Origin of the sequence: Thalassolituus maritimus (genome assembly GCF_900156675.1) — a bacterium.
Taxonomy (GTDB): domain Bacteria; phylum Pseudomonadota; class Gammaproteobacteria; order Pseudomonadales; family Oceanobacteraceae; genus Thalassolituus; species Thalassolituus maritimus.
In genome coordinates, this window is the sequence record NZ_FTOH01000004.1 from 240,834 (window position 1) to 356,176 (window position 115,343).

Here is a 115,343-nt window from a genome sequence, read left to right on the forward strand (position 1 = left end):
TTAACAGCTCGACATATAAGCGGTTTAAACGACTGGTCGCGCGTATATCAAAGGCGTTGTCGCGTATCTGCTTGACGGTACTGATACCGGCCAGTTGCAAGAAGAAGCTGAAGTGGTCCGGAAACTTGGCGTAGTCACAGGCCACAGTCTCGCCGCTATCAATGGCTTCGGCCTGAAACGAATCGCCATCTGTTGCCAGAATAAACTTCACTTTGTTCTTAGCGGTGGCCGGGCTGTCGTGCAGTGCTTTTAAGGACTCGTCTACCTTACCCGGCTCGCTGACTAGTATATGAATATTGTTGCGTTGCAGCACACCGCCCACATCCGACTTATTGCTGCTGCCGGACTTGAGCTTTTTGATGGTGGTTTCTTTGTTACCAAACGCGCGCAGAAACTCATAGGGGAACTCAAGCGCATCGAATGACTGCATGGCCAGATCAGAGATGGCGATTTCGATTTCTACAGCGTTCACTTGTGTGTATTCCCTTCGTTTGCCGCTTCGGCTTTTAGTTCTAACAGTTCGGTGATGTCACATCTCAGGTAAACACAGAGTTGTTCGAGTACATCAAACTCTACTCTCACGGCTGTTTCCTGATACAGGCGGGTGATGGTGCCGCGGTTGATACCCGTATCCCGGGCGACGTCAGCGATTTTGAGCTTTTGCTCGCCCATGATGCGGGATAGGTGACACTTAATCATCTCTGAAAGCCCTTTTTGATCTTCTGAAGATCATATTGATTCGCAAAAATTGGGTTTACTGTACTAGAGGTAGAGTGGTGTGTCACAGGGTTTGTAGGTAATGTCTCAACTGGTATCATCAACGCCCTGCAATGCTGACTGAACTCTCACGGACGACTGATGCTTAAACGACTTTTTGCTACCCGCAAGCACCCCTATATGCCTGGCCTGAATACGCCAGAGCAGATTACCGTCAACTTGTCGGGGTCCGTGCTGTCACTCAAGCTGCCGCCCCATTATCGTTCAGATGGGTTTGAAGCACATTGCGACCCTATCGAGGCGATGAATATCTACGACCCCACCGGTTACGGTGGTGATCCGGTGGGCACGGCGGTCTTTAACAGCAAGCGTTTTATCAGCCGTCAATGGGAGTTTTTTGGGCCGCTTACCCGGCTGCGGTATATTGGATCAATATCCTTTGTGGCCGTGGTGGAACGCATAGACAGCTTACCCGAGGGTATGAGTTGCTTTAACCCTAACCACTTTGAACAGGTGATTAACCGTCTGATATTTAAAATGGGGCCGGAGACACCTCAGATAGCTAAGAAGATTGCACCGGTCAACTGGCGTACCGAAGTGAAGAATGGCTGTTTATGGCTGTATTACGAGATACACAAGGCCGACGATGCCGATCCAGAGAGTCAGTTCTCAAGCTATGCGGTCACGCCACTGGATGATCATCACTATATCCGCTTGATGTTTCATAATCTGGGGAACAAGCCCTCTGAACATTCCAACCGTTTTGTTAACAGTGTACGAGACAAAGTACTGAACTCTGTCACTCTTACGTTGAGTGAGTACGCTCAGCAGCGAAAGGCTGAAGTCAATTCTCAGTGGCCGGACGCAACCATATCACCACAACGCCAACCTTATAACTGGATATACCCTGAGTGGCGTGATGGAGACACCAGTAAGGGCGAGCGCCATGTCGTTATCACCCAATATCACACCCAGCCGCCCAAGTTTCATTTGTGATTTTATTAAGTAAAGGACTGCCCATGAACGGAAGCACAGCAAAGAGCCCCTTGGTTGCCATCATTACTGAACGTGATAGCAGTAATATCTGCCGCCCGGTATATATGGCGGAGAAACAATATGAACAGTGGAAGTTTATTAAGCAAAACCACAACGGCAACTATTACCTGACGAATTTAATACGGGCACTCTATGATCTGGCGGCCTGCCCGGGCGGGCGCACTCATGCTGCCATTCAGCAAAAGATATTTGGCCCCTTTATTATGCACTACAGCCTGGCGCAGGCAGACCGTATTGAATTGATTGCCCTTAAAGTGGACCAGAGTCTGGTTTCGGTTGAAGGACAATCTCCCGGCTTGTACAAATCTGAGTGGATTCGTGAGGAAGGTAACTGGATAACGCAAGATGGGTTAAAAGGAAAAATGGACTTATCCCACCAATGGAAAGGCGCGCATACCGCAGCTATTCCCGGGAAATTCGATGGGAAAAGAGATGCTGGCCGGATTATTGGTGACCACATCACCAAGGCCTATCGCGCAGCCTTCAGTGCGTCTGAGGTACAATCACAAGGTAATCACTTTTCGTTGTTCTGGATGAACAACGACTTTAAGGATCGTGCCCATGTTGAGAGCATTGTGTCCTTTATTCAGCAGGCAAAATTAAAAAACACCTCTGTGCGTTGGTTGGTCCATGGTGAAGCCGCTGGTGTGTTTGTGGAAGCGGTTACATATCTGAGTACCCAGCCTCAAGCTGGAGTATTGAAAGACACTGCAAGCAACCTGGTAAAACAGTCGGTCTTCTTCTCGAATCCCCGTGGCAAAGACTGCCGCGAGAAGCAATTGGAAGCACTGTGTGAAAAAGTCGGCCTGAATTACGTAGGCACCAAAATCAACGACTTCGACATTCTGTTTAACGGTGACGCGCGGGATAAGTTCACTGATAAAGCCATCAGCGCCGGAGGCGTTATGGGCCTGAGTGGTGTCACAGGGTACGTTGGCTATACCGCACTCTCAACTGGCTATGATGCCATCATGGCAGGCAGCTCTATCGCTACCACCATGGTCATGGGCACGTCGGCGTATGTTTTAGCCAAAGATAAAGCGACCACGTTTGGCGGTTACGCACGCAACCTGCCTAAAGTCGTTTCTTCGGCACTGGGTAAGGGTAATCAACAGTGGCATTAACCGAACAATTTTTGCTTTAAAACTCACGCACAAAAAAGCCCCGTTTCCGGGGCTTTCGATTTAAGCAATGTTCCTGTTTTAAGCTTACGCCTGCTGAGCTGATACCTGGCCATGCTCTGTCAGCGCTTTAATGCCACTGATGCGGTTCGCTTCGGCGGCCAGTACCTTCTCTTCGTCGCTGGCGTATTTCTCATCCCACTCCAGCACTTTTGGCGTCATCAGGTGGTGCCACAGCGGTGGGATCAGGGCGACGACGATGGTAGTCAGGTAGCCATTGATCATAGTCGGTGCTTCTGGGTATGGGCGCAGGTCCTGGTATGGGACTTCACCGTGTGCGTGGTGGTGAGAATGACGGGTCAGGTTGAACATGGTCCATGACGAGAAGCGCTTGTTGGTGTTCCATGAGTGACGTGGCTGCACTGGCAGTTCTGGGTTACGAACCATGCCGTAGTGTTCCATGTAATTTACGATTTCCAGCAGGGCTTTACCGAACAGGCCAGCACCGATGAACATCAACATGGTTTCTACACCACCAGCCAGGAATGCCAGTGCAACAATGATGGCACTCATACCGTAACCACGCAGTACCGAGTTACGGATCGACAGTGGGCTGTGACCCATTTTACGTAGACGCTCAGCTTCGAGTTTCAGTGCGCTGATGTTGCCTTTAATGGTCGATGCCAATACATGGAAATATACGTTACGGCCACGAGGCGCAGTCGCAGGGTCTTTGGTGGTACTGACATAACGGTGGTGACCGTAAACGTGCTCAACGGCGAAAGCGACGTCAAAGCTGAAGGCGAGCAACCAACGGCCTACAAACATAGAGATCGGATCCCAAGTGCGGTGTGTCAGTTCGTGTGCCGTAATGGTACCCACCATACCAATCATCAGGCCGGTAATAATCAGAGCGCACAGGTTAGATACCCATGAACCTTCGGCTTTCGCGGCCAGCACATCGTAGCCAGTCAGGCTGGTGAGCATTTCACCCAGACCAAACAGGTCGCCGGAACTCACCTGCCAGAAATAAGAGAATACAATCAGCGACAGTAGTGGCAGCGCCAGCCAGAGCTGTGCTGTCAGAATACCAGGATGCTTAAATGCTGGCGTCGTGGTGTCATCCCCCAACACGGCGTCCAACACAATATAACCACCGAAAATGGCGATCAGACCAAAAATTATCCAGTCGCTGCCCAGAAACATTGCCGCTGCCGCAAGCAGGCCGATGGCGTGGAAAAGAAAATATTTGAGATAGTGGAACATAGGACTCTCCTTCCGTTATGTTCTTTTTTTTAAAAGCTATTTTTAAGGTTTATTTTGTGTGCGAACGATCGGTAAACCGGTCGCAGTAGATTCCGTTATTGCTCATGCCCAGTTCTTTCAGGCAACTTTCTGCAGCGTCCAGCATGGGCGGCGGGCCGCACATGTAGGTCTGGGTAATGTCTGTTAATTCAGGGATAACATCGGTGACTAAACCGCGACGACCATCCCAGCTGCTGTCTTCTGGCTCTTCGGAGAGCACAGGAATAAAGCGGAAGCGGCCGGACCAGTTGCGGGAAATTCGGGAAATATCTTCCAGTGCACACAGATCTTTCTCGGTGCGGGCACCAAACAGGAAGGTCACATCACGGTCGATCTTGTGGTTCATGGCGTCTTCGAGAATCGCCAGTACCGGCGCTATGCCACTGCCACCAGCAATCATCAGCATTTCACCACCGCGTTTTTCACCCGCGTCCTGACGCAGATAAAAATCACCATAAGGGCCATCCACAGTCACTTTATCGCCGACAACGGCATGGTGATTCGCCCAGCCAGACATTTCGCCACCCGGTACTTCACGGATAAAGAAACGCACATGGTTCCCCTGAGGCGGCGTCGCGAATGAATAGCTACGAGAACCTGAAGGCACAGCAGGTGTTGAAAACAGAGCGTATTGGCCAGGTACATAGGTGGTTTCTTCAGGCAAAGTCACCGTGACGCAGACCATGTCGGCGGTAAGCTTTTCAATCGCTGTTATTTCTCCTTCCTGCACATTTGCCACAGACGTGCCATCAGACAGGCCATCCACAAACACCGTCACGTCAGACTTCAGTTGTGACTGACAGCCGAGAATGTATTTCTGTTCGATATCCTCAGAGCTGAGAATAAAGGCCGCTGAGGTTAATTCTTTAACCTGGCCGTCCTGCAATTTGCACTTACAGGTTGCGCAACCACCCACTTTGCAGCTGTAAGGAAAACGAACGCCCTGACGCAGGGCAGCAGTCAGAATGGTCTCTTTCGGATTTACCGTGAACTCTCCAACGCCTTCGATGGTTAAGGTATGTGGTTTCGCAGATTTAAACAGCCCGAACATTGCTCTGTCTTCTCATTGTTAGATTGTTAGACAATCCTACAGTTGAAAACAAACATGAAAAGGTTTGATTCTGCCATCCACAGAGAAAATGGCTCATCACAGAGCACTGAAGGAAGCCAGTAGATGAGAATAAACCAACCGAAGAAAATGTAAGGAAAAGGATAAAAACCGGAAAATGTCCGGGTAAATAAAGTAATACCCAGAAGAAAAGATACGGAAAACAGGGAGAAGTAAGAGAAAGTGTTTATCAGCCAGAGCGGCTTCAGCACAGTGGTAGTAATGTGTCGCTCACTTGACCTGCATCAAGTGAGCCAAAGCCCCAGCTAGCACTGAGGACTCAATACAAGGCTAACGGCTTAAGACATGCCGTTTGGAAAATCTTCCAGGCCCGCAGTCAGTGCTTCGCGTTGAGGCGCAAGCGCTTCGGTGTAGGTCTTGAGTTGCTCAACCGCATAGTGGGCACGCTTCTCAAGATACTCATCTGATTCACGGCCCTTACCCTGCCAGAGTTCGGAGGCATCTCGAAGAATCAGATGCTCTGGCAACCAGAGTAAACGCGAGTTTTTGTAGCCGCTACCGCGAAGCTCAGCGACAACAAAGGCGCCACCGACCGACCCAGACACGGCAACCAGCAAAGCAGGTTTATGCGCAAACTGCGGATGGCTGCACCAGAGAAACAGGTTTTTTAATCCGGCAGGCGCCATGCCGTGCCACTCAGGAACCACAAACACCAGGCCGTCAGCCTGCGTAATTTTATTCTGTACTTCTTTGACCTGCTCATTCGCTTCGCGCTCGCCATTCCACAATGGAAGGTCCGCTTTGAAGAGATCAATCACGTCAGCGCCGCCGTCGAAGAAGCGCGTGTTCAGTTCTTGTGCCAGACGCAGGCTTTGTGCGCCATCACGATGGCTGGCGCTGATAATTGCGTAATTCGCCATAATTACCCCTTATAACTAATCCGTAAAGTTGCTTCTATTTCCGTGTCCAAAAGAGCGGAAAAGTTCGTTCAGGCCGCGTACGACGGACGCTCTTTCATTGCCGCGTACCAACGCTGGATATTGGGGTACTCGTCGCCGACCCGGACTTTAACAATGCGTGCAAAGTCGATGGCACAAATCGCAGTGATGTCGGCAATAGAAAACTGGCTGCCTGCTATCCACTCGTTATTAGCAAGCTGAGCATCCAGAACAGGCAAAGACTTCATGAAGTTTTTAGCGCTCTCTTTGCCGAAGTCTTCGACTGGCGTCATACGATCCTTAAAGAAGCCCGTAATGTGCTGGAAGGCAAACAGTGCAGGATAGAGAACCATAGATTCCATCCGGTGCTCCCACATATCGATAATGGCACGTTCTTTTGGTGTGGTCCCAAAGAGGCTGCCTTCATCGGAAACTTCATCAAGGTAACGACAAATAGCCGGCGTTTCTGACAGGCAAAGGCCATCGTCCAGTTCCAGTACTGGTACTTTGGCAAAGGGATTTTTAGCGCAGAATTCTTCTTTCAGATTATCTCCTGCACCCAGATCGAGTTCCTCACGATCGTAGGTAATGCCTTTTTCGGCCAGCACCATACGGACACGTCGTGGGTTCGGAGCATGGGGATTATCGTACAGTTTCATGAAGAATCAGCCTCTGCCTGAGTAAATGTAGCTCCAAGCTACCCAGAGGCTATATAACGGTCAAGTTCGACAACTTATTGTTGTCCAGATATAGCTAATGCGGTGGCGACTGCCGCCGTGCGGTTTTCTACGCCCAGCTTGCGGAATACGGGTTCGAGATGCTTATTCACTGTACGGGGGCTCATCTCAAGTATCTGGGCAATCTCCTGATTGGTCTTACCCCGGCTAAGCCAGAACAGTACCTGAGTTTCACGATCCGTCAGATCAAACGCCGCCTTAAGCGCCTGCCGTGCCGCCACCTCCTCGTTGAGTACGAAACGCATCAGATATTCACCCGGTAGCGGACGCCCGAGATAGCGCACGCTGACTTCGGCCTGCTCAGAGGTCAGTCGCAGGGTCGCGTTACGTTCCGGCGAGCGGGTCAGCCATGAAGGCAGATCCCGGCTTAGTACCGGCTGCCAACTTTCAAGGTCTGCGCCTGTGCTTTCCAGAAGCTCTTCTGCGACGCGCGTCGCCCACAGTAAAGTGCCATTCACGTCACAGGCAAAGGCGGGCTGCCCCATTTCTTCAAGTGCACGACGGGCACTCTTTGTTTTCATTGCCGTCGACAGATGTACCTGAACACGCGCTAACATTTCATCGAGGTTCACAGGCTTGGTCAGATAATCGACGCCGCCAGCCTCAAGCCCTTTTAATACATCACTACTGTCGCTCAGCCCGGTGAGAAAAATGACCGGGACATCTTCGCTGTCAGGCGACGCCTTGAGAGCACGACAGGTTTCAAAGCCGTCCATGCGAGGCATTACACCATCCATCAGAATCAGATCGGGCGTCATCAACCGGGCGATATTTAATGCCTGTTCACCATCCATAGCGACTAAAACGGTATACCCTGCCCCTGCCAACGCCTCATTCATAAAGGCCAGAGACTCCGGTGTATCGTCAACGATCAGAATAGTGCCGGACGCTGTTGTGCCAGAAGTTGTAGCACTAGGTTTAGCCGAGCCTGCTTCAGGACTCATGGTTTTTTACTCCCAATACTGTGCTCATCAGTATTATCTTGTGACTTCGGAGATTGAGCACCCAGGCGCGCAGCGCACATGGCGTGGACGTCAGCAAAGCGGAATGAGGTAGTACAACGCTTCAGCTCTCTGACGAATTCAGGGTCCAGCTGCTCCTGCTCGCAAGCCTCGGTTAATGCCTCAAGCCCCGCCACATAGCCGAGCTGAGAAAATGACATGAATTCGCGTAGCCTCGCATCAGTGAGAGGAGCGACCGTTGCCTGACCCAGGGCATCCTCAGGGCTGCCTTCATAAATCCAACTGAGATCCAGCTGTCGCGCAATTTTATCGAGTAATACCTGATCCTTCATCGGTTTGATCAGATAGTCATCATTCAAACGTCGGCCCGGTTCAGAAAATGCCCCGTTACCTTCGGCAGAAATCCGGTCTTCCGCATCAGCAGATACCATAATCACAGGCGCCGAAAATCCATCGTTACGTAGCTTCTGTAACAGGGTCCAGCCGTTGCGGCCCGGCATCGAAATATCCAGTAACAGAAGATCGACTCTTACCTCACCAAGCACAGCCTCGCATTCATCGGCACCGGAGGCTTCAAGCACAGTGAAGCCAAGTGGTGATAAGGTCTCACTGATCAGCCCACGATGTGATGGTTCATCATCCACAGTGAGTACGACTCGTTTATCGCCTTCATAACCAATGATTTTCTGTGCCGGCGCTGCGGGTTTATCAGCAAGGTGAACTTTTCGTTCAATGCTGGATAACATCATGGTTAAGCGGAACGTACTGCCGGAACCCGGTGCGCTTTTCAGTGTGATTTCACCGCCCATAATATCGGCAAGTAATTGACTGATCGTCAGACCAAGACCGGTGCCCGGCTGCTGCGGATGGCCAGGTTTACGAATACGTTCAAACGGTTGAAATATCTTTTTGTGCTCTTCTGCGCTGATCCCCGGCCCGGTGTCTTTTACCGTAAATTCAGCAACCTGACTGCGGTATTTTACGCTCAGGGTAACACCGCCTGACTCGGTATATTTCACGGCATTCGACAACAGATTGGTCAGAATCTGGCGCAGGTGTTTTTCGTCGGTACGTACCATGTCCGGTAAATAGGACGGTGCCTCGTACGTAAACGTAATGCCCTTGGCGACCGACTGCAGACGGAACATTTCGGCGAGATCATCCAATAAGCGCTTGAGGTTGACTTCATCACGACGAATTTCAAGCCGTCCGGCTTCGATACGCGACAGGTCGAGCAAGCCTTCAATCAGGTCTGCAAGATATTCGCCACTGCTGCGGATCAGACTGATCTGACGCTGCTGTTTTTCACTGAGGCCGTCACTTTTTTCGAGTAACTGAGCGTAACCCAGCACGGAATTCAGTGGGCTTCTTAACTCGTGACTGATACCACCGAGATAGCGACTTTTTGCCTGGTTAGCAGCCTCTGCTAATTCTTTCGCCTGCTGCAAAGCACGGTCTGTCTCTTCGTGCGCAGCAATTTCCTGCGATAACAGATCCGTCTGTTTTGTGGCTTCATCTAGCGCTAACTCGCGACTCTCGTTGGCAAGTACAAACAACCAGATCAGAACACCGACGATAATCATCAGCAACACATAGACCTGCAACAAACTACTGCCAAGCAAAGCCTGCATACTGTTATCAGAAGGTGCCTGCATGTACACCAACCAGAACAGGAGCCCAACGATTCCGCCGATAATGGTCAATAAACCTGAAAATTGCAGAATACGAGGATTAAGACGATGTACTAAGCGGTCGGGAAGTATGGTCGTCAACGTCGCGGCAATCTGATCACTGAAACGTGCGTTGTCTTTGCACTGGTCATGACAGCGTGATTCCAGCGTGCAGCATAACGAGCAGATGTGCCCGTTGTAAGCCGGGCATACGGCGATGTCTTCACGGTCGAATTCGTTCTCGCACACGATGCAGGTTAACTGCTCAGTGGCCGGCGACAGCGGAATAATCTCGCGCGCCAGATAGTATTTACCGCCAGTTATCAAAGCGATAACAGGCGCCAGAAAGAACGCAGTAAACAGAGAAATAAACGAAGACAGCGCCTGTGCCGTCTCACCCCAGATACCGGTAAACGACAGAATTCCGCACAGGGATGCCAGCACCATAGCGCCAAAGCCTACCGGGTTAATGTCATAGAGGTAGGCACGCTTGAATTCAATATGCTTCGGGCTCAGGCCTAACGGTTTATTAATCACCAGATCGGCAACCAGCGCTCCGACCCAGGCGACTGCGACATTCGAATAGATGCCTAAGATGTGCTCGAGCGATTCGTACACTCCAAGTGCCATCACCAGAATGGCAATCATCACGTTGAAGAAGAGCCAGACAACACGCCCCGGATGACTGTGGGTCAGACGTGAAAAGAAATTCGACCAGGCAATTGAGCCCGCGTAGGCGTTGGTCACATTAATCTTCACCTGACAGAGCACTACAAAAATACCCGTCAGTGCCATCACAGCCAGTGGTGATTCGGTCAGGTAGCTGAACGCAACAGCGTACATTCGGGTCGGGTCACCCGCCTCGTCGTAACCCAGTCCGTGGCTGAGTGCCAACACAACCAGAAATGATCCGGCCATGATTTTAATAGCGCCCATCAGAATCCACCCCGGCCCGCCAATGATCAGCGCGGTCCACCAGCGCAGGCGCTGATCCGGTTTTGGCTCCGGCAAAAAGCGCAGGAAGTCGACCTGCTCACCTATTTGGGCAATCAATGAAAAGATGACGGCTGATGCAGCACCAAAATAGATCAGGCTAACGCCGTTGCCCTCTGACGGTGCAACCGGTGATTCAAAGTTGATCCAATCGCTGATGGCCTGAGTTTCCTGCCAGAGAATAAACACGAACGGTGTCAGCTGAAGCAGGAACCAGAGAGGTTGAGTCCATAGCTGAAACCGTGAAATCAGAGTAATACCGTGCGTCACCAGCGGAATCACGATCAAAGCACTGATCAGGTAGCCAAGCCACAAGGGCACCGAAAAGAGGATATCCATGGCCGACGCCATGATGGCCGCTTCGAGCGCCATAAAAATAAAGGTGAACGACGCATAGATCAGCGAAGTCACCGTCGAGCCGATATAGCCGAACCCGGCTCCCCGGCTGAGCAGATCAATATCGACCCCATAGCGGGCTGCGTAATAACTGATGGGAATTGCCGTCAGGAAGATAATGGCGGACACCACCATGGTCGCCAGAAGCGCCGCATGGACGCCATAGACCAGAGTAATTGCAGCCCCGATGGCTTCCAGCGCCAGAAACGAAATCGCTCCCAGTGCGGTGTTGGATACCCGTGCTGATGACCAGCGACGGGCGTTCTTACCCGTAAACCGAAGCGCAAAGTCTTCGAGTGTCTGGTTGGCAACCCAGCGATTGTAGTTACGGCGGGTAGTCAGTAGTTGTGGGTTTGCCATCCGGTCTCCAGGAAATCTGCTGTCGTATCCATGAATCTGCTTTCGCGTTCATAAAATCTGTTATCGCATCCTGGCGACTTATATTAATCATATCCCGTGCCAACTCGTATGCGTCAAATGACGTACCCCGGTGGAGCGTTCAACGAATGTTCCAAAACCGTCGCTACAGGCAATCTGAAAAGGTCACAGCAACCACAAACTACCTAAGTGAGGCCTGACTATGCGACTACCAACCTTTGAAAACACAGCGCTTGCACGGCGCGGTTTTCTGAAAAATTTACTCGCAATACCTGCCGCTCTGATGCTTGCACATACAAGTGTTCCAGCGCTGGCGGACGAAGTGAACAGCACTGGGCTGGCAGTAACGGACGATACCGTTAAAGTCGGTATTCTACACTCTGTTACTGGCACCATGGCGATCAGTGAAACAGGTTCAGTACAGGCTGAGAAGCTTGCCATTGAGCAGATCAACGCCATGGGCGGTGTACTGGGTCGTAAGATCGAATACATTCAGGAAGACGGCGCCAGTGACTGGCCGACCTTCGCTGAGAAATCCAAGAAGCTCCTGGTGCAGGATAAAGTCGCGGCCGTCTTCGGTTGCTGGACTTCAGCGTCACGTAAAGCCGCTCTGCCAGTCTTTGAGCAGTATAACGGTATGCTCTACTACCCGACTTTCTACGAAGGTCTGGAGCAGTCACCTAACGTGATCTACACCGGTCAGGAAGCGACTCAGCAGATTCTTGAAGGTCTGGACTGGGCAGCCCGCGAAAAAGGTGCGAAGAAATTCTACCTGCTCGGCTCTGACTACATCTGGCCACGTACCTCAAACAAAATTGCACGTAAGCACATCGAAAACGTACTCGGCTCTAAAGTTGTGGGCGAAGAGTACTACCCACTGGGTCACACTCAGTTCAACTCTGTGATCAACAAAATCAAGCTGAAAAAACCTGACGTTGTATTCATCTCAGTGGTGGGCGGTTCTAACGTTGCTTTCTACAAGCAGCTGAAAGCGGCCGGTATCGACATGGGCAAAGAGAAGCCACTGTTCCTGACCATCTCAGTAACAGAGGATGAAATCCTGGGTATTGGCGGTGAGAACATTGAAGGTATTTACGCTTCAATGAAGTACTTCCAGTCTCTGCCTAACGAAAACAACCAGGCCTTCGTAAAAGCATTTAAAGAACGCTGGGGTGACGACATCGTGATCGGTGACGTAACTCAGGCAGCTTACCTTGGCCCATGGTTATGGAAAGCAGCGGTCGAAAAAGCCGGTTCTTTCGATATCGATAAAGTCCGTGAAGCCTCTCCTGGTATCGAGCTGACAACAGCACCAGAAGGTTACGTCCGTGTTCACAAAAACCACCACCTCTGGTCGAAAACCCGCATCGGTCTCGCCGAGCCTGACGGTCAGTACAAAGTGGTTTATGAAAGTGATGAACTGATCGAGCCTGATCCATTCCCTGAGGGTTACCAGTAAAACCCCACGCATGACCCGGGCTGAGTTTCCTCAGTCCACCCTTCCGGTAGCGCGCCGGTGATCCAGCCGCTACCGACTTCTGATCCACCGGGGAGAAACATCATGTTTGCCGAATATTCTGCATCCGAGCTTACCTCCATCTTTGCTATGCAAGGTTTTGCCGGACTTATCCTGTTTTCTGTTTTTGTTCTGATGGCACTCGGTCTGGCGATTATTTTCGGCCAGATGGGTGTGATCAATATGGCACACGGCGAGTTTATGATTCTCGGTGCTTACGTTACCTACATAATTTCAAATCTGTTTGCTGACTACCTGCCAAGTATTTATGGCAGTTACTTCTTTCTGGCCATGATAGTGGCCTTCTTTGTCACGGCCGCTCTCGGGGCCTTTGTCGAGTGGGCGATGATACGCCACCTGTATCACCGCCCCCTGGATACTCTGCTTGCTACCTGGGGCCTGAGCCTGATTCTGCAACAACTCTACCGCACCGTATTTGGCGCACGCGAAGTGGGCGTCACTCTGCCTGACTGGTTGATGGGTTCGTACCCGGTAACCGACATGGTTGAAGTGCCGGTGAACGGTCTGTTTGTGATGGGCCTGACGATCGTGATTACCGTCGGTGTTGCATTAATGATGCAGAAATCCCGTCTGGGTAAACAAACCCGCGCCGTTGTACAGAACCGTCCGATGGCTGCTGCTGTTGGTATTAATACCGAGAAAGTTGACCGTATGACCTTCGCTCTGGGTTGCGGCATCGCAGGTATCGCAGGTTCTGCGTTCACCATGATCGGTTCTACCGGTCCGACGTCTGGTCAGCTGTATATCGTTGATACCTTCCTTGTTGTTGTGTTCGGTGGTGCATCCAGCCTTCTGGGTACCGTCGCTTCGGCCTTCACTATCTCTCAGGCCCAGTCAACGATGGAATTTTTCCTCAGCGGTTCGATGGCCAAAGTACTCACCCTGCTGTTTGTGGTCGGCATTCTGATGCTTCGTCCTCAGGGTCTGTTCACTCTCAAAGTACGTCACTGAGCAGGAGTCTAATTGATGAATAAATTTGCCGATTTTATTGCCCGCAATCAGTACAGCCACATGATCATTCTTGCAGTTCTGCTGCTGGTGATCCTGCCGCTGTCGATGGATATCTTCCGCCTTAACCTGGTGGGTAAATATCTCACTTACGCTTTCGTTGCTCTTGGTCTGGTTCTTTGCTGGGGCTACGGTGGCATTCTCAGCCTCGGTCAGGGGGTATTCTTTGGCCTGGGCGGTTACTGCATGGCGATGTTCCTGAAACTGGAAGCCTCGTCACCTGAAAATACTGCGATTCAGTCTACTCCTGGTATTCCGGACTTTATGGACTGGAACCAGCTCACCGAACTGCCATGGTTCTGGGAACCCTTCCACAGCTTTGGCTTTACTCTGTTCGCAGTTATTGCTGTGCCTGCTGTCTTCGCTTTCATCATTGCTGTTGCCATGTTCAAGCGTCGTGTCGGTGGTGTGTACTTTGCCATTATCACGCAAGCAGTTGCGGCTATCCTGACCATCCTGATTATCGGTCAGCAAGGCTACACCGGCGGCGTAAACGGTATTACCGACCTGCGCACACTGCACGGCTGGGATATCCGCACCGACGAAGCGAAATACATTCTCTACTACATCAATGCACTGCTGCTGTTTCTCGCTCTGTTCGTTGCCGCCTTTGTGATTAAAAGCAAACTCGGTCGCTTATTAGTCGCGATGCGTGAAAGTGAAGAACGCGTTCGTTTCTCTGGCTATGACGTCTCCGGCTTCAAGATTTTTATCTTCTGCCTGGCCGCTGCGATTTCAGCTGTCGGCGGTGCCATGTTCACTCTGCAGGTTGGCTTTATGTCACCTACCTTCGTCGGCATCGTGCCATCGATTGAAATGGTGATTTTCTGTGCACTGGGTGGTCGTCTGTCAATCCTCGGCGCTGTGTACGGCACCCTGTTGGTTAACTGGGCGAAAACCAGCTTCTCAGAATCCTTCCCTGAACTCTGGTTGTTTGCCATGGGCGCATTGTTCATCGGTGTTGTGATGGCCTTCCCGAATGGTCTGGCCGGTGTTTACCAGCGTTACATCGAACCTCTGTTGCTGAAAATGAGTAAAAAAGACGATTCACCTTCGGCACCTACTCCTGCAGCGAAAGATGCTTCATCTGACAAAGCAGATACCAGCGAAGAGACCCTGACTTCTGAGGAGCGCAAACATGCTTGAGTCAACGAAATCTATTCCGGCAAAAGACTTTGTCTTGAGCGTAGAAGGTCTGACTGTGTCCTTCGATGGTTTTAAAGCAGTGAACGATTTATCGCTGTACGTCGAAGAACAGGAAATCCGCGTCATTATCGGCCCTAACGGGGCCGGTAAGACCACGGTACTGGATCTCATCTGTGGCCGTACCAAGGCCACTGAAGGTTCGATTAAATTTAAGGGTAAAGAATTAACCAAGCTGAACGAGCACCAGATTGTTCACGCAGGCGTTGGTCGGAAATTCCAGAACCCATCCATCTATGAAGACCTGACGGTATTCGAAAACCTTGAGCTGTCGTTCCCGCGTGGACGCAACGTCTGGGGTGCCCTCTTCTTCCGTCGCGATAAAGAGGTCGTCGACAAAGTAAAAGAAATCGCCGACATGATTTTTCTCGGCGACAAACTGGATACCTCTGCCGATCTGCTCTCTCACGGTCAGAAGCAGTGGCTGGAAATTGGCATGCTGCTGATCCAGGACCCTGAACTCCTGATGCTGGACGAGCCGGTTGCAGGTATGTCGGTCTCTGAGCGTAAACAGACAGCAGACCTGCTGCACCGAATTACCAAAGACCGCTCAGTACTTGTGATTGAACACGATATGCAATTCGTTGCCGACATTGCCGACCGGGTGACCGTGCTTCACCAGGGCAAGGTTTTATCTGAAGGCTCAATGGACCGGGTGCAGTCTGACCCGAAAGTCGTTGAAGTTTATCTCGGTCACTAAGGAGGCCTGCCATGCTGCAATTAAACGATTACTCAGTGGCCTACGGCCAGAGCACCATCATTGATGGTATGAACCTGACCCTCAAAGAGAACGAAATCATCGCCATTCTCGGTCGTAATGGCATGGGCAAAACCACATTAATGAAATCCCTGATTGGCATGATTCCAAGCAAGGGAGGCACGGTTAAATTAGCAGACAAAGAACTGTCGCCATTAAAGAGTCACGAGCGTGTCAGCGCTGGTCTGGCGTTCGTGCCCCAGGGCCGGATGATTTTCTCGACCATGACAGTAGAAGAAAACATTGAAACCGGACTGACCAGCACCGGCGAACGTCATATTCCATCTGACCTCTACAGCATCTTCCCGGTGCTCGATGAAATGAAACATCGCCGCGGTGGCAACCTGTCGGGCGGTCAACAGCAACAGCTTGCCATTGCGCGAGCGCTGGCAAGTAATCCGGATGTCCTCATTCTGGATGAACCTACCGAGGGTATTCAGCCCAGCATCATTAAAGATATGGCGAAAACGCTGAAAGAAATACGCACCCAGCGTGGCTTATCCATTCTGGTTTCCGAGCAGGTACTCAGTTTTGCACTGGATGTCGCTGACCGGATTCTGGTGATTGAAAAAGGAAAAATTGTACTGGACGTACCGGTCGAAGAAGCCGACCAGGAAACCATTTCAAAATACCTTTCTGTTTAAGCGGAGAACATTATGCGTCACGGTGATATTTCCAGTAGCCCAGATACCGTTGGTGTTGCAGTCGTTAACTATAAAATGCCACGTCTTCACAGCAAAGCTGAAGTCCTCGACAACGCCCGTAAAATAGCCGACATGATCAAGGGCATGAAAATCGGACTACCAGGCATGGATCTGGTCGTATTCCCGGAATATTCAACCATGGGAATCATGTACGACGAAGAGGAAATGTACGCGACCGCAGCCACAATCCCGGGTGATGAAACGGACATTTTTGCAGCAGCATGCAAAGAAGCCGACACCTGGGGCATCTTTTCACTGACAGGTGAACAGCACGAAGAACACCCGAATAAAGCACCCTATAACACCCTGGTTCTGATCAATAACAAAGGAGAAATTGTTCAGAAATACCGAAAATGTATTCCATGGTGCCCGATTGAGGGCTGGTATCCGGGCGACCGTACTTATGTAAGCGAAGGCCCTAAAGGATTAAAAATCAGCCTGATCATCTGTGATGACGGTAACTATCCGGAGATCTGGCGCGACTGTGCCATGAAAGGCGCGGAGCTGATTGTTCGCTGTCAGGGCTACATGTACCCAGCCAAAGAACAGCAGATCATGATGGCGAAAACCATGGCGTGGGCAAATAACTGCTACGTGGCTGTTGCCAATGCAACGGGCTTCGACGGTGTCTATTCCTACTTTGGTCACTCTGCTCTGATCGGCTTCGACGGCCGTACACTCGGCGAATGTGGCGAAGAAGACATGGGGGTCCAATACGCACAATTATCTGTGTCACAGATTCGCGACGCCCGTAAAAACGATCAGTCGCAGAATCATTTATTCAAGCTTCTGCACCGTGGATACAGCGGTGTTCATGCCTCGGGCGATGGCGACAAGGGCATTGCCGATTGTCCGTTTGAGTTTTACCGCACCTGGGTAACCGACGCTGAAAAAGCCCAGGCCGATGTCGAAGCCATGACGCGCACAACAGTAGGCGTAGCAGACTGTCCGGTCGGTACTCTGCCCGTCGAAGAGCGCTCAATGGAGGCTGGCGAGTAATCGCCTGATTGCCGATGGTCTTCGTCACTGATCGCATTCGTTCACAAGCACAATCACAGAGCCAACCGCTTCTGTCGCGGTTCGCTTTTCAGCCGGCTGAAGTATCAGCTCACCTGAAAGCCTGTATCCGTAGTCAGGATGCTGTGATTGATCGACTTGAATCGCAACTGAACGTGATCAGTGCCGGACTTAACGACCGTCGGCGCCCGCTTCTCTCAGCTTTATTTATCGGCGCGACCGGCGTTGGTAAAACCGAAATGGTGCGGCAGGTCGCGCAGGCGATTCACGGTCGCAGCGATGCTTTCTGTCGTATCGATATGAATACTCTCGCACAGAGCCACTACAGTGCTGCTATTACAGGCGCACCGCCGGGCTATGTGGGCAGCAAAGAAAACCTCAGCTTACTTAATGAAGAACTGATCAGTGGCACAAGCTCGCGCCCGGGCATTGTCCTGTTCGATGAAATAGAAAAAGCAGACCACTCGGTAGTACTGAGTCTGATGAACATCCTCGACAACGGCACCCTGAAGCTGGCGTCAGGACAGAAGTCGATCAGTTTCACCAATACGCTGGTGTTTATGACCAGCAATGTCGGCAGCCGCCTCGCGGAGTCATTACGCTGGCTGGACTCCGTTCCCGGCGTTAACCGCAGTGGTCTTTATAAGCGCGCACTGGAACGCCATTTTAATACGGAATTTATCAACCGCATCGGCATTGTTGAGTACTTCTCTGCACTGACATCCGAGGATATGCCGAGTCTGGTTGAAGGCCTTGAGCAGTCGCTGAATTCCCAGCTGAAACGCCACAACACCAGTATTGAGCTTGAACCGGCGGCTCGTGATTTTATCGTCATGACATCCGGATTCCGTAAGTACGGTGCCCGCGCCATCGAACGTCGTTTCCGCGACCTGGTTATTACCGAGGTGGCTCGTCACCTCACTGCGCACAACGACACTATGAATACACACCTGCAGGGCATTCTGTCTGACCGACAGGTCACTCTGCTCCCGGTTTCCCTTGCGGAAACGCACTCTGAATTCCCTTCCGAACCGGAATTTACCCCGAAAAGCCCCAAGGCTACCTAAGGAGAAAACCATGACTGATACCATCATTAAAATTGATCTCAGTAAATCCGCTTATGAAAATGACCAGGTTCACAACCGCTGGCATCCGGACATTCCGATGGTAGCAACCGTAAAACCCGGTGATGACTTCATTGTTGAATGTTATGACTGGACCGGTGGTCAGATTGAAAATAACGACGACGCATCCGACGTCCGTGATGTCGACCTGAGTCAGGTCCACTTCTTATCCGGCCCGATTAAAGTCGAAGGTGCCGAACCCGGTGACCTGCTTGAAGTCGATATTCTGGACATCGGAGCCTTCCCTGATAACCAGTGGGGCTTTAATGGTTTCTTCTCGAAAAAGAACGGCGGTGGCTTCCTGACCGATCGCTTCCCGGAAGCACAGAAATCCATCTGGGACTTCAACGGCATGATGACCAGCTCACGTCACGTTCCAGGCGTTGAGTTTGCCGGTATTCTCCACCCCGGTCTGATCGGCTGCCTGCCAGACAAGAAAATGCTGGATATGTGGAATACCCGTGAAAAAGCTTTAGTCGACACCGATCCAGAACGCGTCCCTGAACTGGCAACACTGCCTTATGCAGAGACCGCTCATATGGGGCGTTTATCGGGCGATGAAAAAGCCAAAGCCGCAGCAGAAGGTGCGCGTACTGTGCCTCCTCGTGAGCACGGTGGTAACTGTGATATTAAAGACCTGACACGCGGTTCTAAAGTCTATTTCCCTGTCTATGTTGATGGTGCGGGTCTGTCTGTTGGTGACCTTCACTTCTCACAGGGTGACGGCGAAATCACCTTCTGTGGCGCGATTGAAATGGCCGGCTGGATTCACATGCGCGTCAATATCATCAAAGATGGTATGGCGAAATATCAGGTTAAAAACCCAATCTTTAAGCCAAGTAAAATGGTGCCGAAATACGACGATTACCTGATTTTTGAAGGTATTTCTGTTGATGAAGACGGTAAACAGCATTACCTGGATACCAGCATCGCCTATCGTCAGGCCTGTCATAACGCCATTAACTACCTGACCCAGTTCGGTTACAGCGAAGCTCAGGGTTACGCCATTATTGGTTGTGCGCCGGTACAGGGTCACATCAGTGGTGTGGTTGATATTCCGAACTCCTGTGCGACGCTTTGGTTACCAACCGATATCTTCGAGTTTGACGTGCAGCCGAATTCCGAAGGGCCTAAGAAACACCTCGATGGCAGCATCGATATTCCAAAAGCACCGGATCTTTAATAAGGGGATTTCACTATGCCACTCTATGATTATAAATGCCCTGAGCACGGTGTATTCCAGGAACTGGCGTCGATGGAGCACCACGATAAACCCGCGTTCTGCCCGCAATGCCAGACTATGTCTGCGCGGGTGATTGTGTTGCCACCAGAGATTGCCAGCATGATCAAAGAGCGGCGGGAAGCCATGGAAGCGAACGAAAAAGCAAGTCACTCACCCGAGGTTATGACCGCCGGTGAATTCCATGCGCGCGAGAAGGAAAAGCAGGAGCGCCATGCCCACAAGCATGGTAGCAACTGTGGTTGTAACGCGAAAAAACGTCGGAGCAATCTGATGTATACCGCGGAAGGCAACAAGATGTTCCCCTCGATGCGGCCATGGATGATCAGTCACTGACAGCTCATTGCAGCTCTCGAATCACCTTGCAGTTTTTTCGGGGCTGTTTCTGAGGCGATCAGTGTTTTGAGACTTCCCCGGGCATCTGCCCGGGGCTTTTTGATAAGGCGACGAAGTAAACCTGTCGCCTTATTTTACCGATAAAAGATATATCAGTCGGCTTTACGTGCAGGCGCGTTTCCGCCTTTACGGTGAGGCTTACGTGGCTTGTCTTTAAAGTCGCGGCTGCCTTTAAAATCACGGTCTTTAGAACCTTTGCCTTTAAAGCCGCCGTCACGGCGCTTAGGACCACCCGGCTTACGCTCAGGAATACCCGCCTCGCCTTTAAACTCTTTAATTTCCAGTGCACGGCCACACACGCGCGCATTGCGCAGTGTTTTCATCGTTTCTGGTGGCATGCCCGCTGGCAGGTCAACGATAGAGTAATTTTCCAGAATTTCGATATGACCGATATAACGGCTTTCGAGATCGGCTTCGTTCGCCACTGCACCTACGAGGTTACCCGGACGCAGGCCGTCGTCGTATCCGACGCCAACCATGTAACGCACCATATCGACATTTGGCTGACCTTTTAATGGCAGCGGATTAATGTCTGGTGTCGCCTTACGGCCACGGTTTCCACGATCACCTCTGTCGCGTGGTTCACGCTGCTGACGAGGCTCACGATCATCGCGGTCGCGCTTTTTGCGTTCCTGCATTTTCTGATCGGCTTTTTCATCAATAAACAGCGCTTTGTCACCCTGAATCAGGCTGGCGCAAGCGGCAGCAACGTCGAGTGCATCGACCGGATGCTCGGTCAGTACCGACTCAATAATCTCGCGGTAAAGTGCATTTTTCTCGGTGTTGAGAGCATCAATAATGCGCGCTCGGAAAGCTTCGCGACGCTTTGCATTCACCTGGGCTGCGCTTGGCAACGGCATTTCTTCAATCGGCTGACGCGTGGCTTTTTCAATATCACGCAGCATGCGCTTTTCACGACCACGTACAAATACAATCGCTTCACCTTCACGACCGGCACGGCCAGTACGACCAATACGGTGAACGTACGACTCTGTATCCTGTGGAATGTCGTAGTTGATAACGTGACTGATGCGTTCAACGTCAAGGCCACGAGCGGCAACGTCGGTCGCCACAATCATGTCGAGCTTGCCTGCTTTCAGCTTTTCAACAGCGCGTTCACGCTGCTGCTGCGGAATGTCGCCGTTCAGAGGCGCACAACGAAAGCCGTTCGCAGCCATAAAGTCAGCCACTTCTTCCGTTGCCTGCTTGGTGCGCACGAAAATCATCATGGCATCAAAGTCTTCGGTTTCGGCGATACGCAGCAGTGCGTCATTCTTATGCACTCCACCTACAAACCAGTAACGCTGACGGATACGGTCATTGGTGGTTGTCTTTGATTCAATCTTCACCTGTACCGGTTCGTTCAGGTGAGTTTCAGCGACACGCTGGATTTCTTTTGGCATGGTTGCCGAGAACAGAGCGACCTGGCGTTTCGCCGGTGCCTGCTCCAGAATCCAGTTTACGTCGTCAATAAAGCCCATGCGCAGCATTTCATCGGCTTCATCAAGCACGACGGCCTTGATGTCAGCCAGACTCAGTGTGCCGCGACGCAGGTGATCCATAACACGACCCGGCGTACCAACCACCCACTGTGGTCCGCGCTTAAGATCACGCAGCTGGCTACCATAGTCTGAACCACCGTAGATTGCGGTAACATTGATGCCGCTCATGTGCTTGCTGTAGGTTTTCGCTGCTTCCGCTACCTGCTGAGCAAGTTCGCGGGTTGGCGCCAGTACCAGCACCTGTGGTGTGCGGAAGTCTGGGTTGGTTCGTACCAGCAGTGGCAACGCGAATGCTGCGGTTTTTCCGGTACCCGTCTGGGCCATACCCAGCACGTCTTTGCCTTCCAGCAACGGCGGGATACTGTTTGCCTGAATGGCAGAAGGAGTTTCGTAACCCAGCTCTTCAAGAACACGGAGTACAGGAAATGGCAGGCCCAGGCTCGCAAAGCCTGTGCTGTTCGAATCGGTCATATTTTCACCTGTGTACAATCGCTTAGGGGCTTACCGTTGACGGTCAGTTCTCTGCTGTCCGTGCAATGCTCAATGAGGCATCTGTTGACCCCGAACACCCCTCAGGGTGCTGCTGACACGGTGTTGCCCGACGATCTGATTTAAAAGGGTGGCGGAGTATACACAAATGATGGGGCTTTTGCTCGTCTATTTTGCGCTTATGGACAGTGCCTGCGTATAATCGCCCGCCAGATCCACAGGAGAATCTAAAATGTTAAAAGTAAACGAGTATTTTGACGGCAAGGTGATGTCGATTGCCCTGCAGACCGAGACACTGCCAGCGACTGTTGGCGTTATGGAGCCCGGCGACTACGAATTCGGCACCAGCCAGAAAGAAGTCATGACTATCGTGTCAGGCAAGATGGACGCTCTGCTGCCAGGCAGCGAAGAGTGGCAGACCTTCACTAATGGTGAATCCTTCGAGATTGAAGCTAACGTGAAGTTCAAAGTCCGCCTGTCAGGTCAGACGGCTTACTTCTGTACTTACGAGTAAGTTGCTCGGGTACAAGTCTTGGGTACAAGTTAAGTACCTGAGCGTCGTTATCGGGCAGACAACCGCCCGATAACGCTGAGACGTCATCAGTTAAGTCTCAGTTCTTCTACCGGCACCGGGCGACTGAAGAAGAACCCCTGGCAGGTTTCACAGCCGTTATCCCTCAGGAAGTGCAATTGACCTTCCGTCTCGACACCTTCAGCCAGCACCTGTAAACCCAGGCCTTTCGCCATCTGAATGATGGTACGGGTAATAACTTTTCCTTCATCTTCAATTTCGACGCTCTGAACGAAGCCCCGGTCGATCTTGAGCTTATCAACCTGATAACGGTGCAGATAAGACAAGGAAGAGTAGCCAGTTCCGAAATCATCAATCGCCAGAGCCACCCCTAAGGCTTTCAGGCCCGAAATGGTACTGAGCACCTGAGAACTCGGCTCCAGTAAGGCACCCTCGGTAATTTCCAGCTCAAGCCAGCTGGGATCAATGCCAGTCTCGTCTAAGAGAGCGGTCAGCCGTCCTACCAGACCACCGGCCATAAATGTTGGCTGGGTGATGTTTACCGCAACCGTAATTTTATTTATCCCCTCATATTGCCAGTCTGCAATCTGGCGACAGGCAACACCAAGCACGTAGCTATCGAGGTCCGGCATCATGCCGCCCTCTTCCGCCACTGGAAGGAAGCGCCCAGGCGGAATGACTTCGCCGTCCGGCGTATGCCAGCGTATCAGTGCCTCAACACCCACAACGCGACCTTCGGTGAGCTCTACCTGAGGCTGATAATATAATCTCAGTTCATCCTCGCTGGTGAGCGCCTGTCGTAATCGGTTACCCAATTCAAGACGGTCAGCAACGACCTGAGTCATTTCGTTGCTGTAGACCTTGTACATATTACGGCCTTCTTTTTTAGCCTCGTACATAGCCACATCAGCGTTACTGAGCAACTGGGTCACATCTGCCCCATGATCCGGAAACAGGGTGACACCAATGCTCGCACCGATATAAAAGTCTTTGCCGACCCCCACATCGAATGGCGTCTTGAGTAGTTCGAGAATAATACCTGCAACATTCTCGATCTGAGAGACGTTACCCACACTTTCCAGCACGACAACAAAATCATCACCACCCTGACGTGCAACGGTATCCGAATCTCTCAACCTTTGACGCAGACGTTTGGCAAAGTCCTGTAACAAACGATCGCCCGCGGGATGTCCGAGGCTATCATTAATGTGCTTAAAGTGATCCAGATCGATCGCAATCACTCCGACCTTGCGCTGATTAATCGTGGCATCAGCGATCGCACCTTCGAGGCGACTCAGTAATAAATGGCGATTAGGAAGATTCGTTAAAGAATCGTAATTGGATAAATGTTTGAGTTGTTGTTCGTGCTCTTTTATACGCGACATATCCGAGAATACACCGACGTAATGCGTCACTCGTTTCTGTTCATCACGAACTAAGGTCAGAGTAAGCCACTGAGGATAACTTTCGCCGTTTTTACGTGTATTCCAGATTTCTCCGCGCCAGTAGCCACGTTCATTCAACTGACTGTTAATGCGCTGGTAAAATTCCCGGTTGTGCCGACTGGAACGAAGAAAACCAAGATCTTTGCCCAGAGCTTCTCGTTCAGAATATCCGGTAATGGTACTGAACGCCGGATTAACCGCTTCAATTTTCTGGTCAGCATCGGTAATCACCACACCTTCCATTGAAAACTCGAACACTGTCATCGCCAGGCGCAGGCGATTCTCCCGTGCCTGCTGTTCGGTAATATCCTGCACCGAACCAACACGAGCAACAACCCGGCCCTCGGCATTAACAATAACTTCAGCACGGCCGTGAATAACTTTCTCTGCTCCGGACGGTAAGCTGATCCGATAGGTCATGTCCGACGGCTTACATTCGTTCATGCTTTCCGTGAGTGTCTGCGCAACACGCTCTATATCTTCGGGGTGAATGTACTCGAAATACTGAGAAAGACTGACGACTTCAAGATTTTCATCCTGCTCAAAAATTGCTGCCGTTTGGGGAGTAATAGTGATCTGATCGTTTTCAACGTCGTCATACCAGGAACCAATATTGGCAAGACGCTCTGTCTGACGTAAAAGATGCTCACGATCTTCGAGTACTTCCATGACATGCAGGCGTTCCTGCATAAGCAGGCAGAACTGCGCGAACGTTCCCAGCTGAGTCAGCTTACGTGGAGAAAGGCGCTGCGTAGGATCATCGAACGTGAGAAATAACCACCCAGTCACGCCATAGTCATTTAACAGGGGAATAGTAGAAAGGCGGTTGCCTCCGAGATAATGACGTAATGCTTCTTCGTCCGAATTTTCATCATCAGCAAAAGAGCAGCGTGGAGATATACTGGCACCCTCTATGGTCCATCCATCGCGAATAACCGTCGCCAGTTGCTCCGTATCATTCGGTGACACAGCAACGGCCAGCTCGGGACGTTTTCCTGAGCCGTCTGTCGCAATATAGAGTGCAGCCGCCCTGGCCTTGAGGACTCGGGCCATCTGGAACAACGCTCCCTCAACGTCAGTCGCAAAGGTCGCGGCACGGGTAGTAATAAATACCCGCATGGTTCTCTCCAGAATGGTTTCCAGACGCAAATCAGCCGCACCGAAACGTCCACCATTGGTGACGCCAGCGCGACGACTTTCTTCTTCTACGCGTTTCCATCCCTCACTAGGCTGATATTTCCCTTCAGCTGTTGAGGTCAGCACAACCATACAAATTCTCTGACTCCTGATATTACTGTCTCTGGCACAACCTGATGACCCGTGGTCATATGAATATCAGACGAGCCTTACTACTCAATGTCCGAGCGCCCTAACAACTCTATCACCCGGTAGATCTCTTAAAGTGTAGACTATCAATATGAGGTTTAACTGACTTTTTAACAATTTGAAAGAATCTGGGGAACTTTTTAGAATCAAAACTGTTGCTGCATTGCCCCCAACCATCCATACAGGCCAAATAATGTATACCAAAGAGCACCTTCTACAGCTGGTTCAGATGACCATGCCGTTCGGTAAATATCAGGGAAAACGCATTTGCGACATTCCTGAAGAATACTTGCTCTGGATGCAAAAAAAGGGGTTCCCTCAGGGGCGTCTGGGTGACTTGCTTGCTATGATGCTCGAGATACGGATTCATGGGGTCGAAGATGTCCTTCTCCCTCTCAAAAAAGCTTATCCGGCAAAGTTGATACAACCAGCAGCAAAAGGGACCCATTGATCTATGGCCACTCTCGGTATCCTTGAATGTGATGTTCTCTATGATGACCTTATCGGCGATTATGCGTCCTATGGCGTCATGTTGTCTGAACTTCTCGCCAGCATTGATCCACACCTGAACTTCACTTTCTATCAGATTCATGACGGCGAGTTACCGTCAGCGGGGGAATGCGACGCCTACCTACTGACCGGCTCAAAGACCGGTGTCTACGACCCTGAGCACTGGGTTCAGCCTTTGATGGAGTGGGTACGCGAGGCTCATGCACGTAAAGAACGCATGCTCGGCATATGCTTTGGCCATCAGTTGTTGGCCCATGCATTGGGTGGCCACGCAGGCTTAAGCAACAAGGGTTGGGGCGTCGGTAATCATATGACGGAGATTGATCACCGCCCCATGTGGCTGAATGATGATCAGCCAGCCTATCAACTTATCTACAGTCATAAAGATCAGGTCTCCGCGCTACCAGAAGGGGCCCGCAGGCTAGCGGGCAGCGACTTCTGCCAATTCGCCGCCTGGTACCTCCATGATCTGATCCTGAGCTTTCAAGGGCACCCGGAGTTCACACCCGAATACTTCAGAAGGTTGCTGGGGCGGCGCAGAGAAGACGTTGGCGATGAGCGTTTAACCCAGGCAATGAATACTTTGGAACAACCGAATGACAGCAAAACCATCGCTCGCTGGATGACTGAATTTATTCACCTGCCGCGCGCTTAAGCGTGGTATCGATGGTTTTATTTTTACTGACGATTTTCTCGAGTCCTTATGCATTCAGCATTTAATTCTCTCTGGACAGAAATTCGTAAATATCAGTGAACGTCCTGCCAGGTTTGCTGATACCTGAGCACACACAATTCACTATGGATGAGGCTATCGAGTGTGCAGATTAGACAGGTTGTAAATGCTTACAGAAATTTCTTCACATACCAACAACTGGCCTTGATATTAAGCGAATTCTCATTCGCCCACCGCAGTCCAGAGCCGACAAGCTCTTCGGCTAACCCCTTGCCGCGCAAAGCGAACGGGACGTAGGTGTGTGTAAAATTCACTTGATCACCTTTCAGTACGTAATCAAGTACACACTCTTTACCGTCCTGTTCAATCACAAAGCGGGACTTCTCTGTTTCGTGTTTAACCATCATCCTGTTCCTGTTGAGCGATTATTAATGGCAGACTGTCAGGCCTGAGGATCAGAATGCACCGCCAGCACCACAGATACCGGCCGGTAGCCCTCCAGTACCAGGGAACCCGGATAGCGATCTCCTCCGTCGACACTGAATTCAAATTCGTAGCCGCGTACCAGCACAGGTCGCCCCTTAATAAACTTAAGACGCATACGTGCCAGCGACACAGTGTCATCGAGCAGCTGTAGATTTTCCTGCTGACACTGTTTCCGTAGATACCTCAGCGCAAGCACTCGCGCCGCCTGTTGCCGCTGAATTGCGGGCCAACCAAGCAAAGCCAGCCCGGCGAGTACCGCTATGACCAGTAATTCCACCCGTACCTCACCTGTGGGCCTGTGATATTATCCGCGCTGAGAGTAACACACCTGTATGACCCGTCAGTATTCCGGAGGTTTCCACCATGGCCAACCGCGCCTGCGCCTGCCATATTCTCGTCAAAACCCGTGAGGAAGCCGAATCTTTGTTGAAACAGCTCAACAAAGGCGCTGAGTTCGACAAGCTGGCGCGTAAACACTCCACCTGTCCGTCCGGCAAACAGGGCGGCTCACTGGGAGAGTTCGGTCGCAACGATATGGTGAAGCCCTTCGCCGATGCCGTCTTCAAAGGCCCCCTGTTAAAAGTACAAGGGCCGGTGAAAACCAAATTCGGCTGGCATCTGATCAAAACACTTTACCGTCAGTGAAGACGCTGACGCCCCTCAAAATACGGAGAACCCCATGATGACACCCGGTCTGTTTCACACTCTGACGGTCGCCGACACGCAACCCCAGGGCCTGTACCTGAGCGACGAAAACGGCGAGCGCGTGCTCCTGCCCAACCGTTTTGTGCCCGAGGGCATAGAAACCGGCAGTACGCTTGAGGTATTTATTTACCTGGATTCCGATGATCGTCTGATCGCCACGACTCAGCGCCCACGGGTACAGCTGAATCAGGCGGCCAGCCTGATGGTGAAAGACGTGAACCGTACCGGAGCGTTTCTCGACTGGGGCCTGCCGAAAGATCTGTTCGTTCCTTTTGCTGAGCAGAAGCAACGCATGGAAGCCGGGCAGTCGTACGTGGTCTACGTCACCAGCGACAATACCGGGCGTTTAATCGGCACTACACGTCTGAATCGCTTTATTAAAGACGAAGCAAGCGCGAACTGGCCTGGCGCGGCTGCCCCGTACCAGATGGGCGATAAGGTCAAGCTGCTGATCGCGCAACGTACGGATATTGGCTACAAAGCCATCGTCGATAACACCTACTGGGGTGTGCTTCACAACAGCCAGATTCATAAAGCGATCCGCGTTGGACAGAAGACCGAGGGCTTTATCCGTCAGGTACGGGAGGACCAGCGTCTGGACCTGAGCCTCGAGCCCATTGGCCATCAGAGAGCCGATTCGCTATCAAAGCGCATCCTGCAGAAGCTCAAAGACTCCGGTGGCACGCTGGGCCTGAACGATTACAGCCCGGCAGAACTGATCGAAATGCACTTCGGAGTCAGCAAGCGTGCGTTTAAGATGGCCATCGGTAAGCTCTACAAAGAGCGGGAAATCGTGATTGAAGAGAATGGCATCCGGCTCGCCAGCGAAGAAGAGCGTAAGAAAGCCATCAAACATGCCGGTGACAAGTCCAAAAGAAAGGCGAAGCCAAAGGCCGGATCAGAACAGAAACCGAAGCAAAAGCCAAAGAATCAGGCATACAAAGACAAGACTGATAAGCATACCGCCCGGAGAGAACAGCCCAACGACAGCAAGGATGACAGCAGCTCATCTGCACCGCGCAAAAAGACGGTGTACCGCAATCCTAAGAACACTTCGGGCAATACCCTTCGCCTGAAAAAGTAAGTCACTCAATTAAGTCCCCCGCGACAGGCACTCTGGTGTATGTGGTGGGGGTTCAGACTCGTTTTCTGTGGCGAAAACGCGTATAGTCGCGGCCTTTGAATACGTCCCAAAATCTGCCTACGCAATTCAGGAAGTGCCTGTGATTTCTACCGCTAATATCACCATGCAGTTCGGTGCCAAGCCGCTGTTCGAGAACATCTCTGTCAAATTCGGAGATGGCAACCGCTACGGCCTCATTGGTGCCAACGGTTGTGGAAAATCTACCTTCATGAAGATCCTCGATGGTTCACTGGAGCCAAGCGCGGGCAACGTCAGTGTGTCACCGGGCGAACGCCTGGGTAAGCTGCATCAGGATCAGTTTGCGTTTGAAGAATGCACTGTGATCGATACCGTAATGATGGGCAACAAAGAGTTGTGGGCCATCAAAGAAGAGCGCGATGCGATCTACGCTAACCTGGAAGCCACCGAAGACGACTACATGCGCGCCGCTGAGCTTGAAGGTGAGTTCGCAGAAATGGACGGCTACACCGCCGAAAGCCGTGCCGGTGAGCTTCTGTTAGGCGCGGGCATTGAGACCGAACTTCATCAGGGCCCGATGTCTGAAGTCGCGCCAGGCTGGAAACTGCGTGTTCTGCTGGCGCAGGCGCTGTTCTCAAACCCGGACATTCTGCTGCTCGACGAACCGACCAACAACCTCGACATCAACACGATTCGTTGGCTGGAAGGCATCATCAATGACATGAAGTGCACCATGATCATCATCTCGCACGACCGTCACTTCCTGAACTCTGTGTGCACGCACATGGCCGACATTGATTACGGCGACATTAAGATTTACCCGGGCAACTACGACGACTTTATGATTGCCTCGACCGCAGCCCGTGAGCGTCTGCAATCGGAAAATGCCAAGAAGAAAGCTCAGATCGCTGAACTGCAGCAGTTTGTATCGCGCTTCTCGGCCAACGCGTCGAAAGCGAAGCAGGCCACCAGCCGCGCGAAGCAGATGGAAAAAATTAAGCTCGACGACATCAAGCCTTCGAGCCGTCAGAACCCGTATATCCGCTTCAATCAGGAGAAGAAACTCCACCGTCTGGCGCTGGAGATCGAAGGTCTGGCACATTCTTACGATGGCGAAGCACCGCTGTTCAAGAACACCAATCTGCTGATTGAAGCCGGTGAAAAAATTGCCGTGATCGGTGCCAACGGCGCCGGTAAGACGACCTTCCTGAAGTGTCTGGTCGATGACGTCACTCCGACCGAAGGTACTATCAAGTGGGCTGAAAACGCCGACCTTGGCTACTACGCTCAGGATCACGAATACGAATTCGATATGGGCGGCAACCTGTACGACTGGATGGAACAGTGGAAAACCGATAAGCACGACGATCAGGCAGTGCGCGGTACTCTTGGCCGTCTGCTATTCAACCAGGACGACATCAAGAAATCCGTCAAAGTGTGCTCAGGGGGTGAGAAGGGTCGCCTGCTGTTCGGTAAGCTGATGATGAACGACCATAACGTTCTGCTGATGGACGAACCGACCAACCACATGGACATGGAATCCATTGAGTCTCTGAACATGGCACTGGAGATGTACGAAGGCACCCTGATCTTCGTCTCTCATGACCGTGAGTTCGTGTCGTCTCTGGCGACCCGCATTATCGAGATCCGTGACAACGAGATCGTCGACTTCCACGGCAGCTATGACGAGTACCTGAAATCTCTGGGTATTGAGTAAAGTCAGGTGGGTGACTGAGCCATAACGGCTCAGTCACAAACAAACCGGAAACTGTCGTCCAGTTCGAGCGGCAGCACCATTGAGCTAAAGCCAAGCGCGACCATTTCATCGCAGAACAGTGCTCGCGCTTCGGGGTCGTTGACGAGTGTCTCCGCGTATTCCGCATGCAACACCGGCTTTCCAGCTTCGATAAAGGGTGTCAGTCGCTCACACTCGTCATATTCATAACATTCTTCATTCACGGCAAAGTCAAACGCAGCGACTAACTCGCTGATCTGATCGAGATCATTCTTGAGGCCAATCAGTAACCCCCGCTCGTGAGCAGCGGAGGCAAGGAAGCGGTTGTAGGCAAGCTGGTCATTGCCTGATAACGGAAAGCCCGAATCATTGGCATAACCATCGACGTTATCGGGTTCGACACCATCACAGCCTTTCTCTACCGCGACATCAAGACGAGCCTCCATGACAGCCTCAAGCGACGAGGCTCTGACATCCAGCCACTTCTCGCCTGGCCAGCCGTCCAGAGGGTTGCCCAGCGCCGCCTGCTCGAAGTCATCCGCATCATCGCGCCAGTCCTCCCAGGAGCCTGCCGAGAAGTAGCAGATCACCACCCGCCCCTGAGCCTTCAGGTCGTCGATGATCTGGGTGTCTGTATCGAACAAATCAATGTCATACAGATCCACGTCATAGCCCGTATTCAGGTCTCCCTGTAACTGCCAATGCCAACTATTACCCACCTCCAGAGTACGGGGGACAGGGGTGTCTGAGCCTGTCGGGCCGCTATCGTCCCCGACCTGCGGTAACGGCTCAGGGTCAGAGCCTCCACAGGCACTGAGCACGGCAGACGCCGCCAGCACTAACACTGAACGCAACATCATTTTATACAGCGATGACTTCATACTGGGCTACTCTTAATCAGACGATGCGATAATCTGCCACAATGCGAGCCGATTCTCATTTTCATCGTAAAGCGAGTGGTATGCTCCCGTCGTTCGTATGTGGCTGAGCCGGATTACGATTGGAGCTACATAAATCATAGGGCATACCTGAGCGTTAGGTGTGCGTTAGACAACAGGATCTTTTATGCGCCCCGTCACCCGGGAAGAGTACCCGCTTGAAAACCTCCACAGAATCGTTTCCGGCGTCACTTTTTTCAAAGAGCTACTGAAGACTGATCCAGAACAATTCGAGTTATTGATGACGCAGGCGCGATTTGTGACCGCCGAGCAGAATGAAATTGTGCTGCATAAAGGTGATGGCGCAAACGTATTGTATTTTCTGCTGCGCGGTGAGCTCGACGTCATTGCCGATGATCACGCAGAAGAAGCCTTGGGCACAATCAACCCGGGGGAACCATTTGGTGTCATGGCAATGGTGCTGAATTTTAAGCGCTCAGCATCTATCCGGGTCTCGAGTAAGAACGCCCTGCTGGCAGGCATTGAGTTTGACCACTTCCGTCACAACGACAACGCCAGTATCTTCAGCCTGACAACTCGTATTACCTTCTTCCGCATGCTGAACAGCAATATCCGCTGGGCACTTGAGCGAAACAAAATGGAATCACCGGACCACGCACTCGTACAACGCATCCGCTCTCTGCCTATCTATTCTGGCGAGAAGAATACAGCCGCCGAACTGCATGCATTGATGGAGCTTGCTCATCTTCAGGCAGAACTATTGCGCGACTGGAACGACGCCAGCCTGTCAGATAACTGATCTCACGTAACAGCCTCTGAGCTGGATCAATTTGTTCATCAATTAGGACATATGTCTGCTTTCACGCCTGTAGTGATGGGCATAGAATAAAGACTCTCCTGTCCTTAATAAGCGCTGCTCATGCCTGAATTTGTTTCCTGGATTCTGATTACACTCGCCGTGCTGGCGTTGATCGGAATTATCTTCGAAGAAGTTATTCATATTAATAAAGCCCAGTCGGTATTGTTCTTCGGCTCAATTTCCTGGGTCATTCTGTTTGCCGCCAGCATCGGGACACCGGAGCATCATAGGATTGAGGAAGGGCTGAAAGAAAACATCGGAGAAATTGCCGCACTCTGGCTGTTCCTCACCGCAGCGATGACCTTTGTCGCTTACCTTAATAAAAAGGGCTTGATCGAAAGCGCCATTTTCAAGGTACTTCCGCAGCAAATATCCGAACGAAAACTGATGCTGCTCACTGGTTTATTTGCCTTTGTCTTCTCATCGCTCGCCGACAACATTACCGCGACACTGGTATCCGTCGCTCTCATTCTTTCGTTGCAATTACCTGCTCAGAAGACACTGAGGTTCGCCGCGATTGCTGTCTTTGCTGTGAATTCAGGCGGTGTCGCCATGATAACTGGCGACGTCACCACCCTGATGATATTTCTCGCTGATAAAGCAGAAATTACCAGCCTGCTAATGCTTTCTCTGCCAGCCTTCTGTGCCGTTCTCGCTTTGATCGCTCTGCTGATGTTGCCTATGTCCGACGAGGTAACTGTCACTAAGACTTCACACGACCTGCAGCAGGTCGACATCGTCGTAGCCGGTATTTTCCTGCTGACGATCATGACCACCATTGCCTTCAATGTACTCTTCGATATTCCACCTGTACTTACCTTTCTGACCGGGCTGTCCATTATGTTCCTGGTCGCGAAAGGGATGGGAGAAGATACTGAGGATGACCCTATCATGGACTACGTACGCCGTATCGAATTCGATACCTTGATGTTCTTCCTGGGCATTCTGTTGGTGGTTGGCGCACTGAAAGAAATACGCGCACTGGATTCGTTTGTTGCTGTGTATGAGTATCTTCCGGCCTGGCAGGCGAACTATCTGATGGGGCTATTTTCATCCATTATCGATAACGTCCCTCTTACTGCTGCCCTGCTCAAATCAGACGTTGTGATGAACCCAGCGGAGTGGTTGGCACTGACCTATGCCGTGGGAGTGGGTGGATCACTTCTGATCATAGGTTCAGCCGCAGGCATTGTCGCAATGAGTAAGATTGAAGCGTTAACGTTTGGCTCTTATCTGAGGTTTATCGTCGCTTTACTACTGGCATACACCCTGGGGTACGCTCTGACGATGGGGCTCGGTACCCTGATCTTCGCTCAAACCTGACGCCTTAACGGTTCTGTTCGTAGCGAATAGCCAACGATTGCAGGGCTCGCTCATGAGACGCTTTCCAGTGTTGCATTTCGGCGGGTTCCTCGACGTCAGTCGGCCACTTAAGGCCATAGCCATTCGGTCTGAATAATGGTGCAAACAAAGCGCAGGCAGTGAGATCAGCACGCGTAAATTCATCACCGACCAGATATCGGGTATTCGCATATATCTGTCGCAATTCGTTCAGCAGTTCATCCATGTCGTTCATTGCTTTGTGAGCACTGGTTTCGTTGATGTTCATCCAGCCACGTAAGGTATTCGAGAGCTTACGATAACCAACGTAAAACATCATGCTGACTATCAGGCTCTGTTTCGCAGTAAGCAAAGGCACGATTGCTCTCGGGAATGGTAACAGGAAATGATAATTAAACGTTCTGACCGCTGGGCCAGCGATCCGATCCAGACGCTCCTCCCAAGCCCTGGCTTGCTCTGCCAGCGACGGGTCTTTTGGCGTGAGTGAGCGTTCGGGGTATTTCGATTCGAGATAATCAATGATCTCTGCACTGCCCTGCACTATTACTTTGCCGTCTTCAAGAACCGGCACCTGTGATCTTGAGGCCATCTGCAGAACCTTGCGCACATGAGGGCCAGGCACAAGATTAATTTTCCGGTATTTCAGTCCCTTAAAATCCAGCGCCCAGCGAACTTTTTCGCAGTAATGCGACACCGGGAACTGATATAGCTTTATCATCGGACCTCCTCAGCGGGGTCCCGATGCACTCCGGACTTCCGCCTGAAATTGCTGCCAGCTCTCCACGATACCCGCAGCACTCTGTGGACTTTCTCCACTGAAAATATCTTCCGGGGACAGAACTGCTCCTTTGGCGACACACGCTTCCTTCACGATTCCGGTTGCCACCAGTTTTTTCCCCACGTAAAAATCGTGTCTGAAATATACGTACTTTTTATCCCACCCCAGAAGCGTGGTCTCCATATCCAACCGGGCGAGAAAACCTACCGGGCGGATATAAATCATGTCCTGCGCGGCAATCAGACGCATCCCAGCTGGCCGCTTCAGTTCTTGTTTAAGCCCTCTCCAGAACTGAAACCTTCCTAATTCCATAAAACTCAGAAAACGGAAATTTGGAAGATGGTTCCGCCAGCCCATATCATGAGGCTGGATGCGGTAACTCTGCCTGACCGTATCACTCTGGCTATGCTGTGTCTGGCCGCTGAACAGCCAGAGAAGAAAAAAACGTATTAACAGATTCATGGCCTATCCTGTCAGGGCAAATAGAACTGCAGTTCTACCTCTGCGCCTTTAATAGTATCTTCGATCGGCATTCGCCTCGCCTCTTCTGATTCATCCCAGAGCAGTTTTCCGGAGAAGTTCAGTGTCGACTCCTGTGGTATTTCCCGGAATACATCGGGGAGCACGCCACGAGAAGAACCGTCATCTCCTATCGTCTCCCAGGACATCGAGGGCAAAGATAAATTCAGGGGCCTTTTGTCTTTATTTTTATTCTCTTCTTTTACTTTCGTTACTGTCTTCAGAAACGTCTTTTCAGCCTCAGAACTCTCTTCTGATTCTGATACGTCTTCCAGATCTGAATTCTGATCTGACTGACTCTGAGCTGAAGTATCGTCGCTAGCCTCTGCCTCTGTCTGAGAGGCAGTCCCCATTTCAGACCATAAATTTGAGACTGGCTTTTCTCCACGCAGTATTTTTGCGGTCTGATCGTCACATCCGACCAGAAAGATCATCGATACAATACTTATTACTGCAGACATCCTTATCCAGCAGCGCTTCGTTTTTGAAGTTTGCTTTCTGCTGTCTGTCATAGATAACGTCATAATATCATTCAGTTGTTTCCCTCCAAATAGCGCCTCGGCGCCATTTGAGGCTCAAAATGTCTACCGGTTCACATTTCAGAGAACAATCATTCACCAAGCCCAGAGCAGCCACAATCTCACCGGCGTAAATCAGCATGGGCCAGTCATCTCTGAGCCAGACAGGAACACCCTTCTCCTGCCACACATTCTTTAGTGATTTCGTCTGCTGCCCAACCCTGCTCAGAACTTTCGACGCACATTGTCGGGTGGGCGAGACCGACCAGCCCTCAGGCAAGGGTTGACTATTTGCTGAAGGCGCGATGGTACCCCGCCCCCATGTTACCGGTATACAGTCGACACTATCGGGCGTCTTTTGTTCACTCCACACGTAAAGGTGTTGTCTGAAACGCTGTAGTACAACACCGTCAAACCGTAAGCTCGGATGACGGTCTGGCCCTGCGTTCAATGCCTGTTCCAGCCAATGCCAGACCTTCTTTCCCTGCGGTACGGGTAGCCCGTTTTTCTCAAGCCAATACCTGACCTGATGAAAGCGCACACGCGAGGGCTGCTTCAGGACGGCTTCGACGGAAAGACAAAATGGTGCGGTGGCGGGCCAGTCACACTCCGAGACAGCCGAATTCAGTACTGGGGTCAGTAATTCCATCAGCAGGTAATAGTCAGCGGACAAGTGCTGGGTTGTTTCAATCAAGGTTGATTCAACGGCGGGATACCTGACCTGTAACAAGGGCATCAGACTGTGCCGCATCCAGTTGCGGTCAAAGGTCTGGTCCCGATTAGAATCATCTTCAATCCAGCTCAGCCCTCGTGCCGCCAGAGCCAACTGCTCTCTCGTAAACCCCAGCCACGGGCGGACGACTGTGCGTTTATCGTCAGAGTGACGAGTCAGCTTACGACTGGGTGACATGCCTTTGAGTCCGGCCAAACCGCTGCCACGAAATAACCGCAGCAGTAGGGTTTCTGCCTGGTCAGAGCCGTGATGTGCGGTCAGTAACAGGGCATGTGGCGGGAGAAGCTGCTCGAAAGCGGCATAGCGGGCGTCTCGGGCAGCGGCTTCGGTTCCCTGCCCTGTGTATTCCAGCGTTACCTTCTGGCCGATGAAAGAAACACCACAGGCTTCACAGTAACGCTGGCATTCCTGCTGCCAGAGGTCTGCGTCACGGCTAAGGCCGTGATTAACATGAATCGCCATCACCCGTGAGCACCACTCTGGCCGAGAGGCAATGCAATCGAGCATCAGGCGGGAGTCCATGCCGCCACTCAGCGCGAGATACACAGCCGTATCGGGGGATTCTGAGAATACCGGTGCGAGTGCCTCAGTTAACTCAATGCGCAGCTGCTCAGCTGAAGACAAGCTCAACGGAGGCCTCGCCGAATTCGTATCTCAACTCCTGCAATAGCTCATCGGTTGGATTGATACGCCAACGATCATCGAGACGGATATCACAACTCGCAACTTCGTTGCGGTAGTCCAGAACCACAGGGCAGCCGTTTTCTAAGGGTTGCAACAGCCTGGTAAGGCGCTGACAGAAGGTGTCCGGGTTGACCTCACCGTCGACGCTGACACGTACTGAATTGGCGTAAGTGAGCCGAGCCTGGCTGATTTCCATGGCATTGCGCCCGGTGGCTTTCAGGCCACCTGAGTAATCGTCGTGGCTGATCTGCGCTTCAACGACCAGCACTTTGTCTTTGGCAACGACTTCCCGCACCTGCTCATACACGTCGGAGAAGAGTGCGACTTCCATTCGACCGGATCGGTCATCAAGTGTGACAAAGCACATGTTATCGCCACGCTTATTTTTCATCACCCGCATATCAACCACCAGACCAGAGAGCTTCTGCGGTGCTTTGGCCTCCTGCAGGTGCGACAGGCGGGTCGGCACTAACTGGCGGACCTCTTTCTCATATTCATCAAATGGGTGGCCAGTGACGAATAGACCGAGCGTATCTTTTTCGCCTTGTAAGCGCTCTTTCAGGCTCCAGTCACGCAAACGACGGTGACGCTCGTAGACATCGCCAGTGACCGCCTCTTCGGCTTCCACTTCACCAAACATGTCGAACATGCCAGCGGCTTCGTTTGCGGCGCTCTGGTTAGCTGCTTTGATGGCATCTTCAATGCTGGCCATCAGCACGGAACGCGGTGCGGTGTACTCCAGTCGGTCAAAAGCGCCGCAACGCACCAGCGCCTCCATTACCCGTTTGTTGATTTTCTTTGGGTCGACACGCTTGCAGAAGTCAAACATGTCGCGGAACGGACCGTCTTTGCGGGCGGCAATAATGGCGTCAATCGGGCCTTCACCCACGCCTTTTACCGCGCCCAGACCGTAGACGATGGCGTCGTCATCGTTCACGGTAAAACCGTATTGGCTCTGGTTTACATCCGGCAAAATCAGCTCAATGCCCATCTCCCGACACTCTTCGATAAAGACCACCACCTTGTCGGTGGTCTGCATATCCGAGGTCAGTACCGCCGCCATAAACGGCGCCGGGAAGTGCTGCTTCAGCCAGAGTGTCTGATAAGACACGACCGCATACGCCGCCGAGTGCGATTTGTTAAAACCGTAACCTGCGAATTTTTCTACGAGGTCGAAGATCTTCATCGCAAGATCAGGATCAACGCCGACGGAAATCGCCCCTTCACGGAAGGTATCCCGCTGTTTGGCCATTTCTTCGGGCTTTTTCTTACCCATGGCACGACGCAGCATGTCTGCGCCGCCCAGCGTGTAGCCCGCCAGGATCTGGGCGATCTGCATCACCTGTTCCTGATAGACGATAACGCCATACGTCGGCTCGAGCGTTTCTTTTAGGGTTTCATGTTGGAAATCCGGGTGTGGATAGGCGACTTCGGCACGACCGTGCTTACGGTTAATAAAGTCATCTACCATGCCGGATTCGAGCGGCCCCGGACGGAACAGGGCCACCAGTGCGATCATGTCTTCGATGTTGTCCGGCTGGAGACGCCGGATCAGGTCTTTCATCCCGCGTGATTCGAGCTGGAATACCGCGGTGGTTTTGGCTTCTTTAAGCAGCTTATAAGAGGGCTCGTCATCGAGTGGAATCATATTGATGTCCACCGGCTCGAGACCCTTTTCCGCCTGCTTGCGGTTAATGGTTTCGAGCGCCCAGTCGATGATAGTCAGGGTCCGCAGACCCAGGAAGTCGAACTTCACCAGACCGGCTTCTTCCACGTCGTTCTTATCAAACTGAGTCACCAGACCGGTACCGTCTGGTTCACAGGCTGTCGCCGAGAAGTCGGTCAATTTAGTCGGTGCGATCACCACACCACCAGCATGTTTACCGGTCTGACGGGCAATCCCCTCAAGCTTGAGGGCCATTTCCCAGATTTCCTGGGCTTCTTCGTCTTCGTCGAGGAATTCTTTCAACAGGGCTTCGGTCGACAAAGCTTTCTCCAGCGTCATGCCCGGATCACCCGGAATCAACTTAGAGAGCTTATCGGCCAAGCCAAACGACTTGCCCTGTGCACGGGCCACGTCACGCACTACCGCCTTCGCCGCCATGGTGCCGAAGGTCACGATCTGAGACACCGCCTCACGGCCATAGTTGTCGGCCACGTACTGAATCACCTTCTCACGATCTTCCATACAGAAGTCGATATCGAAGTCAGGCATGGAGACACGTTCTGGGTTCAGGAATCGTTCGAACAGCAGGTCGTATTCGAGCGGATCAAGGTCGGTAATTTTCTGCGCGTAGGCCACCAACGAGCCCGCACCAGAACCCCGCCCCGGGCCGACCGGAATATCGTGATCTTTGGCCCACTGAATAAAGTCCATTACGATCAGGAAGTAACCGGGGAATCCCATCTGGATAATAATATCCAGCTCGAACTTCAGACGGTCATCGTACGGTTTACGCTTTTCGGCGTACTCGGGAGAATCTTTCGGGATGCCAGCGAGAATAACGTCCAAGCGCTCATTCAGACCCACCTCAGAAATCTTGCGGAAGAAGTCGTCCTCGTTCATACCCTCCGGAATCGGATAGTCCGGCAGGTAGTAGGTGCCCAGTTCAACTTCTACCGAACACCGCTTGGCAATCTCCACTGTGTTTTCAATGGCGGACGGAATATCGCTGAACAGCGACTCCATCTCTTCGCCCGAGCGGAAATACTGCTGCTCGCTGTAGTCACGCGGGCGGCGTGGGTCATCCAGTGCGAAGCCCTGACCGATAGACACTCGGGTTTCATGGGCTTCAAAGTCATCGGCGTTGATAAAGCGTACGTCGTTGGTGGCGACTAAGGGCACATCCAACTTGCTGGCCATCGCCATGCCCGCGCGGACAATATGTTCATCGCCCTCACGCCCAGTGCGCTGGACCTCAAAATAGAAGCGATCCGGGAAATGCGCCATATACTCTTCGACCAGAGCCTCAGCCGCTTCAAGCTTACCTTTAATGATCCGCTGACCAACATCGCCATTACGCCCACCCGATAACAGAATCAGGCCTGCAGACTGTTCGAATAGCCATTCTTTTCGAACAATGGCTTTATCAAAGTGCTGGTTCTGGCTGTACCCGCGTGACACCAACTCACGCAGGTTTTTGTAGCCCTCACCGTCGATGCAGAGCGCACAAACGCGAAAAGGCGCCGTCTGGTCATCGGGGTTTTCCAGCCAGAGGTCCGCGCCCAGAATCGGTTTAAGGCCTGCTCCCAACGCGGTTTTGTAGAATTTAACCAGCGCATAGGTATTGGCCTGATCCGTTAAAGCAACCGCCGGCATGCCCGCATCTGCGGCTGCCTGAACCAGTTTTTTTACACGAATTGTGCTGTCGTAAAGCGAGTACTCGGAGTGAACTCTGAGATGAACAAAGCGACCGGCCATGTTGCCCCCTGTTAATGATCGGGAGATTGTACCGGTTTTCTCTGAGCGCCAAAACAGACGTCCTTTGACCTGAGCGGCCCATACGCCTATATTGGCCGCCCCCTGCAAAGGGGAAACAACCATTCTCGGGGCGGGGTGCAATTCCCCACCGGCGGTATAGCCCGCGAGCGCCTGTTAAACAGGGTCAGCAGATCTGGTGAAACTCCAGAGCCGACGGTCACAGTCCGGATATGAGAGAGAGACGATATGAGTACTACGTTTGACCCAAGCAAAGCCCGCTTTGCCTTTATCCATGCCAGCTGGCATACCGACATTGTTCTGAAATGCCTGGACGGTTTCCGTGAAGGTCTGGCAGAACGCGGTTACAACACCGATAACATTGATGTCATCGCCGTTCCCGGCGCTTATGAAATCCCACTGCAAGCCAAGCTTCTGGCGAAAACCGGCCGCTACGATGCCGTTGCCTGCAGCGCATTAGTGGTAGATGGTGGCATATATCGCCATGACTTCGTGGCCAATGCCGTCTGTCAGGGACTGATGCAAGTGCAACTGGAGACAGAAGTACCGGTACTGACCGCAGTGCTGACACCGCATAACTTCCACGAGCACGACGAGCACAAGCAATACTACACTCGCCACTTCGTGGTGAAAGGTCAGGAATTGGCCAATGCCGCCGATGGCTCTCTGCGCGCTAAGGCAGCGATCGCCTGAAGAAACACTCGTTTGTTCGGGTACGTTGAGTGACGCTAATCAAACAGCTCACTCAACATCTTTTCTTACCATTAATGAACCACAAACGCCGATGATTCAACGGTGACCCAGCACAGTCTGAAAGCGCCGGATTCGCTGGCACTCGCTGGCAATATCGTCACACACATCGCGGAGATCAGTCTCAGAATGCGAGTGGGCTTGGGGGATGTTGTCGACTGTTGTGCCGGTTGCTTCGGAGTGACGTGCTTCAATGGAAGCATCGTTCGCCGAAAAACGACGCGGTCCACACAGATTACGTACCAGGTTGGCACATAAGTGCTTCAGGTGATGCTCTATCTGAGGTTCTGAATGACTACTCACTGTTCATACCTTCGCGTGTGGGGCTCGTTCTTTTAACCATAGCGGCTATCCCGATTTCTGCCCGTCACACTGAACTGTCATACTCGCCTTTCGGCCCGTATAATGACGTCGATCACATAATGACCAATATCCAAGGGTCGTTGCTTATTTGCACTTTATCCCATTCATGACTTTTTATCACATTCGACATGGCCAAAAAACGCAGAGATATCCCCAACTATCAGCAGCCCATCATTGAAACGCACTTTCATCTGGACTATCTGAAGGAACAACCGGCATCAGACATCCTGCAGCAGGGTCGTGATATCGGTGTCGAGCGCTTTATGACAATCGCTGTCGCGCCAGAGAACATGGGGCAAGTACTGGCTTTAACAGAAGAGCACCACGACGTTTATGGCACACTAGGAGTGCACCCGCATGATGCGGAAAAGTACACCGAAGAAACTGGCAGCTTTGTTCGTGAGCATTGTCAACGCGAGAAGATTGTCGCCATAGGTGAAATTGGCCTCGACTATTTTTACGACAACAGCGACCGTGCCGTGCAGCGTAAGGTCTTTGCTGAGCAGCTTCAGATCGCTGTCGATACCGGCCTGCCAGTCGTCATTCACACGCGTGAAGCCGACGACGACACCATGGCGCTACTGCGTGAATACGCCCCAAAGATGAAACGCAAAGGCGTGGTTCACAGCTTCACCAGTGGCATGGAGCTGGCCCAGTTGGCGGTTGAGCTGGGCTTCTGTTTGGGCATAAATGGGATTGTGACCTTTAACAAAGCTGAGAACGTGCGAGAAGTCGTTGCCGCCACCCCGATTGAGCGTCTGTTACTGGAAACGGATTCGCCGTTTCTGACTCCAGTTCCATACCGCGGAACCGAGAATGCGCCGAAGTATCTGCCGTTTATTGCAGAGAAAATCGCCGAGGTAAAAGATCTCTCTGTTGAAGAAGTTCTCAGCGCTTCTTACGATAATTCGTTACGTACCTTCTTTAACTGATAGGCACCAGCTCCCGCAACAAGTAGAGCGGCAATCCTTGCAAACTGTCTGACCTGTCGTCATTCTGAGCGATTAACTCACTGACGACAGACTCAGGAACAGGGAATGACACTACAGAACTGGTTCGGCCGCGGATGGCTTGCGTTGGCTTTTGCAACCATCTACATCATTTCGCAAGCCACTATTGCATCAACCTTACACAGTGCAAATGCATCGCATCTTCTGTTCGCATTCCAGTTTACTTACGATGCGGCCAGCTTCAGGGAACTGTTAGCGTCGATCAGTGCCGTACAACAAGCCGGTCTTCAGGCGCATTTCACTTACGATCATATCCACCCTCTCTGGTATGGCGGCCTGATTGTGACCCTGACGGCCTGGTTACTTAAGAAGAATGACTTGGGTGGGCGCTGGAATCTTCTGATTATTTTCGGTGTTATTCCTTCGTTGATGGATGTCATCGAGAACAGTATTCACGAGCCACTGCTGTTTGAAACAGCCATTCCCACTGACCCTGCTGTTACCATCGCAGCAATCTGCGCTACCATTAAATGGTCCATGGCATTGGGCTATCTGCTGATGGCCATCACCCTTGGGATACGAGCAGCGGTTCAAGCGAAGAATGAAAAAACGAGCTAGTAAGCAAGAGATTCGTGACAGCCTGAAACAGGATATCGAGCGATACCTGAGCGATGGTGGTGAAGTCCACGAATTTGAACGCGGAGAGAGTGGCCTGGTTGATGGCCGCTACAACGAACAGGCCATGTCGTTTGAAAAACGACAGGAACGTACCCCAGTGTCTGACGTTCTGCGCGCTATTGATGAACGCCGTGATGCCCGACGCAAACCCCAGAAGAAAACCACAGAAAAACGCTCGTCCGGCCCAAAAAAGAAAGTCATATACGACGACTTCGGTGAACCTTTACGGGTTGTCTGGGAAGACTGACCTCAGGAAACATTAAATGAGTAACGACCCTCTCCTGCTGATTCTTGCGGCAGGCCTACTCACATTCGGACTTATATCTCAGCGTATCGAACGGCTCGCACTGACAGCCCCCATGCTGTTTCTGCTGCTTGGGGTAGCCTGTGGCCCTGTCCTGCTTGATTGGAGCGCGCCTGCAATAGAAAGCAGTGCACTCAAAATCATCGCTGAGTTGACCCTGGCCCTGATACTTTTCACCGACGCCAGTCAGGTTCAGAGATCGCACCTGGTAAAGTTCGAGAATCTTCCGATACGGCTTCTCGGCATTGGTCTGCCTCTAACCATGCTGGCAGGCGCCGCCGTCGCTTTCTTACTGTATCCAGGGTATTGGCAGGTCGCGATTATGATCGGTGTGATTCTGGCCCCTACCGATGCGGCGCTTGCCCAGAGCGTATTCTCAGCATCGGCCATCAAAGAAAAACTCCGTCATTCAATCACAGTTGAAAGCGGCCTGAACGATGGCCTTGCTCTTCCTTTCCTCCTTTTGATTATTGCCATTGCCAGTGCCGGTGACCTCAGCACCGTAGATCCATGGTACTGGGGTAATTTTCTGTTTCAGCAGATTGCACTTGGGGCCTTAACAGGTATTGCCGTGGGCTACTTTGGTGGATACCTGCTTGAGCAAGCCGGAAGGCATGATTGGATGGATCCGGTATTTCAGCGGTTATCCTCTGTCGCACTTGCTCTGGTAACCTACACCGGCGCTGAACACACAGGCGGAAACGGGTTTATTGCCGTATTTATGGCCGGACTTTTCCTACACGCAGGGCGCACTATGGTTGTTACCCGTCTCAAAGAATTCGGAGAAGCGGAGGGCCAGTTATTAACACTGGTCATGTTCTTCCTGTTCGGTCTTATTTACGTGCCCGATGCGCTGCCACAGATCACCCTTGAAACGGTCATTTACGCACTCCTCAGTCTCACCCTGATACGCATCATTCCAGTCGTATTAGCCCTGACTGGGACAGGGCTTGATATCAAAGAAAAGCTGTTTCTGGGATGGTTTGGTCCTCGCGGAATCGCCAGTATCCTGTACCTGTTAATGGTGATTGAGCAGTTGGGTTTTGCAGAGCAGCTACCCGGGTATCAGCTGCTTTTCCCTACGGTAGTCACGACGGTTATGCTCAGTATTTTTGTACACGGGATGTCGGTGCCTCTGTGGGTCCGATGGCTCAAACGCTAAGTACGGGCACTCCGCAACAGCACCACCGCGTATCCAACAGACACCAGGGCAACCCAGATACCGTTAATCAGTACAGCATCGTAACCTAGTTGCTGAAAACCGAGAGTGCCCGCCGCAGCCCCCAGGATAAAGGCAAGAAAAATAGACAATTGCAGTAGCAACTGTTGCCTGAGCAGACCACGCCCTGCAAAGAAATTCCCGAGCGCAGAACCTATATCAGACACGATGCCGGTCAGGTGGGTTGTACGAATGACTGAGCCGCTATAGGTCGCTACCATAGCATTCTGCAACCCACACGCCGCTGACGCCAGCCACTCCGCCGACATATGGTCAGTACGGAAAGCGTACCAGGCAAAAAACAGAAGAAAGGCTTCAATGGTCAACGCCAGACCGTAACGGCGGCCGAGTTGCAGCGCCTCATTACCAACGATGATGCCGCTGATAATGGCTCCAATTACGAAGCTGAGAAGTATGCTCGCTGTATGGAATAAAACTTCAGACCGCCCTGACACCAGCGCATCCGCTGCAATGGTCGCCGTCCCTGTTACATGAGAAACCGCATTATTCGCGAAAGAAAGTAAAGCGACGCTATTGATAAAGCCTGCGTTCAGCGCCAGCATCACACTGCCCGCCAGAACCCAGACGGGAAGTTGACGAATCATTCTGCCTGCTCCTGTCGAGCGTTTTATTCTATCGGATTTGCGCACTCAAAGTGATCGGGATGAAAGCGACAGCGCACTTTGCGTTGCAATGTCAGCATTTCAGGGTCGTAATAATCATGTTCCCTGAGTGCTATCCGGGCCTGCTGCATCATGGTCTGGTATCCCGCTTTCTCATCCTCGGGAATCTCAATCCATAATTTTTCAGGGATTTCTCCCGTCGCGCGATTAATCTGATTAATAATACGATCAAAATTGGCGATAAATTCTTCTCTGACCAGCTGCGCAACCTCATTAGGAATGCGATCTACCTTACCGATCATCTGTACGGTCAGCTGAGTAAACGGATAATTAATGATGCCACCAGTCTCACCTATCCCCTTGTGTAGCTCGAGAATATGGTATGCTCCAAGCGGAGCCGGAAGCACATCCACCGCACCATTGTTAAATTTAGGCCCTGCACTCACGATACTGACCGGTACCGGGTTGGCACCGATATTCTGAATCATTTCTGCCTGAATCGGGTCGTAGTCCATCACAGCAACACGCTTACCCGCAGCTTTATTAAGTGACGTTATGGATCGGTCATTAACAAAAATATAGGCCGCCCCCGCTGGTGCATACCCCATGACAACATACTGGCCACTGACCATTTTTTCTGCATTTTTTGGCTGAGTTATCGCTTGGAACAGTAATTTCATCTGCGCGGTCTCAGGTAGTGCACCGATGGCATCCAGAGTCCCTGTATATTTATTAAAACTGCGCGCCCGCATGCCCGTCATTAAGGCTGCATCACACTGGTCTGCTTTGAAGTCCTCTACCAGTACGGCTTCATTCGTGTACACCCTGAGATCAACATGAATATCCCACTCCAGCAACCGGGTTACCTGATCCTGCGCGGCAGCATAGATAGGGCCATTTTTACCAATTGGGTCCCAGATGCAGACGCTACGCGCCGGGACACTGCCATCATCGTTGAGCATGTGCCGATACATTTCGCGCAGCGCTTTTATGCGCTCCATCAGGTCTGCATTCGAGTCCATTGCGATGACTCTGAGCTCGTCCCGTCGCTCTGCTGAAACAGATGGTTCAGCCGCCATTAAAATCGTTGGTATGGCTAACAGAAAAACAGCAATAGAGCGCTTCAGGTTACTCATAATGACCTCTTAAAATGTGTAGTTTTCAGGCCTCAAAGTGAGATCACAATGAGAGCGCTGCCCAATAGTATGGGCAAAAAAATACCCAGCATTGCTGGGTATTTATTTCAATCACCGGTGATGTTCTCTTACTCTACCGGCTTATTCTACTGGGTTGGCACATTCAAAGTGCCCTGGCTCGAACTTACAGCGAACCTTACGCTGCAGCTTCAGCATATCGGCATCATAGTATTCACGCTCGCGCAGCTGGATACGGGCTTCCTGCATCATGACCTGATATTCCGCTTTATCGTCGTCAGGAATATTAATCCAGTACTGTTCCGGAATCTCACCTTCCTGTGCTTTAACCAATTTTTCGATTTTATCGAAACGCGTCAGGAAATCTTCGCGCACTAACTGCGCCAGCTCATTCGGGAATTTATCAGCACGCCCGACGAGCTGCAGAGTGATCTGTGAGAACGGATAATCGACGATACCGCCGTTATCCCCCAGCCCTTTGTAGAGCTCCATGATCTGATACGCAGCCAGTGGCGCAGCGAGTACGTCGACAATTTTGTTATTGAACTTAGTACCCGCGTTCACGAGTGCCGTTGGCACCGGGTTAGCACCGATCTGCGATACCATTTCAGCCTGCACCAGATCGTAATCAAGAACGGCTACACGCTTACCTGCCGCTTTTGCCAGCGTATTAATCTTACGGTCATTCACGAAGATGTAGGCTGCCCCCATTGGCGCATAACCCATCACGACGTATTGGCCATCCAGCATGCGCTCAGAGTTTTTAGGGCTGGTAATCGCCTGCATCAGCAGCTTCATGTGATCACGGCTTGGCACCGCACCGATCGCATCAATGGTGCCTGTGTAGCGGTTAAACAGACGTGCGCGTAAGCCAGTAAACAGTGCCGCATCACACATGCCCGCTTTGAGTTCTTCAGTCAGAACAGATTCGCTGGTGTAAGCATCCAGTTCAACGGTAACGCCCCATTCCATCAATTGAGCAGCCTGATCGACTGCGGCATTGTAGATAGGGCCATTTTTACCCGCAATATCCCACACACAGATACGGCGCGATGGAATCGAACCATCTTCATTCAGCATATCGGGATACATGGCCTTGATCGCTTCAACACGCTCAGCTTTAGCGACCTTAGGGTCCATGGCTTTGATTCTGAGGGCCTCAGTATCGGCAGCGATGGCCGACGCCGAAACCAGAGTCGAAACAGCACATACGGCTGTGGCGATAAAACGCTTCATAGTTTGTTCCTGTTCTTATTTTATTCTCGGCGACCGCGTTACCTAGGCAGTGCCGGTTATTTTTGTTGTCACACCGGGCACAGCATCTGCCGGGTGTTTGTCGTCGGAATAACCCCATACATCGACGAACACGAGATACTTTACACCTGTCTGTAAAAATTAACCAGTACTCAGATATGAGTCGCCCGGTAAGGGCGGCGGCTGCGTTCTTTACGCATGCAGTGTAACCACCAGATGCAGCAGGTTGGCGCCAGAATCAAGCCTATCGGTACGCCCACCAGTAGGGTCCAGCCCAACATTGACAGCCCGTAGAGAAGATCAGCAATATTCACGTCCCCCAGATGGCAGACGCCTCCGACCGAGGATATCAGGTCACACCCCAGAAACTCTGCCAATGAAGTTGCAAAGACAATAAACAGGAAAGGAGAAATCAACAGGAGGGCTGATGTCCAGAGGCTGATCAACGCTTTGTATGACAACTGCATCTGGCCCTCCAGACTGCTTACTTAGTGACGGTTCTTCGCCTCTATCCACTGCGCCATATACTGGGTGCTCTTGAGGCTATGGTGGCGAAGCATACCACCAATAAAGTCGCACTGGCGGTGTCTTTCGAGGCCATTGAGCAGGTCATCAATCCGAGTCAGTAAATTCTGGCCATGAATGGCCTCATTGAACCTGCCGATGGCCAGATGCGGCCCCCTTGCACTGTATTCGGACCACAGAAATTCATCCCTGTAGAGTGCAACCGCCGATTCAACGAACTCACTGGCTTCGTCGGCGACCATAGCTGGCGATGGCTCACTACCGTACATACCTTCTGCGCCAATCCCTGAGGTCACCGCTGGCGTCCCCAGTGTGGCAGCATCCAGTAACTTCCCTTTAAGGCCCGCACCAAAGCGCAGAGGTGCCAGCATCACTCGGGCGTTACTGATCACAGCCTCTGCGGACGGTGCCCAGCCTTTTACTCTGAAACCAAGGCCTGGGGTATCCAGCTGCGTTGCTTTCTTTGGCGGGTACGCGCCGTAAACGTGAAGTTCCGCAGAACGGAGCTGACGACGAATATTCGGCCATAACTCGCGTAACTGCAGCACGGCATCCCAGTTCGGTGCATGGCGAAAATTCCCGATTGCGACAAAGTGTTCACGCTCATTAAATGCTTTGATCTCCCGATCGGACGGACTAAGCATAAACGGCAGGTACAGGATCTTTGATCGATCAACCGGAAAGTTATCCTGCAGCCAGCTCATCTCATACTCTGAAATGACGAGCGTCAGATCACAGCGAAGCAGCGAGGCGATTTCCCTGAAGGCCATATCCGTCTGCCACTCCAGCTCAGTCGCCGGGCGCCCTGCCTTAACTGCTCGGTGTCGAGCATCACGCAGGCAGTGAACGTCTTCCATATCAAGTATACGAAGCGCCTTCGGGGCGAACTTCTCGACGCGCCAGCCAAACTGCTCCTCCATCATAAAGCGATCAAACATCACGATATCAGGCGACTGTTCCGTCAGCCAGGTATCAAAGGTCGATGAGTTCAGCTCAATACGATGCTTCTCTATGTCCATCGCAGCGAGGTTAACCGCATGATCACTGTCATCGGCGGGAGAGGCAAACAGCACACGGTAGCCGCTCGCACGCATCAGCGAGAGAATCTGCAGCATACGACTGCCAGCTGCTGATGAATTGGGTTCTGGCCAGACGTAGCCAATAGCAATAAAGGTTTTCATGGCGCGATTATAGCGCGTTGCACCGCACAATTTGGTCTTAACACGGAGACGACCAAAAACAGCCCGGATGCTGGTATACTCCGCTCCTGTTTTTAATTGCCCGACGGTTGAATAATGAGCGAAATTACCACTCCTGATTACCTCAAAGACGCCGAGCAACTGCTCAGCGAGAACGGTTTTGCAACCAGTGATGACTGGTATCACGGCACGGCCTCTGGTCTGGTAGACACGATTCTCAAAGACGGCCTGAAAGGCGGCGGCGATACAGAGACGGCTCAGCGTGAGCAGGGCACTCTGGGCACTATCGGCAACCGCCAATTCGAAACCAGCGAACCGGTGTTCCTCACGCAAAGCAAAGAGTTAGCGTACTTCTGGGCCGCACGTAAAGCCCACATGCGTAACCTCTATTTCCGCAAAGAAGAGACGCCTGTCGTTCTCAAGGTGACGGCGCCTGAAAAAGTGACTCCTGATGTCGGCGGTACCGCTATCCTGCTGGAGCCTTCCAACACGTACATTATGATGTTGAAAGAACTCTACGAGAAGAAAGGCATAGCCTGGGTCGATGAATCAAATCCACTCAAGCTGCCACGTGAGACCTATCTCAACATGCTGGGTCTTGGCTACAGCTACAATGACATTCCGGCCGATAAAATCAGCCTTGTCAGTGAGTGACATGGCCTGAATTAAAGGTCTGAAGAGCGGCTGACACAGTGCTTTATCAGGCACTTGATATGGATAACTAAGATGAAGATCTACCTTGCGGGCCCGGAAGTCTTTTTCCCTGACGCGGATGAGCTCGGGGCCCGCAAGAAGCAGATCTGCGATCAGTACGGTTTTACCGGTCTGTTCCCCCTCGACACCCAGATTGAACCGGCCGCAACGGCCTCGGCAACCGGGTTCCTGATCAGCCATGAAAATGAACAACTGATCCAGGCCTGCGATCTGGTGATCGCCAACCTCACGCCTTTTCGTGGTGCCAGTGCCGACGTCGGCACCGTCTATGAGATTGGCCTTGCCCGCGGTATGGGTAAACCAATCCACGGCTACACTAATGACCCGGAGCTATACCACTCCCGTCTGAACGCTCTGTTTGGAAGCGGGACGGAACAGCCACAAGGTCAACTCCGTGACCGCGACGGCCTGAAGATCGAAGAGTTCGACCTGCGCGACAATCTTATGATTGATGGTGGTATCCATGCCGGCGGCGGACACTTTATCGCAGCACAAAAAAAGGCCGCCATCACAGAGACAGCGGCCTTTGAAGAAGTCCTGATCAGACTCAGCCGTTAAGCTTCACCCCGGACATTCTGCGCACCAGAACATAGAAGAGCGGGATAAAGAAGATCGCCAGTACAGTTGCGGCAACCACCCCACCAAACACCCCGGTACCAATCGCATGACGTGCACCTGAACCCGCGCCGGAGCTGAGCATCAGTGGTGTCACACCCAGACCAAAGGCCATCGATGTCATCAGGATCGGACGTAGACGCATACGGGTGGCATCAAGCGTTGCCTGAAGCAGTGTTTTACCCTGATCCTCCAGCGCTTTGGCAAACTCAACGATCAGAATCGCATTCTTAGACGACAGACCAATGGTTGTCAGCAGGCCGACCTGGAAGAAAACGTCATTGCCGAGCCCACGGAAGTTCGCCGCAGCAACCGCACCAATAACACCCAGAGGCACAACCAGCATCACAGAGAACGGAATCGACCAGCTTTCATAAAGTGCCGCCAGGCACAGGAAGACTACCAGCAACGACAAGGCATACAGTAACGGCGCCTGGTTACCGGCCTCAGCTTCCTGATAGGAAAGCCCGGTCCACTCGAAACCAAACCCGTCCGGCAGTTGAGCAGCGATTTCTTCCATCGCCGCCATGGCATCACCGGTACTGAAACCTGGCGAAGCTGAGCCCTGAATATTTATCGACGGCACGCCGTTATAGCGTTGCAGCTGCTGTGCACCGTAGGTCCAGTTACCTTCAGAGAAGCTTGAGAACGGTACCATCTCACCACTGGTATTGCGTACGTACCAATCCGTAATATCATCCGGAAGCATTCGGTAAGGTGCATCCGCCTGAACATACACACGCTTGATCTGACCGCGGTCGAGGAAGTCATTCACATAACTCGAACCCCAGGCAACGGCCATGGTGCTGTTAATTTCAGAGACTGGGATACCCATCGCCAGCGCTTTCTGATGATCTACTTTGAGGTCAAACTGTGGCGCATCCGGCAGACCGCTGTAGCGCACCTGGCTCATTTTCTCATGCTGATTAGCCTGGCCAAGTACCTGATAGGTCGCTCCCATCAGCGCTTCGTGCCCCATACCACTGCGATCCTGTAGCTGGAAGTTAAAACCACTGGCCACACCAAGTGCAGGAATCGCTGGCGGGTTGATCGCGAATACAAAGGCTTCACGGATTTGAGAGAAAGCCCCCCATGCTCGGCCAACAATCGCCTGCACACCGTCTTTTTCAAGATCACGCTCATCCCAATCTTTAAGACGGATAAAGGCGATACCTGAGTTCTGACCACGACCTGAGAAGCTGAAACCAGCGGCCGCGAACATTGACTGCACAGCATCTGATTCATTATCGAGGAAGTGATCTTCAATCTTCTTCAACACCTCAATCGTCTGCTCCTGTGACGAACCCACCGGCAACTGAACCAGCGCGATCAACATGCCCTGATCTTCTTCGGGTAAGAACGCACTTGGCAGACGCATAAAGGCAAAGATCAGCACGCCAACAATCAGCACATACATCACCACGTAACGAACCCAGTGACGGATGGTGCTATCAACGCGATTACGGTAGCCGTTCGTTGCTTTCTCAAACGTGCGGTTAAACCAGCCGAAGAAACCACTTTTGGTCTGGTGATCACCGTCGTGAGGTTTGAGCATAGTGGCGCACAGTGCCGGCGTCAGAATCAGTGCCACCAACACCGATAACACCATGGCCGACACGATAGTGATCGAGAATTGCTGATAAATTGCACCTGTCGAACCAGGGAAGAAGGCCATCGGAATAAATACCGCAGACAACACCAGGGCAATACCGACGAGAGCACCGGTAATTTCACCCATCGACTTGCGGGTTGCCTCAACGGGCCCAAGGCCCTCTTCGGCCATGATCCGCTCGACGTTTTCCACCACTACAATGGCGTCATCTACCAGAAGACCAATCGCCAGCACCATACCAAACATGGTCAGGGTGTTTACTGAGAAACCAAAGGCATAAAGAACCGCAAAGGTACCCAGCAGAACCACGGGCACTGCAATGGTCGGGATCAGTGTCGCACGGAAGTTCTGCAGGAACAGGTACATCACCAGGAAGACCAGTGCGATCCCTTCAAACAGTGTTTTCACAACCTCGGTAATAGAGATCTCAACAAACGGTGTAGTGTCGTACGGATAGCTGACTTCGAGGCTGTCCGGGAAGAAATCCTGTAGTTCAGCCAGGCGAGCTTTTACCAGTTTTGCCGTGTCCAGCGCGTTCGCACCGGATGCCAATGTGACGGCTAGACCGGCCGCTGGCTTACGGTTGAAGCGACCACTGATTTCATACGACTCAGAACCGAGTTCAATACGGGCAACGTCAGATAGCGTGACGCGCGAACCGTCAGGTGTCACTTTCAGAAGAATCCGCCCAAACTCTTCTGGCGTTTCCAGAAGCGTCTGCACAACAATCGACGCATTCAATTGCTGGCCTTCAACAGCCGGCGTACCACCTAACTGACCACCAGCCACCTGATTATTCTGCACCTGAATCGCAGAGGTTACGTCGTTAGGCGTCAGGCTGTACTCATTCAGTTTGTTCGGATCCAGCCAGACACGCATTGCATACTGAGAGCCGAACAAGCGCGTATTACCCACGCCTTCAACACGGGCAATTGAGTCCTGAACATTTGCACCGATAAAGTCTGCGATATCAGAGCGCGTCATGCTGCCGTCTTCAGAAGTGAAACCAATCACCATCAGGAAGGTATCGGACGACTTGGCAACGCGTACACCCTGCTGCTGAACCGCCTGAGGCAGGCGTGGCGTCGCCATCTGCAGTTTATTCTGAACCTGAACCTGTGCGATGTCAGGATCAGTCCCAGCAGCAAAGGTCAGTGTGATCGACGCGTTACCCGATGAGTCACTGCTCGCCGACATATAAAGCAGATTGTCGATACCGTTCATCTGCTCTTCAATCACCTGCGTCACAGAGTTTTCAACGGCTTTCGAAGACGCACCCGGGTAAGTCGCAGTAATCTGAACTTCGGGTGGCGCCACCTGTGGATATTGCTCCACTGGCAGGTTGATGATCGACAGTGTACCCGCCAGCATCAGAATGATGGCGATTACCCAGGCGAAAATCGGGCGATCAATAAAAAAACGAGCCATAAATTATCAACCCTCAGCTGACGATTGTGCAGATGCTTTTTCAGCGTTGACGTCTACTGGCGTCACCGGTATCCCAGGGCCAATTTTCTGCAGGCCGTCGACAATTAGTTTATCTCCTGCATTCAGGCCAGACTTGATTAACCAGTTACCGCCCACGGCTTGCTCAGTTTTCACCGTACGCTTCTCGACGATATTGTTCTCACCAATCACCAGCGCAGTTGCAGAGCCGTTAGGCTGACGGGAAATGCCTTTCTGAGGAACGACAATGGCTTTTTCACGCTCGCCCTGAGGCAGACGCGCACGAACAAACATGCCCGGCAGCAACGCACCATCAGGATTTGGAATCAAAGCGCGAAGAGCGACAGTACCTGTCTGTTCATCCACTGCGTATTCAGAAAACTGCAGCGTACCTTTGTGTGGGTACACGGTACCGTCAGGGAGAGCCAACTCGACGGTTGCCTGATCTTTACCGGTCGTGATCAGTTCACCATTAGCCATTGCCGCGCGCAGGCTGCGTAGCTCTTCATAAGACTGAGTTAAGTCCACATAAATTGGGTCAAGCTGGCGGATCGTCACCAGCGCTGCTGCCTGATTCGCGGTGACCAGAGCACCTGCGGTCAGTGACGAACGACCAATACGACCGTTAATCGGCGCCTTGATCGTAGTGTATTCAACATTGATTCGAGCCGTATCCAGACGTGCCTGAGCTGCCGCCACCTGAGCTTCACTGACAGCAAGATTAGCGTTGGCATCTTCAAGCTCCTGTTGGCTGACAGCTTCAGACTTACTCAACTTGTCGTAGCGACCATCGGTCAACTTCGCCAGTTCCCGGTTCGCTTGCGCATTCGCCAGGTCGGCTTCAGCACTGGCCAGTGCTGCCTGGTAAAGCTTGTCGTCCAATTGATATAGAGGCTGACCCGCCTTTACCCGATCCCCTTCCTTGAACAGGCGCTCTTCGATAATGCCTGTTACCTGCGGACGAACTTCAGCGACCTGATAAGGCGTTGTCCGGCCCGGCAACTCGTTCACCAGGGTAAACGGCTGTGCAGTCACTTCCACATATCCGGCCTGAGGCGGTGGCATCTGCCCAGCACCGGCGGCCTGTTGGCCCGACTGCTCACCGCAGGCAGCCAGAAGAAATGAAACCGTCAGCGCAGCTGCTGGTAAACGGAATGATGTACGCATGAGTAACCTCAGTCTGGTGGTACTTTAAAGGGCACAATATACATACATGCACGAATGTATGTATAGTGTGAAACAGTGAGTTGTCATTCGTAGTACAGTGAGCCCGCCATGCCCCGCCGCACCAAAGAAGAAGCCCTACAGACCCGTGAGACACTAATCGAAGCGGCGGAGGTAGTCTTCCACCGGAAGGGCGTCTCAGCATCCTCATTAAACGACATCGCGAAAGAAGCGGGTGTGACACGCGGTGCCGTCTACTGGCATTTCAAAAACAAACACGACATTTTCCAGGCCATCGTCGATCGTCTATTGGCTCCACTCGATGCCTTACACGACCAGATAGAAGACCCTTCGGAGCCTGATCCACTCAGCCGTTTCCGCGAGTTACTTGAATACCTAACTCTCGAAATCGCCCGTGATCCACGGCGCCGCCGCGGGTTTGAAATAGCATTTCTGAAATGCGAGCAGACCGAGGCCAATGCGATGCTGAACGAGCGTCATCGCCAGAACTATCTGGATGGGTCAGAACGGATAAGAAAAGCTTTGGAAGCAGCCGTAAACAAAGGGCAGCTTCCGGCGGATCTGGACATCGAGCGCGGCGTTGCACACCTTCATATTCAGCTCACCGGAATTATCTACCTCTGGCTGGTACTGCCAGACGTAATCGATTTTAAGAAAGAAGCCCTCCACATGATCGATAGCTTCTTTTTGACGATTAAGCAGAATTTTGGCTCTCACTCCGAAGGCGAAAATGAAAGCCAATAAGGGATTCAGCCTTTAGCGGCTGAAGCACTCTTCAGATACACCCAGGCAAAAAAGACCATAAACACGGCATCGTTCAAGCCATAGATACTGTAGAAAATCCCTGCAAAGAGATCCTGCTCGTACACCGCCTGCAAATTATCTCTACTGAACCATGTCAGCCAGCAAACAACGTAGACCAGTTTTTCAACAGCAAAGGCTCCTGCGATCCAACGCAAATTGCCCGGCGTAAAAGCGGCCCCCAAATACGCCAGCCCCCAGACCATGATCATGATCAGACCGAAAGACGACATAACCACAGGGTCGGCTTCCATTAAGGCTGTATTCGTCAGGCCCTTTGAAAAAATAAGAACACCACTGATGTTAGCAATGGCAGCGGCGATAAAGCCTTGCTTGACCAACGAAGAATTCAACATTTAATTATTCCTGACGCTCTTTCAATGTTTCTTGCGCGCGTTGCATCAATTTTATGCCCCATTCCTGACCAACCATCATGGATTCCTGCATGATCAGCGGCTGCACTTTGATCATTTTCTGACCTACATCTGACTGCAGGAACTTCAGCTGTGCATCGACATCTGCCTGAGTGAGGTGCTTCTGATAGATCGGGATCACCATATCTTCCAGCTCGTCGCCATCGACCTGGCTTGCAAATTCCTCCCAGAAAGCTTCTGGTGCATCCGGCACCATACGCTTCATGGAAGGTATCATCTGCTCCATCATCTGCGTGGCCATATTACCCGCACCGGTTACCTGAAGAAGCTCTTTAACACTCTCACTGCTCGGGGCCTCTGCCCACGAAGTCGCAGAAATAATGAACATCAGGCCCGTGAAAAAAGTTAACTTAATTGGTTTCATGCGATAGTCCTTCAACAAATGAAGGCCTATGCTAATCCCATTGCGGAGCAAAGTCAGGGTCAATTTTACGGTCACCGCGATCAAGCTTGCCGATTGCAATCATGTCTTCAGCATCAAGCTGTAAACCGCGACTGTTGAAGTTGTCTTTCAGGTGATCTTTATTGGTCGATGCAGGAATCGTTATCAAGCCGTTCTGTAACTGCCATGAAATAGCAACGTTTGCAGGGCTGACACCATGCTTGTCAGCAATACGTACGATCTCAGGATCAGAGAGAACCTCACCCACGTAGAATGGGTTATAGCCCGTGACTTTAATATCATTAGAAGCACAGAATGCGCGCAAATCATGGTTCTGAAGATACGGTTGTACTTCCACCTGATTCACATACAACTCGCCTGCTGGGAGAATACGCAGTGCATCTTTTAGCTGAGCGATAGTAAAGTTTGATACACCGATGTGCTTTGTCAGCCCCTGTTGCTTCGCCTTTAGAAGCTCGCCCAGATACTCATCCATCGGTGCATTATCTTCTGGCGATGGCCAGTGAATCAATAAAAGATCCACGTAATCCACAGACAGCTTTTCAAGGCTTTCCTTCACGCTGGGGATAAACCCGGTGCGGTTCAGATGACTATTCCAGACCTTAGTCGTCAGAAAGAACTCGTCACGCTCTAATTCGAAATCAGCGAGTGCGGAACCCACCTCAGATTCGTTATCGTAAATCTGAGCAGTATCGATGTGGCGGAACCCCACATCGAGTGCGTCAGTAACTGCCTGATACGCGGTTTCGCCCTTCAGACGAAAAGTGCCCATACCCAGTGCTGGAATGTCTTTCATAAGAGAATATCCTCGAAAATTAAAAGAGTCTGTACAGATGACTTAAACGCTTAATCAGAAGCGTGAAGCGGCAGAAGAAACAGCGTCGGACATTGAACTCCAGGCACTCTCTGCTCCGTCTTTTATATCCTCCCAGGCATCTTCACTGGCAGACTTAAGCTCGTCGAGTTTTTCCTTCATATCATCACGACGACTTTCGAGCTTATCGATTTCTTTCTCATGATCTGCTTCAGCATCTGCACTGGCTTTTTTAGCCTGCGCCTTGAGCTTGTCGATGTCGGCATTCCACTCGTCGATTTGAGCTTCCAATTTTTTCTCATACGCTTGTTTATCGCTCATAGTGGCTATCTCCTGAGTTTCTCTACTTAAAAAATTGTTACCTGTTTTGTGACGTGTATGAGCCAAACAAGTTCGCTTTTTTATAAAAATCAGGCATAAAAAAACCGGCCCTCGTGAGGCCGGTTTTAATTGCTCCCCGGTAAGGTCGCAATGTTCTTAAATACATAGTGAACAGCGTGAGCTTCGACTGTTTGAGTAAATTTAAAGCTGAGAGCAGTTCAGTCTAGACGCTGGTTTCGATGGTCTGCAATCTGTTCGATGATTGAACGAGGCGTGAGCTTCGACGTGTAGTTCACCTACACGAGAAGCTCACACTGGAAATGAACAACGTCGAAGACATGAATCAATTGCAAGCTGAGGGCAGTTCAGTCACGGCGCTGGTTTCGACGTGTAGTTCACCTACACGAGAAACCAGCAACAAAGAATGAACAACCTCAGGCAGCAATTTTTACATCATGCCGCCCATACCGCCCATTCCACCCATACCACCCATGTCAGGGGCAGCAGCCGCATCCTGAGGAATCTCAGCAACCATGGCTTCGGTGGTGATCATCAGACCAGCAACAGAGGCTGCAGCCTGCAGAGATGAACGGGTCACTTTCGCTGGGTCAAGAATACCCATCTCGATCATGTCGCCGTATTCACCGGTGGATGCATTAAAGCCGAATGAACCTTCACCGGCTTTTACTTTATCAACAACGACTGAGCCTTCAGCGCCAGCGTTACCAGCGATCTGACGGATCGGAGCTTCCATCGCGCGCAGGGCCAGAGCGATACCTACGTTCTGGTCTTCATTGTCACCTTCTACAGTGATTCCGGTCAGAGCGCGAACCAGAGCAACACCACCACCAGCAACGACGCCTTCTTCTACTGCTGCGCGGGTCGCGTGCAGAGCATCGTCTACGCGGTCTTTCTTCTCTTTCATTTCAACTTCAGAGCCTGCACCGACTTTAATGACAGCTACACCGCCAGCCAGTTTCGCAACACGCTCCTGCAGTTTTTCTTTGTCGTAATCAGAGGTAGAGGCTTCCATCTCAGCGCGGATCTGCTCAACACGTGCAGTCACATCCTGCTGAGAACCTGAACCATCAACCACCACTGTGTTTTCTTTGCTGATGACAACGCGTTTGGCAGTACCCAGCATATCGAGCGTGGTTGTCTCGAGTGACATACCCACTTCTTCAGAGATCACCTGACCACCAGTCAGCACTGCGATGTCCTGAAGCATGGCTTTACGGCGATCACCGAAGCCTGGTGCTTTCACTGCAGCCACTTTGAAGGTGCCGCGCAGGTTGTTCACAACCAGAGTCGCCAGCGCCTGACCTTCAACGTCTTCTGCAATGATCAGCAGCGGACGGCCAGATTTAGCCACATTTTCGAGAACCGGAATCAGCTCCTGCAGATTGTCGATCTTTTTGTCGACCAGCAGCAGCAGAGGGTTTTCAAGTTCAGCAACCATTTTTTCCTGGTTGTTGATGAAATACGGAGACAGGTAGCCGCGGTCAAACTGCATGCCTTCTACAACGTCCAGCTCATCAGTCAGGCCTTTGCCTTCTTCAACAGTGATGACACCTTCTTTACCGACTTTTTCCATCGCTTCGGCGATGATGCGACCTACGGTCTCGTCAGAGTTTGCTGAGATAGTACCTACCTGAGCGATGGCTTTGCTGTCTTCACATGGTTTTGCCTGAGCTTTCAGCGCTTCAACAACCGCAGCAGTCGCCTTGTCGATACCGCGCTTCAGGTCCATTGGGTTCATGCCAGCAGCAACCGCTTTCAGACCTTCGTTAACAATCGCCTGCGCCAGTACGGTCGCGGTGGTTGTACCGTCACCCGCCTGATCGTTCGCTTGCGAAGCAACCTCTTTTACCATCTGGGCACCCATGTTTTCGAACTTGTCTTCCAGTTCGATCTCACGTGCTACAGATACGCCGTCTTTGGTAATGGTCGGGCCACCGAAGGCCTTATCCAGAACCACATTACGGCCTTTAGGACCCAATGTTACTTTTACTGCGTCGGCCAGAATATTTACGCCGTCGAGCATTTTTGAACGGGCGTCATTACCAAACTTAACTTCTTTTGCTGCCATGGTAGTTTCCTTAAAATTCGTTGAGTTGAAGTATCAGAAGACGGATAACAATTAGTCTTCGATTACACCGTAGATTTCGCTTTCGTTGAGAATCAGCAGTTCTTCGCCGTCTACAGTGATTGTGTTGGAACCTGAATACTTACCAAACACAACGATATCCCCTACGTTTACAGCCAGAGCCTGCACATCACCGTTATCCAGAACTCGGCCATTACCGACGGCTACCACTTCACCCTGATTCGGCTTCTCAGCCGCAGCGCCCGGCAGCAGGATGCCACCAGCAGTGGTTTGCTCTTCTTCCTTGCGACGAACTACGACGCGATCGTGTAAAGGACGGATTTTCATTTGAAGTTCTCTCCAATGTATATGCAAATAAGTTGCGTGTTATGAAACCCCGCTGTCAGCGTGCTCGCTGATCAGGCGGCCCCAAAATCTGTGTGGTTTTCTTTATTGGGGTGGTGATCTGGTTTTCAACACCCCGAAATGAAATTTTTTACTCTTGTCGCTTTTCGATCTTCACGCTTCAGTCTTCGCGTTTATAGTCGCCCTCAATCACATCGCCACCAACCCGGCCATCGCGCTGAGGCCGTTGTGATTGCTGACGCTGATTGAACGGCTCCTGAGTGCCGGGCTGCTCGAATGGATTCATTACCTGAGGCTTGAATCGCTTCATGATCGACTGCGCCATCACTCCACGCACACCGGGAAGCAGAAGACTGAAGCCAAAGGCATCAGTAATGAATCCGGGAGTCAATAAAAGTGCACCGGCGAGAGCTAATAAGAAACCTTCAGCCAATTCCTGCGCCGGCAGGCTACCCTGCTGCATACGTTCACTGGCACGCATCAATGTGGCGAGACCCTGAGCACGCAATAGAGTGACACCGACCAGAGCGGTGAGAAGAATCAGAGCGAAAGTCCACAGTATGCCGATGGCACTGCCAACTTTGATCAGGACGGCCAACTCGGCCATAGGAACAAGAATAAATATAAAGAGTAAAGGCACGTATAACTCCCGTAAGCTTTGCTATCTGAAATGGGGGCCAATCTTCTGAATACAACCCCAGCGAGACTGAAGCACAAGTCCGGGGATGACCCATAAGTGTCACGATTGCCCGTAATTTGTCTTCTTTTGCCCTACTATTTGATACCTACACAACGGATAGTGCCCGCGTCAGATAATAATTGGAGTAAAAAAATGGCAACTGAACATTTCGACGTATTGATTGCAGGCGCGGGACTCTCCGGGATCGGGGTAGCTTGTCACCTGACAAAAAAGTGCCCTGATAAGTCATTTGCCATTCTGGAAGCCCGCGACGCCATTGGCGGCACCTGGGATCTGTTCCGCTACCCTGGAATCCGCTCTGATTCCGATATGTTCACACTGGGCTACCGCTTTAAGCCCTGGACCAGCGATAAGGGCATCGCCGACGGCGGTGACATCCGCCAGTATATCCGTGACGCCGCTGCAGAAAATAAAGTCGATGAGAAAATCCGCTTTAAGCACAAAGTTAAGAATGCCGACTGGAACAGCCGTGAAAAACTCTGGACTGTGACCTCGGACGTTGACGGCGAAACCCGCACCTACACGGCCAAGTACCTGGTCGGTTGTACCGGTTATTACGATTACGATGAAGGCTTCACGCCAGAATTTGCAGGACGTGAAGACTTCAAAGGTCAGGTTATTCATCCGCAGTTCTGGCCGGAAGATCTCGACTACACAGGTAAGAAAGTCGTGGTGATCGGTTCAGGTGCAACGGCGGTTACATTAATCCCGTCTATGTCACGCGAAGTTGAAAGCATTACTATGCTACAGCGCTCGCCAACCTACATCGTACCAGTACCGAGCAAAGACAAACTCGCTATCCGCCTGCGTAAGTTCCTGCCTGAGAGTTTCGTATACAGCATCATCCGTAGCCGTAACATCATGCTGACCATGGCGTTCTACAACTACTGCAAGCGCTTCCCGCAGAAAGCCCGTGACTTCATTTTCAATTTCAACAAGAAGATTCTGCCGAAAGACTTCGACATGTCGCACTTCACTCCGAAGTACAACCCATGGGATGAGCGTTTGTGTGCCGTTCCCGGTGGCGACCTGTACAAGGCCATTCACAAGGGCAAAGCAGACGTTGTGACAGACCACATCGATAAGTTCGTCGACAACGGTATCCTGCTGAAATCAGGTAAAACGCTGGAAGCCGACATCATCATTACCGCTACCGGCCTGAAGGTTGTTGTACTTGGCAAGATCAACGTCACAATGGACGGCCAGCCGTTCGATGTCACGGACAAGATGAGCTACCGTGGTGTGATGTTCGAGGGCATCCCGAACGCCGCGATGGTATTTGGTTATACCAACTCATCATGGACGCTCAAAGCCGATCTGATTGCTGATTACTTCTGTCGTGTTGTGAACTACATGGATGATAAGGGCTATGACGAAGTTATCCCGGTCAACCACGATCCGGGTATGGCGAAGAAATCCTTTATCGACCTCACATCAGGTTATATCTCCCGGGTAAAAGATCAGCTGCCAAAGCAAGGCACCAAAGGCGCCTGGAAGCTGCATCAGAACTACTTCCGTGATTGGCTGTCTCTCCGTGCCAGCCGCATTACCGCAAAAGAGCTTCAGTACGGTAAGAAGTAAGCTCTATCGCTCTGCTTGTCCGGGCACCCGCCCGGGCAAAGCGGACAGAGCTGCCAGTGCCTGCAAGGTACACCAGCGAACCGCTATACTCTCAGGGCATTCAGCCGCCCCAGGAGCCCCCCATGAATATTCACGGACACACAATCGCAATCACTGGCGCAGGACAGGGACTCGGCCGCACTATGGCTGTAGAACTCGCCAAGAAAGGCGCCCGCCTCGCTATTATTGATCTCAACCCTGAGCCGATGCAGGAAACACAACGCCTGATCAGTGCTTTGGGAGGGGAAGCTCGAATATACGAATGCAATGTCGCCGATGAAGATTCCGTTGTCTCCACCTTCAATACGATTAACACCGACTTCGGTGGGATTCACGGCCTGATAAACAATGCGGGGATCTTACGGGACGGTCTCTTCATCAAATCAAAGAATGACGAAATTACGACCATGAGCCTGGCTAACTGGCAAATGGTCATCGACGTTAACCTCACCGGTGTTTTTCTGTGCGGGCGGGAAGCCGCCAGCCATATGGTGCGCAATAAAGAACCCGGCTGCCTGATCAATATATCCAGCATCAGTCGAGCAGGTAACGTTGGCCAGACCAACTACTCTGCCGCCAAGGCTGGTGTTGCCGCAATGGCAGTGACCTGGGCGAAAGAGCTGGCGCGTTACAACATCCGTTCAAACGCGATTGCGCCAGGCTTTATATCTACAGAAATGACATCTGGTATGCGCCCTGAAACACTGGAGATGATCTGCTCTGGCATCCCGGCATCGCGTATGGGGACGCCTGAAGAAATTGCTCATGCTGTTATTTTTCTGCTAGAGAATGAATACGTTTCCGGCCGGGTCATTGAAGTCGATGGTGCATTACGTATCTGAGTCTATGCCCGAAGAGATCCAGACGCCCTCTGATGAAGAGAGGCTATACATTGCCTTGAGCAGCGTGCCGGCTGGGCGGGTCATTGCCTATGGAGAGCTTGCCCGGTTGGCCGGGCTCCCGGGACGAGCGCGCTGGGCCGGACGCACACTGTCAAAACTTCCGGATGGAACAGCTCTGCCGTGGCACCGGGTAATCAATGCCAACCGGAAAATAAGCCTGCCAAATGGCTCACCAGGCTATGAAGAACAACGGCAGCGTCTGCTCTCAGAAGGCATCCATTTCTCTCCTGCTGGCACAATCGACAGGAAATTCCTCCTGACCTGAATGCACAAATCCGACGGATATGACGTTAAAACACCCCGTAAGATTCCGGGTGCTGAAACGACGTCTGACAGATGCCACGCCATAACCCAGCGCACATGAGAGACAGAAAAGCTATTAGACTTATACTGTCGATAGCTTTAGTGCATGATATTAAAAACGCCAGATCAACACCAAGTGCGATAGTGAGTACAAACTAACAAACAGAAGCGGACACCGCTATAACAATCCCGGCCAAGGCAATGAAGCCAGCAATGACGGGGCTTTTAGAGCCAATCAATAGTGTATTCTGCATCAGGCAACTGGCGGGTTTCACGACATGTGTCAATTAAGTACAGATTTGTGTCGGCCAATCACCTTTCCCCCTTGCTTTATTTCAGACAAATTACACACCATCAGCCGCAAGGCACCCTTGAACAACGAGGGCCTGCTACCGACATATACCGGTCAGCAAGCCGACTCATACGATAACAACAGGTGTGACTATGTCTCAGACTAACGAATATTTTGACCTTCTAATCATCGGCGCAGGCCTGTCAGGCATTGGTGCTGGTTGCCACATGAAAAAAGAATGTCCAGGTAAAAGCTTCGCCATTCTGGAAGGCCGTCAAGCAATTGGTGGCACCTGGGACCTGTTCCGCTACCCTGGTATCCGTTCAGACTCTGACATGTACACTCTGGGCTATGAATTCAAACCATGGGTAAACAAAAAAGGCATCGCTGATGGCGACGACATCCGTAACTACATCCGCGAAGCTGCCCAAGAAAATAAAGTAGAAGAGCATATCCGCTTTGGCCACAAAGTGATCGGCGCTGACTACTCGAGCAGTGAATCACTGTGGACAGTCACGGTAGAAGTTGATGGCGAGACACGTACCTATCGCTCACAGTTCCTGCTGAGCTGTACTGGTTACTACAACTACAACGAAGGTTTCACGCCAGACTTCGAAGGACGTGATGACTTTAAAGGGCAGATCCTTCACCCACAATTCTGGCCTGAAGACCTGGATTACGAAGGTAAAAACGTACTCGTAATCGGCTCTGGTGCAACGGCGGTTACTCTGGTGCCGGCGATGACCGACAAGGCTAAGAGCGTCACCATGCTGCAGCGCTCACCGTCTTACGTAATTTCTGTACCGCAGATGGACCCTATGATTAACTTCATGCGTAAAATCATGCCTGAAAAGTGGGTCTACAAAATCACACGCGGTCGCAATGTAACTATCACCCTAGCTATCTACAATTTCTGTAAGAAATTCCCGGGCCTGGCTCGCAAGCTTCTGCAGAAGCAGGTATCCAGCCAACTGCCTAAAGACTTCGATATGTCGCACTTTACGCCTAAGTACAATCCTTGGGATGAGCGCCTTTGCGCTGTGCCAAATGGCGATATGTTCAAAGCAATTAAGGCCGGTAAAGCCAACGTCGTTACCGATCACATTGATCGTTTCGTCGAGAACGGTATTCTGCTGAAGTCCGGCAAAGTACAGGAAGCGGACATCATCGTAACGGCGACAGGCCTGAAAATTCAGTTGCTCGGCAACATGAACCTGACGATGGATGGTCAGGAAATTCCAATGCCAGAGAAGATGAGCTACCGCGGCGTGATGTTCGAAGACATCCCGAACTTCGGTATGATTTTCGGTTACACCAATGCGTCATGGACACTGAAAGCGGACATGCTGTCTAAATGGTTCTGCGGTCTGATGAAGCACATGGATCACATTGGCGCACGTGAAGCTAAGCCAGTTAATCATCACGGTAAAATGGAAACTCGTCCGTTCGTGGATATGCAATCTGGCTACATCGCGCGTATGGCCCACACACTGCCTCGTCAGGGCATGGAGAAACCATGGAAGCTTTACCAGAACTACTTTGCTGATATGGCGGCCCTGAAAACAGCGAACTACGATGAAGAAACCATCGAGTATGGCAACAAAGTAGTAACGACCGAACCACGCCCTGCGTGATCATCCTCTGTTACTGATGAAAAGAGCCCACTCTGAACGAGTGGGCCATCAACCTGCATAGCGGTCAGTTAACTTTAAACTGGTCGACTTTATTGCCCAGCGATTCAGCGATTGAACGGGTCTTGGCAACGGCCTGAACCGTACCTTCTGCATTGCGTGACGTTTCTTCACCGGTACTGCGGATCTCACTCAGGTTTGTGCGCAAGCGCGTCGCCGCCTCACGTTGCTGCCCAGCGGTACCCGCAATACGGTCCGTACGCTGCTGAATATCCCCCATGCTTTGTTGAATCTCCGCCAGAGTATCACTCACCTGTACTGAATTTTTCACGGTTGCATCCACCATGTCGCGGTTGACGCGCATGGTGTCGACTGCTTTGACAATGTTTTCCTGAACATCGCTGATCAAGGTTTCAATCTCCTGAGCGGACCCCTGAGTTCGGCTCGCCAGTGTCCTTACTTCATCCGCCACCACAGCAAACCCGCGGCCCTGCTCTCCAGCGCGTGCAGCTTCAATGGCTGCGTTCAAGGCCAGAAGATTGGTTTGTTCAGCAATACCTTTAATCGTTTCAAGGATAGAGCTGATGCTGGTCGAGTTATCCGCCAGCCGGTTTACCGCAGCCATCGAATTTTCCATCTCGTCAGACAGACGACCCACCTCACCCATCACGCGTGTCACAACCTTGCCTGCTTCGTCGGATTTGCCTTGTCCTGACCGGGCTGCCTCTTCGGCTTCTTCTGCAAGACGACTGACATCAGCCGCACTCTCAGCAACCTCTTCAATGGTGGTACTCACTTCGTTGGTCTGTGCCAACTGAACGGTGACTGCCTCACGACTGCGGTCTGCAATGGATTCAACCTCAGACACATTGACCCCGACTTCAGACGCAGAGTCTTTGACCGCGGTCAAAGTCTGACGAATATTATCAATCATCTGATTAAATGCATCGCGTAACTGTCCCATCTCATCACTGCCGACTACGTCAATCCGACGAGTGAAGTCACCTCCCGCCACAACGCCTGCAGTTCTGGTAAAGCTCTTAATCGTAGCCCGGACAGACATAAAGAAAGAGAGATACAGATAAACGATAATCGAAAGGGTTACGAGGAGCACAGTAACGAGCGTGGTGACTCGTGCGCTCTGGCCCGCAAGTCGCTCTTCAAGTCGGGTCTTAAGCAGAGGGAACGCGTTGCCACGCATATTACTGAAGACGGACGATGCATCAAGATAGTAACTGTGAAAATCCTGCCATGGCCGCTCAACGGAAGCGGCCATAATCACCTCTTCATCCAATGTCATTCTCAGGTCATTCAGAAACGCCAGGACATTGCGTGCATTGTCGGCAAGTGCGGCATCGCCGGTCACTTCAGCGTTAGCCATAACCAATTCCGTACCCTGTTCAGCGGCAAGAATTTCATCATAAATAAGATTCATCAGATCGTAAGTCGATGACTGCAAGTACTGCTCTGCAAAGGCATAAATACCCGCAGAATGGCCAAGTCCAGCGGCTCTTTCAACCTGAGGAAGATCAATCAGCAAGGTAGAAGTCAGACGCTGAATCGTGTCGTCAGAATCCAGCGTAAGTCCGGAGGTCTGCGCATACTGACGGGCAGTCAGATAGATTTCTTCGATGTTCGTCTGAAAGTAATTAAATTGATCAAGAAAAGCCGGTTGGCGTTGCTCACCAACGATGCTGAAACGTCCGAGGTATTGAGAGCGCCACTCTTCAATAGAGGTGATCAGATTATCGTCTTCAAGCTGATCAAGAAGGGTATTGGTTTTTTGCGGCAGCAAGCCAATCAGACGAGTCGCTTCATCCCGAAGGGCTTGATCACTCTGAATCACCGCTGCTGCAGAAATATCGCGGACGATCTCAAGCTCTTCGGCAAAAGCGAGCAACAATTCTACAGAGTGTACGGCGTTAATCTCGCGCTCAGTTTTCTTCATGGAATCGAAAGCGGCCAGAAAGACCTGACCGCTGAGAATAACGAGAGGCACCAGAAACAGGAAACTGATGAGGCTGAACTTTGAGGCATAACTTAGACGCCCCATGAACTTGATACCCGGAAGCATCAGTGACCTGAACATATGTACAATCTCCGCTAGAACATCACATCAATAGCTGCCTCATATCCTCCAGATAACTCACGAGTTTCTGACTGAAGCGCGCTGCTTCAGCCCCGTCGATGACCCGATGATCGTAGGAAAGCGACAAAGGCAACATCAAGCGAGGTACAAACTCAGATCCATTCCAGACGGGTTTCATCTCAGACCGTGACAGGCCCAGAATGGCAACCTCTGGCGGATTAACAATCGGTGTAAATGCAGTACCACCAATTCCGCCCAGACTGGATAGACTGAAGCAACCTCCCTGCATGTCCTTTAAGGATAGTTTACCTTCACGGGCCAGGCTGGCCTTATCGCCCAGTTCTTGTGTAATTTCTGTAACCGACTTCTGATCGACGTCACGAATTACAGGAACCAGCAATCCTTTCGGTGTATCCACCGCGACGCCAATATGAACGTACCCCTTCATAATCAGAGATTCACCGTCCGGCGCGAGCGACGCGTTAAAGGTAGGAAATTCCTTCAACAGTTTCGCGATGGCTTTAAGTACGAAAGGAACAATTGAGTAGCGCACGTCTCCGTTGGCGTTCTGTTCCTTACGGAAAGCCTCCAGACCCGTGATATCCGCGTGGTCAAACTGAGTCACCTGAGGCACGTTTAACCAAGCCGTCGTCATCGAGCGTGCAGTCGCTCGCTTAATATTGTTAAGAGCCTCTGTAGTTACCGGGCCAAACTGCGAGAAGTCCACCTCTGGGACTGCTGGGATGCCTGTTCCGCCTGCGCTTGCAGGACCGTTCACACGCTCTTTAACGAAAGCCTGAACGTCCTCTTTAAGAACACGCCCTTTAGGGCCAGAGCCCGCAACTAACGCCAGATCGACACCAAATTCCCGTGCGACCTTACGGACCGCAGGGCCCGCATGAACCTGCTTCGACGGCGATGCCGCCGCAGCATTACTCTTGGCTGGCGCAGACTGAGAAGGCAGTGAAGCCGGTGCGGACTCCGGTTTCTTATCGCTGCTTTCGGCAGCCCTGTCAGTCGCCGCCTTACTCTTTTCTTGAGTGGCGACAGAGGCAGCGGTTTTTATCACCACCATAGGGTCGCCTTCGCTGACCTTATCACCCATCTTAATCAGGATTTCTTCAACCGTGCCGGCAACGCCAGCAGGAATCTCCATGCTGGCTTTATCGGTTTCGAGAGTGATCACTGACTGCTCTTCGTCAATCTTTTCACCGACGCGAACAGACACTTCGATCACTTCAACATCTTTAGAACCACCTAAATCAGGAATCGGTACGGTTTTGCTTTCACCACCGCCAGCAACTTCTTTACTCTCGGCAGGTTCCTCAGAAGTCTCGGGTTCAGGCGCAGTATCAGAGTTACTTTCGCTGTCGTCGCTGTCTGAACTTTGAGCGTTGCCGTCTCCTGAAGATGCACTGTCCAGTTCCAGAAAATCGTCTCCCTGGCTGACTTTGTCGCCGACCTTCACCAGCACACCAGTTACTGTACCCTCTTCTTCGGCCGGAATTTCCATCGTAGCTTTGTCTGTTTCGAGGACAATCAGAGCCTGCTCTTTCTCGACGCTGTCCCCCTCACTGACCAGTACCTCGATAACTTCGACGTTGCTGGAGCCACCCAGGTCAGGAATTTTCAATGTTGTCATCGGTTCCTTCCTCAGCTGTACAGCGGATCTGGTTTAGACGCATCAATAGAAAGCTCTTCTCTCCAGCTTTCTAACTCATCGGCAGACAGAGAGCCCTCTTTCATCAGCTCATAACCTGCGGCCCAGGCGATATGCTGCCAGTCGACTTCGAAGAAGCGACGCAGGGCATCACGCGTATCACTGCGGCCGAAGCCGTCTGTACCTAACACCTGATAGCTACGCCCCTCCGGAATGTAAGGACGAATCTGATCGGAATACGCCTTCATATGGTCGGTCGCAGAAATCAGCGGGCCTGCACTCTGTTTTAGCTGCGAGGTCACATACGGCTCAGGCGTTCTCTGCCCTGCTGACAGAAGCGCTTCACGCTCACAGGCCATACCATTACGGCGCAGCTCGTTGAACGAAGTCACAGACCAGACGCTGGCAGCGATACCTTTTTCGTTCAGCCATTCGGCCGCTTTTTCAACCTGTCTGAGAATAGAGCCCGATCCCATCAACTGTACGGGTTTGTCGGTACCTGCCGACTCACGCAGCCTGTAGATACCGCGGCGTATGCCTTCTTCAACACCTTCTGGCATCGCTGGATGTGGGTAGTTTTCATTCAGAGAGGTGATGTAGTAGAAGACTTTTTCTTTCTTCTCGTACATGCGCTTCAGACCATCCTGAACGATCACGGCCATTTCATAAGCGTAAGTCGGATCGTAAGAAATACAGTTCGGAATGGTCGACGCCAATAAGTGACTGTGACCGTCCTGATGCTGTAGGCCTTCACCGTTAAGCGTGGTGCGCCCGCTGGTTGCACCAATCAGGAATCCCTGACACTGCATATCGCCTGCCGCCCAGGCAAAATCGCCGATACGCTGGAAACCGAACATCGAGTAATAGATGTAGAAAGGAATCATGGCCAGGCCGTTAGTGCTGTAAGAGCTGCCCGCTGCCATCCAGGCAGAGAATGCACCGGCTTCGTTGATGCCCTCTTCAAGGATGCGGCCTTTCTTATCCTCGCGGTAGTACATGACCTGCCCCTGGTCGACCGGCTCATAAAGCTGGCCTTCAGATGAGTAAATCCCCATCTGACGGAACATGCCTTCCATACCAAACGTGCGCGCCTCATCGGGAACGATAGGCACAACGCGCTCGCCCATGTTCTTGTCTTTTACTACCTGTGACAGAATCCGGACAAACGCCATGGTCGTTGAGATCTCACGTTCTCCAGTACCATCAAGCTGGGCCTGGAAGAACGACAGATCCGGCGCAGTAAGGCCCTGCCAGTTCTCGGTACGTACCGGCAGGCTGCCGCCCAGTTTCTCACGTTGCTTACGCATGTAAGTCATTTCAGGGCTGTCAGCAGGCGGACGGTAGAACGGCAGGTGCTCTAGGTCTTCGTCACGTATAGGAATACCGAAACGATCCCGGAAGGCTTTCAGGCTATCGATATCCAGTTTCTTAACCTGGTGCGCCTGATTCTGACCTTCGGCTTCGCCACCCATGCCATACCCTTTTACGGTATGAGCCAGAATTACCGTGGGCTGCCCTTTGTGATTCACGGCTTCGTGATACGCCGCGAATACCTTGTACGGGTCATGTCCGCCACGGTTAAGTTTAAAGATGTCCTCATCGCTGAGGTCTTTAATCAGATCTTTCAGCTCAGGATACTTTTCGAAGAAATGCTCACGCGTATACTTACCGCCTTTGGCCTTGTAGTTCTGATATTCACCATCAACGGTTTCGTCCATGCGTTTCTGAAGGAGGCCTTTACGGTCTTTCGCTAACAAAGGATCCCAGTGGCGACCCCAGACGACTTTAATAACGTTCCAGCCAGCTCCACGGAACTGACTCTCCAGCTCCTGAATAATCTTACCGTTACCCCTGACCGGGCCGTCGAGGCGCTGCAGATTGCAGTTAATAACGAAGATCAGGTTTTCGAGCTTTTCGCGCCCAGCAAGACCGATGGCGCCCAGAGTCTCTGGCTCATCACATTCGCCGTCACCGAGGAAGGCCCAGACTTTACGGCCTTTACGCGGCACGAGCCCACGCGCAGACAGGTAACGCATAAAATGCGCCTGATAGATCGCCTGTAACGGGCCAAGGCCCATGGAGACCGTTGGGAACTGCCAGTAGTCCGGCATAAGCTTAGGGTGCGGATACGATGACAGTCCTGGTGCCAGTGCTTCCTGTCGGAATCGTTCAAGATCGTGTTCGTCGAAGCGACCTTCAAGGTAGCTTCGCGCATAAATGCCCGGGGATACGTGACCCTGGTAGTAAATCAGGTCACCTAAGGGTGACTGCTCACTGTCAGCGTTCGGAGCACGGAAGAAGTGATTGAACCCCACATCATATAGCGTCGCACTGGAAGCAAAACTGGAAATATGACCACCAAGATCACCCGCGCCCTCTTTATTTGCTCGCAGTACCATCGCCAACGCATTCCAACGCACCAGAGAGCGGATACGTCGTTCCATGAAAAGGTCACCGGGCATCGGCGCTTCTTTTTCAGGTGGAATAGTGTTGCGGTACGGGGTATTCAACGCATACGGGAGTGGCATCCCGTCCCTGGTGGCCCTTTCGGCAATACGTTCAATTAAGAAGTGGGCTCTGTCTAACCCTTCAGCTCGAATAACGGAGTGGATTGCATCCACCCATTCTTTGGTTTCCTGAGGATCTGCATCGTTCGTGTAGACCTGATCATCCATTTGCTAGGCTCCTGACCTTGGGCATGTGCTGCTTTCAGTATAGATAAAGTCTCGGAAAACACTCACTCGGGGCCGTAAAGAAATTCGAGGCTGGTCGCAAAACTCTCAACCAGCCCCCTATCATTTCCACGAATGTTGACGCCCCCGTCACAAAGGTGACTATTTTGTCATTTAAGACTTTCACGAAAATATTGAGACATCGATATGTCCGTAGGGTTTCATCCTCGCCCAGTGACTCTTTTTGTCCGGATTGATGAGCCCATCTTTACCAGTGTCCCTAAGCGACACTCCGAACAACATATTCCTTATAGAATCTAGGGTTGAATGCATGGAATTAGTTCAAATAGTTCTAAGACACTTTACGTCAAGATAAGTAAACTCTCGGCCACTTAACATGCTGGCTACGCCAGTGCAGGGAATAACACTAAATCAGGCAGGACTTATGCCCTTCAATGCGACCACTCTCCTATCAAAAATACTAATAATTATGCCAATGACGGCAGCCGTCAGCGGGTGTCTCTTCGACAACGATGGCAAAACCCGTGAAGAAAAACTGGACCGCGATCTGAGTGCCGTCATAGCCAGTCAGAATCTGACCGGCGACCCGGCTTCCGGCCGATCTCTACCAGAAATTTCTGAGCCAGAAGCTCAGCTGGGTATGAAGCTTTTCTTTTCTAAATCTCTCAGCGGAGACCAGGACACCGCTTGTGTCAGTTGTCACCACCCTGCCCTCGGCGGCGGCGACGATCTCTCTCTGCCTATTGGTGTCGGTGCAGATCGTCCTGAATTACTAGGCCCAGGTCGTACCCATTCAGGCAGTACGCACCCAACCGTGCCGCGTAACGCCCCCACGACCTTTAACATTGCCCTGTGGGATCAGGTGCTTTTCCACGATGGGCGGGTAGAAAGTATCGGTAAAACAGCGGGAAGGAATGGTAATGATGGTCAGGGAATCCGTACACCAGACAGTACATTTAATACTGCTGACGCAGACTCCGGCCTGACAATGAGCGCAGCACAGGCCCGCTTTCCTGTCACCTCTGCTGCCGAAATGCGTGGCCACACTTACGCGCCAGGTGACAACACAGTCATCCGCACCCGCCTCGAGCAACGCCTTCAGAATGTGGGTGACAGCCTGAACGAAGTAAATGTTGATCCAGATGGCGACAGCGTCAATAACTGGGTAAACGCCTTTGAGGAAGTCTACGATGCCACCGTTCCGGCAGAAGATATTATTACCTTCGAGCGGATCACGTCAGCTATCGCAGCGTATGAAAACTCACAGGTGTTTACCGACAACCGTTGGGCTGAGTACGTTGCCGGAGATACCGAAGCTCTGACTATTGAAGAGAAAGCAGGGGCCTATCTTTTCTTTAATAGCGCTGAGGGCGGTGGCGCCGGCTGTTCTTCCTGTCACAGTGGTGACTTTTTCACCGACGAAGGCTTCCACAATATTGGTATGCCACAGATCGGCGAAGGTAAAGGAAACGGCGACAACACTCATGAAGATTTTGGCCGTATGCGCGAAACCGGCAACGAATCAGATCAGTTTGCTTTCCGCACACCGTCACTTCTGAATGTGGAGCATACGGGGCCGTTTGGACACGCCGGTGCCTATGACTCTCTGGAAGCCGTGGTGCGCCATCACCTGAATCCGACTCGAGCCGTTGATGACTACTTTTCGGCCGGTGGCGCCTGCGCCACTCTGGCTCAGAATGAAAGCGATGCCTCGTGTGAAGATTATTCAGGTGGTTATGCCGAAGAGAACAGCCGCAAAGTGCTGACCGCACTTGAGGCTGAACAGGCAGCAGGGGCTTCATTGCTCATCAATACCGAGCTCAGCGACAGTCAGATAAATAATCTGGTGGCTTTTCTTGAAGCACTGACCGACCCGTGTCTTGAAGACAGCACCTGCCTGAGTCAGTGGATACCGCAAGACCTTGATGAGGAAGACGGTAACCGTCTGGAAATCATTGATCAGTACGAGTCGCAACTGCTGGCCAACTAATACAGCGCACTCTGACTGATCGTAAAAGGCCGGAACGTGCAGATCGCGTACCGGCCTTCAGTTACCGGATCCGTGACTTTAAGCAAATAGAACATTTTGCGATTAAAAATAAAGGAACTAAATTTCTCAGTTATAAATTTCTGCTCGAAACAGCCGCTATTTACCACCTGTAACATCACAGCCCTATCGCTCGAAACAATGCTGATTAATTCTGTTGAATTTGTGTAGCAAACGCTGCGCACCAAAGAATTTCAGCTACCGCGTATTTTTTGACAAGACCCCCTCCCCGTCTATCGTTTTAACCATGAGTGGCCCGAAAGGCTAACTCATTGTCTCCTTAAGGGACAATTAACTATCCACTGGCCGTGCTGCACCACCTTCTGTCGGGAGGCTAGCGCTGCACCCCAATACCTGAAGCAGGATCACGAACATGGCACTTGTGAAAAAACCTCAGAACTCCAGCGCAAAAACCTCCGACAGTGCAGTCGACCCTAACGTCGCGAAAGAAGCCGAGGCGAAGCGCCGTCGTGCTCGCACTCTCGCCAAACAACAACAGGCAGCAGAACGCATTGCAGCGGCCACCGGGCAGCTATCATCCGGGATTACCGAAGCCGCAGCAGCCAGCCAACAACTGCAAAGCGCATCCGATCAGATCGCGGTAACGGCAGAAGAAACCAGCGGCGCCGCTCAGGAATCCCTGGCTGCGTTTAACCAGGTCAATGACTCTATTTCATTGCAGCTGACCAATGCCGAAGGCTCTCGTAACCGGTGCGAAGAATTAACAGGTATCGTGTCTGACACCAGCGAAAAAATTGACAGCCTGGTCGCGAACGTCCGTGAGGCTGCCACTCGCCAATCGGCTTCAGTAGTGAAAGTGTCTGAGCTTGAAAAACAAGCAGCCAATATCGGCGACATCGTTAAAGCAGTTGTGCGCATCGCCGACCAGACCAACCTTCTGGCGCTGAATGCAGCAATCGAAGCTGCCCGTGCAGGCAAGCACGGTAAAGGCTTTGCTGTCGTCGCAGACGAAGTGCGAACGCTTGCTGAGACCTCTGAAACCAGCGCGAATGAAATCCAGACTCTGGTGAAGCAAATTCAGCACGAGGTTAAGGGCATCGCCGAAGGTATTAAGACGTCGTCTGAGCAGGTCGAGGTTGAAGTCGAAAAAGGTCATGTTATTCGCGAACAGCTTACTGGTATTCGCCGTAATATGTCGGAAATCATGGACGGAACCCAGGAAATCGCCAGCGGTGCATCCCAGTCCAGTATCGCAGCAAAACAGGCGCTCAAGGGCATCGAAGACATTGCCACTGCGGCAGAAGAACAATCTGCGGCGGCTGAAGAATCAGCCAAGACAGTCAACGAACAGAGCCAGGCTCTGAGTGAGTGTGAGCGAGCATCCCAGAGCCTCTTTGATCTTGCTGATGACCTGCGAAATTCAACAGACGTTGCAAAGAGTGCCGAAGAAGTCGCGTCCAGCGCCGAAGAGCTCTCTTCTGCGGTGCAGGAAATTAATCGTGCATCCACCCAAATCATGACAGCGATTGAGCAGATTCGACTTGGATCACAAACCGCCGCTGCTGCGACCGAAGAATCTTCGGCCGCGATCAATCAGATCGAACGCGGTCTGGAGATAGCTCAGGAGCGAGCCACTCGCAGTCAAAGTCAGATAGCCGAAATTAAAGAATCATTAGCGACCAACAAAACGTCAGTGGATGAACTGATACATGGTATTGGCGCATCGGTTGAAGCCACTCAGAACAGTATTAAACAGGTACGTGATCTCGAGACTGTATCCCGACGTATAGACAAAATCGTAGAAGCCATTGCGATGGTATCGATTCAGACCAACATGCTTGCTGTGAACGGCTCGATTGAAGCTGCACGGGCCGGTGAATTTGGCAAAGGTTTTGTTGTAGTTGCTACCGACATACGAAACCTGGCCCGCGATTCTGCTGAGAATGCCGATCGCATCAAAGACCTGGTGAAGTCCGTGCAGGATCAGATATTTGCCGTCGGAACAGACCTTGATGAAATTGTAGAAGCAGCGATAGAGGAAACAGAAAAGGCCAAAACATCAACCTCCAACCTGACGCGTATTGAGAAAGAAATCCTCGTAGTAGAAACAGGCTCCGATGAAATTCTGAAAGCATCTAACGATATTTCCTCCGCGATTCTGCAGGTGAAAAACGGGTCTGAACAAATCGCGGCCGCCTCAGAAGAAGCAGAAAAAGCCGCAGACGAAGCTGCCAGTGCTGCAGAGCAACAGTCCCGTGGTGCCGATGAGCTTGCCTCCGCTATTGAAGAGATTGCGTCGCTTGCTGATGAACTCCAGAGCGTCTGAGGTGAATAACTATGAGCGCAGCCGAAGAAATAAACGAGCTGGACGAGCTGGATAATGACGAGCGCCAACAGTACGTCACCTTCCGTGTCGGAGATGAACTGTTCGCCGTAGAAATGAATCCAGTTCAGGAGATCATCAGGGTTCCGGATGTCGTCCGGGTGCCGTTAGCGCCACCGTCACTTTGTGGGCTGGCTAATTTACGCGGCAAAGTCCTTCCTATTCTGTCATTGCGTTACCTGTTTGGTATTCCGGATGCAGAAACCGACGAAGCAACGAGAGCCGTCGTTATCGATGTAGGCCAGCCATTGGGTTTCGTAGTTGACCGGGTGGCCAGTGTCATTGATTGCGATCCAACTCAACTGGAAGACGCTTCAAAAATTAAGTCGTCGGTAGATACGACGCTCCTTAAAGGCGTCATCAAAAACAGTGCGGCCAGTAGTATGGTCATGGTGGTCGATTTCAAGCAACTGATCGAGCATGAGTTTGCGCATCTCGAACAACTGACCAACGAAAACAGCATGCTGTCGGATGGCTTAGTCGACGACAGTATGAATCAGGAAGAAGTAGAAGAAGAAAGTGATGAGATTCAGCTGGTAAGTTTCAGCGTAGACCGGCAGGAGTACGCCATCCATATCGATGACGTCAAAGAAATCGTGCAGATGCCAGAATCAATTACGAGTGTTCCCAGGTCTCCCCACCATATTCTCGGGCTGATGAACTTGCGTGATCAGCTGCTTCCCCTGGTAGACCTACGCACTATGTTCGCCCTGATGGATAAAGATCCTGACGAGAAAAGCCGGGTCATTGTGGTCACGTCAGGTGGCTATTTCCTCGGCATCGTTGTCGATAGTGTTAGCGAAGTTCTGAGAATAAATAAAGATACAGTAGAAGCACTGATTCCTGCTCTGGCCAAAGAAACTGAGCTTTCGGATATTACCGACATATGCCGACTGAACGACGGTGAAAGACTCGTATCCATCCTATCCATCGAACGTTTCTTTGATAGCGGAAACTTGCAGGAAACCATCAGCGAGTTAGCGGAGGAAAATATGCTTGAACAGGAAAACTCAGATCACGACTACAACGATGATGATGTCGAAGACGATAATCAGGTCGTGGTGTTTAAGCTGAATAGTGAGGAATTCGCCGTACCGATCACCAGCATTCAGGAAATAGTGCGGATCCCGGATGAACTCATCCGCGTACCTAAATCACCGGATTTTCTTGAAGGGGTTATCAATTTACGCGGCATTGTACTGCCGGTCGTCGACCTGCGCAGACGCCTGGAAATCGAGAGCACTGAACGCTCTGAGCGTCAGCGCATCGTTGTATTCCTGATTCACGGAATCCGCACTGGCTTTATCGTCGACCAGGTCACAGAAGTTCTTCGCCTGCCAGATGGCTGCGTTGAGCCATCACCGAGAATTTCCGAGGAACACGGTGAAATATTCTCTGGCATGGCCAACCTTCGTGATAGCAAGCGCATGATTCAATTGATTGCTCCTGATGCTCTCATCGATCAGGAGTCGGTAGAACAACTGGAAAGTGCTGCTGGAGGAAACTGACACCATGATAAAACTTCTGATTGTTGATGATTCTGCTCTGATGAGACGCCATCTGACACAATTATTTGAATCAGAGGGCGACTTCACCATCCGTCACGCGCGTAATGGTAACGAAGCCGTACAAATGAACCGGGATTTCCAGCCCGATGTAGTAACACTGGATATTAATATGCCAGAAATGGACGGCATTTCAGCTCTATCGCTGATCATGGCGGAACGTCCAGTTCCGGTCATCATGCTGTCTTCACTCACTCAAAAAGGAGCCCTCGCCACATTCGAGGCCCTGAATCTTGGCGCCATCGACTTTGTGGCGAAACCCGGCGGTACTATTTCTATGTCGCTGGACGATGTCGCCGCGGATCTGATAGGTAAAGTCAGATCAGCAACAAAGGCGAAGTTGAGATCAGGCTCTCAGACAAAACAGGCAGCCATACCGCCAACAAGTGCACCCAGAGCCCGAGCTGCACGCCCTGCCCCGGCAGTTCAGGGAAAAGCCACTGGCGTCAAAGACAAAGTCATTCTGATCGGTGTCAGCACCGGCGGGCCACGAACCCTCGAAGATATTCTACCGGCGCTGCCCTCAGATCTGGCCGCCCCTATTGTCATCGCTCAACACATGCCCGCCAGCTTCACTAAATCGCTGGCTAGCCGTCTCGACCGCGCCTGCCAGATGTCAGTTGAAGAAGTGGATAAAGCCACACCTCTCAGCCCAGGAACTATTTACATCGGACGAGGCAATGCCGATATCACAATTGCCATCCGCAACAGTCAGCTATACGCCCTGAGCAAACCCGAAGATAAAGAATACTTATGGCATCCATCAGTCGAACTCTTGGGTAAGTCTGCAATGCGCCACTGTGACCCCAAGAAAGTCATGGCCATTCTTCTTACCGGCATGGGACACGATGGGTCACGTGCATTTGCAGAACTACACCATAAAGGATCTCAGACCATTGCTGAAAGTTCGGAAACAGCCATTGTCTTCGGCATGCCTGCTGAGCTGATCGAACGCAGGGGGGCTGGAAAGGTGCTACCTGCTCACGCTATTGCCAATGAAATTATCAGATTCGCGTCTAATTAACCGGAGAATGTTATGGCATTAAAAAAATCAAACACTACAGCACCGGAAGAGACGCAATCAAGCCAACGTGACTGCAGCGAAATCAGTAAGGATCTCATTTCAGAAGATCCATCGAAACGCCGTTGGGCGGCACGGGACATTGTTTCATGCGCCCATGCTTCGGTCATGCTTCTGGACCAACTGGAAGCAGAAAAAGATATGTCTGTTAAGCAGGTTATCCTGAGTTCTCTCACTCAGATTGGTGACACTGAGGCAGTCAACGGCCTGGTTCGCTGCTTACGCACGGAGGATGTGAGCCTGCGAAATGAAGCCATTGAAGCTATGAAGCACCTGCCCAGGGAAGTAGCATCAATTATGGCCAGCTTACTCAATGACCCTGATCCGGATGTTCGTATTTTTGCGGTCAATATCCTCGAATCACTGTGCCATCCTGACGTAGAACAGTGGCTGATTGATGTCATCCGTGATGATGAGCACGTCAATGTATGTGCAACCGCAGTGGATCTTTTAGGTGAAGTAGGCAGCGAAAAATCAGAACCGGCATTGTTAGCACTCAAAGAGCGTTTTACGGATGAACCCTACATCCAGTTTGCTGCAGACCTTGCCATCAAGAGAATCATCGGGAGCTGATATATGAGCGATCAACTCATCAGCGACCAGGAGTTTGATAAGTTCGCTGAATTTTTCTACCGAAAGACCGGAATTAAGTTTGATAAGAGCAAGCGATACTTCGTCGATAAGCGCGTTGCTGAGAGAGTGAAAGCGACCGACTCCGAATCTTTCAGACACTATTTTACAACACTGAGATTTCAGGCCAGCGGTGAAGAGCTTCAGAAGCTGACTAACCTGCTCACAGTTAATGAAACATACTTCATGCGTGAGGATTATCAGTTCCGTTGCCTCATTGATTCGATGCTACCCGATGTTATTACTCGCCATGACCCTAATAAGCCAATAAGAATCTGGTGTATCCCTTCATCGTCAGGCGAAGAGCCCTACTCCATCGCAATGTATCTCCTGGAAGAGTGGGATGGTATTGATAAATGGGATGTTGAGCTTATTGCCTCAGATATCGACACACAGATACTTGAAACCGCTAAACGCGGTATTTACTCAGAACGCTCTATCCGCAACGTTCCCAGCACATGGAAGCGTCGTTACTTCCGCGATGTTACCGGAGGGCAACAGGTGATTGAAGATATACGTGACGCCGTCGAGTTCACTCGTGTCAATCTGTCAGAGCCCGCTGATGTTCGTGCGATGCGGAACATCGATATTATTTTTTGCCGCAACCTGCTGATTTATTTCGACGATCTTTCACGAAAAGTCGCCGCTGAATATATGTTTGAAGCCCTGTCTCCCGGTGGCTATATCTGCCTTGGACACACCGAATCAATGGGACGTATCTCTCCACTTTATCGGGTCAAAAAATTCCCGGCAGCCATCGTGTATCAACGACCACTGGAGGCAAAATAATGAAAGTTCTTATCGTAGATGATGCCAGCACAGTGCGTATGTATCACCGCAATGTACTTGAGGCCGCCGGATACGTTGTCGATGAAGCCGTCAATGGCCTCGAAGCTCTGGAAAAGGCTCTGGAGAATACGTTCGACCTCTACATAGTCGATATTAATATGCCGAAAATGGATGGGTATGAGTTTCTTATGCAGCTCAGATCTGAAGATATCGATCAGGCACCCGCCATTATGGTGTCGACAGAGGCCGCCGAACTGGATCACACCAAGGCGTTCACCGCAGGCGCAAATCTTTATATGGTGAAGCCCATTAAACCCCTGCAGATGATGACCTACGTCCGTCTGCTCGTGGGAGAGGAAAGCGTATGAGTCCTTTACTACAACAATTCGTCTCTGAAACCCGCGACCTGTTGCAAAGCATCAGTGAGCAGCTTCTCGAGGTTGAAAAAGCAGACGACAAACAAACTACCCTGAACGAATTATTCAGAATCGTTCATACGCTGAAAGGCAATACAGGTCTGTTTGAATTTCCGGATCTGACGCGCGTACTCCACGCTGGTGAAGACGTTATGTCAGAAGCCAGAGAGCGTCCTGAGATATGGGACCAGGCATTAACCGACTTGCTCTTTGAATCCATGGATTACGTCAGTAGCTTCTGCGATAGCCTTGAAGAGAACAATGGTGAACCGGTCTCAGACAGCAAAGCAGCGACACAACTCTCAAAAGATCTGAGAGCCTACCTTGACGGCAACAATTCTGAAGCAAACGCTGAGGCTACCGACTCTGGCGCTGCTAACGAGCCGCAAAAAGCTAAAAAAGCAGCGACTAAAACGAAGAAAGCAACAGCACAGAAAAAATCCGCCGGTGGATCATCTAAACGTCGCCCTCCCCGCGCAAAGGGTCTGCCTCCAGAACATAGCCTGTTAAAAGTTCTTCCGGTCGATACATTGATTGAGGCATGGACAGCGAGCAGCCCTGACGAACCTATCTGGTTAGTAAAATACTCTCCTCTGGCAGAGTGCTTCTTTCAGGGTGACGATCCTCTGCATACGGCACGCAGTACGCCTGGCGTACTTTGGGGCAAAGTCGAGAATGCCTGCGCAACTCAAGACATCAACGATCTCGATCCTTATCAGTGCGTCAGTACTTTTACACTACTGAGCAACGCTTCCGAGGACGAGCTTCATGAGCACTATCGCTACGTTACTGAGCAAACCGATATTGAAGAGCTGAGCAGCCATCATTTATTACTATTGAGCGGCGATGACCAGAACGATGCGCTTCCAGAAGATACCGTGGATGCTCTCTGCGATGCTGTAGAAGCCATCCAGTTTGATACGGCTTCCGATATCGCAACAACGGCACTCGAACTGCTGAATAAAGATCTACAGGCTGCTGCTGCGCTGCGATGGGTTATCGCAATCACCAGTGACACAGACGCTCAGGAAAATGAGGCAAAAGAAGCATTGATCGTTGTCTGTCAGCGACTTCGACACAATCAGCATCTGAGTGGTTATCGCTTCTCAGAGCCGGAGCCCGATGAAAAAATCGAAGAAAGAAAAGAAGAACACGAGCCTGAAGAAAGCCGCCTAGATACGTATACCGAGTCAACCACTGATTTATCCGGCGCAGATACTGAGGATCTGCTCGATGCCCTCGTCGAAGACGACAGGGAGGCCTTCGAACATATTGTAAGAACTCAGGGGCGCATTCTGGAGCTCGACCCGACCGTCGATTGGGCCAAGGGACGCCTGCGCGCCACTTGCAATGTGTTGATAAAGACAACAGCAAGTCTGGGGCTCAGTAGTCTGATCCCAGCACTGGAAGAAGCTGTTAACGCTGCACTGTCTGGCAATACTGAGCCATTGGCTGACTGGATCAACGAAGTCATTCCGGGCGCCTGCAGCGCAGTTGGCGCGGGTTCAGAGAGCAATAGCGCTGAAGACGAGTCACGTAATCCAGATAATCTGGATACCCAGCAGGGTCCAGAAGATACAGACATGGAAGCAACAGACATTTCTGAGGAATCGGGCGAAGAAAACCCTGACGAAAGTTCTGACGAAAGTACTGCCGATGAGGCCGCGGAAGGGTCCTCAGAAGATACTGAATCTCAGGATACAGAGACAACTGAACAACCAGAGATACAGGCTCCTGCAGCCACTGCTCCAGTCGAGACACCGGCAGAGAAACAGACCGCAGACAAGGCGTCCTCATTCAAACCCGAACCTGCAGTCGCACCATCGAAAAGCGTTAAAGTAGATCAAGAAAAAATCGACCGTCTCATGAACCTGATTGGCGAAATGACGGTCGCTAAGAATGCCCTTCCTTTCCTGGCCAAGCGCGCGGAGGAACAACATGGACTGCGCGACCTCGCCCGCGAGATTAAGGAGCAGTTTGCTGTTGTAAACCGTATCGCAGAAGAAATGCAGGACTCCATCATGCAGATTCGCATGATGCCGTTCTCATTTATTTCTATGCGCTTCCCTCGCCTCGTACGCGATATTTCCCGACGCCTGAACAAAGACGTGCAGCTCGTTATAGAGGGTGAGGATACCGAGGCCGACAAGAATATTATCGAATCTCTGGCAGAACCATTGATTCATATTGTCCGCAACAGCCTGGATCACGGTATAGAAGCACCGGACGTCCGCAAACAGAAAGGAAAACCCGCAACCGGCAGTCTGACAATACGAGCATCTCAGGAAGCTGACCGGGTAATGATCGAGATACAGGACGACGGTAAAGGTATTGATCCTGAAGTTATACGTAATAAAGCCTTTGAGAAAGGACTGATCGATGAGGCTACCCGTCAACGCCTGACCGATAAAGAAGCCGTCAATCTGGTACTGATGCCGGGTTTTTCAACCGCCGACGAGGTCTCTGACTTATCAGGTCGCGGAGTAGGTATGGATGCCGTTCGCAGCGCGGTCGATAAAGTGAACGGCACCATGGCACTCGAAAGCCAGGTTGATAAGGGCACTCGTATCCGCATATCCCTGCCTATGTCGATCGCTGTGACCCGGGTCATGATCATCGAATCAGACAACCAGTTGATGGGTATCCCGATGGATCAGGTGCTCGAAACCGTCCGCGTACCACGCTCTGACATTCACACGGTTAAGCACGTCAAAACAACGGTACTACGGGATCGTATTGTGCCGCTCAAGTCACTGAACGAGCTACTGGCTCTGCCTGCCGAGCAGATTATCAACGAAGAAGAAGAGCACGCGGTGCTCGTAGCACGGGTCGGTAATGACGTCATTGGTCTGGTCGTCGACGACTTCCGCGGTTCGGTCGATATTATCCAGAAACCGATGACCGGCGTGCTTTCCGGAATGCAGGCCTATTCTGGCGCAGCTTTGATTGGTGATGGTTCAGTTCTGATGGTCCTGAATCTTAAGGAGGTACTCTGATGGCTATCGACTATAGTGAAGAAAGAGCAATATTGAAATCTGTGGTAACCATCCAGGAGGTTGATGACTTGCAGGAGTGGCTGATAGCTCATCCGCAAGGCGAGATTGACCTAGGAGAATGCGAGCACATGCACACTGCAGCGCTGCAAACCCTGACATCCGCCCGGCGCACAATCAACGCCTGGCCTGCAGATACCTCATTCAGGGGCTGGATTGAACCACTGCTGGCAAAACAGGAAGCACAGTAATGAGTAAACTGATATTTGTTGTTGATGACTCTGCCACTATGCTGATGAGTGTGCGTTCATCACTCGAAATGAATGGCTTCAGAGTCGAAACCGCATCTGATGGCGTTGAAGCTCTGGACCGTCTGAACAGCATGAACCCTGACCTGATCATTACCGACATGAACATGCCCAGAATGGGAGGTATGGAGCTGATACAGGCTCTCCGGGCCATGTCTAAATTCCGATTTACGCCGATTCTCACGCTCACAACAGAGAGTGAATCGTCAAAACGTGACCAGGCAAAACGCCTTGGAGCTACAGGTTGGTTAGTAAAACCTGTTCCCGCTATGGATCTGGCAAAAATTATTAAACAGGTTCTGCCAGGCGCCTGAGCGCGGAGGTGATATGAAACAAGATACTGATCTGATACCGCTACGCATAAAACGGAATCGCCTTGCTCTGCTTGGCAACGCTCTCGTCCCATTCATTCTTCTGATCGTACTGGCAACAGGGCACCGTACTCTGGGCGGCATATTTTCCGATATTCTCGATGCTAATGCGATTGGTGGAGCACTGTTTCTCTCATTTTTAACATTCGCCATCATCCACTTTAATCGCATTTGGGTAAAATGGTTTGTCGCTAGAATGACAGGAGATGAAGCCCCACGCCGCGAAAGTAATTTTGACGAAGCTGAACCCATGATGGTGTTGTCGGCTGCCGAAAAGCAAATGCTGGCCGACCTACGGAACGTATTAATCAGCTTCAGTCCGATTGCTGCACTGTTTAACGCCCACCTGAGCAAAACGAACGAAGTCACCGAAGAAGCAGCAACCACAATTATGGAACGTCTGATGTCAATTAATGACCGTTCGCAGATGTTTCTTCAGACACTGAACATGGGTAAATCCGAAGCTGATGACATCAGTGAAAATGCCCACAACATTATCAAACGCAGTCAGGAACTGCTCAGCGAAATGACGCGTTACCGGGAAATTCATGAGCAGCAGCGTGAAAAAGAAGAGCAGGCGATCCGGGATGTTGTTACTCAGGTTGAAAGCTTTAAACCCCTGATTGGCCTGATCCGGGATGTGACTAAACAAACCAACCTTCTGGCATTAAATGCCGCCATCGAGGCCGCCCGTGCTGGCGAAGCCGGTCGTGGCTTTGCCGTTGTTGCCGATGAAGTGCGTACTCTATCTATGCAGATTGAAGACGCTGCAGGAAAAATCGAGGACAGTGTTCTTCAGGTTTCGAATACCGTTGAAAGTCAGCTGAAAGAAATGGCTGTCAGCAGTGAAAAAACAGCGGATGAAATGAACTGGCTTGCCAATATTACCGATGCCGTTTCCTCTATTTCTAAAGACTTCGAACAGGCGGTCAGTGCACTGGATCACTTATCCGGCAACACCGAAGAAGCGATTGATCTCGTGCGCAACTCTGTCATGGATGTATTGAGCGAATCTCAATTTCAGGATGTTTCAAGACAGCAGATTGAACACGTTCAGCATGGCCTTGAACTGCTTGAAGAACGCTTTCGTCTTCTGAGCCAGGCCGTGGCTGGTGAAATTGACCACCCATTGCTGGACCTTAGTGATGTCGCAGAAGCCCTGAAGAAAATTTATACCATGCAGATTCAGGCGGATACTCATCAATCGGTCGTGACAGGTGAAGCGACTGAAAGCAAAGACGAGCGCCCAACCATCGAACTGTTCTGAGAAAGGTAATCACGACATGGCTGTCCGGATCGCGATCTGTAACCGTAAGGGAGGCACTGGAAAGTCAACGGTATCAGTGAATCTGGCAGCCGGGCTGGCCGAACACGGCTTCCGGGTACTGATTATTGACCTTGACTCTCAGTCTCATTGCGCCGCTGGGCTCGGTATTAAGCCCTCTGCCCCCTTTGTTCACGATATCTTCCGAGGCAATCACCAGACACTCAATGACTCCATCGTACTGAGTGATTATCCCGGCTTATGGCTGTCCCCCGCTGATCCGACATTTGACCACAACAACGCCGGTGAAAGTCAGCTTCAGCTGGATGAAGCACTGCGCCAGAATAAAATTGATGATCGCTTTGATGTTGTTCTGATGGACACTCCTCCTTCGCAGGATCAGCTGTTAATGAATGCGTTAATGGCTGCCGACTGGGTTGTCGTACCTTTCGTGCCGCATTTCCTGTCCTACCAGGGGATTAAACAGTTGGTCAGACTTATGCACTCGGTAAAGCTCAGTAATAACCCTAAACTTCAACTGGCTGGCTTTTTGCCCACCATGGCCAGTAAAACCATGAAGCATCATAAAGCAGTGATGGAAGAAGTCAGTCGACACTTTGGTCACGACCGGATATTACCCGCCATACGGACCGATATACGCCTTGCTGACGCATTCAGAAAAGGCCAGCCCGTCATTGGTTTTGCGCCAAAATCACGGGCAGCGGAGGATTTCTCGGTGCTGAGTCAGTGTATTGGTGAACGACTATCGGTGCGTGAGCACGCCTGACTGTTCCGAGATTGTTGTAGCAAAAATAGCTTTAAGTTGTTCAAGTTCCTGAGGGCGGTCAAACAGATATCCCTGCATCAGGTTACAACCGTGAATCTTCAGAAAATCACGCTGAGCTTCGGTTTCTACACCCTCTGCACACAGTTCTATCCCCAGACGCTTTGCCATCTCAATAATGGTTAAAACCAATGCATCATCGCGGGCTGTAAGGCCAATATTCTCAACAAACTGTTTATCAATCTTGATCAGATCGATAGGAATACGAGTCAGGTAACTGAGCGACGAATACCCTGTGCCGAAGTCGTCTAACGCGACGCGACAACCAAGTTCGCTGATGTCATTGAAGAATCGGTTCGCCATCTCAAGATTATCGAGATACGCATGCTCCGTCACTTCAAACTCAATGAGCTCAGGACGAACAGAATGGGTTTCAAACGTACTGCGGATAAAATCAGAGAACTGGTAGCGCTTAAGATCGTATGCCGACAGATTAAGAGAAACCAGTATCGGAACAGGAAGGTCCTGAAAGTAATCCGCAACATCGCGGCAGACACGCTCAACAACCCAGTCGGTGAGCGCAGAAATTTTGCCTGAGCGTTCAGCAATAGGGATAAAATCTGATGGCGCCACTCTGCCCAGCGAGTGGCTGTTCCAACGCACCAGTGCCTCGACACCCCGGGGTTCAGCGTCACTGCTGACCTTGGGTTGATAACAGATGTAGAACTCACCACGCTCCAGACCCGGCTCAATGGCATTAGCAATGTCAATTTTACGCTGATGCTCTATGAGCATATTTTCCTGGAAGAAGCAGTACTGAGACTTACCCTCTTTTTTGGCAACGTACATGGCGACATCGGCATTACGTATCGTGTCCTGCGTATCAAAACCGCCTTCGGACGCCCGCGCAATACCGACGCTGGCGCTGATCCGGACCTCCCATGAATCAATCAGAAAAGTCGCTCTCAGACCACTGACAATGTCTTCAGCCATATTCTCCGGATGATCAGGAGAGGTTCGACACAAAACAAGGAATTCATCACCGCCATGACGACTGACAACGTCTTCTCTCGGGATGTACGATTTCAGCCTCTCCGCAACCTCAACCAGCAGTTTGTCACCGACCTCGTGGCCCAGCGTATCGTTGACCTCTTTGAAACCGTCGAGATCGACGAACATGACTACCAGGTCGCCTTCCTTGCTATCACGCAATTCACGTAATGAAGCATCGAGAATGCCCATAAAACTCTGACGATTAAGCAGACGCGTCAGGCTGTCGTAGTTCGCCAGGTATTCCATTTCTTCCCGGCGCTGTTCCAGAAGTTCGACATACTCCTGATTTATGTCGGACTCAACACGGATCGCATCCATCATATTGTTGATGTCCTGCGTTAACGACGACACCTCGTACTTACCGTATACAGGGATCTTGAGTCGATAGTCTTTGGTCTCCTGAACTTTTCGGGCAAATTCAGATAACTGAGTCAAAGGCCACAACCAACGGCTGGCCTGTACATAGAACAGACCCACCATGATCAGGATCACAGCAATCGCGACAGGAAGAATACGTAATGCCAGGCTGATAGTGCTGGAAAGCAGTGGTCCCTCAAGGTCAACGATCAGGGCCAGATGCCCCATCACCAAAGGTGGTTCGCCGATACGTCGGACAGCAATCAGACGTCCGTCGTCGCGTAGTACACCAGACTCGAAAAACTTCCAGTCCGTGAAATCAACGGGGAAATCACCCTGGCTCTCAAGCATGGCCTGGCCAGCATACAGTTCAAGTACGTTCCACTGCGGGTCAAAAATGGCGGCACCCACCACATTTTCGTAAGGCTCAAGGCTCAGCAGATAACGCTTCAGGTCGAAGAAATGATCCGACTTACTGAGAATCCCAACCAGGTCGCTGGCCATGTTGTCAGAGAGTGCACGGAGATCGCTTTCAACATAACGGGTGTAAAGCTCCCGATGCTCGCGCAGGGCAGAATAAAATACAGAAGTAGCGACCAGTGCAATCGAGATAAGACTCAATAGCATTACCGCCGTTCTGATGCTTCTAATCAGCATGTAACTCTCTCTGTTCCCTGACGTCGTAAATTTTTATACCTGCCATCAGATCATAGTTCACTATAAGTTCAATGTCTGGCCGTTAAGGAATGATATTTATCCTTCTCAGCCTATCACTTATATGACATATTAGGCCAAACTGTCAGAAGTGGGACATCCCGCAAGCTGTATGGGCAGAATTGATTACTATACTCCTGCAACAGAGCCGACATTGAGTACTCTGACGCAACTTGGAGCAACCATATAATGATAAAAATACCCGGTGTTGCTGCCGTTGTATCTGCCCTCCTTCTGAGTGCAGAGGCATGCTATGCAGAAAAACTGACCGACAATCTGGAAATCTCGGGCTTTGCCCGCGTCATTGGTGGCTACCTCAGCCACAGCAGCCGACGTTTCGATGGCTATACCAATGAAGTATCTCTGGATGAGCAATCACTGTTAGCAGTACAGCCATCCTATTCCTTCAACGATAAACTGTCCGTTTCGAGCCAGTTTGTCGCACATACCAGTGACGATCGTGACAGCGGGCTGGAGTGGGCTTACCTGAGTTACCAGCCAAGCAGCGCATGGCACTTCAGGGCTGGGAAACTGCGTACACCGTTTTTTATTTACAGCGACGGTTACGACGTTGGCTACAGCTATCCATGGGTAACCGCACCTGTGCAGGTTTACAACAATTACCTGTTCTCTAATTTTAATGGCGCCAGTGCCAGTTATTATCACGCCGGTAACTCTCTGGCCCTCAACCTTGAAGCTTACTATGGATACTTCAAAGGCGATTTGTTCCTTGCCGGCACAAAAGTAGACGTTGAAACAGAAGTTGAAGACCTGGCGGGGATCGTCGCTACGATTAATCGCAATAACCTGTCTTTACGCATGTCATACCATCAGGCGCACAACACGACCGAGATCCCGAATGTATCTGAACTGCGCTCACAATTGTATGCCCTCGGCTACAACGACAGCGCCAAAAGTCTGGAATCTTCCGGTAATGTATACGCTCTGCAGACATCTCTCAGCTACGACACGTTAAATTCATTCTATAAAGCAGAATGGGTCAACATAGTCACAGGGTACGAAATTGCTCCTGAGATCACGGGTTACTACCTGATGGCAGGTCGGGTTATCAACGACTGGACACTGCACGCGACATACAGCCGCAGCGAATACAGTGCAGTCAAAATGTCGAACGAGCTGCCGATGCCCCCGACCGGAAACCCGCAGCAGGATATGTTATCAACGGCCTACTACCAGGTATTTGCCAGCACACCGAATGGCAACCTGGATAGCTACACCCTGGGAACACGTTGGGACTTTCGGATGAATATGGCACTGAAAGCAGAAATAACTCTGCTTGAAGAGTCACGAAGCCGCAGCGGTTTCTTTATGAGCCCATCATCAAATGACTCCACTGAAAATGCCTACCTCTACCAAGTGGCGTGGGAGTGGATCTTCTGATGAGACTCATATTTAGCTCTTTACTGGCGCTGACCTTATTGTCTGCACCAGGAGCATTTGCTGCCTTCGCCAGTGAGCGGATCATTATTGTGACGCATTCCGACAATACCGGCGTGCGATTATCCCGTGAACAGATACGCAATCTGTTTATGGGGGCTTCGGTGGGTCGTGATCTGCAGCCTGTAGCCCTACCTCCCGGCAGTCGTACGCGCAGTCTGTTTAACATCAAGATCGTCGGCCTGTCTGACTCCCGGGTTCAGTCTTATTGGGCTCAAATGAAGTTTACTGGTCGCCGCCCGCCGCCTCAGATAGTCAATTCAGAGGAGGCGATGGTTCAGTATCTTCTTAATACACCAAGCAGCATTGGCTATCTCACTGCGGACACAGACCTACCGGAAGATCTGGTTATTATTTATGCCACCGACTGACCGGTAAGCGTACGCCGACCAAGACAAGTACTGAACTGAGAAAGGGCCTGCGAGGCCCTTTTTTTCTGCGTCTTTCACGCTCTGTCGTAGCCACCCCCTTGAATACTGTTTTTATATACAGTACTGTATATAAAAACACATAAAGGAGAGAGGTATGCCAGCGACACAATCACATTCGTCATCCGGTCTGAGTTACCCTCTCGACCAGGCTCTGAACAAAGGACTGGTATGGCAGGCGGCTCAGCAACCTTGTAGCAGTGCCAGCGTCATCTCCTCTGGGTATCAGCAGCTGAACCGTGAACTCCCACAAGGGGGCTGGCAAGCTGGCCAGGTCTGCGAGATTTACCCTCATAGGTACGGCTGCGGTGATATGCACATTCTGCTACCCGTGCTGGCGACATTAAGTCATCAACAGCAGTGGATCATGATGGTAGCTCCTCCTGCTATTCCCTACGCGCCAGCCCTGACAATGGCAGGAATAGATACCCGACGACTGTTGATGGTGCACCCCAAAGATCGCAAAGAAGCACTCTGGTGCGTCGAAGAAGGGCTTCGGTCTGGTCACTGCAGCGCCGTCATGGGATGGCTGCCTGAATCGGACCCTAACAGCATTCGCAGGATTCAACTGGCCTGCGAAGCAAGTAAGAACTTCTGCTGGCTATGGCCCGACGCCAGACACCAGAACAGCGCTTCAGCCGCACCATTGAGGCTTCAGGTCACACGAATCTCAGCAGAACAGGCAAACCTGCGCTTTATTAAACGTCGGGGACGCTGGCCGGGTAATGCCTTTTCACTGTCACTGAACAGCGCAACCCGAACAGGTTAAGCCCATGAACGCCTGGCTCTATCTCTACTTTCCGGATATGTACCTGCACAGTCTGGTCCATGATTATCACAGCCCGGTTATTGTGATTACTCAGGATCAGCAGCGGGTCGTTCAGGTATCAGCGGCTGCAAAGCAATGTGGAATTCGCCCAGACATGCCCCTCGCCAGTGCGTTGTTTCTGTGTCCGGAAGTTGTCTGTCATACCCTGAACCAGGAATACGCAGAGCAGTTACTGCAACAAAGGGCATTGTGGGCATATCGCTACTCTGCACAGATATTTCCCGACCCAGCGGACGGCTTATGGCTCGAAGCAGGAAGCATGCTGAGGCTGTTTGGTGGCATTGAAGCCTTCGTTAACACGCTCAAAGACGGCTGTCAGCAGCATCAGTGGCCACTGCAATATGGCTTAGGCCTGACGCCTGTTTCTGCGCGCTGGCAGGCACTCGCTGATGTACAGACACTCTCTCTGAATACCGCACAACAACAGCATGCGCTACAGACACTTCCTTTGGATAAGTTGCATCTCAACGATGCACAGCTGCTGGCATTACAGCGACTGGGTATTCAGCATCTGGGAGAGTTATTACAACTGCCACTCGCAGAAACTGGTCGTCGTATCTGTCCGCAGTTGATGCAACAACTGCAGCAACTGCACGGACAGCAAAAACCGCCCTCTAGTCTTTTTACTCCGCCGCTGAAATTCTCTGAGAAAGTCATATTCAGTCATGATGCCGAGCACAGAAATGGGCTATTTTTTCCATTGGCTCGTCTGCTCGACAGCCTCTGTGGATTTCTCCACCACCATCAGCTTTCAGTCCGCTGGCTGGCCTTACGTCTGTTACACAGAGAACCTCCGGAAACCCGCTGGCTATTCAGCTTTGCCAACCATGAATACCGCTATGAAGAACTGTTACAACTGTGCCGTTATCAATTGGATAAGCAGTCTCTGCGGGCCCCGGTCACTGAGCTTCAGCTTAGTGTCACCCAGTTCACTTCAAGACAGCATGAGCAGGCATCATGCCTTGCAACAGACGACCAGACGCCTCTGTCAGGCAGTCTGATTAACCGCTTACAAGCCAGGCTATCAGCCAGCCAGGTGTCGGTACTGCAAAGCACTGGAGACCCGCGACCAGAAGCTTCATGGCAAGCACAGCCCGCAGATGAAAGCGTAACAGACAGCCTGAGCCGAACCGGAGACTGGCCTATCTGGTTGCTGCCTGAGCCAGTTCCCTACCCTCCTCCCGCAGACATTATCCAAGGCCCTCTGCGCATAACCAGCGGCTGGTGGGATAGCTGGATGACGCGCCGGGATTATTATCAGGTTATGCAGGATGAACAATTGCTCTGGGTATTCAGGGATGACCAGAAACGTTGGTTTCTGCATGGCTATTTTTCATAGGCTGACACTCCGTGACTACGCCATATGCTGAGCTTCACTGTCTGAGTAACTTTACCTTTCTTCGGGGCGCTTCTCATCCCGAAGAATTAGTCCAGCAAGCCGCTGATCTTGGCTATCAGGCATTGGCTCTGACCGATGAATGCTCTTTCGCAGGCGTTGTGTGCGCCCACCGGGCCATTAAAGAAGAAAATCTGTCACTGAAGCTGATTATTGGTAGCGAATTTCGTCACGCCAGTGGCCTCTATATTGTGCTCGTTACCGGGCGCAAAGCGTACGCTGAACTCTCAACACTGATTACTCAATGCCGGCGTCAGGCAGAAAAAGGGCATTATACGTTTACGCCCGCACAGCTCACTGATTTGCAACATTGTCTGTTGCTCTGGCAGCCAGCTGAACAAGAGATACTCTCTGAGTACGCAGCATTAATCCGACATTTTCATCAACGTCTGTGGCTATTGGGAGAGCGGACGCTGGATGAATTTGATGCCCATCACTATATCGATATCGCCCGCTGGGCAGATACCCTCGACCTGCCTGTTGTCGCAGCGAGCAATGTACATATGCACCACCCGTCACGGCACAGCTTACAGGACTGCCTGACAGCTATACGTATGAACCAACCGGTTCAGCAGATAAAACATCGCTTATACGCAAACGCCGAGCGTCACTTACGGTCTCTTAAAAAATTATCACATCTTTATCCTGAACATTGGCTACAGGAAAGCGTCAGCGTCGCTAATAAATGCACATTTAATCTTGATGAAATTTCCTATCTTTACCCCACAGATTCAGTTCCTGATGGTCTGTGCGCCCGGGAATATCTCAAAACTCTGGTAGAAAAAGGCCAGACAATCCGCTTCCCTGAAGGTACCCCTGCTCATATCCAACAAACCATCGATAAAGAGCTTCGCCTGATCGCACAGAAAGAATACGAGCATTACTTTGTCACCCTCTACGATATCGTCCAGTTCGCCCGCTCAAAAAATATCATGTGTCAGGGACGTGGTTCCGCGGCCAATTCCGTGGTCTGTTATTGTTTATTTCTGACCGAAGTAAATCCGCAAGAGGTACAACTACTTTTTGAACGCTTTATTTCAGAAGAGCGCCACGAACCGCCAGATATTGATATTGATTTTGAAAGCCAGCGACGTGAAGAAGTTATTCAGTACATATATCAGAAATACGGGCGCGAGCGTGCTGCACTCGCAGCTACTGTCATCCGTTACCGTCCGCGTAGTGCTTTGCGTGATGTCGCAAAAGCACTGGGAGTCAATACTGCAGAGCAGGACCGTATTGTTGCCCGCTACGCTGGCCGCTATCACGGTCACGAATGGATGGATCATGTCTATCCAGACTCCGATCAAAGCCCTTTAACGCAACGCCTTCGTTCACTGACTCAAGAGATTCTGGGTTTTCCTCGCCACCTGTCACAGCATGTTGGTGGCTTTGTTATTGCCGAAGGTTGTCTGCATGAATTAGTTCCGGTCGAAAATGCCAGCATGAAAGAGCGCACGGTGATTCAGTGGGATAAAGACGATCTGGAAACGCTTGGTCTGATGAAAGTGGATATTCTTGGCCTGGGCATGATGACAGCGATACGTCGTAGCCTGAATCATTTAGAAATGCAGATCAGTGACATTCCGCGTGAAGACCCGGCGACGTATAAAATGCTGCAGAAAGCAGATTCCGTGGGGGTCTTTCAGGTCGAGAGTCGTGCTCAGATGAATATGCTGCCACGCCTGAAACCAGCTTGTTATTACGACCTGGTGGTCCAGGTTTCGATCGTACGGCCGGGCCCCATTCATGGTGATATGGTGCACCCTTATTTAAAGCGACGTAATGGCCACGAGGCCGCAGATTATCCACTCCCTGAGCTCAGGCCGATTCTTGAACGCACCCATGGAGTGCCATTATTTCAGGAACAAGTCATTGCCTTTGCCATGGTCGCCGCAGACTTTACTGCCTCTGAAGCCGATCAATTAAGACGCTCCATGGCCAGCTGGCGAAAGAAAGGTCACATGCACAGACTACAGAATCGTCTGCGTGAAAACATGCTTAAAAATGGATTTTCAGAAGCCTACATAGAGAGAATTCAGCGCCAGCTCGAAGGCTTTGGTGAATACGGTTTTCCAGAATCTCACGCCGCCAGTTTTGCCTTGTTGGTGTATCTGACTGCCTGGCTGAAATGTCATCACCCTGGCGTATTTCTGGCGGCCCTACTCAATAGCCAACCTATGGGGTTTTATAGCCCAGCTCAGCTGATCAATGATGCGCGACATCATAGGGTTATGGTTTATCCGGTCGATGTTAATCACAGCCATTGGGACCACGAAGCACTCCCTGATGGCTCAGTCAGGCTTGGCTTTCGTCTGGTAAAAGGCATGAACCAAGAGGCAGCGGTGCGAGTGTTAGCAGCCCGACCCGAGACGGGATACAAAAGCATTTCTGACTGCACCCAGGCTGCTCAGCTCAATCGTAAAGAGCGTGAGGCGCTGGCTTCTTCAGGTGCATTCGGTGCTCTCAGTGAGCATCGTTACCATGCACGCTGGCAAGCCGCTGAACCCGCTGCGGCATCTTATCAACCCGACCTTATTGAGAACCTTTCACAAGCCACAGACTGGGAGCTGGCAGCGCCAGATGAAGTCGATAATCTACTGGAAGATTATCAGAGCCTGGGCGTGACTTTAGGGCGCCATCCAATGGAAGTTCTGCGTGAACAGGGTCTCTTAGGGAACAGTGTGACAGCAGAAGGTTTAAAACAACTGAAACACGGAGACGAAAGCTATATCAGCGGTATTGTCACGTGTCGCCAACGCCCCGGAACCTCAGCAGGCGTGACCTTTATTACGCTCGAAGATGAAACCGGTTGCTCGAATATTGTGGTCTGGCTGGCTACGGCAAAACGTCAGCTGGATACTTTGATTCATGCACAGTTATTACAGGTATACGGCAAAGTTGAGCAAGACCCCGAAAGCGGCATTACCCATATGATTGCATACCGGCTACTCGATCTGAGTGGTTCACTGGAGCGGCTGAAAGTACAGTCGCACGACTTCCACTGAGTGCTACGCTCTTAGTCACGGGACAAGAAGTTGCGGGCCTGCAACAGACGAATCAACCACCAGAGAATCACCAGGCTCGGTAAGACCATCAGGGTGGTTAATACAAAGAAGGTCGCCCAGTCACCGTTGAGGTAATCGACCACATAACCGCTGGCACCTGACACTGTCGTCCTGCCAAAATTCGCGATCGATGCCAGCAAAGCGTACTGAGTCGCTGAAAATACCCGGTCAGTCAGCAGAGTAACAAAGCTCACCAACACAACCGTCGCAAACGCGCTGGTAAATCCATCCGCAATCACAGCAAACAGATAGAGACTCTCCAGAGGCCCGGTAACGGCAATCCAGGCAAACAGGAGATTGGTTCCGGCCATCGCCAGACCACCGATCAGGAGCCCCCTGAAGATACCCAGCTTCTGATTAAAATACGCACCGATCAGACTGAATACGATGGTTACCCACCAGGTTACCATCTTGGAATAAGTTGCAATCTGGGCGTCTGTAAAACCGATTTCCTTATAGAAAGTAATCGACATACGGCCAAGAAATGCCTCGCCCATTTTGAACGTAAACAAAAAAGAGAGCAGTAAAAGTACAATCGTGCTGCCATAACGGCGAAGCAAGGCTCTGAAAGGCTCAATCAGCGTAAACTGCAGCTGAGCACGCAGACTCAGACCAGCAACACGACTCTCAAGTTTTTCGCGACGGCGGTTATCGCGCTCTACTAATACCATCACCAGTGCGGTAATGAAGAGACAAAACATAGCCAGATAGAAAAACACATCGGCCCAGTCCATCGACGACAGGCCTTTCATATAAAACGCCGCCGCACCAAGCAGGCTGTATCCCGTCCACCAGCCGCTGGTAGCGAACGCCGCGGCATAGGGAATAAGTGCCTCTTCAGCTTCTGGATCGAAACTGTCTACCCTGAATCCATCAATAGCGATGTCACAGGTCGCTGATGCCAGTGCAATCGTCATGGCCAATATGCTCAGCCAGACCATGCTGGCCTGCGGAGAAATCTGACTGATGCCCCAACATGCCAGTGTCATTACCAGCAACAGAAACACAATCCAGGATTTGCGGTCACCTAAACGCCTGAAAACAGGCAGCTGAAAACCATCGACGAGTGGCGCCCAAAGAAAATTAATGGCGTATACGAAGAAAATAGAACCAAACAGCCCGATGCTGGTACGGGACAAACCTGCATCGGTCAGCCAGCCAGTCATTGCCGAGCCAATCAGAACCCAGGGAAAACCACTGCAGATGCCTAATAAAAAGATCATCCGCAGACGAGGTTCACGTAGCAGCTGCGTCAGCGGCATCCCGCTCATAAATATCAGTCTTTAAAGTTCTTGAATGCCAGTGGCATATCGATGGATTCTTCGCCACGAAGCATCGCCATAACCTGTTGCAGATCATCGCGTTTCTTACCCTGCACCCGCACGGTATCGCCCTGGATACTGGCCTGAACCTTAATTTTGCTGTCTTTAATCAGCTTAGCTATCTTCCGGCCCAGATCTTTATCGATCCCCTGACGCATGGTTGCCAGAATTTTCACCTGTTTCCCAGTTCCCTGAGGATCAGAAAATTCGAGGCAGTTCGCTTTGATAGAGCGCTTAATCATGGCGCTGATCAGCATAGACTTCATCTGATCAAGCTGAGTGTTGTTATCAGCGATCATAGTGACAACAAAATCTTTCAGCTCAAAGCTGGCACTGACACCACGAAAATCGAAACGGGTACTCAGTTCGCGGTTCGCCTGATCAACGGCATTCTGTGCTTCGTGCTTATCTACTTCTGATACTACGTCAAACGATGGCATATTGAGTCTCCTGTAAATGTCGCCATATATACCGCGCTGTCTGAGATATTGCAAAGAAAGGCCCTGCCCGGAGACTGGCGAAACTTGCTAAACGCACTAGTCTTAGAGCATATCTGCACCACTATTCGAGGCATTGAATAGTCCAGGTCGCTGAACAGGCATATTGAGAGCAACGCATGGATAATCGTCAGAAAACTTTGCATGGCCCGGGAATTTACTACTTCCGGCTGACCGGAGCCCGACAGCAAGCGATATTCCGCTCTGTCTTTGAGTACGACTATGCTGCTCAGCTGCTCAGTCATATTGAAGGATCAACGCTCCTCGCCTACGTATTCTTCGATCACGAGATTCATTGCGTGCTTGATTGTCAGCGCGACTGGCCCGGTATTATCGACGATATACGCGATGCCTTCACTGACCAGCACGAACGCCTCTGGGATGCCCACAAGGCCGTCATTTCAGAAGAGATCAGTCCGGTTCTCGTTGACGAGCAGGCGTGTCTCGCTGATCTCATCATTACCCTCCACCAGCTACCTGTCAGCAGAAATCTGGTACCTGATGCCAGCATGTATTCGTGGAGCAGCGATCATCACTATCGCTCATTGAATCCGCCAGGCTGGATCGACTGTGGACGCATGCTCAATCAGCTCTGTCAGACCCGGCACAACCGCTCGCTGCGTTACGAATCACTTATGAATACACCGCACGTGACACAGCTCAATCTCAATGAAAGCAACCACCCGGAATTTCTTCTGTTTGGTCGCCCCGCATTGGCTGAGAAACAGCAGGCACGCGCTGAAATGAATCAACCCGGACGCAGCGCAAATGAACTGAAGCGACTGAGGGACGACGCCCTGCAACTCATCGCCGGCCGCTTTGGGATTACACTGGAATCATTGCAGGACTCATCGTTCAGACGACAGTACCAGCGCCTGATGCCGTTGGTCGCCTGGTTACTGGAAAAACGCCAGCTCAGCAATGAAACCATTGCTGAGCTGCTGGACGAAGATGAAGGCACCATTCCGTTTTGGTTGCGAGGGATTCCCGCAGATCACCCCCAGTCGCTTCTCGATAAACTGAGTGCGCTCTGGTCGCCTGCGGATTCACCCAGTGCGTCTCCACAAAACCAACTTCCCGCTGATACTCCGACTGATGATGCCTCCGCCGACAGCGAAGAAAACGGTTCCATTGCCCCCGCTGACACTGCGGAAGACGCCGACAAGCCAGAAAGTAAGGACGTTGTGAATCAGTAGTCATATAATCGGATTATGACGAATATTGAGATTCATCCTCCCCAGAGTTCCACCGAGCGCCAGCGTATTGTAGTCGCGGGTCTTGGTGCTCTGGGCACCCTGATAGCATGGCACTGTCGCTTTGAGGCGCTCTTTACGCACAACCGCCAGCAACAGACAGAGTTCTCTTTACAAACATCCGCCAGCGCCTCAGATACCCCTCCCAAGGTCGACACGTTTTCCGCTCCCCTCTGGCGTGGCGAAGAGGCCGACTGGCTGATTGTTACAACCAAGGCAGCTGCAACATTAGAGATTTTAAGTGATCTTAAAGATCACCTTAAAAACACTTCCCGGATTCTTCTGCTTCAGAACGGAATGGGTCAGCAGGAAGAAGCTTCTGCATGGTTAAAACAGAATAGAATCAGCGCTGAACTCTGGGTAGCTTCATCCACAGAAGGCGCCTACAAGGCGGATAGCGGAACCGTAAGCTACGCTGGCAAGGGGCAGACAGTGGCAGGACGCTGGCAGCTGTCAGGAGACATTGGAACGGCTCAACTCCCACCCGCCATGAAGTTGGCCACCGAAATAAAACAGGTCCTGCACGAGAAGCTGGCCATCAATGCCATCATCAATCCACTGACTGCACACTATCGCTGTCGTAATGGTGAACTGCTGACCAGTTCAGAAAAGCGTAGCGACTTCAACGCCCTCAGCAGTGAAGTAGCGACACTGTTTAATCAACTGAATTGGAAAACCGGTTTCGATATTCAACAACAGGCAGAGAAAGTAGCTGCAGCAACGGCTCAGAATCAATCGTCAACCTTTCAGGATGTATTGCATCAGCGCCGAACTGAGTTACCTTATATCTGTGGGTACTTACTGCAGCATGCAAGACAAAATGGACTGAATGCACCGCTGACAGAAAGTCTGTACCAATCAATTTCTGCCCTGGAGGCAGCATGGTAATGCGCAGAAAAGGAAGCCGGTTCATATGATGTTGGCGCGACAGAAATCGATGCTCGCCATGGTACTGGTTTGTTCAGGCATCATCCTTGTCGCAACCCTCGCATACGTTATTGCCGCTGAACGCATTGGCCGCGAACATCTGGCGCCTGACCTGTCACGCACCATGGGGCATATCATTGAAGCCCAGATGGCAGCCTCTCCCGGTAAGCTACAGGCCGTACAGACCACCCTGTATCACATGGCACAGCACTACCAGATTCAGGAGGCTGGGCTTTACAACGAGCGTGGAGAACGTCTGGCGCACAGCCACTCAGGCGAAGGCCCCACGCTTCTGGCGCCCAATCTTCATGCTCAGCCTCTCCCTGAGGACTACTATGAATATCGCTTTGCCATTCTCGGAGACGAGTTCGATTTAGTTGTCAGGAACGATGTCTCCCTGCCCGGCTTCTTTTACATGGACACCCTGAGCACCAGCCTGGTTATCGTTACCTTATCGGCGATGCTCGTATTTATGTTGTATCTGATGACCCGGCAGTGGCAGCAGACCCCCTACATGCATTTGCTTGAAGACATTCGGGAAGCCAACACTCGCGACGACGATGGCCGCATTACCCTGAAACTCAGAGACCCTGATCTTCACCCTCTGATCGAGGCGTTAAACGATCTTTTCTGGCGCCGCAATCAACGCACTCAGCATCTGAAAACAGCTCATCAGCAAGCAGAACATGCCCGTTTACGCGCAACACGATTATCGACGGAAACCCGCCAGATGAACGAAAACCTGGCGAAAGAGGTCTCCGTCCGCCGTAGTATTGAAGTGCAGCTGAAAAACACTCAGACACTGCTCGACGGTATCCTGAACGCCATGCCAACCGCCCTGTTCGCGCTTGATTCCCGTAATCGTATCGTTCAGTGTAATGAGCAGGCTGGTGACTGGTTGAACATGGAGTATTCACAACTCAACGGCCTGCCTCTGGCGCAACTGATACCAGAACTTGGCAAACTGAACCTGATGCCGGCCACTCCCGGCGAAACACCTCACATGGTGAAATCTGAACGCGTCAAAATACGCTTTGCAGAAAAAGTTCTGGTCACAGACGTACTCGCTTATCCTCTGCATAGTGGGCAGCAGGCACGGTTGGTAATACGTATCGACGATGTGTCTCAACGTCAGCGTATGGAAGAAGTCATGGTTCAGACGGAGAAAATGATGACGGTCGGTGGGTTGGCTGCCGGCATGGCCCACGAAATTAATAATCCGCTTGGGGCCATTCTGCAAAACCTGCAGAATACACGGCGTCGCTTAGATCCGAGCCTGGCTGCGAACCAGCGCCTTGCTGATGAACTCGGGTTAAGTATGGAGCTTCTGAATCAGTACCTAACAGGAAGAGGCATTGATCAGTTCTTTGACCATATTCAGAACGCTGGTGAACGCGCGGCACGTATTGTTGCCAATATGCTGCAATTTTCCCGTAACGATCACCTCCAGAAACGCGACATCGGCATCACTGAACTCATTAATACCACACTGAATATCGCCCACAACGACCTGTCGCTGAAACATATCGATCTCGACATCGACAAAGCTGCCGGCGATGCTCAGATCCACTGCGTCCCCAGTGAAATAGAACAGGTACTACTCAACTTACTGCGCAATGCACAGCAGGCACTGGAAGAATATAATGGTGGTGAGGGCTGGCACCCTAAAGTTCGAATCAGAGCCAGTCGCCAGAACAACATGACCTGCCTCGAAATTGAGGACAACGGCCCCGGCATTCCGTCTGATGTCGCACCGCATATTTTCGAACCCTTCTATACAACCAAAGAAGTCGGAGACGGCACAGGACTTGGGTTGTCGGTATCGTATTTTATCGTTACATCCCACCATCAGGGGCGCCTCCGTTATCAGCGCAGTTCGCTTGGCGGAGCCTGCTTTGTGTTGTGCCTTCCCGCCGAAGAAAACGGATGACCAACCTGCCCTCAACTTGACCAAACCGGTCACCACGAGTACTCTCCACCGCAATTCAGGTGCCTCTGTCCACCAGACAGAAGTTAAACGGGAAGACTGGTGAGTTTCACAACAAACCCAGCGCTGCCCCCGCAACGGTGATCGACCAGGTATTGATACAACGCCACTGTGCATAGCATGGGAAGGCATCAATGCCGGAAATCCTTTGAACTTCAGGGTTTCAGTCGTCAGCCCGGATACCGGCCTGTGAAGATTAACCGATGTTGCGGTGGGCGACAGGTCGGTGGTCAACGCTGAGCTGAAACACGCTGCGCGTCTCCATTGGCTGATCCCAGCTGCAACATCTGCGGATGTTGTTGTGACTTTTCCATTCCGAACTGTATTTTTCATATCTGTTGTTAGTCCTGCTCTGGCCTGGGCGAACGGTGAGTCCGCGCCCGGCTCTCTGACGCTGCCAACCATTACCGAAACAGCGAACCGGACAGGTAACACTGGACTGACAAGCATCAGTGGCGATGACATTCAGTCGCGTTATGGCAGCCTTCAGAACTACCTCAAAAGCCTGACAGGTATGCAGGTGCAGCACAGTGGTGGCCTGGGCGACCCGGTATTGCTCTCTGTCCGGGGCGCCAGCGGACGGCAGACGACCATGCTCGTCAACGGCGTCCGTATAAACGATGCTCAGGGCGGTGGCTACGACCTCAGCCAGATTCCCGTCGATATGATTGAGCGGGTTGAAATATCAGCCAGTGGTAGTCATGGAGGGCTCTATGACAGCGCCATCGGCGGCACGATCAATATCATTACCCGCCAGCAGGAATATCAGAATCAAATCGCTGCAGCAGTGGGTAACCACGGATATTACAGCGCCTCCGCACGAGGCAATATCAGCAATCATATTTCGGTCTACGCAGGCAGCGAATACAGTAAAAATAATTTTGATTACCCGGTTCCCGCCCCCTGGAATGGCGATGCACGTAATACTGAAGAATCCCTGGATAACGCGGAGTTCTTCCGTCACACAGCGCAACTTGCGGCGACCACAGGCGATATCACCAGCCAACTCAGCTGGCAGCATCAACGTAAAAATATCCCGGATTATTTTCGGAATTCACCAGTAAATAAAGCCCACTACAGCACCCGTGAAATCCGGTTTACAACGTCCAATGCGAGCGCCTCAGACAGTGAAGGATTCCAGCTGCCCTGGTCATTTGCGCTTTCGCATAAAAACGAATCCTATCGTGATCCTGAAAGCAGCATAGGCTTAGGCGAAGACGATAATCGCTACCGACTCCGCCATGCGGAAGTCACCACATCGCCACAATGGCGCTCCGGAAAACTAACACTAAGAAGTGGAGTACGGGCCGAATTTGATGATTATCAAAGCCGCTATGTGAACGATGAAGACAGCCGCGAATGCAATACCCTGCAAGGCAGTTGTGATCAGACAGCAAAGCAGCAGAACTTCAACCTAAGTACAGGTGCCGACTACCGAATCAGCACTCCCTGGATCACTAGCGCCAACATTTATCACCGCAGTTATCACACCAGCAATGAGCGTACGCACGCAGAAGACGCCGCGCGTACAGAAGATAAGAGCAGCTTTACGGGAGCCAGTGCCTCTCTTTCGCATATTTCTGCCATCAGCGAGATCGCATTAAGCGCCCGACGGAGCGTCCGTATCCCCAGCCTTTATGAGCGCTATGGAGACAGAGGCTTAATGCTCGGCAATGACGACCTGACAGCCGAAACCGCCGATAACCTCAGCCTGGATCTGCGCCTGTTCAACCAGCAATCTGAGATCAAGCTGTCGGTCTTTGCGCGTGAAACTAAAGACACCATAGTGCCTATCTATGACAGCCGCGGTGTCGGCCGTTATCTCAATGTGTCCGACTCAACGATGCAAGGTGTTGAAGTTGAGCTGGTACATAGTGAAAGACTGCAAGAAATCACACTAGAGCCGACGTTATCAGTAGCAAGCTACACCAGTGAACTGATCAGTGATGTGCGCGCCTTCGATGGTAAGCAGATACCAGGAATTTATCACGATCGCTATCTATTCGGCCTTACTGCGTACTATCGACGTCATTCACTGGCGCTGGATTACGAGCTGGCGGGCAACCTGTATCTGGACTCAGGAAACAACAGTGAAGGCGATGTCCGGCGCTCACTCGATCTGACTTACCAGTTTGAACAGAACCGCTGGAACCTCAGAGTAGCAGCAAACAATTTAACCAATAATCAGTTCCGGGATTATTCAAACCGACCTGTTGCAGGGCGGCAGATTTATGTTTCGGCAAATATCAGTTTTTAAATACGCTTAAAAAACGAGGTAGTACCATGAAAAAACTCGCACTGACTGCGCTCTCCGCAGCCCTGTTAACCGGCTGTTTTGGTGACGACTCTTCGAATGACAGCAACACTGTCGATACCGACGATATTCAGGGGCATATTTTCATTGCTCAATTAATCTCTGGAGATTACAAAACCAGCGAAATAGCGATTGGAACAGTCGGCGAAAGCGAGTTCGTTGAAAATTACGCCAGCCAGGATGCCTCAGACTACACCATCGATGTTTACGAGCAGTATCTCTACCACATCGGTAGATTTAATATTGATACGCTGACTCGTTACGACGCAGCAGCCGACTTCCTGCAAGCGGACTATACCTACAGCCTCGCCGAAGCAGAAAGTTCATCAAGCAATACTCATCAGTTCGTTCAGGTTGCAGAAGACAAGGCATATGTCATTCGCTACGGTAAAACCAGTATTCAGATTGTTGACCCTTCTGCTGTTGATGAGCAAAACTTTGTCATCGGAGAGATCGAGCTGTCCGAGTATGTAGCAGAGGATGCGACTTACCCTCGAATGACGCGAGCACTCGTTCATGAGGACAAATTGTTCGTCGGGCTACAGCGACTGGGAAATGCTGATAGTAGCTATGCCGTAGCATCGGACTCTTATGTCGCTGTGATTGATATTGCTACTAATACAGAAATCGATACCAACGAAAGCGCACCTGGACTCAAAGGTATTCAGTTAAATGCTGATAACCTCAAAGCAATGGCAATTGAAGATGACTACCTGTATGTAGCAGGTCGCGGTGACTACAGCGACAATTCCGGTGCTCTTGATCGCATCAGCCTCAGTGACTACTCCGTCGACACCCTGATTGATGGATCGACGTTCGCTGCACTGAATGACGTTGACAGCGGTGCCTATTACCACGTACAGGCTGTAGAAGTCGTGGATGACACCCTGTTCGTACAGATCAACCTGGAGGGTGGCGAAGCCCCTCGTGGATATATCTACTCAGCTCCGATTAGTAATCCTGCGAACTTTACTGACGTAACACCTGAAGCTTTTGCTGGCGAGAAGATTGCTGTCATCCAGTCAGGGCCGGACGATACACTGTGGGTGAGCCTGGATAATGTAGAAACACCTGATGTCTACGTATTGAACGAGAGTGCTGAAGTTCAGGGCGAAGCATTAGAGTTTTCCATGCCAGTCCGAGAGATCGAATTTATGGAAATCCAAGACTGACCAGGATCAGTCAATCAGTTACAAAAAGCCCGCATCAAGCGGGCTTATTTGGGTTACGTATACCGGATCAGATATCCGGCTCTGTAAGCGGTGTTTACTCAGCTGGTGCCGCTTCTTCAAGCAGAGTCTTCAGCTCACCTTTTTCGTACATTTCAGTGACGATGTCACAACCACCGATCAGCTCACCTTTTACCCACAGCTGCGGGAACGTCGGCCAGTTGCCGTATTTAGGCAGGTTCGCACGAATGTCCTGGTTAGACAGCACATCAACGTACGCAAACTTCTGACCGCAATCCATAACCGCTTGTACGGTGCGGGCAGAGAAGCCACACAGTGGCTGGTTCGGTGAACCTTTCATGTACAGAAGGATGTCGTTGTTTTCGATCTGATCTTTAATGACCTGCATGATATCCATAGCGTCTGTCTCTCACTGTTCGTATTAACTGAAACTGGCGGCAGTCTACCATAATCCCGACCATGATGCTCAGGTATGAAACCTGAGGCAGGTTCATTATATGAACGGGCCAGAGCTCAGTTACGCACAGGGGTCGCTGAATCAGCCTGAGACAACTGCTGTGCAAACACACGCTCGTCAGGATCAAGGACCGCCGTTACTTCTTTGCCTTTCAGACTGCTGAAAATAACGCGGTATGCAAGTACGGCTTTGACGTAGTCACGGGTCTCACGATACGGGATGCTTTCAATAAACTGGTCGTAAGCCACCGGCGCGTCTTTCAGCCAGCGATCGACCTTGTGTGGGCCAGCATTGTAGCCGGCCAGAGCTGCAATCAGGTTCCCCTGATAACGCTCCAGTAGAGAGCGAACATAGTAACTGCCCAGCGGGATGTTGGTGCGATAGTCCATCAGGTCTTCATTGACGTCATGTAAAACCAGATTCTTCTCTCTGGCTACCTGCTTCGCGGTCGCCGGCATGATCTGCATCAGACCGCGCGCACCAACAGGAGAGCGGGCATGAGGGTTGAAGGCGCTCTCTCGCCGGGCGATTGACATCAACAAGGAAGGGTCGAGGTCATACTCTTCTGCCCAACGGCTGAACTCATCCTGATACGCCAGCGGGAAGCGATGCTCCAGCAAGTTCCAGTGGCGTCCTGAAATCGTCGCCTGCACTGCCAATGCTGGCCAGCCATTCTGCTTCGCCAGCTCGGCATACACAGGCGTATCAGAAGGATGACGCAGCAGAGTGAAATTCCATTCATCGGCCGCCAGCCCTTCTTCACCGATAGCCCAGAGAGCACGAATACGGGCAATAGCTGGTGAATCAGCAACGGCTTCGAGCTGCCCTTCCTGCAGACTGGTCTTTGTCTGTTTCAGCTCATAAGGCAGAGCGAGTTTTTCTGCTGCAAGAAAGCCATAAAATTCGCGGGCCGAGGCGGCTTTCGTGTAGGCGTGATGAGCAGCTTCAGATCGCCCAAGCGCTTCCAGTGCGCGACCGCGCCAGTACATGTGGTATCCAGATTCTCTTTCACTGCCCTGCACTTTATCAGTCCAAGCCAGCACGGCAGTCCAGTCAGACTGGGCGATCGCTTCACGAAGTACAGGGCCAATAAGGTTGCCATCGCCCAGGTCTGACAGGAGCTGGTCGACGATCTCTGGGCGCTCGTCGGCGTCAAACCGATAACTGCGTGCAGCAAGCATATTTCCGACACGCTCAAGATGAGCCTGGCTCAGCACACCCGCCTCTGCCAGTTGCGGATACAGCTTAGCAACGGTTTCAGGCTGACGGCGCACAAGGTAGGCAAGAACAGCGTATCCCATGTCACTGCGTTCAACGCCATCAGGAAAGATTTTATCCAGGGTCAGGAGCTTCTCCGGCGAAGTACGGAGCTGACGAAAGGTTCTTGAGGTCGCCTTCCATTCCGCCGGCAGTTTACGCAACAGATAATCAGATAAACTCCGGTTACCAGCCTGCAGTGCCAGAACAGCGCGCTGCCAGATCGCCTGCTCATTAATTTCGCCACGGCTCAGCATGGCTTTGAACAGGTCATCGCATTGCTCAGGGCGCGAGCTTCCGCTAAGCCACAACTGACGACCGCCATCGAAAGCTGCCGCCTGATCTTTAATCAGTTTCGCCCGGTAATAAATGCAGCGCCCCGGGGCATCAGCCGGTGCGTATTCATTCAGAGAAAGAACTTCGTCCCATTTACGGGCAGCACCGTAGGTCAGTGTTGCATGGCGTACAATCCAGCGTGAAAGAGGCGAATCCGCATTTTCAGTAGCGTAGGCTCTGACATCCGCAGCAGATACATCAGGCAGGTTACGCTTGATACGATGGTATTCAATATAAGGGGCGAGCACATGATCCGATGCGTTCTCAGAAACCTTATTCCACTGCCCCTGACGAGCAGCTTCCAGAGACGTTCTGAACTCCGCATCCGATAACGCAGACGCAGTGATACTGAGTAGCCCCAGAAACAGGCCAGTGACAACTTGCAGATACGTTTTACTCATCGGCTTCGCAAAGACCCCGAAAAGAGATTGTCTGTACAGGTTAGTTATTATATTCCAGGAAGACACAATACCAATGGTAATCTGGCACAACCCGCACCGCTGGTTACTTTCTGTTACTGACACTACCGGAGTTTGGCTCAAAATAACACCAATTTACAGTTCTCTTCACCGTATAGTGCAGGCTGTTTCTCAACTTGGTCATTCACAGGAGCCAACCATGAACGCCAGCCAGACCCTCGGACAGCCACTTACGCTTCCAAACGGCAGTGTTGTACCGAATCGTTTCGCGAAATCTGCTTTAAGTGAAACTCTGGGTAGCGTCGACCTGCGTGTGACCAAAGCACTACCGAAACTCTACCAGCGCTGGGCCGAAGGTGGTACCGGCCTGAGCTTTACCGGCAACGTTATGATCGACCGTCGTCACCTGGGTGAGCCTAACAATGTCGTTCTGGAAGACGATCGCGATATGGATATGCTCAAAGCCTGGGCCGCGGCCGCCAAATCTCAGGGAGGCCTTGTCTGGATGCAGCTCAACCATCCAGGGAAGCAGACACCGAAGATGCTTAATAAAGATCCGATGTCACCGAGTGCCATTCCATTTCGCAAAGAGATGCAGGCCTTCTTCGGTACGCCGCGAGCGATGACCGAAGACGACATTCAGGATTGCATCAAGCGCTTCGCTAATGCCGCTGCACTAGCCAAACAAGCCGGGTTCGACGGCGTTCAGATTCACGGCGCACATGGTTACCTGGTCAGCCAGTTTCTGTCCCCTCACCATAACCAACGTGAAGACCACTGGGGCGGCTCGATAGAAAACCGTATGCGCTTTGTTGTCGAAGTCTACAAAGCGATGCGTGATGCGACAGGAAAAGATTTCAGCATCGGCATTAAAATGAACTCCGCAGACTTTCAACGTGGTGGCTTTGATGAGAATGATGCAGCGACCGTTGCAACCACCCTCGCTGGGCTCGGCATTGATCTGATCGAAATTTCAGGCGGCACGTACGAAACACCTGCAATGGCTCAGGGCAGCGAGCATCACAACAAAAAGCTGGGTAAAGACGAGCCAGTCAAAGAATCTACTAAGCTGCGCGAAGCCTACTTCCTTGAGTTTGCTGAAATGCTGCGCAGTAAAGTGGATGTCCCTCTGATGGTCACCGGAGGCTTCCGCACATCAGAAGGCATGGCCGCTGCCGTAGAATCTGGCGCATGCGATCTCGTCGGCCTGGGTCGTCCACTGTGCGTTGAACCCGATCTGGTAAAACGTATTCTGAGCGGTGAAGATTTCACCAGCGTGGTGCGTCCTATCAAAACCGGTGTCAAAATGATCGACAAAATGGCTCTGATGGAAGTCTCCTGGTACGAACGCCAGTTGCATCGTATGGGCAAAGGAAAAGCACCACGTCGTCAGGATCAGGGCTTCTGGTCATTGATCGACGTACTCTGGCTGATGACCTACCGTGGCCTGTTCAACCGCGTTGGTCGTCTACGAGCCTGACCGATGAAAGTACTGCTCAACCGCTTAAAAGCCGCTTACGTTTCTATTTATCTGGCCGTTGCTTCTGTGATCGCAGCCTATGCAGCCTGGCAACTGTTGCAAGGTCATGATGTTCTGACGTGGGCTGGCGTGCTCTTATCGGCCGCGCCTATGGCTCTCGTTATCGGATTTTTAATGGTCAAACCCGTGATGGCGCGCACCAGTGCAGATCTGCCCGAGGCCCATGTGCCGATTGCCGCTGGCGTCGCTCTGACTGCCTGGGGCTCATCAGGCGACAGCTGGCTTCCACTGAGCCTAGCCCTGATCAGCTACGTAGGTTTTCTTTTATACGTCTACTGGTACTCCCGCTACGGCCGCCTGAAGAGCGAGTCTCTCACGGTGGGCAAGCCTCTGCCAGCATTCACGCTCACCGACAAACAAGGAACTGTTGTCTGGACCCATGAAACAGATAACTATCGTGTACGCCCCGAACCAGAGACCTTTCTCGAGGTTATCCGGGCGATTTAACCTCGCCCGAACGCCGTAGCGTTTTACAACGTCGTGCTCTCTATTGCCAGGTTAATTACTGTATAGTGGGGAGCCTGTTTCAAGTCGCTATGGATTCGCTATGCCACGCCAGGTTGTGACCACCGCTCTACTTATCACTGCTCTACTCAGCGCGCTTCTTTCGGGCTGTGTCACCGTTTCTCCTGAACGCAAAAACGAGGTGGCCGAAAAGCTTGGCTGGGTAACTGGCAGCTGCCTCGCCATCCACAACGAAAATCTGAAAATAGGCGATGAGTTCACTCTGCACCAGGTCTCTGATCAGGAACATAGCCGCTCGATAACCGTTATTTCAAGAGCCACCTCGTCCGAGCAGTGTAAGCCTCTGCAAAAAGACCGCCGCTTCGTAAACCAACTTACCGATGCTACTTTTTACTACGTGAACGCAGAAGAGCTCCCTGAGCTGGCAGTCGCCAGCATCAAAGGGTATTCCACACGTGGCATTAAATTCCGCGCCTGTTACAGCAATCAGGCTGTGCAGTTTTTTGCGTTCAAAGGCGACCAGCAGATCTGGCAAGGCTACTACTTCGTCGCCGCTCAAGTGCCGGAAACCTGCCGAGGAACACGTTAAGAACTGCTTTGGCTATTCCAACCACCACCACCCGGTGTATGGATACAAAAAGTATCGCCCGCCGCTACGTCCGTCGCGGCGCAACCTTCCAGCCAGTCTATCTGGCCAGTATGACGTAGTACGAAGTTGACACCGGTTTTGCCTTCACCAGCACCATTCAATGCAAACGTAGGCACCGAACGATGGCCACTGATGATGTTGGCGGTCATGGGTTCAAGGAAGCGAATATGACGCTCAACGCCATTTCCACCAGCATGATCTCCGCGGCCGCCACTTAGCTGGCGAACATGAAAGACGTCGAGTACAACGGGGTAGCGCTGCTCCAGAATTTCAGGGTCTGTAAGGCGGGAGTTGGTCATGTGCGTATGCACTGCATTTGCCCCCGCCCCGTCTTCTGTTGCTCCCGCTCCACCGCACAGTGTTTCGTAATATTGATAGCGCTCATTACCGAACGTAAAATTATTATTGGTTCCCTGCCCGCCAGCCATCAAACCAAGCGCCCCCATTAAACAATCCACCAGGTATTGAGCTGTCTCGACATTGCCTGATACCACAGCAGCCGGATATTCCGGCGCAATAATCGACGCGTCAGGTACTCTGATTTCCAATGGTCGGAAAAACCCTGCATTCAGAGGCATCTGCTTATTAACGAGTACGCGGAAACTGTAGAGAACAGCCGCCTTAACCACCGACGTCGGTGCATTAAAGTTGCCAGGGTGCATTGGCTGGCCTTTGCGATATCCGGTGCCTTTAAAATCAATCAATGCGGTGCGATTTTTATTATCAACATCGACCGAGACTTTAAAGCGCGTCCCATCGTCCATGTCATAGCTGAAACTTCCCGATGGCAAATCAGCCAGGCAATCCCGCAATGTCTGTTCAGCGTTGTCCTGCACATAGATCATGTAGGAATGAACCATCGCTGCTCCATACTGCTGACAAAGTCGCTTCAGTTCTTCTGCGCCTTTTTCACAGGCCGCCAGCTGAGCCATCAGATCGGCAATATTCTGATCCGGGTTACGGGCTGGATATTTTGCAGATAAAAGTACTTCACGAAGTGCAGACTCCTGGAATACTCCGCTTCGCATAAGCACCAAGTTATCTAACAGTACACCTTCCTCTTCGATATGCTGACTGTAAGCGGGCATAGAGCCCGGTGTAATGCCTCCAATATCAGCATGGTGACCGCGTGCCGCGACGAAAAAGTCAGCGCATTCACCCTGGTCAATAAATACGGGTTTCACCACAGTCACGTCCGGCAAGTGAGTACCACCGTTGTATGGGGTATTTAATACGAAGGCATCACCCGGCTGCATATCTTTATGCTCACGCATCACGACATGAATACTTTCACTCATGGAACCCAAATGAACGGGAATATGTGGTGCATTGGCCACCAGCTCGCCCTGACGATCAAAGACAGCGCACGAAAAATCGAGACGCTCTTTAATGTTCACGCTGCTGGCTGTTTTTTCGAGGACAAAACCCATTTGTTCAGCGACTGACATAAACAGGTGATTAAATATCTCAAGCGTCACTGGGTCGTAGTTTGCTGCAGTTTTCTTAATTTCAGGCGCGTTAATCGCCTCTTCCTGAACTGCTTTTTCGTTGGTTCGTTTTTCAAGAACAAGCGCGCCGCTTGCGAGCACTTCAAGGTGCCAGCCCGGTTCAATAAAGTGTGTTGAGTTCTGATCAGTCAACAATAATGGGCCGAAGCCTTTATAGCCTTCAGGTAAGTCGGATCGATCATAAACATCGACCTGATGCCAACTTCCCTGAACGTATAACTGAATCGCGTTGCGGGTTTTTACGTCATCTACAGATACGTCAGGTAAGCTAGCTTCAGGCAGTGTCTCGCCGCTTACAGTGACCTCTACTTGCAACGCATCAAGTAGTAGCGCTTTTTCTGGATATATGAACCCAAACAATTGTTTGTGCTGTATTTCAAACGCCTTTTTAGCCTCCACCGCATTTTGCCAATCGACCAGTAGTGGCGTATCCGAGCCTTCGTACCTCAGGTAAACACGTACCGTGTAGTCGCCGTCCAACGGACTCGTTGCTAAAAGCTTTCTCACACGAGTATTAAGTTCTGTTTCAGCCACAGACAATTCTTTCTCAACCGCCTCTTCACCCAGCCAGCGCTGATCGGCGATGCCAATACCGTAGGCCGATAAAACCCCTGCCATCGGATGCAGGTATACCTTGCTGATTCCTAAAGCTGCGGCAACGGCACACGCGTGCTGACCACCTGCTCCGCCAAACGCACTGAGTACGTAATCCTGAACATCGTATCCACGCTGCACAGATATTTTCTTCACCGCTGCCGCCATATTTTCTACAGCGATATTGAGGAAACCTTCAGCCAACTGCTCTGACGTCCAGGCTTGTCCTGTCGCATCAGCGACCTGCGCTGACAATGCCGCGAACTTATCCTGCACTGTCTTCAGATCCAGCGGCTGATTTTGCTGGGGGCCAAACACGGACGGAAAGAACTCTGGGGTTACCCGGCCAAGCAACAGGTTGCAGTCGGTCACTGTCAGCGGGCCACCGTTGCGATAACAGGCGGGGCCTGGGTAAGCACCGGCCGACTCCGGGCCTACCTGTAACCGGCCATCAGCAAAGCGAACGATAGAGCCACCGCCGGCTGCGACCGTATGAATATTCATCATAGGGACGCGTAAACGTACACCGCTCACAACGGTTTCGGTTTCCCGCTCAAGCGTTCCGGCGTAGTGGCTGACATCGGTGGACGTGCCACCCATATCAAACCCGACAATACGATCAAAACCATCCGCCTCGGCGGTTCGCACCATGCCGACAACACCACCTGCAGGCCCGGACAGAATGGCATCCCGCCCCTGAAATAAATCGGCTTTGGCGAGACCGCCGTTGGACTGCATAAACTCCAGATCCACGGTCTGAGAAGCTGACAAAGCGCCGGCAACCTGATTGACATAGCGACGCAGAATAGGCGAAAGATATGCGTCCGCGACCGTTGTCTGACCACGCGGGACAATTTTCACCAGAGGGCTGACTTCGTGGCTGAGTGAGATCTGTGTGAAACCAATGTGTTGGGCTATTTCCCGTATGCGTTTCTCATGCGCTGGGTGACGATACGCATGCATAAGAACAACGGCAACGCACCGGAAGCCTTGATCATAGGCTTCCTGAAGCTGAACCAGAGTGGCCTCTTCATCCAGCGCATAGTCCACTGTTCCATCCGCGCGAACCCGTTCAGGTACTTCATACACACGGTCATAGAGAGGATCAGGCAAATCAATATGGGTCGCGAAAATATCCGGGCGGGTCTGATAGCCAATATCCAGCTGATCCCGAAGCCCCTTACTGATCAAAAGAACCGTCGGCTCTCCTTTGCGCTCAAGCAGAGCGTTGGTCGCGACAGTCGTGCCCATACGCACTGACGAAATATCGGTCGGTAAATCCGGATGGCGAGCCTGAAGACGCTGAATCCCTTCAACGGCAGCGTCTGCATAATGATCAGGATTCTCTGACAGGAGTTTATACGTCAGCACCTGCTGATCTGGCGTCAACGCGACAATATCGGTGAAGGTACCGCCCCGGTCGACCCAGAACTGCCAATGTGTCTGCTGTGAAGCTGATGCCATGATCCGCGCTGCCCCTGAAATTCTTAAACAGCGCGGATGATACCATCAGGGCATATTCGCAACCCAGCGTGCGACGGCCCTGAGATCTTCGTCGCTCAGATTCCCGACGACAGCAGTCATCGGAGAGTTCTTTCTCGACTCATCACCCTGCTTGAATTTCAGCAGTGTTTTCTCAAGAAATTCGTAGGGCTGACCCGCAATGCGGGGGTACGTATGACTGCCGTGCCCCTTATCACCATGACAGGCAAAGCACAGCGATTGATATACCTGCTGGCCCTTCATGTCGGGCTCGGGCCGGTTATCACGAGGAATCACTGGCTTATCTGAAAAGTACACGGCCACCGCGACACGCTCGTCGGCGCTCAGAATTTCTGCCAGTTTACTCATCACGTAGTTTTTACGTGTGCCTGAGGCGAATTTCTCAAACTGAGTAAAAAGATAAGCAGGGTTCTGGCTGGCGAGATTCGGCACGTAATCACGTACAGAGTTACCGTTTTTGCCATGGCAACGAAAGCAGAACTGCGCGCGCTCCTGCCCTTCTGCATTGGCCTTCTGGCGGGCCTCTGGGTCGGCAACGATGTTATCAAACCGCTGCAGCAACTCAGTCGTATGTTCCGGATCTTTTACTGCCAGCGTTTCCGCAGTCGCCGTGGCTGAAAAAGGCGCCAGCAGCAACAAAGACAGGACACAAAGGCTGAAATTGATAAAACGAATATTCATAGAGAATGACAACTCTTTCCGGCATAACGATCGTAAGCGCCGACCATACTCAAGGCCGCCAGCTTATGGCCAGCGGCAAACAATAACTAAGTGTCTATTTCTCGCTGAAAACTGATTCAGATCAGTATTTACGAAAGCTGTTTCACATCGGAGAAAATAAACGTGCTGTGTGTGCTACGCACTCTGAGTTATCGAAACAAAAGGTCATAGGCAGCTCGCTTTTCAGCGGCGTTTTCAGACCGA

99 protein-coding genes, 1 pseudogene and 2 riboswitches (2 of these 102 cut by a window edge) are annotated in these 115,343 nt (G+C 51.5%); of the genes and pseudogenes, 56 read left to right on the forward strand and 44 right to left on the reverse strand.

What is annotated here, in order from left to right; genetic code table 11:
- Together BW941_RS07990 and BW941_RS07995 are read right to left on the reverse strand one after the other, a co-directional pair.
- On the reverse strand, positions 1–472 hold the beginning of the coding sequence (locus BW941_RS07990) for a class I SAM-dependent DNA methyltransferase (protein WP_076515067.1). It extends 2,285 nt beyond the left edge of the window; only the first 472 of its 2,757 coding nucleotides appear in the window; its start codon is at positions 470–472; the stop codon falls past the left edge of the window.
- Entirely contained in the window at positions 469–699 is a 231-nt protein-coding gene (locus BW941_RS07995; protein WP_076515068.1) for a helix-turn-helix domain-containing protein, read from the reverse strand. Before BW941_RS07995 ends, BW941_RS07990 begins: the two co-directional genes overlap by 4 nt.
- Before the next feature lie 159 nt (positions 700–858).
- On the opposite strand from BW941_RS07995, the gene BW941_RS08000 reads away from it, so the two are divergent.
- Together BW941_RS08000 and BW941_RS08005 are read left to right on the forward strand one after the other, a co-directional pair.
- Positions 859–1,713, forward strand: coding sequence for a hypothetical protein (locus tag BW941_RS08000; RefSeq protein ID WP_076515069.1), 855 nt, complete (start codon positions 859–861; stop codon positions 1,711–1,713).
- Positions 1,714–1,736: 23 nt separating this feature from the next.
- The gene (locus BW941_RS08005) at positions 1,737–2,897 is read left to right on the forward strand and encodes a hypothetical protein (RefSeq protein WP_076515070.1); all 1,161 of its coding nucleotides are present in this window, start codon (positions 1,737–1,739) and stop codon (positions 2,895–2,897) included.
- 84 nt (positions 2,898–2,981) lie between these two features.
- On the opposite strand, the gene BW941_RS08010 is transcribed toward BW941_RS08005, so the two are convergent.
- The 6 genes from BW941_RS08010 to BW941_RS08035 form a co-directional block, all read right to left on the reverse strand.
- Positions 2,982–4,160 (reverse strand): alkane 1-monooxygenase, encoded by a 1,179-nt coding sequence (locus tag BW941_RS08010; RefSeq protein ID WP_076515071.1) that lies wholly within the window; start codon positions 4,158–4,160, stop codon positions 2,982–2,984.
- 49 nt (positions 4,161–4,209) lie between these two features.
- Complete coding sequence (locus BW941_RS08015) at positions 4,210–5,250, reverse strand: 2Fe-2S iron-sulfur cluster-binding protein (protein ID WP_076515072.1); 1,041 nt, start codon at positions 5,248–5,250, stop codon at positions 4,210–4,212.
- A 356-nt stretch (positions 5,251–5,606) separates the two neighbouring features.
- The gene (locus tag BW941_RS08020) at positions 5,607–6,188 is read right to left on the reverse strand and encodes an NADPH-dependent FMN reductase (protein WP_068436076.1); all 582 of its coding nucleotides are present in this window, start codon (positions 6,186–6,188) and stop codon (positions 5,607–5,609) included.
- Between the two features lie 68 nt (positions 6,189–6,256).
- Positions 6,257–6,865 carry a glutathione S-transferase family protein gene (locus BW941_RS08025; RefSeq protein ID WP_076515073.1) on the reverse strand — a complete coding sequence of 203 codons (609 nt, stop codon included), beginning with the start codon at positions 6,863–6,865 and terminating at the stop codon, positions 6,257–6,259.
- 74 nt (positions 6,866–6,939) lie between these two features.
- Complete coding sequence (locus BW941_RS08030; protein WP_084188770.1) at positions 6,940–7,887, reverse strand: response regulator transcription factor; 948 nt, start codon at positions 7,885–7,887, stop codon at positions 6,940–6,942.
- Positions 7,884–11,324, reverse strand: coding sequence for a hybrid sensor histidine kinase/response regulator (locus tag BW941_RS08035; protein ID WP_076515074.1), 3,441 nt, complete (start codon positions 11,322–11,324; stop codon positions 7,884–7,886). Before BW941_RS08035 ends, BW941_RS08030 begins: the two co-directional genes overlap by 4 nt.
- A 220-nt stretch (positions 11,325–11,544) precedes the next feature.
- Here BW941_RS08035 and urtA point away from each other — a divergent pair, with 220 nt between their 5' ends.
- From urtA to BW941_RS08080, 9 genes are all read left to right on the forward strand, one after another.
- Entirely contained in the window at positions 11,545–12,801 is a 1,257-nt protein-coding gene (gene urtA, locus BW941_RS08040; RefSeq protein ID WP_076515075.1) for an urea ABC transporter substrate-binding protein, read from the forward strand.
- Between the two features lie 102 nt (positions 12,802–12,903).
- Positions 12,904–13,830 (forward strand): urea ABC transporter permease subunit UrtB, encoded by a 927-nt coding sequence (gene urtB, locus BW941_RS08045; RefSeq protein ID WP_076515076.1) that lies wholly within the window; start codon positions 12,904–12,906, stop codon positions 13,828–13,830.
- Between the two features lie 15 nt (positions 13,831–13,845).
- Positions 13,846–15,033: an urea ABC transporter permease subunit UrtC gene (gene urtC, locus BW941_RS08050; protein ID WP_076515077.1), complete on the forward strand. Its 1,188-nt coding sequence runs from the start codon at positions 13,846–13,848 to the stop codon at positions 15,031–15,033.
- Positions 15,026–15,790: an urea ABC transporter ATP-binding protein UrtD gene (gene urtD / locus BW941_RS08055; protein ID WP_076515078.1), complete on the forward strand. Its 765-nt coding sequence runs from the start codon at positions 15,026–15,028 to the stop codon at positions 15,788–15,790. The genes urtC and urtD overlap by 8 nt, the downstream gene beginning before the upstream one ends.
- Before the next feature lie 11 nt (positions 15,791–15,801).
- Positions 15,802–16,491 carry an urea ABC transporter ATP-binding subunit UrtE gene (gene urtE, locus BW941_RS08060; RefSeq protein WP_076515079.1) on the forward strand — a complete coding sequence of 230 codons (690 nt, stop codon included), beginning with the start codon at positions 15,802–15,804 and terminating at the stop codon, positions 16,489–16,491.
- A 12-nt stretch (positions 16,492–16,503) separates the two neighbouring features.
- A complete protein-coding gene (locus tag BW941_RS08065; RefSeq protein ID WP_076515080.1) occupies positions 16,504–17,550 on the forward strand; it encodes an aliphatic amidase in 1,047 nt (348 codons plus the stop codon).
- Positions 17,551–17,564: 14 nt separating this feature from the next.
- Positions 17,565–18,635 (forward strand): AAA family ATPase, encoded by a 1,071-nt coding sequence (locus tag BW941_RS08070; protein ID WP_076515081.1) that lies wholly within the window; start codon positions 17,565–17,567, stop codon positions 18,633–18,635.
- Positions 18,636–18,645: 10 nt separating this feature from the next.
- Positions 18,646–19,875, forward strand: coding sequence for a formamidase (fmdA, locus tag BW941_RS08075; RefSeq protein WP_076515082.1), 1,230 nt, complete (start codon positions 18,646–18,648; stop codon positions 19,873–19,875).
- A gap of 15 nt (positions 19,876–19,890) precedes the next feature.
- Positions 19,891–20,268 (forward strand): zinc ribbon domain-containing protein, encoded by a 378-nt coding sequence (locus BW941_RS08080; protein WP_068435725.1) that lies wholly within the window; start codon positions 19,891–19,893, stop codon positions 20,266–20,268.
- A gap of 152 nt (positions 20,269–20,420) precedes the next feature.
- Here BW941_RS08080 and BW941_RS08085 read toward each other — a convergent pair whose 3' ends face one another.
- Complete coding sequence (locus BW941_RS08085; RefSeq protein ID WP_076515083.1) at positions 20,421–22,301, reverse strand: DEAD/DEAH box helicase; 1,881 nt, start codon at positions 22,299–22,301, stop codon at positions 20,421–20,423.
- A gap of 250 nt (positions 22,302–22,551) precedes the next feature.
- Between BW941_RS08085 and ppnP the strand changes: the two genes are divergently transcribed.
- The gene (gene ppnP / locus BW941_RS08090; RefSeq protein ID WP_076515084.1) at positions 22,552–22,833 is read left to right on the forward strand and encodes a pyrimidine/purine nucleoside phosphorylase; all 282 of its coding nucleotides are present in this window, start codon (positions 22,552–22,554) and stop codon (positions 22,831–22,833) included.
- Between the two features lie 86 nt (positions 22,834–22,919).
- On the opposite strand, the gene BW941_RS08095 is transcribed toward ppnP, so the two are convergent.
- On the reverse strand, positions 22,920–25,565 hold the full coding sequence (locus BW941_RS08095; protein WP_076515085.1) for a bifunctional diguanylate cyclase/phosphodiesterase: 2,646 nt from the start codon (positions 25,563–25,565) through the stop codon (positions 22,920–22,922).
- Positions 25,566–25,815: 250 nt separating this feature from the next.
- Here BW941_RS08095 and BW941_RS08100 point away from each other — a divergent pair, with 250 nt between their 5' ends.
- Positions 25,816–26,073 (forward strand): DUF3820 family protein, encoded by a 258-nt coding sequence (locus BW941_RS08100; protein ID WP_076515086.1) that lies wholly within the window; start codon positions 25,816–25,818, stop codon positions 26,071–26,073.
- A 3-nt stretch (positions 26,074–26,076) separates the two neighbouring features.
- Positions 26,077–26,787, forward strand: coding sequence for a glutamine amidotransferase-related protein (locus BW941_RS08105; RefSeq protein ID WP_076515087.1), 711 nt, complete (start codon positions 26,077–26,079; stop codon positions 26,785–26,787).
- Positions 26,788–26,975: 188 nt separating this feature from the next.
- Here the strand turns inward: BW941_RS08105 and BW941_RS08110 are convergent, their stop codons facing one another.
- Entirely contained in the window at positions 26,976–27,212 is a 237-nt protein-coding gene (locus BW941_RS08110) for a GNAT family N-acetyltransferase (protein WP_245820071.1), read from the reverse strand.
- Between the two features lie 35 nt (positions 27,213–27,247).
- A complete protein-coding gene (locus BW941_RS08115; protein WP_076515089.1) occupies positions 27,248–27,568 on the reverse strand; it encodes a DUF3301 domain-containing protein in 321 nt (106 codons plus the stop codon).
- 86 nt (positions 27,569–27,654) lie between these two features.
- Between BW941_RS08115 and BW941_RS08120 the strand changes: the two genes are divergently transcribed.
- The 3 genes from BW941_RS08120 to BW941_RS08130 all read left to right on the forward strand — a co-directional run bounded on the left by BW941_RS08120 (position 27,655) and on the right by BW941_RS08130 (position 30,815).
- Positions 27,655–27,936: a peptidylprolyl isomerase gene (locus tag BW941_RS08120; protein WP_068435553.1), complete on the forward strand. Its 282-nt coding sequence runs from the start codon at positions 27,655–27,657 to the stop codon at positions 27,934–27,936.
- 34 nt (positions 27,937–27,970) lie between these two features.
- On the forward strand, positions 27,971–29,080 hold the full coding sequence (locus BW941_RS08125; RefSeq protein ID WP_076515090.1) for a CvfB family protein: 1,110 nt from the start codon (positions 27,971–27,973) through the stop codon (positions 29,078–29,080).
- Between the two features lie 139 nt (positions 29,081–29,219).
- Positions 29,220–30,815, forward strand: a complete 1,596-nt coding sequence (locus BW941_RS08130; RefSeq protein WP_076515201.1) for an ABC-F family ATPase — start codon at positions 29,220–29,222, stop codon at positions 30,813–30,815.
- Positions 30,816–30,844: 29 nt separating this feature from the next.
- On the opposite strand, the gene BW941_RS08135 is transcribed toward BW941_RS08130, so the two are convergent.
- Positions 30,845–31,714 carry an endo alpha-1,4 polygalactosaminidase gene (locus BW941_RS08135; protein WP_245820072.1) on the reverse strand — a complete coding sequence of 290 codons (870 nt, stop codon included), beginning with the start codon at positions 31,712–31,714 and terminating at the stop codon, positions 30,845–30,847.
- A 184-nt stretch (positions 31,715–31,898) separates the two neighbouring features.
- Between BW941_RS08135 and BW941_RS08140 the strand changes: the two genes are divergently transcribed.
- Entirely contained in the window at positions 31,899–32,531 is a 633-nt protein-coding gene (locus BW941_RS08140) for a cyclic nucleotide-binding domain-containing protein (protein WP_076515091.1), read from the forward strand.
- A gap of 120 nt (positions 32,532–32,651) precedes the next feature.
- Positions 32,652–33,914, forward strand: coding sequence for a sodium:proton antiporter NhaD (gene nhaD, locus BW941_RS08145; RefSeq protein WP_076515092.1), 1,263 nt, complete (start codon positions 32,652–32,654; stop codon positions 33,912–33,914).
- A gap of 4 nt (positions 33,915–33,918) precedes the next feature.
- On the opposite strand, the gene BW941_RS08150 is transcribed toward nhaD, so the two are convergent.
- The 5 genes from BW941_RS08150 to dnaE form a co-directional block, all read right to left on the reverse strand.
- On the reverse strand, positions 33,919–34,650 hold the full coding sequence (locus BW941_RS08150; RefSeq protein WP_076515093.1) for a glutathione S-transferase family protein: 732 nt from the start codon (positions 34,648–34,650) through the stop codon (positions 33,919–33,921).
- 9 nt (positions 34,651–34,659) lie between these two features.
- Positions 34,660–35,172, reverse strand: a complete 513-nt coding sequence (locus tag BW941_RS08155; RefSeq protein WP_076515094.1) for an acyl-CoA thioesterase — start codon at positions 35,170–35,172, stop codon at positions 34,660–34,662.
- Between the two features lie 11 nt (positions 35,173–35,183).
- Positions 35,184–35,690, reverse strand: a complete 507-nt coding sequence (locus tag BW941_RS08160; RefSeq protein WP_076515095.1) for a hypothetical protein — start codon at positions 35,688–35,690, stop codon at positions 35,184–35,186.
- A 67-nt stretch (positions 35,691–35,757) separates the two neighbouring features.
- Positions 35,758–37,110 (reverse strand): tRNA lysidine(34) synthetase TilS, encoded by a 1,353-nt coding sequence (gene tilS, locus BW941_RS08165; protein WP_139325793.1) that lies wholly within the window; start codon positions 37,108–37,110, stop codon positions 35,758–35,760.
- Positions 37,091–40,585 carry a DNA polymerase III subunit alpha gene (dnaE, locus tag BW941_RS08170; RefSeq protein WP_076515097.1) on the reverse strand — a complete coding sequence of 1,165 codons (3,495 nt, stop codon included), beginning with the start codon at positions 40,583–40,585 and terminating at the stop codon, positions 37,091–37,093. Before dnaE ends, tilS begins: the two co-directional genes overlap by 20 nt.
- Positions 40,586–40,702: 117 nt before the next feature.
- Positions 40,703–40,829: riboswitch (FMN riboswitch) on the forward strand.
- A 2-nt stretch (positions 40,830–40,831) separates the two neighbouring features.
- Between dnaE and BW941_RS08175 the strand changes: the two genes are divergently transcribed.
- A complete protein-coding gene (locus BW941_RS08175) occupies positions 40,832–41,296 on the forward strand; it encodes a 6,7-dimethyl-8-ribityllumazine synthase (RefSeq protein ID WP_068435755.1) in 465 nt (154 codons plus the stop codon).
- A 96-nt stretch (positions 41,297–41,392) separates the two neighbouring features.
- Here the strand turns inward: BW941_RS08175 and BW941_RS08180 are convergent, their stop codons facing one another.
- A complete protein-coding gene (locus BW941_RS08180; protein ID WP_076515098.1) occupies positions 41,393–41,656 on the reverse strand; it encodes a hypothetical protein in 264 nt (87 codons plus the stop codon).
- A gap of 188 nt (positions 41,657–41,844) precedes the next feature.
- On the opposite strand from BW941_RS08180, the gene BW941_RS08185 reads away from it, so the two are divergent.
- From BW941_RS08185 to BW941_RS08200, 4 genes are all read left to right on the forward strand, one after another.
- A complete protein-coding gene (locus BW941_RS08185; protein WP_076515099.1) occupies positions 41,845–42,648 on the forward strand; it encodes a TatD family hydrolase in 804 nt (267 codons plus the stop codon).
- 105 nt (positions 42,649–42,753) lie between these two features.
- Positions 42,754–43,284 (forward strand): hypothetical protein, encoded by a 531-nt coding sequence (locus tag BW941_RS08190; protein ID WP_076515100.1) that lies wholly within the window; start codon positions 42,754–42,756, stop codon positions 43,282–43,284.
- Entirely contained in the window at positions 43,268–43,591 is a 324-nt protein-coding gene (locus tag BW941_RS08195) for a hypothetical protein (protein ID WP_076515101.1), read from the forward strand. The genes BW941_RS08190 and BW941_RS08195 overlap by 17 nt, the downstream gene beginning before the upstream one ends.
- A 16-nt stretch (positions 43,592–43,607) precedes the next feature.
- A complete protein-coding gene (locus BW941_RS08200) occupies positions 43,608–44,810 on the forward strand; it encodes a cation:proton antiporter (protein WP_076515102.1) in 1,203 nt (400 codons plus the stop codon).
- On the opposite strand, the gene BW941_RS08205 is transcribed toward BW941_RS08200, so the two are convergent.
- The 5 genes from BW941_RS08205 to BW941_RS08225 form a co-directional block, all read right to left on the reverse strand.
- Positions 44,807–45,472 (reverse strand): YoaK family protein, encoded by a 666-nt coding sequence (locus tag BW941_RS08205; RefSeq protein WP_076515103.1) that lies wholly within the window; start codon positions 45,470–45,472, stop codon positions 44,807–44,809. The genes BW941_RS08200 and BW941_RS08205 overlap by 4 nt on opposite strands.
- A 23-nt stretch (positions 45,473–45,495) precedes the next feature.
- The gene (locus BW941_RS08210; protein ID WP_139325794.1) at positions 45,496–46,626 is read right to left on the reverse strand and encodes a putative solute-binding protein; all 1,131 of its coding nucleotides are present in this window, start codon (positions 46,624–46,626) and stop codon (positions 45,496–45,498) included.
- A gap of 141 nt (positions 46,627–46,767) precedes the next feature.
- The gene (locus BW941_RS08215; RefSeq protein WP_076515104.1) at positions 46,768–47,880 is read right to left on the reverse strand and encodes a putative solute-binding protein; all 1,113 of its coding nucleotides are present in this window, start codon (positions 47,878–47,880) and stop codon (positions 46,768–46,770) included.
- A 170-nt stretch (positions 47,881–48,050) separates the two neighbouring features.
- The gene (locus BW941_RS08220) at positions 48,051–48,365 is read right to left on the reverse strand and encodes a hypothetical protein (protein ID WP_068438400.1); all 315 of its coding nucleotides are present in this window, start codon (positions 48,363–48,365) and stop codon (positions 48,051–48,053) included.
- 21 nt (positions 48,366–48,386) lie between these two features.
- Positions 48,387–49,604, reverse strand: a complete 1,218-nt coding sequence (locus tag BW941_RS08225; RefSeq protein WP_076515105.1) for a glycosyltransferase — start codon at positions 49,602–49,604, stop codon at positions 48,387–48,389.
- A gap of 114 nt (positions 49,605–49,718) precedes the next feature.
- Between BW941_RS08225 and BW941_RS08230 the strand changes: the two genes are divergently transcribed.
- A complete protein-coding gene (locus tag BW941_RS08230; protein ID WP_076515106.1) occupies positions 49,719–50,276 on the forward strand; it encodes a hypothetical protein in 558 nt (185 codons plus the stop codon).
- A 72-nt stretch (positions 50,277–50,348) separates the two neighbouring features.
- Entirely contained in the window at positions 50,349–50,894 is a 546-nt protein-coding gene (locus BW941_RS08235) for a nucleoside 2-deoxyribosyltransferase (protein WP_076515107.1), read from the forward strand.
- Here the strand turns inward: BW941_RS08235 and BW941_RS08240 are convergent.
- The gene (locus BW941_RS08240; protein WP_076515108.1) at positions 50,884–53,991 is read right to left on the reverse strand and encodes an efflux RND transporter permease subunit; all 3,108 of its coding nucleotides are present in this window, start codon (positions 53,989–53,991) and stop codon (positions 50,884–50,886) included. The genes BW941_RS08235 and BW941_RS08240 overlap by 11 nt on opposite strands.
- Positions 53,992–53,997: 6 nt before the next feature.
- The gene (locus BW941_RS08245) at positions 53,998–55,176 is read right to left on the reverse strand and encodes an efflux RND transporter periplasmic adaptor subunit (protein ID WP_076515109.1); all 1,179 of its coding nucleotides are present in this window, start codon (positions 55,174–55,176) and stop codon (positions 53,998–54,000) included.
- 108 nt (positions 55,177–55,284) lie between these two features.
- On the opposite strand from BW941_RS08245, the gene BW941_RS08250 reads away from it, so the two are divergent.
- The gene (locus BW941_RS08250; protein ID WP_076515110.1) at positions 55,285–55,938 is read left to right on the forward strand and encodes a TetR family transcriptional regulator; all 654 of its coding nucleotides are present in this window, start codon (positions 55,285–55,287) and stop codon (positions 55,936–55,938) included.
- 5 nt (positions 55,939–55,943) lie between these two features.
- Here BW941_RS08250 and BW941_RS08255 read toward each other — a convergent pair whose 3' ends face one another.
- The 7 genes from BW941_RS08255 to BW941_RS08285 all read right to left on the reverse strand — a co-directional run bounded on the left by BW941_RS08255 (position 55,944) and on the right by BW941_RS08285 (position 61,059).
- Positions 55,944–56,351, reverse strand: coding sequence for a hypothetical protein (locus BW941_RS08255; protein WP_175607881.1), 408 nt, complete (start codon positions 56,349–56,351; stop codon positions 55,944–55,946).
- 4 nt (positions 56,352–56,355) lie between these two features.
- Positions 56,356–56,793 carry a DUF2059 domain-containing protein gene (locus BW941_RS08260; protein ID WP_076515111.1) on the reverse strand — a complete coding sequence of 146 codons (438 nt, stop codon included), beginning with the start codon at positions 56,791–56,793 and terminating at the stop codon, positions 56,356–56,358.
- 31 nt (positions 56,794–56,824) lie between these two features.
- Positions 56,825–57,628, reverse strand: a complete 804-nt coding sequence (gene dkgB / locus BW941_RS08265; RefSeq protein WP_076515112.1) for a 2,5-didehydrogluconate reductase DkgB — start codon at positions 57,626–57,628, stop codon at positions 56,825–56,827.
- 54 nt (positions 57,629–57,682) lie between these two features.
- Positions 57,683–57,967, reverse strand: a complete 285-nt coding sequence (locus BW941_RS08270; protein WP_076515113.1) for a sll1863 family stress response protein — start codon at positions 57,965–57,967, stop codon at positions 57,683–57,685.
- Between the two features lie 448 nt (positions 57,968–58,415).
- A complete protein-coding gene (gene groL / locus BW941_RS08275) occupies positions 58,416–60,056 on the reverse strand; it encodes a chaperonin GroEL (protein WP_076515114.1) in 1,641 nt (546 codons plus the stop codon).
- Positions 60,057–60,107: 51 nt separating this feature from the next.
- On the reverse strand, positions 60,108–60,401 hold the full coding sequence (locus tag BW941_RS08280; RefSeq protein ID WP_068438427.1) for a co-chaperone GroES: 294 nt from the start codon (positions 60,399–60,401) through the stop codon (positions 60,108–60,110).
- Between the two features lie 178 nt (positions 60,402–60,579).
- Positions 60,580–61,059, reverse strand: a complete 480-nt coding sequence (locus BW941_RS08285; RefSeq protein ID WP_076515115.1) for an FxsA family protein — start codon at positions 61,057–61,059, stop codon at positions 60,580–60,582.
- Between the two features lie 192 nt (positions 61,060–61,251).
- Between BW941_RS08285 and BW941_RS08290 the strand changes: the two genes are divergently transcribed.
- The 4 genes from BW941_RS08290 to BW941_RS08305 all read left to right on the forward strand — a co-directional run bounded on the left by BW941_RS08290 (position 61,252) and on the right by BW941_RS08305 (position 65,870).
- The gene (locus BW941_RS08290; protein WP_076515116.1) at positions 61,252–62,700 is read left to right on the forward strand and encodes a flavin-containing monooxygenase; all 1,449 of its coding nucleotides are present in this window, start codon (positions 61,252–61,254) and stop codon (positions 62,698–62,700) included.
- 122 nt (positions 62,701–62,822) lie between these two features.
- Positions 62,823–63,581: an SDR family oxidoreductase gene (locus BW941_RS08295; protein ID WP_076515117.1), complete on the forward strand. Its 759-nt coding sequence runs from the start codon at positions 62,823–62,825 to the stop codon at positions 63,579–63,581.
- The gene (locus BW941_RS08300; protein WP_245820073.1) at positions 63,529–63,906 is read left to right on the forward strand and encodes an MGMT family protein; all 378 of its coding nucleotides are present in this window, start codon (positions 63,529–63,531) and stop codon (positions 63,904–63,906) included. The genes BW941_RS08295 and BW941_RS08300 overlap by 53 nt, the downstream gene beginning before the upstream one ends.
- 482 nt (positions 63,907–64,388) lie before the next feature.
- The gene (locus tag BW941_RS08305; protein ID WP_076515119.1) at positions 64,389–65,870 is read left to right on the forward strand and encodes a flavin-containing monooxygenase; all 1,482 of its coding nucleotides are present in this window, start codon (positions 64,389–64,391) and stop codon (positions 65,868–65,870) included.
- 64 nt (positions 65,871–65,934) lie between these two features.
- Here BW941_RS08305 and BW941_RS08310 read toward each other — a convergent pair whose 3' ends face one another.
- The 3 genes from BW941_RS08310 to aceE are packed head-to-tail and all read right to left on the reverse strand — an operon-like array spanning position 65,935 to position 72,291.
- Positions 65,935–67,956, reverse strand: a complete 2,022-nt coding sequence (locus tag BW941_RS08310; RefSeq protein WP_076515120.1) for a methyl-accepting chemotaxis protein — start codon at positions 67,954–67,956, stop codon at positions 65,935–65,937.
- 22 nt (positions 67,957–67,978) lie between these two features.
- The gene (gene aceF / locus BW941_RS08315) at positions 67,979–69,598 is read right to left on the reverse strand and encodes a dihydrolipoyllysine-residue acetyltransferase (RefSeq protein WP_076515121.1); all 1,620 of its coding nucleotides are present in this window, start codon (positions 69,596–69,598) and stop codon (positions 67,979–67,981) included.
- 11 nt (positions 69,599–69,609) lie between these two features.
- Entirely contained in the window at positions 69,610–72,291 is a 2,682-nt protein-coding gene (aceE, locus tag BW941_RS08320; protein WP_076515122.1) for a pyruvate dehydrogenase (acetyl-transferring), homodimeric type, read from the reverse strand.
- A 487-nt stretch (positions 72,292–72,778) separates the two neighbouring features.
- On the opposite strand from aceE, the gene BW941_RS08325 reads away from it, so the two are divergent.
- The 12 genes and pseudogenes from BW941_RS08325 to BW941_RS08385 all read left to right on the forward strand — a co-directional run bounded on the left by BW941_RS08325 (position 72,779) and on the right by BW941_RS08385 (position 86,904).
- The gene (locus BW941_RS08325) at positions 72,779–74,299 is read left to right on the forward strand and encodes a cytochrome-c peroxidase (protein WP_175607882.1); all 1,521 of its coding nucleotides are present in this window, start codon (positions 72,779–72,781) and stop codon (positions 74,297–74,299) included.
- A gap of 430 nt (positions 74,300–74,729) precedes the next feature.
- Complete coding sequence (locus BW941_RS08335) at positions 74,730–76,643, forward strand: methyl-accepting chemotaxis protein (protein WP_076515125.1); 1,914 nt, start codon at positions 74,730–74,732, stop codon at positions 76,641–76,643.
- An 11-nt stretch (positions 76,644–76,654) separates the two neighbouring features.
- A complete protein-coding gene (locus BW941_RS08340; protein ID WP_076515126.1) occupies positions 76,655–78,208 on the forward strand; it encodes a chemotaxis protein CheW in 1,554 nt (517 codons plus the stop codon).
- A gap of 4 nt (positions 78,209–78,212) precedes the next feature.
- Positions 78,213–79,289: a chemotaxis-specific protein-glutamate methyltransferase CheB gene (gene cheB / locus BW941_RS08345; RefSeq protein ID WP_076515212.1), complete on the forward strand. Its 1,077-nt coding sequence runs from the start codon at positions 78,213–78,215 to the stop codon at positions 79,287–79,289.
- A gap of 12 nt (positions 79,290–79,301) precedes the next feature.
- Entirely contained in the window at positions 79,302–79,919 is a 618-nt protein-coding gene (locus tag BW941_RS08350; RefSeq protein ID WP_076515127.1) for a HEAT repeat domain-containing protein, read from the forward strand.
- A 3-nt stretch (positions 79,920–79,922) separates the two neighbouring features.
- A complete protein-coding gene (locus tag BW941_RS08355; RefSeq protein WP_076515128.1) occupies positions 79,923–80,765 on the forward strand; it encodes a CheR family methyltransferase in 843 nt (280 codons plus the stop codon).
- The gene (locus BW941_RS08360) at positions 80,765–81,133 is read left to right on the forward strand and encodes a response regulator transcription factor (protein WP_217693580.1); all 369 of its coding nucleotides are present in this window, start codon (positions 80,765–80,767) and stop codon (positions 81,131–81,133) included. Before BW941_RS08355 ends, BW941_RS08360 begins: the two co-directional genes overlap by 1 nt.
- Complete coding sequence (locus tag BW941_RS08365; protein WP_076515130.1) at positions 81,130–84,177, forward strand: chemotaxis protein CheA; 3,048 nt, start codon at positions 81,130–81,132, stop codon at positions 84,175–84,177. Before BW941_RS08360 ends, BW941_RS08365 begins: the two co-directional genes overlap by 4 nt.
- Positions 84,177–84,425: a hypothetical protein gene (locus BW941_RS08370; protein ID WP_076515131.1), complete on the forward strand. Its 249-nt coding sequence runs from the start codon at positions 84,177–84,179 to the stop codon at positions 84,423–84,425. The genes BW941_RS08365 and BW941_RS08370 overlap by 1 nt, the downstream gene beginning before the upstream one ends.
- On the forward strand, positions 84,425–84,796 hold the full coding sequence (locus BW941_RS08375) for a response regulator (RefSeq protein WP_076515132.1): 372 nt from the start codon (positions 84,425–84,427) through the stop codon (positions 84,794–84,796). Before BW941_RS08370 ends, BW941_RS08375 begins: the two co-directional genes overlap by 1 nt.
- A 670-nt stretch (positions 84,797–85,466) precedes the next feature.
- Positions 85,467–85,760: pseudogene (locus BW941_RS18120) on the forward strand (methyl-accepting chemotaxis protein); the annotation flags it as partial.
- Positions 85,761–86,136: 376 nt separating this feature from the next.
- Entirely contained in the window at positions 86,137–86,904 is a 768-nt protein-coding gene (locus tag BW941_RS08385; protein ID WP_076515133.1) for a ParA family protein, read from the forward strand.
- On the opposite strand, the gene BW941_RS08390 is transcribed toward BW941_RS08385, so the two are convergent.
- On the reverse strand, positions 86,881–88,968 hold the full coding sequence (locus BW941_RS08390) for a putative bifunctional diguanylate cyclase/phosphodiesterase (RefSeq protein WP_076515134.1): 2,088 nt from the start codon (positions 88,966–88,968) through the stop codon (positions 86,881–86,883). The two genes, BW941_RS08385 and BW941_RS08390, sit on opposite strands and share 24 nt — an antisense overlap.
- 246 nt (positions 88,969–89,214) lie before the next feature.
- On the opposite strand from BW941_RS08390, the gene BW941_RS08395 reads away from it, so the two are divergent.
- The 5 genes from BW941_RS08395 (at position 89,215) to BW941_RS08415 (ending at position 96,141) form a co-directional block, all read left to right on the forward strand.
- Positions 89,215–90,426: a hypothetical protein gene (locus tag BW941_RS08395; protein WP_076515135.1), complete on the forward strand. Its 1,212-nt coding sequence runs from the start codon at positions 89,215–89,217 to the stop codon at positions 90,424–90,426.
- Positions 90,426–90,854 (forward strand): type 2 periplasmic-binding domain-containing protein, encoded by a 429-nt coding sequence (locus BW941_RS08400; protein ID WP_076515136.1) that lies wholly within the window; start codon positions 90,426–90,428, stop codon positions 90,852–90,854. Before BW941_RS08395 ends, BW941_RS08400 begins: the two co-directional genes overlap by 1 nt.
- 154 nt (positions 90,855–91,008) lie before the next feature.
- Positions 91,009–91,680: a translesion DNA synthesis-associated protein ImuA gene (gene imuA / locus BW941_RS08405; protein WP_076515137.1), complete on the forward strand. Its 672-nt coding sequence runs from the start codon at positions 91,009–91,011 to the stop codon at positions 91,678–91,680.
- Between the two features lie 4 nt (positions 91,681–91,684).
- Positions 91,685–93,079, forward strand: a complete 1,395-nt coding sequence (locus BW941_RS08410) for a Y-family DNA polymerase (protein WP_076515138.1) — start codon at positions 91,685–91,687, stop codon at positions 93,077–93,079.
- A gap of 11 nt (positions 93,080–93,090) precedes the next feature.
- Positions 93,091–96,141 carry an error-prone DNA polymerase gene (locus tag BW941_RS08415; protein ID WP_076515139.1) on the forward strand — a complete coding sequence of 1,017 codons (3,051 nt, stop codon included), beginning with the start codon at positions 93,091–93,093 and terminating at the stop codon, positions 96,139–96,141.
- Positions 96,142–96,152: 11 nt separating this feature from the next.
- On the opposite strand, the gene BW941_RS08420 is transcribed toward BW941_RS08415, so the two are convergent.
- Positions 96,153–97,472, reverse strand: a complete 1,320-nt coding sequence (locus BW941_RS08420) for an MFS transporter (protein WP_076515140.1) — start codon at positions 97,470–97,472, stop codon at positions 96,153–96,155.
- A 5-nt stretch (positions 97,473–97,477) separates the two neighbouring features.
- Positions 97,478–97,963, reverse strand: coding sequence for a YajQ family cyclic di-GMP-binding protein (locus BW941_RS08425; protein ID WP_076515141.1), 486 nt, complete (start codon positions 97,961–97,963; stop codon positions 97,478–97,480).
- A gap of 176 nt (positions 97,964–98,139) precedes the next feature.
- On the opposite strand from BW941_RS08425, the gene BW941_RS08430 reads away from it, so the two are divergent.
- The 5 genes from BW941_RS08430 to BW941_RS08455 all read left to right on the forward strand — a co-directional run bounded on the left by BW941_RS08430 (position 98,140) and on the right by BW941_RS08455 (position 105,673).
- The gene (locus BW941_RS08430; protein ID WP_076515142.1) at positions 98,140–99,216 is read left to right on the forward strand and encodes a hypothetical protein; all 1,077 of its coding nucleotides are present in this window, start codon (positions 98,140–98,142) and stop codon (positions 99,214–99,216) included.
- A gap of 15 nt (positions 99,217–99,231) precedes the next feature.
- Positions 99,232–100,161, forward strand: coding sequence for a ketopantoate reductase family protein (locus BW941_RS08435; RefSeq protein WP_076515143.1), 930 nt, complete (start codon positions 99,232–99,234; stop codon positions 100,159–100,161).
- A 25-nt stretch (positions 100,162–100,186) separates the two neighbouring features.
- Positions 100,187–102,130, forward strand: a complete 1,944-nt coding sequence (locus BW941_RS08440) for a two-component system sensor histidine kinase NtrB (protein WP_076515144.1) — start codon at positions 100,187–100,189, stop codon at positions 102,128–102,130.
- A 40-nt stretch (positions 102,131–102,170) separates the two neighbouring features.
- A riboswitch (cobalamin riboswitch) is annotated at positions 102,171–102,392 on the forward strand.
- A 96-nt stretch (positions 102,393–102,488) separates the two neighbouring features.
- On the forward strand, positions 102,489–104,444 hold the full coding sequence (locus tag BW941_RS08450; RefSeq protein WP_175607883.1) for a TonB-dependent receptor: 1,956 nt from the start codon (positions 102,489–102,491) through the stop codon (positions 104,442–104,444).
- A 26-nt stretch (positions 104,445–104,470) separates the two neighbouring features.
- Entirely contained in the window at positions 104,471–105,673 is a 1,203-nt protein-coding gene (locus tag BW941_RS08455) for a hypothetical protein (RefSeq protein WP_076515145.1), read from the forward strand.
- A gap of 94 nt (positions 105,674–105,767) precedes the next feature.
- On the opposite strand, the gene grxD is transcribed toward BW941_RS08455, so the two are convergent.
- A complete protein-coding gene (gene grxD, locus BW941_RS08460; RefSeq protein WP_068435309.1) occupies positions 105,768–106,088 on the reverse strand; it encodes a Grx4 family monothiol glutaredoxin in 321 nt (106 codons plus the stop codon).
- Between the two features lie 116 nt (positions 106,089–106,204).
- Positions 106,205–108,142 (reverse strand): transglycosylase SLT domain-containing protein, encoded by a 1,938-nt coding sequence (locus tag BW941_RS08465; RefSeq protein WP_084188774.1) that lies wholly within the window; start codon positions 108,140–108,142, stop codon positions 106,205–106,207.
- A gap of 217 nt (positions 108,143–108,359) precedes the next feature.
- Between BW941_RS08465 and BW941_RS08470 the strand changes: the two genes are divergently transcribed.
- The 3 genes from BW941_RS08470 (at position 108,360) to BW941_RS08480 (ending at position 110,754) form a co-directional block, all read left to right on the forward strand.
- Complete coding sequence (locus BW941_RS08470; RefSeq protein WP_076515146.1) at positions 108,360–109,640, forward strand: NADH:flavin oxidoreductase/NADH oxidase family protein; 1,281 nt, start codon at positions 108,360–108,362, stop codon at positions 109,638–109,640.
- 3 nt (positions 109,641–109,643) lie between these two features.
- A complete protein-coding gene (locus BW941_RS08475; protein WP_076515147.1) occupies positions 109,644–110,147 on the forward strand; it encodes a hypothetical protein in 504 nt (167 codons plus the stop codon).
- A 100-nt stretch (positions 110,148–110,247) separates the two neighbouring features.
- Positions 110,248–110,754 carry a hypothetical protein gene (locus tag BW941_RS08480; RefSeq protein ID WP_076515148.1) on the forward strand — a complete coding sequence of 169 codons (507 nt, stop codon included), beginning with the start codon at positions 110,248–110,250 and terminating at the stop codon, positions 110,752–110,754.
- Here the strand turns inward: BW941_RS08480 and BW941_RS08485 are convergent.
- The 3 genes from BW941_RS08485 to BW941_RS08495 form a co-directional block, all read right to left on the reverse strand.
- Positions 110,751–114,380 (reverse strand): hydantoinase B/oxoprolinase family protein, encoded by a 3,630-nt coding sequence (locus BW941_RS08485; RefSeq protein ID WP_076515149.1) that lies wholly within the window; start codon positions 114,378–114,380, stop codon positions 110,751–110,753. The two genes, BW941_RS08480 and BW941_RS08485, sit on opposite strands and share 4 nt — an antisense overlap.
- Positions 114,381–114,425: 45 nt before the next feature.
- Positions 114,426–115,100, reverse strand: coding sequence for a c-type cytochrome (locus BW941_RS08490; protein ID WP_084188776.1), 675 nt, complete (start codon positions 115,098–115,100; stop codon positions 114,426–114,428).
- 142 nt (positions 115,101–115,242) lie between these two features.
- On the reverse strand, positions 115,243–115,343 hold the end of the coding sequence (locus tag BW941_RS08495) for a copper chaperone PCu(A)C (RefSeq protein ID WP_076515150.1). It continues 328 nt past the right edge of the window; only the last 101 of its 429 coding nucleotides appear in the window; its start codon lies off the right edge, out of view; its stop codon occupies positions 115,243–115,245.

Coding starts and splice junctions, on each gene's coding strand:
- BW941_RS08280 (WP_068438427.1), bottom strand. CDS start 60,401: ATGAAAATCCGTCCTTTACACGATCGCGTCGTAGTTCGTCGCAAGGAA.
- BW941_RS08410 (WP_076515138.1), top strand. CDS start 91,685: ATGAACGCCTGGCTCTATCTCTACTTTCCGGATATGTACCTGCACAGT.
- BW941_RS08350 (WP_076515127.1), top strand. CDS start 79,302: ATGGCATTAAAAAAATCAAACACTACAGCACCGGAAGAGACGCAATCA.
- BW941_RS08125 (WP_076515090.1), top strand. CDS start 27,971: ATGATGACACCCGGTCTGTTTCACACTCTGACGGTCGCCGACACGCAA.
- BW941_RS08385 (WP_076515133.1), top strand. CDS start 86,137: ATGGCTGTCCGGATCGCGATCTGTAACCGTAAGGGAGGCACTGGAAAG.
- BW941_RS08465 (WP_084188774.1), bottom strand. CDS start 108,142: ATGAGTAAAACGTATCTGCAAGTTGTCACTGGCCTGTTTCTGGGGCTA.
- dkgB (WP_076515112.1), bottom strand. CDS start 57,628: ATGAAAGACATTCCAGCACTGGGTATGGGCACTTTTCGTCTGAAGGGC.
- BW941_RS08290 (WP_076515116.1), top strand. CDS start 61,252: ATGGCAACTGAACATTTCGACGTATTGATTGCAGGCGCGGGACTCTCC.
- BW941_RS08030 (WP_084188770.1), bottom strand. CDS start 7,887: ATGAGTCCTGAAGCAGGCTCGGCTAAACCTAGTGCTACAACTTCTGGC.
- grxD (WP_068435309.1), bottom strand. CDS start 106,088: ATGGATATCATGCAGGTCATTAAAGATCAGATCGAAAACAACGACATC.
- aceF (WP_076515121.1), bottom strand. CDS start 69,598: ATGACAACATTGAAAATTCCTGACCTGGGTGGCTCCAGCAACGTCGAA.
- BW941_RS08135 (WP_245820072.1), bottom strand. CDS start 31,714: ATGAAGTCATCGCTGTATAAAATGATGTTGCGTTCAGTGTTAGTGCTG.
- BW941_RS08395 (WP_076515135.1), top strand. CDS start 89,215: ATGATAAAAATACCCGGTGTTGCTGCCGTTGTATCTGCCCTCCTTCTG.
- BW941_RS08000 (WP_076515069.1), top strand. CDS start 859: ATGCTTAAACGACTTTTTGCTACCCGCAAGCACCCCTATATGCCTGGC.
- BW941_RS08300 (WP_245820073.1), top strand. CDS start 63,529: ATGAATACGTTTCCGGCCGGGTCATTGAAGTCGATGGTGCATTACGTA.
- BW941_RS08100 (WP_076515086.1), top strand. CDS start 25,816: ATGTATACCAAAGAGCACCTTCTACAGCTGGTTCAGATGACCATGCCG.
- BW941_RS08140 (WP_076515091.1), top strand. CDS start 31,899: ATGCGCCCCGTCACCCGGGAAGAGTACCCGCTTGAAAACCTCCACAGA.
- BW941_RS08455 (WP_076515145.1), top strand. CDS start 104,471: ATGAAAAAACTCGCACTGACTGCGCTCTCCGCAGCCCTGTTAACCGGC.
- BW941_RS08400 (WP_076515136.1), top strand. CDS start 90,426: ATGAGACTCATATTTAGCTCTTTACTGGCGCTGACCTTATTGTCTGCA.
- BW941_RS08160 (WP_076515095.1), bottom strand. CDS start 35,690: ATGTCTGCAGTAATAAGTATTGTATCGATGATCTTTCTGGTCGGATGT.
- BW941_RS08310 (WP_076515120.1), bottom strand. CDS start 67,956: ATGTTCAGGTCACTGATGCTTCCGGGTATCAAGTTCATGGGGCGTCTA.
- BW941_RS08185 (WP_076515099.1), top strand. CDS start 41,845: ATGGCCAAAAAACGCAGAGATATCCCCAACTATCAGCAGCCCATCATT.
- BW941_RS08220 (WP_068438400.1), bottom strand. CDS start 48,365: ATGCAGTTGTCATACAAAGCGTTGATCAGCCTCTGGACATCAGCCCTC.
- BW941_RS08305 (WP_076515119.1), top strand. CDS start 64,389: ATGTCTCAGACTAACGAATATTTTGACCTTCTAATCATCGGCGCAGGC.
- urtC (WP_076515077.1), top strand. CDS start 13,846: ATGAATAAATTTGCCGATTTTATTGCCCGCAATCAGTACAGCCACATG.
- urtA (WP_076515075.1), top strand. CDS start 11,545: ATGCGACTACCAACCTTTGAAAACACAGCGCTTGCACGGCGCGGTTTT.
- BW941_RS08440 (WP_076515144.1), top strand. CDS start 100,187: ATGATGTTGGCGCGACAGAAATCGATGCTCGCCATGGTACTGGTTTGT.
- BW941_RS08485 (WP_076515149.1), bottom strand. CDS start 114,380: ATGGCATCAGCTTCACAGCAGACACATTGGCAGTTCTGGGTCGACCGG.
- fmdA (WP_076515082.1), top strand. CDS start 18,646: ATGACTGATACCATCATTAAAATTGATCTCAGTAAATCCGCTTATGAA.
- BW941_RS08490 (WP_084188776.1), bottom strand. CDS start 115,100: ATGAATATTCGTTTTATCAATTTCAGCCTTTGTGTCCTGTCTTTGTTG.
- BW941_RS08195 (WP_076515101.1), top strand. CDS start 43,268: ATGAAAAAACGAGCTAGTAAGCAAGAGATTCGTGACAGCCTGAAACAG.
- BW941_RS08235 (WP_076515107.1), top strand. CDS start 50,349: ATGAAGATCTACCTTGCGGGCCCGGAAGTCTTTTTCCCTGACGCGGAT.
- BW941_RS08340 (WP_076515126.1), top strand. CDS start 76,655: ATGAGCGCAGCCGAAGAAATAAACGAGCTGGACGAGCTGGATAATGAC.
- aceE (WP_076515122.1), bottom strand. CDS start 72,291: ATGGATGATCAGGTCTACACGAACGATGCAGATCCTCAGGAAACCAAA.
- urtE (WP_076515079.1), top strand. CDS start 15,802: ATGCTGCAATTAAACGATTACTCAGTGGCCTACGGCCAGAGCACCATC.
- BW941_RS08420 (WP_076515140.1), bottom strand. CDS start 97,472: ATGAGCGGGATGCCGCTGACGCAGCTGCTACGTGAACCTCGTCTGCGG.
- BW941_RS08155 (WP_076515094.1), bottom strand. CDS start 35,172: ATGAATCTGTTAATACGTTTTTTTCTTCTCTGGCTGTTCAGCGGCCAG.
- BW941_RS08260 (WP_076515111.1), bottom strand. CDS start 56,793: ATGAAACCAATTAAGTTAACTTTTTTCACGGGCCTGATGTTCATTATT.
- BW941_RS08065 (WP_076515080.1), top strand. CDS start 16,504: ATGCGTCACGGTGATATTTCCAGTAGCCCAGATACCGTTGGTGTTGCA.
- BW941_RS08175 (WP_068435755.1), top strand. CDS start 40,832: ATGAGTACTACGTTTGACCCAAGCAAAGCCCGCTTTGCCTTTATCCAT.
- BW941_RS08470 (WP_076515146.1), top strand. CDS start 108,360: ATGAACGCCAGCCAGACCCTCGGACAGCCACTTACGCTTCCAAACGGC.
- BW941_RS08250 (WP_076515110.1), top strand. CDS start 55,285: ATGCCCCGCCGCACCAAAGAAGAAGCCCTACAGACCCGTGAGACACTA.
- BW941_RS08390 (WP_076515134.1), bottom strand. CDS start 88,968: ATGCTGATTAGAAGCATCAGAACGGCGGTAATGCTATTGAGTCTTATC.
- BW941_RS08110 (WP_245820071.1), bottom strand. CDS start 27,212: ATGATGGTTAAACACGAAACAGAGAAGTCCCGCTTTGTGATTGAACAG.
- BW941_RS08230 (WP_076515106.1), top strand. CDS start 49,719: ATGAGCGAAATTACCACTCCTGATTACCTCAAAGACGCCGAGCAACTG.
- BW941_RS08070 (WP_076515081.1), top strand. CDS start 17,565: ATGGTCTTCGTCACTGATCGCATTCGTTCACAAGCACAATCACAGAGC.
- BW941_RS08190 (WP_076515100.1), top strand. CDS start 42,754: ATGACACTACAGAACTGGTTCGGCCGCGGATGGCTTGCGTTGGCTTTT.
- BW941_RS08035 (WP_076515074.1), bottom strand. CDS start 11,324: ATGGCAAACCCACAACTACTGACTACCCGCCGTAACTACAATCGCTGG.
- urtB (WP_076515076.1), top strand. CDS start 12,904: ATGTTTGCCGAATATTCTGCATCCGAGCTTACCTCCATCTTTGCTATG.
- BW941_RS08365 (WP_076515130.1), top strand. CDS start 81,130: ATGAGTCCTTTACTACAACAATTCGTCTCTGAAACCCGCGACCTGTTG.
- cheB (WP_076515212.1), top strand. CDS start 78,213: ATGATAAAACTTCTGATTGTTGATGATTCTGCTCTGATGAGACGCCAT.
- BW941_RS08020 (WP_068436076.1), bottom strand. CDS start 6,188: ATGGCGAATTACGCAATTATCAGCGCCAGCCATCGTGATGGCGCACAA.
- BW941_RS08150 (WP_076515093.1), bottom strand. CDS start 34,650: ATGATAAAGCTATATCAGTTCCCGGTGTCGCATTACTGCGAAAAAGTT.
- BW941_RS08205 (WP_076515103.1), bottom strand. CDS start 45,472: ATGATTCGTCAACTTCCCGTCTGGGTTCTGGCGGGCAGTGTGATGCTG.
- BW941_RS08095 (WP_076515085.1), bottom strand. CDS start 25,565: ATGGTTGTGCTGACCTCAACAGCTGAAGGGAAATATCAGCCTAGTGAG.
- BW941_RS08475 (WP_076515147.1), top strand. CDS start 109,644: ATGAAAGTACTGCTCAACCGCTTAAAAGCCGCTTACGTTTCTATTTAT.
- BW941_RS08015 (WP_076515072.1), bottom strand. CDS start 5,250: ATGTTCGGGCTGTTTAAATCTGCGAAACCACATACCTTAACCATCGAA.
- BW941_RS08355 (WP_076515128.1), top strand. CDS start 79,923: ATGAGCGATCAACTCATCAGCGACCAGGAGTTTGATAAGTTCGCTGAA.
- BW941_RS08425 (WP_076515141.1), bottom strand. CDS start 97,963: ATGCCATCGTTTGACGTAGTATCAGAAGTAGATAAGCACGAAGCACAG.
- imuA (WP_076515137.1), top strand. CDS start 91,009: ATGCCAGCGACACAATCACATTCGTCATCCGGTCTGAGTTACCCTCTC.
- urtD (WP_076515078.1), top strand. CDS start 15,026: ATGCTTGAGTCAACGAAATCTATTCCGGCAAAAGACTTTGTCTTGAGC.
- BW941_RS08245 (WP_076515109.1), bottom strand. CDS start 55,176: ATGCGTACATCATTCCGTTTACCAGCAGCTGCGCTGACGGTTTCATTT.
- BW941_RS08335 (WP_076515125.1), top strand. CDS start 74,730: ATGGCACTTGTGAAAAAACCTCAGAACTCCAGCGCAAAAACCTCCGAC.
- BW941_RS08200 (WP_076515102.1), top strand. CDS start 43,608: ATGAGTAACGACCCTCTCCTGCTGATTCTTGCGGCAGGCCTACTCACA.
- nhaD (WP_076515092.1), top strand. CDS start 32,652: ATGCCTGAATTTGTTTCCTGGATTCTGATTACACTCGCCGTGCTGGCG.
- BW941_RS08010 (WP_076515071.1), bottom strand. CDS start 4,160: ATGTTCCACTATCTCAAATATTTTCTTTTCCACGCCATCGGCCTGCTT.
- BW941_RS08225 (WP_076515105.1), bottom strand. CDS start 49,604: ATGAAAACCTTTATTGCTATTGGCTACGTCTGGCCAGAACCCAATTCA.
- BW941_RS08215 (WP_076515104.1), bottom strand. CDS start 47,880: ATGAAGCGTTTTATCGCCACAGCCGTATGTGCTGTTTCGACTCTGGTT.
- BW941_RS08080 (WP_068435725.1), top strand. CDS start 19,891: ATGCCACTCTATGATTATAAATGCCCTGAGCACGGTGTATTCCAGGAA.
- BW941_RS08370 (WP_076515131.1), top strand. CDS start 84,177: ATGGCTATCGACTATAGTGAAGAAAGAGCAATATTGAAATCTGTGGTA.
- dnaE (WP_076515097.1), bottom strand. CDS start 40,585: ATGGCCGGTCGCTTTGTTCATCTCAGAGTTCACTCCGAGTACTCGCTT.
- ppnP (WP_076515084.1), top strand. CDS start 22,552: ATGTTAAAAGTAAACGAGTATTTTGACGGCAAGGTGATGTCGATTGCC.
- BW941_RS08480 (WP_076515148.1), top strand. CDS start 110,248: ATGCCACGCCAGGTTGTGACCACCGCTCTACTTATCACTGCTCTACTC.
- BW941_RS08325 (WP_175607882.1), top strand. CDS start 72,779: ATGCCAATGACGGCAGCCGTCAGCGGGTGTCTCTTCGACAACGATGGC.
- BW941_RS08430 (WP_076515142.1), top strand. CDS start 98,140: ATGGATAATCGTCAGAAAACTTTGCATGGCCCGGGAATTTACTACTTC.
- BW941_RS08105 (WP_076515087.1), top strand. CDS start 26,077: ATGGCCACTCTCGGTATCCTTGAATGTGATGTTCTCTATGATGACCTT.
- BW941_RS08270 (WP_076515113.1), bottom strand. CDS start 57,967: ATGAGCGATAAACAAGCGTATGAGAAAAAATTGGAAGCTCAAATCGAC.
- groL (WP_076515114.1), bottom strand. CDS start 60,056: ATGGCAGCAAAAGAAGTTAAGTTTGGTAATGACGCCCGTTCAAAAATG.
- BW941_RS07995 (WP_076515068.1), bottom strand. CDS start 699: ATGATTAAGTGTCACCTATCCCGCATCATGGGCGAGCAAAAGCTCAAA.
- BW941_RS08085 (WP_076515083.1), bottom strand. CDS start 22,301: ATGACCGATTCGAACAGCACAGGCTTTGCGAGCCTGGGCCTGCCATTT.
- BW941_RS08255 (WP_175607881.1), bottom strand. CDS start 56,351: ATGTTGAATTCTTCGTTGGTCAAGCAAGGCTTTATCGCCGCTGCCATT.
- BW941_RS08240 (WP_076515108.1), bottom strand. CDS start 53,991: ATGGCTCGTTTTTTTATTGATCGCCCGATTTTCGCCTGGGTAATCGCC.
- BW941_RS08375 (WP_076515132.1), top strand. CDS start 84,425: ATGAGTAAACTGATATTTGTTGTTGATGACTCTGCCACTATGCTGATG.
- BW941_RS08005 (WP_076515070.1), top strand. CDS start 1,737: ATGAACGGAAGCACAGCAAAGAGCCCCTTGGTTGCCATCATTACTGAA.
- BW941_RS08025 (WP_076515073.1), bottom strand. CDS start 6,865: ATGAAACTGTACGATAATCCCCATGCTCCGAACCCACGACGTGTCCGT.
- BW941_RS08295 (WP_076515117.1), top strand. CDS start 62,823: ATGAATATTCACGGACACACAATCGCAATCACTGGCGCAGGACAGGGA.
- BW941_RS08360 (WP_217693580.1), top strand. CDS start 80,765: ATGAAAGTTCTTATCGTAGATGATGCCAGCACAGTGCGTATGTATCAC.
- BW941_RS08435 (WP_076515143.1), top strand. CDS start 99,232: ATGACGAATATTGAGATTCATCCTCCCCAGAGTTCCACCGAGCGCCAG.
- BW941_RS08120 (WP_068435553.1), top strand. CDS start 27,655: ATGGCCAACCGCGCCTGCGCCTGCCATATTCTCGTCAAAACCCGTGAG.
- BW941_RS08210 (WP_139325794.1), bottom strand. CDS start 46,626: ATGAGTAACCTGAAGCGCTCTATTGCTGTTTTTCTGTTAGCCATACCA.